Here is a 110,929-nt window from a genome sequence, read left to right on the forward strand (position 1 = left end):
CCGACTCTAGACACCGGTGCGGGGAGGCGCCAGGCTCACCAGGAACCGGGCTCAGCCGGCGGTCTGCGGAAAGAGTGCGGCCAGCGCGTGGATCTCGTTGGCGAAGAGGATCGGCACGACCAGGTCGAGCAGAAGCACGATCGCCATCAGAAGAACCGCCGCGCCGGCCGCGATGGCCATGACGACAACGAACAGCCGAAGATAGGCGTTCGCGGCGAAGGTCGAAAGCGCCCCCTGCGCCCGGTCGACCTTCGGAACCGATCCCGTGTACGGGAGGTGGTGGTTCAGTGTCGTCATGGTGGTTCTCCCCTCGGTAGCCGGCCTGTCCAGTCAACCGGTGAGGGGCCCTCGGGACATCAGCCGAGGGGCTGGGATGGGTCATCCGTCGGTATGATCCCGCGAACCCATGCCAAGGCGCGACGGCGCGATGTGCGATTCAGGAGGGGTGCTCGGAGAGCCACCCGAGCACCTGCCGGGCGTGCGTGTTCGGCGGGAAGATCGGGTAGAAGACATGCTCGATCGTGCCGTCGCGAACGATCAGAGTCAGTCGGCTGTATAGCCGCATCCCGCCGGCCTCGAAGGTCGGGAGTCCCAACCCCTCGGCAAGCAGGTGCTGCGGGTCGGAGATCATCGCGAACGGCAGCTGCAGACGCTCGACGACCTCGCGCTGGTAGTCGACGGTCTGGCTGGAGAGGCCGTAGACGGCGTCGACGCCGGCGGCCCGGAGGTCTTCGAAGTGGTCGCGGAAGTCGCAGGCCTCGGTCGAGCACCCGCGAGCGCCGGGGATGGCATCCCAGCCGTCGGGCAGGTCGACGCCCGGCCGGCCCGTCAGGGGATAGAGGTAGACGACCGTGCGACCGGGGCCGAGTTCGGCGAGGGTGACCCCGGCGCCGTCCGAGGTGGGTAGGTGTAGCGACGGCATCCGGATGCCCGGCAGGTGGTCGGCGGCACCGTCGTCCTCGGGTCGCGGCAGGCCAGACGGCAGCGAGGTGTAGTCGGCGGCTGGAGTGGTGGGCACGCCGTCGAAGCCGCGCGATGCGCTTTCCTCGAGCCGCTGGGTCAGCATGGTGCGGCGAGACGTGAGGGCCGCGATGGCCTGGTCGAGTTCGGCGATCCCGTTGCGGTAGGCCGCCAGGGATCCGGGACACTCGTCGCTGTGCACGTGGCCGGTGTCGAGGCACTCGATGAACGGCGTCGCCCGGCTCGGGGCGATGCCCACCCCGGCGAGCTGACGGATCTCGTCGACGGCCCGCACGTGCTCGTCGCCGTAGTCTCGATAGCCGTTGGGCAGCCGGTCGGGCACGATGAGGCCCAGGGTCTCGTAGTACCTCACGGCTTTCACCGTGACGCCCGCTCGCTCCGCGAGTTCGCCGATCCGCATCCTGACCTCCCGATTCAGGGTAAACCTTCACCTTCGGGGCATGGTCAATTCCCGCGAAGCTTGTACACTATTAGTTAGTGCCCTAACGAGTTAGGTGCGGGAAGCGAGAGAGACGATGGCCGGACGGTTCATGGAGTGGTACGGGCGAGCGAATAGCTCCCTCATCCGCGTGGCCGGCCCTGCGCAACTGGGAGCCGGACATCCCGAAGGTCCCGATATCCGCTCTGCGGGAGCGCCATGTCCGATCTGCGGCCAGCCGATGACTGCGCACAGCGTCTCGCGGTCCGACGGTCAGCGGGACGCGACCCGGCTGATCTGCCCGACCGCGGCATAACCGTCGCAGCCGGCCCGGGTGACCCCAGTACGTGTAACCGGGTCAGGGGTTCGGAGCGCCGCACCGATGATCGAGTGCAGGCTCCCACGCAAATTCTCTAGGTCCGAGACCGGAAGGCCGAGCCGTTCGACGATCTTGTGCGGGATGAGTTCGGCCTCTTTGCGGAGCGCTCGGCCCGCATCCGTCAACGTGACCTCGAGCGAGCGCTCGTCGCTCGAACTCCGCTTGCGCTCGATGTAGCCGGTGACCTCGAGGCGCTTCAGCAGGGGTGAGAGCGTTGCGGGCTCCAGCTGCAGAGCCTCGCTCAGCTCTTTCACCGAGCGCGGGTCGCGTTCCCAGAGCACGAGCATCACGAGGTACTGGGGATGCGTCAGCGAGAGCGGTTCGAGCACCGGCCGGTAGAGCGCGATGACGCTCCGCGCGGCGACCGCGAGACCGAAGCAGACCTGGTTCTCGAGAGCGAGCACGTCATCCGACATCCGGCCATCCTACCGACCGGAGGTGAGGGCTCAGAGGTCGTTGCGCGTGCTGCGCTGGTCGAACTGCTCGCCGGTTGCCGGGTCGATGCCGCGGCGCCGGGTCACGGTCGACGAACGACGCCTCAGCGTGAAGATGAGCGAGAGCACGAACACGACGAGGCCGGCGCCCATGAGGATGTAGCCGACGAGCTTCAGGTCGATCCACGTCACTTCGACATTGAGAGCGAATGCCAGGATCAGGCCGACCACGAAAATGAAGATGCCACTGCCGATTCCCATGATCGGGCTCCTTCTGTCTGGTGCCGCAAACACTACTCGCGTGGATTCGACACCGCACCTGATCACTCGGCCCGGGAGAACTCCGATGCCCGGGCGACCTGCTCGGCTGTGAGAGGAACGCCCGTGTACCGCTCGAACTGACGGGCCGCCTGCAGAGCGATGACCTCCGCGCCTGTGATGAGGTGCTTGCCTGCCGCCCGCCCGGCCGCGATGAGCGGGGTCTCGGATGGAAAGGCCACGACATCGAACACGGTCGAAGCTCGCGCGATGTGCTCGGGACCGAAGGAGACGGTCGACTCGGTGTCGCCGCGCATCCCGAGCGGTGTCACGTTGACGATCACGTCGAACTCGGGCGCCGGGTCTTCTGCCACCCAGTCGTAGTCGTAGCGTTCCGCCAGAGCGCGGCCGAGCTCCTCGTTGCGCGCCACGATCGTGAGGTCGTCGAACCCGGCGCCACGGAAGGCCGCGACGACCGCCTTGGCCATTCCGCCGGACCCGCGGAGGAGAACGCGCTGACCGCTGTCGACCTGATGCTCGGCGAGCAGTGCGGCGACGGCCTCGTAGTCGGTGTTCGAGGCGGTGAGAACGCCGTTGTCGTTGACGACCGTGTTCACCGACTCGATCGCCAGAGCGGAGGGCTCCATGACGTCGACGAGCGGGATGATCGCCTCCTTGAACGGCATCGATACCGAGCAACCCCGGATGCCCAAGGCCCGGATTCCGCGGACTGCACCCTCGAGGTCGGTCGTGGTGAACGCCTTGTAGATGAAGTTGAGTCCGAGCTCGTCGTAGAGATAGTTGTGGAATCGGGTGCCGATGTTGCTCGGACGGGCGGCGAGCGACATGCAGACCTGCATGTCCTTGTTCAGGATGGGCATGGTCCCATCTTCGCAGGGATCGCCGGCCTCAGCTCAGGCGATAGGCCGCGGTGGCGGCGCCGTCGAACACGCTCGCGCGCTCCGACGCCGACAGGCCCGCGACGAGCTCGTTCGCTGTCGCCCAGGTCTGCGCGTAGGAGCCGGCGAGCGTCGATACCGGCCAGTCACCGCCGAACATCACGCGCTCGGGACCGAAAACCTCGAAGGCGTGATCGACGAACGGCTGCAGGCGTCGTGCATCCGGATGCCCGGTCGGGCCGAGTGTCGTGAGTCCGGAGAGCTTGGCGGCGACGTTCGGATGCGCGGCGAGCCGCGTCATCAGCGAACGCCACGGCTCGGCGGCATCAATCCCGCCGCCGACGGGCGGCGTGCCCAGGTGGTCGATGACCAAATGCAGGCTGGGCAACTCCGCGGCGATGTCGAGCGCGTGTTCGAGGTGGCGGGGAGCACCCCGATCACGTCGAAGGTGAGGTCTCGGTCGGCGAGAAGCCTGAGCGATCTGCGCACAGCATCCTGAGCGAGCCAGTCGGGGTCGGGCTCGTCGTGGATGAGGTGGCGGATGCCCACCAACGACGGATGCTCGCCCCACTCCGCGAGCTGCCGCTCGGCCAGCCGCGGGTCGAGCAGGTCGACCCAGGCGACGACGCCGGCGACTTGCTCGTGCTCGTCGGCCACCGCGAACATCGCCTGCGAGTCCTCGACCGAGTTCGCGGCCTGCACGAGCACGACCCGGTCGACGCCCGCCTGCTCCAACTGGGGTTGCGCCTCCGCGAAGGCGAAGGTGCGGTGGATCGGTCCCAGGGCTTCGGTGAGCCAGGGGTACGAGGCCCGATCCAGGTCCCAGAGGTGCAGGTGGGCGTCGACCGTCACGGATCAGGCCTTGAGGTCGAAGCGGACGAGGGTGGGCCCGGTGACCGCAGGGGCGGGAAGCGTCACGGTGACGACGTCGCCCGAACGCTCGGCTGCAATCGGGGTGCCGTCAGCGAGCCGAGCGGTGTCGGCGAGAACAGCATCCGAGACGCCGGTCAGTGAGACCTTGCCGGTCGTATCGACGAAGGCGTTGGCGGTGTCGTCGGTGCGGGTCCAGCGCAGCCAAGGCTCGGTGTCCGCAGCCGAAGGGGCGGCGAGGGATGCGTCGAGCGTCGTCGACCCGAACACCGCGTCGCCGTTCACCGCGTTCCACGCAGCCAGGTGCTCGAGAGTTCGGCGCTGCAGCTCAGGGACCGTTCCGGAGGCGGTGAGACCGACGTTGAGGAGCAGGTTACCGCCGCGCGAGACGATGTCGACGAACGTCTTGACCGCATCCGGACCGCTGAGCAGATGGGTCTCGTCTTCGAGCTTGTTGTGGCCGAACGAGAAGCCGATGCCGCGGCAGTTCTCCCAGCCGCCGTCTCCCTCGACACTGAGCCCGTTCTGGTACTCGCTCGTGCGGATGTCCCAGTGCGTCTCGCCCCAGCGGTCGTTGGCGACACCATCGGGGGTCTGCGAGTAGAACTTGTCGAACAGATTCTCCATGCTGAACGGTCCGGCGGGCTTGCCCGCATCCGGCCACTCGATGTCCCCCCAGAGGATGTCGGGGGAGTAGCGGTCGAGCAGGTCGTCGACGTGCTTGTACGCGTACTCGGCGTATGCCGCATCGACCGGACGGCCGAACTCCTGGCCGTCGTCGGTGATCGGAGCGAGGTTCGAGAAGTGCCAGTCGAGACCGCCGGAGTAGTAGACGCCGAAGCGGAGGCCCGCATCCCGCGTCGCCTTCTCGAACGCACCGACCAGGTCGCGCTTGGGACCGCGGGCGACCGTGTTGCGGCCGTCGGTGCCGGGGGCGTCCCAGAGCGTGACGCCGTCGTGGTGCTTGGTCGTGGGAACGAAGTAGCCGGCGCCGGTGCTCTTCACCAGGGCGATGAACTCGGCGGGGTCGAACTCGTTCGGGTCCCACTGGTCGATGAAGTCGTCGTACGGAGCACCGCCGAACGCGTCACGCTGATGCTGCGCGGCGGGGCTGTCCTCGATCCGGATCGTGTTGAAGTACCACTCGGCGTACGGGTTGTGTTTGAACCAGAACTGCTTCTCGATCGTGCCGAGCTCGCCGATCGGTTCGGCCCAGGCAGGCACCGAGTATGGTCCCCAGTGCACGAAGATACCGAGCTTGGCGTCGGTGAACCACTGCGGGACGTCGCGCTCGAAGCGCTGGTAGTTCTCGGGGCGGACGGGGTCGTCTTTGAACATGGCCACGTGCGACAGTCTCCTTCTTCATCGAATGGATTGTGGGACGCATCCCTTCGCCATATCCTATAGGCAATAGCATTGCTACTCAACAATCCCTCACGTCCCACTCAAAGGAGAGTTCTTCCGTGGAGTCCACGCTCGCTGTATTGCCTGACAGTTTCGCTCGCCCCGCCGACTTCAAACTGCCTGGCGGCGACTGGTTCATCGGGGCCGGTTTCGGTCTCTTCGTGCACTGGGATCACGCCAGTCAACAAGGGATCGAGATCTCCTGGCCGCTCGTGGGCCGGTCGATCATCCCGGGCTCGGATGCGGTCGAAGACACGGTCTCGGTCGAGCAGTACCAATCGAGCGCCGCGACCTTCAACCCGGTCGAGTGGGATGCGGTCGCCCTCGCCCGACTCGCCAAGCGGGCCGGCGCACGCTACGTCGTCTTCACGGCCAGGCATCACGCCGGCTACTCGATGTTCCACACAGAGCACTCCGATTTCGGGATCGAGCACTCGCCCTTCGGCCGCGACATCACGCGCGAGTTCGTGGAGGCGATTCGCGCCGAAGGCATCCGGGTCGGCATCTACTACAGCCTGCCCGATTGGAATCACCCCGACTACCCGGCCTTCCAGATGAGCGACCGTCCGTACGCGCTGGAGCACTGGCCGTCGGCGGGCGACCCCGCTTACGCCGGGACTCCGGTTGCCGACGACAAGCACCGGCGCTCGACGCCGGAGCAGTGGGAGCGGTTCCAGGACTACCTGCGCGGCCAGCTCACGGAGATCCTCTCGAACTATGGCACGATCGACCTGCTCTGGTTCGACGGCGAGTGGGAGCGGTCGGAGCAGGAGTGGGACAGCGCCGGGCTGCGCGCCCACATCAAGTCGCTGCAGCCGGATGTGGTGATCAACGACCGCCTGCTCGGTCAGGGCGACTACAAGACGCCGGAGCAGGGATTTCCGGTGACGGCGCCGACCGGCCCGTGGGAGCTCTGCCTGACCATCGGTCAGATGTGGGCGTGGCGCCCCGGAGACACCAAGAGCAAGAGCACGACCTCGCTTGTGACGACTCTGATCGAGGTGGCGGGCCGTGGCGGCAACCTGCTGCTCAACATCGGACCGAAGGGCGACGGCAGCCTCAACGGGTCGCAGGTCGAGACCCTCGACGAGATCGGCGGCTGGATGGACCGGCACGCGGAGAGCGTCGTCGGCGTAACCCCCACAGTCGGTGTCGACTACTACGGACCGTCGACCGCTCGCCCGGGAACGCTCTACCTGCACCTGGTGATGCGGCCGATCGAGCAGGTGATCGTGCGCGGGATCCCCGTCGGCCGGGTGACGGGCATCCGTCTGCTGGCGACCGGGGAGCAGCTGCCGTACGAGGTCAACTTCGAGGTGCACGAGCAGTCGGCGGCCGGTGAGGACCCGCTCGGCGAGATCCTGATCCCCGCGCCCACCGCATCCGGAGCCGTCGTCGACGTCATCGCGATCGACTTCGCCTGAGCTGTTGAGATGGCCGGCCTCGGGGGTCTTACAGAGACAGCCCGGACTACTTGACCGGGGAGCGCATCCGCTTATGCTCCCCAATAACCTATATCAAAGACCCTATAGGATCGTGAACCAGCTACCAGGCGTCGAAGACGCGCAGCTGGATGCGAATCGGCAGGCTCAGTAGGCGATCACACAGATGAATCCAATGGAGGAGGCACAGCAAGTGACACCACGAAGCAAGCGCGCGGCGGGAAAGATCGGAACCGCCATCGTACTCGCGGGAGCGTTGACCGCTCTAGCCGGGTGCTCAGGGGGCGGTGGAGGCGGCGCCTCCGGTGGCCCCATCTCGATGTACACCTGGGTCAGCAGTCAGAGCGACCGCGACCAGTGGGAGGGCTTCATCTCCCTCGGCAAGAAGGTCGACCCGAAACTCGACGTCACCATCGACGGCCCGAGCTTCAACGACTACTGGACCAAGGTCAAGACCCGCCTCTCGGGCAGCAACGCCCCGTGCCTGCTCACCACACAGGCAGCTCGGGCGCAGGAGCTCGGCGGGCTGCTCATGCCGCTCGACGACCTGATCAAGAAGTACAAGCTCGACACCTCGGAGTTCGACAAGTCGATGCTCAAGGGCATGACCGTCGACGGCACCATCCGGGCGATCCCGTATGACGCCGAGCCGATCGTGCTGTACTACAACGCCGACGCGTTCAAGGCCGCGGGCCTCACGCCTCCAGGCACCACGTACACCCGCGAGCAGTTCCTCTCGGACGCGAAGAAGCTCACGACGGCCGACCACAAGGCACTCGCGATCGAGCCGGGCTTCTTCACGGTCAACGCGTGGACGATCGCCGATGGTGCGGAGGCCGTGAAGAACGGCAAGCTCGACCTGACGAATTCCAAGCTGGTCGATCAGGTGCAGAGCTACTTCGACCTGGTCAACAAGGAGCAGATCGCGAAGGCGCCTGAGGCAGCAGACGGATCGGATGTGGCGCAAGCCGCATTCACCGGCGGCAACGTCGACATGCTGATCGAGGGCCCGTGGATGTACGGCACCTTCGCCGACGCGGCCAAGTTCGACATGGGCGTGACCATCGTCCCGACGACCTCGGGCAAGGCGCACGGCATGACGGCCGGCTCCGGCTTCGGTATCGCGAAGAACTGCAAGGATCCGGATGGCGCATTCAAGGCCATCCAGGCGATGACCGCGCAGAGCGTCCTCGAAGGACAGGCCGCCGCCCGCGGTATCGTCCCCTCGCGGGCGGCTGCGCAGCCGGCCTGGGCAGACGGCAAGTCCGCTGCGGCGATGGATGCGGTCAACGCGCTGCTCTCCAACGCCACCGCCCAGATCACCACCCCGACCTGGAACCAGGTCGAGACCCTGTTCACCCAGTACGGCGTCGAGGGATACCGGGGTGACAAGACGGCCAAGGATGTGCTGAACACGATCCAGCACTCGGTGAGCGGCTAAGCGAATGTCTTCACCGCTGATCACGGGTGCCGTCGTCTCCGAGGAGACGGCGGCGCCCGCCGCCCCGTCACGCGCCCGTTCGGGGTTCCGCATCCGACGCCGCCGCGTGCGAAGAAGACGAAGGGCGACGGCCTCGCCGCCCTGGCCTACCTGTGGCCCGGGCTCGCCGGGTTCACGTTCTTCATCCTGGTTCCGCTGCTCGGCTCGTTGGTCATCAGCCTGTTCGAGTGGCCGCTGTTCGGCGCACCGACCTTCATCGGCTTCGCCAACTACCAGAAGCTCTTCGCCGATCCGACCTTCTACACGGTGCTGATGAACACCGTGATCTTCGCCTTCGTCTACACCGCCCTGAACCTGGCTTTGGCGCTCGGGGTGTCGCTGTGGCTCAACACGAGGGTCAAGTTCGCCGGGTTCTGGCGAGTGATCTTCTTCCTGCCGGCGATCACGCCGATGGTCGCCAATGCTTTGGTGTGGCGACTGCTTCTCAGCGACAACGGCATCGTGAACTCGGCGCTCGCATCCGTGGGCATCGACGGTCCGAGCTGGCTCTCCGACTCGACGTTCGCGCTGTTCTCGGTGATCGTGATGTCGGTGTGGCAGTCGTTCGGCTACAACGTGATCGTTCTCTCGGCCGGTCTCGGCGGCATCCCGAAGGAGATCCTCGAGGCTTCGCGCATGGACGGCACGAGTGCGTGGCAGCGGCTGCGGTCGATCATCCTGCCGATGATCTCGCCGTCGCTGTTCTTCACCATGACCATGACGATGATCGGGGCCTTCCAGGTCTTCGTTCAGCCGCAGATCCTGACGCAGGGCGGTCCGGGCGAGTCGACCAACACGTTCGTGCTGTACCTGTATCGCAACGGTTTCGTCTTCGATCGTCTGGGCTACGCCTCGGCGCTCGCCTGGATCCTGTTCATCGTCGTGATGCTCATCACCGCATTGCAGTTCGCGGGACAGAAGAGGTGGGTCAACTATGACAAGTGAGACGCTGACAGTGCGGAAGCGCCCGAAGATGCGCCGTGCTCAGAAGGTCACGGCCGTCAGAACGTGGGCGAACACTGCCGCGATCGGCGCCGTCGCGCTGATTTTCACCTTCCCGTTCATCTGGATGTTCTTCTCGGCGCTGAAGCCCGAGAGCGAGGTGTTCTCGGCGACGCCGACGTTCATCGGCTCGGAGGTGAAGTGGTCCAACTTCGTGGATGCGTGGACGCTCGTCCCATTCGGACGGTTCATCTTCAACGGCTTCTTCGTGTCGATCATGGGCGCGCTGCTGTCGGTGATCGTGGCAACGCTGTCGGCCTACGCGTTCTCGCGGCTGCGCTTCAAGTATCGCGACCGAATCTTCCTGCTGTTCGTGCTGACGCTGGTGCTTCCCCAAGAAGTGCTGGTTGTGCCTCTGTTCATCATGATGAACGCGCTCGGACTCGTCGACTCATACGTCGCGCTGATCATTCCGTTCGCCTTCACGGCTTTCGGCACGTTCCTGCTGCGCCAGTTCTTCCTGACGATTCCGATCGAATACGAGGAGGCCGCTTTGATCGATGGGGCGTCGCGCTTCCGCACGCTCTGGTCGGTGCTGCTCCCGCAGCTGACCGCACCGCTGTCGGTGCTCGCCGTGTTCTCGTTCATCGGTTACTACAACTCGTACCTGTGGCCGTTGATCATCATCAACAGCCAGGAGCTGGCAACGGTTCCGCTCGGACTGGCGATGTTCACCGGCGAGCACGGAACGCAGTGGAGCCTGATGATGGCGGCTTCGACGCTCGCGATCATCCCGTCGCTGATCATCGTGGCCGTGCTGCAGCGGCAGCTGATCAAGGGCGTCGCCCTGGGCGGCTTCGGCGGCCGCTGACGCCGTTCAGCATCCTGACAACCGACAAGACACCGAAAGCAGAGCTATGACCCTGGCACCGCCCGCAACAGCCCGAGCCGTCGACGGCACGATCGTCAGCGCGGAGGCCTGGCTGAGCGACCTCGAAGTCGAGACCGTGCGCACGGATGCAGTGCAGTCGTTCGTGAAGCAGGAGACGATCTTCGTGCGCATCCGCACCGCGGACGGTGTCGAGGGCCTCGGTTACAGCTACACGATCGGCACTGGCGGCGGTGCCGTACTGAGCCTGTTGCGCACGGGTCTGCTCGAGGTCCTGGTGGGGCTCGACGCGAACCGTCCGGAGGCGGTCTGGCGGGCGCTCTTCTCCTCGACGCGAGCGACCACGGTCGGCGTGATCACCTCACTCGCGCTCGCCGCGATCGATACGGCGGTCTGGGATGCCCGGTGCAAGGCCGCAGCGCAGCCCCTCTGGGTGGCGGCCGGCGGCGCACGCCCGAGCATCCCGTTGTACGACACCGAGGGCGGCTGGCTGCACTTCACCACCGACGAGCTGGTCGCGCAGGCCGTCGAGTCGCAGGCCCTCGGGATGAACGGGGTGAAGATCAAGGTCGGCAAGCCTCGCGGGCACGAGGATTTCGAGCGCCTCGCCGCCGTGCGCGAGGCCGTCGGACCGGGACTCGACATCATGATCGATGCGAACCAGTCGATGACCGCCGCCGAGGCCATCCGGCGGGCGGCGCTGTTCGAGCCGCTCGACATCTTCTGGTTCGAGGAGCCGTTGCCGGCCGAGGATGTCGCCGGTCACCGGCGTCTCGCGGAGTCGACGAGCATCCCTGTGGCCGTGGGGGAGAGCATCTACTCGGTCGGCCAGTTTCGCGAGTACCTCCAGGCGGGCGCCGCCTCGATCGTCCAGGTCGACGTCGCACGAATCGGCGGGATCACGCCGTGGCTGAAGGTGGCCCACCTCGCCGAGGCGTTCAACGTCTCGGTGGCGCCGCACTTCCTGATGGAGCTGCACGTGTCGTTGACTTGCGCGGTGCCGAACGCACTCTACCTGGAGCACATCCCGCAGCTCCGAGCGGTCACGCACGGCGAGATGACCGTCTCGGCGGGGCACGGGGTCGCCCCGACGGCTCCGGGACTCGGCATCGATTGGGACCTCGATGCGATCGACGATCTGAGGGTGCAATGACCAGAATGAGCAGCGTGGAAGAGATCAGACCGTACGGTCGTGCCGGGCTCACGGTCGGACCGATCGGGTACGGCGTCGCGGCCCTCGGCAACCTGTACCGCGCACTGCCCGACGACGTCTGGCCGGCCTGCGTGCCCGCCGCCTGGACGGCCGGGGTGCGCTATTTCGACGTAGCCCCGCACTACGGTCTCGGCCTCGCTGAGGAGCGTCTCGGCGTCTCGCTCGAGTCCATGCCGCGCGAGGAATATGTGCTGTCGACGAAGGTCGGCCGTCTGCTCGAGCCGAACCCGGACTTCCGGCCGGGGGATTCGGACATCGGCAACCTGTTCGACGTGCCGTCTACTCGGCGTCGCCGATTCGACTTCTCGCGCGACGGTGTGCTGCGCTCGGTCGAGGACAGCCTCACCCGGCTCGGCGTCGATCGCATCGACGTGCTCTTCGTGCACGACCCCGACGAGTTCGAGCGCGAGGCCCTCGACGGAGCCTTCCCGGCGCTGGAGGAGCTGCGCTCTCAGGGTGTCATCACCTCGTACGGAGCAGGGATGAACCAGTCGGCGATGCTCACCAGGTTCGTGCAGCAGACCGACCTCGACATCGTGATGTGCGCCGGCCGGTACACGCTTCTCGACCAGGCTGCCGAGCAGGATCTGCTCCCGGTCGCCGCAGCGAGGGGTGTCTCGGTGGCCGTCGCCGCAGTGTTCAACTCGGGGATCCTCGCCACCGATCGCCCGCGGGCGGGGGCGACCTACAACTACGGCGAGCCTCCGGTCGAGCTGATCGCACGAACCGAGCGGATCGCGGACATCGCCGCCGGATACGGTGCGACCGTTCCACAGCTCGCCGTGCAGTTCCCGCTCCGGCATCCGGCGGTCTCGACGGTCGTGCTGGGTGCGGATTCCGCCGAGCAGATCACCCGCAATGCCGGGCTGAGCGACGTTCCCGTGCCCGACGACCTCTGGCGCGAACTCGAGGACGCGGGGCTGATCGCCGCTCTCCCGACCGAAGGGTCGTGACCGATGGCGACGCGAATCCTCTACCCTCTAGCCTCTATCCTCTCTTTTCCCCTGACTAGACCTACTATTTCCTCATGAGCATCGAATCCGCATCCGGCGAACACTTCCTCCCCGCGAGGAGGGCCCTCGCCGACGACGTCTACGACGCGGTGCTCGCGCTGCTCATGGACCAGGTCATCGAGCCGGGCAGCCGTGCGAGCATCGATGGCATCGCCCGGCAGCTCAACGTCTCCCCGACCCCGGTTCGCGAGGCGCTCGCGCGCCTCGAGTCGGAGGGTCTCGTCGTCAAGCGGGCGCTCAAGGGATACACCGCCGCCCCCGTCCTCGACAGCGAGGGCCTGCGTCAGCTGTTCGAGATGCGCCGCCTGATGGAGCCGTACGCCACCCGCAACGCGGTCGGCGAGCTCACTCCGGAGACCCTCAACGAACTCGAAGAGCTCTGCGAGGAGATGCATCGGAGCGGAGCAGCGGCGCAGACCGGCGAGGACCGCTTCAAGGACTACCGCGACTTCGCCGACCAGGACTCCGCGTTCCACCGCATCATCGCGGAGCACTCGGGCAACCTGCTGCTCTCAGACGCGATCGCGCGCCTGCGCTCGCACATGCACCAATACCGCATCTACTTCAAGCACGGCGTGGTCGACGAGACCTCTGGGGAGCACGAAGCAGTTCTCGAAGCGCTGCGGGCCGGCGACGGCGAAGCTGCGGAGAAGGCGATGCTCGACCACATCACGAAGTCGTATCACCGCATCTCGGCGAGTCTCGACGGGTCAGAGGGCGCGAGCTAGCGCATCCACGAACCGGTCGATCACGCGCGGATCGCCCACCGATCGCGTGGGATTGAGCTCACCGACCGACAGCACTCGGAACCGAGGGTCGCGGCACAACACCGCCAGCGCTTCGGCCGCCTCGGCGAGGTCGGGTCCGGTGTTCCTGCCGCCCGTGTCCTCAGCCAGCGGCGCGTCAGTGAAGTCGAGCACATCCACGTCGAGGTGAATGGCGAACGGCCCCGCGCCGAACCCAGCGAGCACACGCTCGGCGGCCGCGCGCGGGTCAGCCGCCACCTGAGAACCGGTCGTCACCGCGAGTCCGAGCGAGTCCCGGATGCGCCGCTCACCGCCCGTGGTCGCCGCCGGGTCGACGCCGAACAGGTGCACTCGATCGGGCGTGAGCACGGGCTTCGTCCTCAGTGCATCCCGGAGCTCGCGGACGCTGCCCGGAACGTCGAGCAGGAGGGCGAGCCCCATCCAGTCGAGTGCGCCGTCCGTCGTGGTGTCGGGGGTGTTCAGGTCGGAGTGGCGGTCCATGTAGACGAGCCCCGCATCCGGAGCACGAGCGGTCAGCGCGCTCATCACGCCGAGCGCCACCAGACAGCTGCCTCCGAGCACGAGAACGTGGGCGTCATCGTCGAGGGCTTCTCCGACCTGCAGGTCGAGCGCGGTCACTGAGGCGATGACCTGATTGACGTTCTGGGCGAGCGGATGCGCCGCATCCGGAGCCCAGATGTGCAGCGGGCCGTCTCCACCGTCGACGACCTCGTGGCCGCGTTGACGCAGCCGCTCCAGGATGCCCCGCTCGCGCAGCACGCGCGGCGCCTGCTCCTGGCCGGCCGCGTAGCTGCCGGCGCTCGACGGCGCCCCGATGACCACGATCTTGCGCGTGCGTGCCATGCCCATAGTTTGCCCGTCGCAGACCCTGGACGCACTTGTTTTACATGCATTGCCGCGCTCGTCTCCTTACGGCTGGCGTAGTCTACCTATATCCAATAGGATGTTGGTTGCGGGTCCCCGCGACGATGATGTGGAAAGGGCAGCGAGTGAGCACTGTCACAGGTTTCGAGACACTGGACGTTCGATTCGAGACATCCGCGATGCTCGACGGCTCCGACGCGATGAACCCAGACCCCGACTACTCGGCGGCCTACCTGCGGATGACGACGGATGCCGGCGACGGCCACGAGGGCCACGCATTCGTGTTCACGATCGGCCGCGGCAACGACGTACAGGTCGCCGCCATCGAAGCCGTCGCCCACCGGGTGCTCGGGCGCGACGTCGAAGCGATCCTTGCCGACCTCGGCGGCTTCTGGCGGGAGTTCGTTTACGACTCGCAGCTGCGCTGGCTGGGGCCCGAGAAGGGCGTCATGCACATGGCGATCGGCGCTGTGGTCAACGCGTTCTGGGACCTCAAGGCCAAGCGTGCCGGCCTGCCGCTGTGGCAGCTGCTCGCGCGCATGTCGCCCGAAGAACTCGTCGACCTGATCGACTTCCGCTACCTGAGCGATGCCCTCACGCGAGACGACGCGCTGGCGATCCTCCGCGCCGCCGAACCCGGTCGCACCGAGCGCGAGGCAACGCTGCTCGCCCTCGGCTACCCGGCGTATACGACGACCCCCGGGTGGTTGGGCTACTCCGACGAGAAGCTGCGTCGCCTCGCCCGCGAGGCTGCCGACGAGGGGTTCGGCCAGATCAAGCTGAAGGTCGGCGACCGGCTCGAAGACGATGTGCGACGGATGCGCATCGCGCGCGAGACCGTCGGCCCGGGCATCCGGATCGCCATCGACGCCAACCAGCGCTGGGACCGCGATCAGGCGATCGAGTGGATCCGCGCCCTCGAGCCCTTCGACCTCGCCTGGGTCGAGGAGCCGACCAGCCCCGACGACGTGCTCGCGCACGCCGCGATCGCGCGTGCGGTGTCGCCTGTGCGCATCGCGACCGGCGAGCACGGCATGAACCGTGTGCTTTTCAAACAGCTCCTTCAGGCCGAAGCGGTCTCGATCGTGCAGATCGACTCGACCCGCGTCGCCGGGGTCAACGAGAACCTCGCAATCCTGCTGCTGGCCGCGAAGTTCGGCATCCCTGTGTGCCCGCACGCCGGGGGAGTCGGCCTGTGCGAGGCAGTGCAGCACTTCTCGATGTTTGATTTCGTGGCCGTCTCCGGCACCGAAGAAGACCGGATGATCGAGTACACGAAGCACCTCCACGAGCACTTCGTGGCACCGGTCGAGGTGCACGGCGGCCGCTACCGCGCCCCGCTCACACCGGGGATCGGGATGGAGATGCTGCCCGCATCCCTCGCCGCCCACCAGTTCGACCAACCCGTTCTGCGCTGAGCAGAAGACGAAAAGCGAGCCCCGGGATGCCCGGGGCTCGCTTTTCGTGGTGCTGGTGACCCGGTCAGTCGGCGGGTCGCGGGCGGAGGGTGTGCATGCCACCGTCGACGGCGAGGATGACGCCGTTCGTGCTGCCCGAGGTGGGGGAGGCCAGGTAGGCGACGGCCTCGGCGACCTCGTGCGGCTGCACGAGTCGGCCGCTCGGCTGGCGGGCTTCGAGAGCTGCGCGTTCGGCCGCAGGATCGGCGGCGCTGTCGAGCAGGCGACCCACCCAAGGCGTGTCCGCCGTTCCTGGCGCGACGGCGTTGACCCGGATGCCCAGAGGCAGGCAGTCCGTCGCGATCGCGAGGGTCATCGCCGAGATCGCGCCCTTGGATGCGGAGTAGAGCACCCGCTGCGGCAGGCCGCTCCAGGCGGCGATCGAGCTGGTCAGCACGACGGCCGCGGCGGCGGATTCCTTGAGGTGCGGCATCGCGTGCCGGATCGTGCGGGCGGAGCCGATGACGTTCACATTGAGGACGCGCATCCACTCGGCGTCGTCATTGGCCTCGACATCACCCTGGGCGCCGATGCCTGCGTTGGCGATCAGCACATCCAGCTGCCCGGCATCGGCCACGACGGCCTCGATGGCTGCGCGCACGCTCTCGTTATCGCCGATGTCGCACCGGATGCCGACGTGCGGTGCGACGACGCTACTCGCGTCGAGGTCGAGGCAGTAGACGCGGGCGCCCTGAGCGTTGAGTTCGTCGGCGATCGCCTTGCCGAGTCCGGATGCTCCACCGGTCACGGCCGCGACGAGTCCTGCGAATTTCTGGGTCATCGGGTTCTCCTCAGTTGACGGCGGCGCGCATCGTCGCACGCTGTTCGCCGAGACGGTCGATGCCGAGTTCGACGACGTCGCCGCTCTCGAGGTACGGGAACCGGCCGGAGAGCGCCACGCCCTCCGGAGTGCCGGTGTTGATCAGATCGCCGGGCTCCAGCACGGTGAACTGGCTGAGACGGTAGACGATCTCGGCGACGTTGAAGATCAGGTCGCTGGTGGTGGAGTCCTGCCGGGACTCGCCGTTCACGGTCGACCACAGCCGCAGCCCGGAACCGTCGCCGATCTCCGCGGCAGGCAGCAGCCAAGGGCCGACCGGGTTGAAGGTCTCGAAGCTCTTGCCCTTGCTCCACTGACCGCCGGACCGCTCGATCTGGTACTCGCGCTCGGAGACGTCGTTGGCGATCGTGAAGCCGGCGATGTGCGCCAGGGCGTCCGCCGGCGACGCGAGGTAGCGAGCCCGCTTGCCGATCACGGCCGCGAGCTCCACCTCCCAGTCGGTCTTCACCGATCCCGGTGGGATCAGGATGTCGTCGAACGGGCCGACCACGGTGTTCGGATGCTTGTAGAAGACCACGATGTCCTTGGGCGGCTCGGATCCGGACTCGCGTGCGTGTGCCGCATAGTTCATCCCGATGCAGATGACCGCGGAGGGGCGGGCGATGGGTGCGCCCACGCGCATCCCGGTACCATCGAGGACAGGCAGTTCACCGGCCGCTACCGCTGATTCGGCCCGCTCGAGACCGCCGGATACGAAGAAGGCGCCGTCGAGATCGGCCGTCAGCGGGCGCAGATCCCACGTCGTCTCGCCGTCGGTCACAACCGGGATCTCTGCCCCGGGCTCACCGAGTCGCATGAATCGCATCGAGGGTCCTTTCGCTCGTCACCGAAACCCTATTACTATTTCCTATAGCATTCAAAGACTCAGCGAGGAGAACCCATGCGCGTCGCCCTGCACTCCGTGCTCCGAGAGGGCCGGGAATCCGGCTATGTGGAGGCGCACGTGGTCATCCCCGACGACCTCGTCGAGTCGTTCGAACGGGTCGGGATCCACGACTGGAGCATCTGGCGCAGCGGCGCGGATCTCTTTCACCTGGTCGACTGCGACGACTTCGCAGTGGCGATGGATGCGCTCGACACCGACCCCGCCAACGAGCGCTGGCAGGCGTTCATCGGACAGTACGTCGACCATTTCGTGACCACCGGAGACGGGCCCGCCGGCATGATCCTGGACCGGGTGTGGAATCTGACCAGACAGCGCGAAGCGGCCGACTCCACTTCGTGAGTCCACTCTGAGTGGACCCCGTGCGGGGGTGGAACGCATGTGTTCACAACTTGACTACAACATTCGGATATTGCACTCTTATCGCTATGACCGCCACTTCGGGTTCTCTCGTCCGTGGCGCACCGAACCCCGGGTCGCAAGGCGCGCTGAGGCACTTGAACCAGGAGAGGCTCTTCGAGTTCCTCCTGTCGAACGGCCCATCGACTCAGGCGGAGCTGGCGCGCGGAACGGGGCTCTCCACCGCCACTGTCTCGAACATCGTTCGCGACATGACGGCGAAAGGCGTCGTCGCGACATCGCCGGTCAACAGTTCCGGACGACGCGCGCTGCTCGTCCGCCTCACCGACACGGGTGATATCGCAGTCGGCGTCGACTTCGGCCGACGCCACGTGCGGATCGTGCTCGCCACTCTCGGCTACGAAGTACTGGCGGAGGAGTCGGTCGTTCTCCCGCTCGGCTACGACGTCAGCGAGAGCCTGCACGCCGCCGCCGGTCTGCTCGACCGCCTGCTCGAGGGCAACGGCTTCGAGCGCCAATCGGTGCTCGCAGTCGGAGTCGGTGTTCCCGGCCCCATCGACCGTCGCACCGGCACCGTCATCCAGGGCGCGATCCTGCCCGAGTGGGTGGGGGTCAAGCTACGCGACCTCGAGGATGCGTTCCGCTTCCCGGTGGTGGTCGACAACGATGCCAACCTGGGAGCACTCGCCGAGGTCACCTGGGGAGAGAACCGCGGCATCCGGAATCTCATCTTCGTGAAGATCGGCTCGGGGATCGGTGCGGGCCTCATCCTGAACGGTCAGCCGTACTACGGCTACCTCGGGATCACAGGCGAACTGGGGCACACGCCGGTCGCCGAGCACGGAATCATCTGCCGCTGCGGCAACCGCGGCTGCCTCGAGACCGTGGCATCCACCACCGTCATGCTCGACTCGCTGAGCCGCGGGTCCGGCGAGTCGGTGACCACGGCCGACATCGTCGGGCGGGGGCTCGCGCGCGACCCGGCGACGCTCCGGGTGGTCGGGGATGCGGGCGCAGCAATCGGCAAGGCGATCGCCAACATCGCGAACATCATCAACCCCGAGATCGTGCTCATCGGCGGGCCGCTCTCCGGTCTGGGCGACACGTTGCTCGACCCGATCCGCCACGGAATCATGCAGAACGCCATCCCCGCGATCGGCGAGACCACCACGCTCAGGATGTCGTCGCTCGGCGACCGCGCGGAGTCTCTCGGGGCCGCCGCCCTCGTCATCCAGAGCGCAATCGCAGTCCACGACTGATCGAGCGGACGCCGGACCCGTCAAGTCGTTATCAGGTCGTTGTGTTCACTATTTGACGCCAAGACCGCACTTAGCGTTTACTACTTAGGCAGATGCATTGCATGCGCTGCCTGCGTCACCAGTAAGCCAAGAAACGAGCAGTAACCGTAAAGGAGCGACGATGTCGTCGAACGCAGTCATCCTCGAGATGCGCGAGATCACCAAGGAGTTCCCTGGGGTCAAGGCGCTCGAAGATGTCTCCCTCACCGTTCGGGCCGACGAGATCCACGCGATCTGCGGCGAGAACGGTGCAGGAAAGTCCACCCTGATGAAAGTCCTCTCGGGTGTTTACCCGTATGGCACGTACACCGGCGACATCATCTACCAGGGTGACGAGGTGCGGTTCAAGGACATCAAGTCCAGCGAGAAGTCGGGCATCGTCATCATCCACCAGGAGCTGGCGCTGATCCCGGAGCTCTCGATCACCGAGAACATCTTCCTCGGCAACGAGCCTGGTCGGTTCGGCGTCATCAACTGGGGCGAAGCAAAGACCCGCGCCACCGAACTGCTCGCCCGGGTCGGCCTCACCGACGACCCCGACACCCAGATCAAGAACATCGGTGTCGGCAAGCAGCAGCTGGTCGAGATCGCGAAGGCGCTCAACAAGTCGGTCAAGCTGCTCATCCTCGACGAGCCGACCGCTGCGCTCAACGAAGCGGAGTCCAGCCACCTGCTCGACCTCATCCTGGGGCTGAAGAGCAAGGGCATCAGCTCGATCATGATCTCGCACAAGCTCAACGAGATCGAACGCGTCGCCGACGAGATCACGATCATCCGAGACGGCCGCACGATCGAGACGCTGAACGTGAAGGAAGACGGCGTCGACGAGGACCGCATCATCCGCGGGATGGTCGGTCGCACGCTCGAGAGCCGCTTCCCCGACCGCACACCCGAGATCGGCGAGAAGTTCTTCGAGGTCAAGGACTGGATCGTTCAGCACCCGCAGGTTCCGGACCGCCTGGTCGTCAAGAACTCCAGCTTCTACGTACGACGTGGGGAGATCGTCGGATTCGCGGGCCTGATGGGCGCCGGCCGCACCGAGCTCGCGATGAGCGTCTTCGGCCGTTCGTACGGCAACTTCGTCTCCGGCGAGATCTACAAAGACGGCAAAGAGATCCAGGTGCGTAACGTCAGCGAAGCCATCGACGAAGGCATGGCCTACGTCAGCGAGGACCGCAAGGTGCTCGGGCTGAACCTGCTCGACGACATCAAGCAGTCGATCGTCGCCGCGAAGCTCAAGAAGATCGCCAAGTTCAACGTCGTCAACGACGAAGAGGAATACGCGATCGCCGAGCAGTACCGCAAGAGCCTGCGAATCAAGACGCCCGACGTCGACCGCGGCGTCAGTACCCTGTCGGGCGGCAACCAGCAGAAGGTCGTGCTGGCCCGGTGGATGTTCACCGACCCCGACCTGCTGATCCTCGACGAGCCCACACGCGGCATCGACGTGGGCGCGAAGTACGAGATCTACGGCATCATCCAGGCACTCGCGGCCCAGGGGAAGGGCGTCATCGTCATCTCCTCCGAGCTGCCCGAGCTGCTCGGCATCTCCGATCGCATCTACACGATCTTCGAGGGCCAGATCACCAACGAGCTTCCGGTCGCGGAAGCCACCCCCGAGACACTCCTGAGAAGCATGACATCCGCCAAGAAGAGGGTTGCCCGATAATGACCACACAGATTCCCGAAACGAAGAAGTCCGGAGGAATTCGCGACCTCGGCAAGATGTTCGGCAGCGGACAGTCGACCGGGCGCCAGTTCGGCATCCTCGGCGCTCTCGTCGTCATCATCATCCTGTTCGAGATCCTGACCGGCGGTAAGACCCTCGAGCCGGTCAACCTCATCAACCTGGTCAACCAGAACGCGTACGTCCTGATCCTCGCCATCGGCATGGTGATGGTCATCATCGCGGGCCACATCGACCTGTCGGTCGGTTCGGTCGCTGCGGTGGTGGGCATCATCGTCGCGAAGTCGATGCAGGACTGGCACCTGCCCTGGCCGCTCGCGATCATCCTGGGCCTGCTCGTCGGTTGCGCGATCGGCGCCTGGCAGGGCTGGTGGGTCGCCTACGTGGGTGTTCCCGCGTTCATCGTGACCCTGGCCGGCATGCTCATCTTCCGTGGCCTGAACCAGGCAATCGGAAACGCGAACACCATCCCGGTGCCCGACGGCTTCACCTACATCGGTGGCGGCTTCCTCCCCGACTGGGGTCCCGACTTCGGCTACAACAACTCGACGTTGCTACTCGGGTTGATCATCGCCGTCGTCATCGCTGTCGCCGAGTGGCGCAAGCGTCGCACCCAGACCAAGATGGGCTCCGAGAAGGCGCCCCTCTGGGTGAGCGTCTTCAAGGTGGTCGTGATCGACGCCGTCGTGATCTACGCCGCGTTCCTCTTCGCCGGTGGCCGCATCGGCACCAGCTTCCCGGTCTCGGGCGTCATCCTCGGCATCCTGGTGATCCTGTACTCGTTCATCACCCGCAGCACGATCTTCGGCCGTCACATCTACGCGGTCGGTGGCAACTGGCACGCGGCAGAGCTGTCCGGCGTCAAGATCAAGCGCATCAACTTCTTCGTCATGATGAACATGTCGGTGCTCGCGGCGCTCGCCGGAATGGTCGCGGTCGCCCGCTCGATCTCCTCCGGACCGCAGGACGGTCTCGGCTGGGAGCTCGACGCGATCGCCGCCGTGTTCATCGGTGGCGCGGCGGTCTCCGGTGGTATCGGAACGGTCGCCGGATCGATCATCGGTGGTCTGGTCATCGCGGTCCTCAACAACGGCCTGCAGCTGCTCAGCGTCACCTCCGACCGCGTCCAGATCATCAAGGGCCTCGTGCTCCTCGTGGCTGTCGGCATCGACGTGTACAGCAAGCGTCGTGGCGGTGCCTCGTTGATAGGCAGATTCAGTCGCAAGGACAAGTCCGCCGACGCGGCCGGGGCCGACCAGCCCACGGTCGAGCCCTCCGCCGACGAGCCCGAGGCCACCTCGCGCTCGCTCAGCTCCTGAAGTTTTATCCCGAAGTAACACCTGCAAGATCCCCTGCACCATCCAAAAAGAGAAAGTGAAAGAACACATGCGCAAAATCGCAATCGCGACAGTGGCCGTCGCTGCTGCCGCCGCGCTGGCCCTCTCCGGCTGCTCCAGCCGTGGTTCCGGAGGCGAGACCTCCGGTGCTGCCGGTTTCGACAAGGGAGCAACCATCGGCGTCGCCCTTCCGACTAAGACGTCGGAGAACTGGGTTCTGGCCGGTGGCCTGTTCACCGACGGCCTGAAGTCCGCCGGGTTCAAGCCCGACGTGCAGTACGCGGGTGCCTCCGGCGCGGTCGCCGACCAGCAGAGCCAGATCCAGTCGATGATCACCAACGGCGCCAAGGTCGTCATCATCGGTGCCGTCGACGGTGGCCAGCTCGCAGCTCAGGCGAAGGCAGCCCACGATGCCGGCGCGACCGTCATCGCCTACGACCGCCTGATCCTCAACTCGCCGAACGTCGACTACTACGTCGCGTACGACAACGAGAAGGTCGGCGAACTGCAGGGCCAGGCCCTGCTCGACGGCATGAAGGCCAAGTTCCCTGACGCCAAGACCTACAACATCGAGCTGTTCTCGGGTTCGCCCGACGACGCCAACTCGAAGGTCTTCTTCGACGGTGCCATGAAGATCCTGCAGCCGAAGATCGACGACGGAACGCTGAAGGTCGTCTCCGGACAGACCGACATCAAGCAGACCGCAACCCAGGGCTGGCTGCCGGCAAACGCGCAGACCCGCATGGACACCCTGCTCGCCGCGAACTACGGTTCGACCGAGCTGAACGGTGTGCTGTCGCCGAACGACACCCTCGCCCGCGCCATCATCACCTCGGTGCAGGGCGCTGGCAAGCCGGTCCCGATCGTCACCGGTCAGGACTCGGAGCCGGAGTCGGTCAAGTCGATCATGGCCGGTGTTCAGTACTCGACCATCAACAAGGACACCCGCAACCTGGTCAAGCAGGCCATCGCGATGGTCACCGACCTGCAGCAGGGCAAGAAGCCTGAGACGAACGACGACAAGTCGTACAACAACGGCGTCAAGGTCGTCCCGGCCTTCCTGCTCAAGCCGGTCATCGTCACCAAGGAGAACGCGGCCGAGGCTTACGCCAACGACCCGACCCTTGAGCCGCTGACCAAGTAGTCACCACCTAGCAAAACGCGGTACCCGAAAGGGCCGGGCCTCTCACGAGGTCCGGCCCTTTCCCCGTCTCGGGGGCGCTAGTCCGCCGCGAGGGTTAAAGGGGTCTGGGGCCGGATGCGGATCGCTCCGCACCGGCCCCAGCCTCCCCCAAGATCCCCCGTGTTCCCCCAGCCGAAGATCTTGAACCCCAAGGTAGCGCCGCTGGCTGCGGCCGAGCATCCGGGCTGGCACGGATCTTTTGTCTCGGCACCCCGTCGGACCGCATCACGCATGACGACGTGTTTCCACAACGGTTGTCGTGATTGTATGTCATCACTAAGCTGCCAATATGTTAGGTACGAGAACTGCTCGCCGGCCATTTACGGATGCTCGATCATGACGGTCGATAAGGCCACGGGCACGCTCTCGTTCTCGATGCAGGCGATCGATCGACGGCTGCTGCGCAACGATGTGTACGCGCTGTTGCTCGAGCGCATCATCACCGGTGATTTCGCACCCGGAGTGCGGCTCAAAGACTCGGAACTCACCGAATGGCTGATGGTCTCGCGCACTCCGGTGCGGGAGGCGCTCAGCCGCCTCGCGGTCGTGGGGCTAGTGAAGACCGCACCCAATCGCTTCACTCTGGTGGCGCCGCTCGTGCTCGGCGAGGTCGCGGACGCCGTCGGCATCCTGTGCCGGCTCTACCCGGACGCTGTCGCCGAGAGCCGACGTGGTTTGACGGATGATGTCGAGCTGGAACTCGATCTCATCGCCGCGCGACTGCGCCGGGACCCGCTGCTCAACCCGGTCGAGATGGTGCAGCGTGTGCTCGGCGTGATGCTCGGGACTCTGCGCAACCGCGTGCTCGCCGACACCATCGAGGCCGTGCAGCTGCGGGTGTTGCGGTACCTGAATGTGAGCGCCTCCCCGTCGCGGCTGCTGACGAACGAACGGGTGGCCAGGCTCGCCTGTTCGCTCGGGTCACGCAGTGACGATGCCATCGACATCCTGAATGAGTTCCTCGAAGAGATCAGTGTGCTGGTCGCGCGTGAGGCGGCTGCGAGCGTCCGGTGAGGGCACCTCGGCGAAGTGCTGCGCGGTAGAAACGCACCATCTCGGCGGCAGGAGGACGTTCCCGGGCCATCGTCGCCGTATCCGTACGCCTGGCGGCAAGATGATGGCGCCACGATTCGTATGCGCAGCGATGATCCCAGCCTGCGGCGGCCGCGGCCTCGAGGGTGCGGCACCAGCCGATCAGTTCCCTGCCTTCCGACCGCTGCGCCCAGGTGACCACGCGAAACCAGATCTCCGGCCTGTTCGGGTCCCCGAATGCGAACCGACGCACCACGGCATATGCCTCACCGGCGGCCCCCTGGCGAAGCACCCACTCGGTCGGTTGCGCATTGACGACGGGGTGCCACGCGGCCAAAGCTCTCCTCAACTCGTATAGACAGCCCGGCCCGCTGCATTCACAGAGTACGAAACGCCTCCGACAGCGACGGCTGCCGTCGAGACCGCCCGGCTAGGCGTCGCGAGTCACCGGCGCACCGGATAGCGCAGGTGGAGTACCCGGTCGCCCTGGATCACCGCGTCAGGGTCCTCCAACAGGTGCTGCGCGTCGACCGATCCGAAGTAGCGCTTGCCCGATCCGAAGACGACGGGCACGACATCCATGCGCACCTCGTCGATCAGTCCCGCGGCGAGCACCTGGCCGCCGACATCGCCCGCGGCGACCTCGACGATGCGGTCGCCCGCAAGCTCCCGCGCCTTGGCCACGGCTGCCTCGACGCCGTCGACGAAGTGGAACGGGGCCTCGGGAGCCCAACCCTGGGGCGCGGGCCGGTGCGTCACCACGATGACATGGTCGATCCCGCTCGGCGGCTTTCCGTCCCAACCGTCCGTCATATCGAAGACGTGGCGCCCGACGACGGTCACTCCGATCTGGTCCCAGTACGGCCGGGTGTAGTCGAACGACGCCTGCGACACAGTCAGGGCGCCGCTCTCGTCCAACGGCACGTCACCGCTCAGCAACCAGTCGAACAGCGGCCCCGGCTGATCGTTCTCATCCGCGATGAAGCCGTCGACCGATACCGAGCTGTACATGACTACTTTGCCCATGACACCCTCCCTGGTGGGAACGTCCTCAGTTTAGGGATCGTCGGGGTGCCGGTCACGGCCTAGGTGACGAGACGGATGAGGGCGGCCACGAGGGCGGCAGCAGGAACCACCACGATGAACGGAACGCGGAGGGCGTAGAGTCCGGCGGCGATTGCGATCGCAGGGAGGCGTGCATCCACTTGCAACGATTGGCCGGCACCGAAGGTCTGCACGCAGATGAGGGCCGCGAGCAGCGCGGCCGTGAGCAGGTCGCTCACACGCGCGACGACCGGGTGGTCGAGCGCCTTCGGCGGCACGAGCCAGCCAATCGCCTTCAGTCCGAGCACGATGATCGAGCCGAGCAGGATGATGTTCCAGGTCGTCACGGTTCCACCTCCCGTTCCATCGGGATGGCTTCGGGATGCGGTGGGTCGGTGCGCCGGCCGAACAGGTTCAGCACCCCGATCACGATCGCCACAGCGGCGGCTGCGAGCACGGGAAGTCCCGGCATGAGGAACGGCGTGAGCAGGGTCGCGACGAAGCCGGCCGCGACGGCCACGGCCTGCGTCTGGCGTGCCTTGAGCCGTGGCCAGAGGAGGCCGAGGAACGCGGCCGCCGCAGCCGCATCCAGACCGTATGCCTTGACGTCGCCGATCAGGTTGCCGAGGAGCGCGCCGGCGAGGGTTGTGAGGTTCCAGCCGATGTAGACGACGAGCCCGGTGGTCCAGAAACCGATGCGTTGTGCGCGGGGTTCCTGCTGCGCCGTGGCGACGGCGGTCGACTCATCGATGGTGAGCTGCGCGGCCGCCGAGCGGCGCCAAAACCCGGGGCCGATGATCCGGGAGAGACGAAAGGCGTAGAACGAGTTGCGAACTCCGAGCAGAGCAGCGCTGGCGATGGCCGAGCCACCCGCTGCGACGCCGCCGGAGGCGAGCACGCCGATCAGGGCGAACTGCGAGCCGCCGCTGAACATGACGAGACTCAGCACGCAGGCCTGCCAGACGTCGAGTCCGGATGCGGTGGCCAAGGCCCCGAATGACACGCCGTAGACGGCCGTCGCGATCCCGACAGCCCAGCCGGAGCGCGCGGCGGCTCGCTCCTCGGCGGTTCGGGTCATCCGACTATCCTCGGGGCGGGTCGGCCGCCACGCAAGTCGTCGGAGCCTCGAGCGGCCGGGCTATCCGGAGATCAGTCGAAGAGGCGCGAGACCAGACGCTCGGCGGTGTCGTCTTCGAGGGTCCACGGCTGGAAGATCACTCGCGAGATGATGGGCGCGATGACGTAATCGACGATGTCGTCAGCGGTCACGCCGGCATCCTCCGCGCGCTCGACGAACATGGCCGCCTCGACGCGCCGGTTGCGCAGGCAGTCCGACGTGCGCTCGCCCGCATTAGCTGCTCCGCCGCGCAGTAGCGCCGCGTTGACGGGCTTGCGATAGTGGGCGACGATCTCCGCTGCCCAGGGGTGAGGTCGCCCTGCAGGGATCCGGTCTGGGCCAGAGGACGTTCCGGGTCGAGCCGGTAGGTGGCGATGTCGTTGAGAAGAGTCGGGAGGTCGCCCCAGCGGCGGTAGATGCTCGTCGGATTGACGCCGGCGCGCTCGGCGATCATCGGAACGGTGACTCGGTCGCTGCCGCGCTCCTTCACGAGCTCCTCGACGGCAGTGCGGACGTTGTGGATGACCGCGGCACTGCGGCCGCCTGTCCTCGATGACGTGGTCGTTGCTTCCATGTTCCCTATGTTAAAGCAAAAATTGTTGCTTTTGCTGAGAATCGGGTCTAGTGTCTCTAAAGCAATCAGATTTGCTTTAGGAGACACGATGTCCACTCTAGAAGAAACGCTCAGCGCGACCGGATCCATTCCCGTCCGCGCGACTCGGGTGCCGAGTCGACGCACCCTTCGTCCGGTAGCCGCGTTCGTCGGCTCCGCTCTCGCCTTTGTGGCCGTCGCCTTCTCGGTCGGCGCCCCGAGCCCGCTCTTCGTGCTCTACCAGCACGAGTGGGGCTTTGCCGACTGGATGCTCACCGTCGCCTTCGCGATCTACGCGATCACTCTCCTGGTCACGCTTTTGATCGCCGGCTCGCTCTCCGATCACATCGGACGACGCCCAGTGCTGATCGGCGGCCTCGGCCTCATCATCGTCGCGATGGTGCTCTTCCTCTTCGCGCAGGACATCGGCTGGATCATCGTCGCCCGTGCGGTTCAGGGTGTGGGGACGGGCGCCGCGATGGCGACCTTCACGGCGTACCTGGTCGAGCTCGCGCCGGAACGCCACAAGAAGCTCGGCGCGGTGATCGGCAGCACGGCTCCCGTCGGCGGTATTGCGCTCGGCGCGTTCGTCACAGGTCTCGTCGTGCAGTTCGCCGCCGACCCGACCGTCTGGATCTTCTCCGCTCTCGCCGTGACGTTCGCCGCTGCACTGCTCGTGGTGGTGGGGTCTCGCGAGACGGTCGATGGGCGTCCCGGTGCGGTTCGCTCGCTCATCCCTCGCCTGCTGATCCCGCGTCCTGCTCAGCGGGAGTTCCTGGGTGCACTGCCCCTGCTGATAGCGGCATGGATGCTGTCGGGCCTCTTCATCGGCCTCGCCCCGTCAATCGTGCGCGGCGTCTTCCACCTCGAGAGCGGACTCGTGAACGGGGCGGTGGTCGCGCTGGCACCCGCGGTGGGAGCGACGGCCGGACTGGTGCTCAGTCGGTTCCCGGCGCGCATGTCGACGATCTGGGGGAGTGTCGCGCTCATCCTCGGCGTCGGCCTCACGGTCGCCTCTGTCACGGCGGACTCGCTCTGGCTGCTCTTCCTGGCTTCGGCGGTGGGCGGAGGCGGGTTTGGGGCGGCGTTCTCGGCGTCGCTGCGCATCCTGGCCCCGCTGGCACCGACCCACCAGCGTGCCGAGCTGTTCGCGGGTGTCTACCTCGTGAACTATCTGGCCTACGGCGTTCCCGCGCTCGCCGCCGGAGAGCTCATCGGTGTCGTCGGTCTCGTGCCGACGGTTATCTGGTACTCGGTGGCGATCGCGGTGGCAGCGGTCGTGGGGATCGCCACCCAGCTCATGCTGCTCAGGACACGTCGGTCGCAGGCCCAGCCGGTGTGACGTCGATGAGGGCCTTGCCCACGAGGCCGTTCTCGACGGCGTCGTGGGCAGCGGCCGTCTCCGCCAGCGAGAAGCGCGTGAAGGGCAGGCCGTTCTCGGCTCCGACTCCGAGTGCGCCGTCGCCGGCCGCCCGTGCGACAGCGCGCACGGCCGCATCCTTCACATCCGTCGGGGTCGTGTAGGTGAGCACGAACTGGTAGCGGAGGTTCTTCGACATGCTCGGCCGCACCGGGATGGCGAGCTCAGGCTTCGCGTCGGCGTAGATCGAGATGGTGGCGTCGACGGACGCGACCCGGATGTTCAGGTCGGCGTTGGCGCTCGGGTTCACCTCGACGATGATGTCCACACCGCGAGGGGCGAGCGCGCCGATCGCCTTCGCCGCATCGTCGTCGCGGTAGTTCACGACATGATGCGCACCCGCATCCGCTGCGAGCACGGCCTTGTCGTGGCTGCTCACGGTCGAGACGACCGTGGCTCCTGCCCAGACGGCGAGCTGAATGGCGGCATGTCCGACTGCGCCCGCGCCGCCCGCGACGAGAACGGTGCGGCCTGTAAGAGAGCCGGGCGCGAGCTCGCGCGGTGCATAGTCATACGAGGTGAGTGCGCGATGCGCGGTGAGGGCGGGGATGCCGAGGGATGCGCCGACGTCGAAGCTCACCGCATCCTGAAGCTTGACTGCGTGGCGCGCGGGCAGGGCCACGAGTTCCTGGGCCGTTCCGTTCGGTCGCTTGTACGCCGCATCCCACAGCCAGACGCGGTCACCGACGTGCAGACCCTCGACGCCGTCGCCGACCTCGTCGACGACTCCCGCTCCGTCTTGATTCGGCACCTGCGGCACGGGCAGCTCGGCGCTGCCACTGCCCTGCCTTGCCTTCCAGTCCGTGGGGTTGACGCCCGAGACGTGGATGCGCACGCGCACCTCACCAGCGCCGGCGTGCGGCTCCTCGCGCTCACCGAAGGTGAGAACCTCGGACGGACCGGTTGACGAATACGTGACAGCCTTCATGACACCAGCCAACCACTCCGGTGCCGGATGTGATTCCCCACGGAGCCGATGAAACCCGGAATCAGCCGGTCGCGCACCCGCCCGCACCGATGGGCGCAGCACCGACGGAGTTGAGAACCGGACGCAGCTCGGCGAGCGTCAGCGCGTATCCGGTGTCCGGATCGGTCGTAGACCGGGCGAAGACCACGCCGACCACTCTGCCCTGAGTGTCGAGCAGCGGTCCGCCGGAGTTTCCTGGTCGCACGACGCCGCGCAGCGAGTAGATGTCGCGGTCGACCGTTCCGCTTTGGTAGATGTCCGTTCCCCGGGCTATCACCCGATCGCGGACGCGCTCGGGGCTGATCGTGTACGGGCCGTTGCCGGGGTAGCCGGCAGCATAGGCCTGCGCGCCCGAGGTGAGATCGTCACCGATGTCGAGCGCCGGTGCGGAGAGGTCTGTCACGTCGAGCACCGCCAGGTCGCGGCTCGGGTCGAAGGCGATCAGGGTGGCCCGGATGGGCGTGGCCGCCCCGGATTCGCGAACCGCGATCGTAGACGCTCCGGCCACGACGTGGGCGTTGGTGACGACGCGGCCGCGCGAGACGACCCAGCCGCTGCCCTCGGAGTCGACCCCGCATTCCGGCTTGGACGCGAGCACGGTGACCACTGAGGACTGGGCCGCGTTCACGGCAGCGGGGATGGTCGGATCGGGAGGCTGAACCGTCTTGATCGATTCGGCGCCCGCGAAAACCTCGGGCAGTCCCGCGCCGGCGAGCGCGTCGTCGACCGCGCCGAGCACGGTCGACGACGGTACTGGCGCAATCGCGTTGAGCGTGGCGACTACGCGCGACGACGCAGTGGCCTGCACGACGGTTCCGATGTTCGTGGCGAGAGCGAACCCGGCCAGCAGCCAGACGACGACACCCCACGTGAGGAGCCCGAGCGCGCCGCCGACCAGGGAGTCGACCCAGCGGATCGGTCCGTGGCGCAGCAGCTTGCCGATGATCGAGGCGAGCGCAGCAGCTAGCGCGTACGCGATCGAGGCGCAGGCGAGCACGACGAGCGCGGCGACGACGGACCGCTGAAGGATGCTGCCCCAGCCGAACGAAGCCATCCAGCCGACGACGAGCGGCGCGAGCGCCAGGCCGGCGGCGATCCCGAGCGCAAGGCCCACGAGTGCTCCGGCCGAACGGATGGCACCGCGGCTCCAGCCGAAAGCGATGGCGGCTACGGCGAGCACCACCAGCACGACGTCGACCACGGTTTCCACCAGGCAACCATGCCGCACCAGCCTGGATACATGCTCAACCTCGTATGTGGATCGCCGGAGTCAAGCCGCGGCGACCAGACGGATCCGCTCCGCTTAGAGCCGCCCGTCTTCTTCGTCGCCGTCGTCGACCGCTTCGGGGTCGGGCAGCGACACCGGAACGATATCCGCATCGAGGAGGCGTTCCGGCACAGCGGTCGTGGTCTGGTTCTGGGCGTCTTTGTCCATGCGCGTACCGTACGCCCCGCGCACGCCTGTGCCAAGCATCCGTTACGCCCGGTGTTCACCGGGGAGGATCACCCGCCCGTTCGGAAAACTAGCGAGCGGGTGACCTCCCGTGGTCACTTCAGCGGGTCGTCGTCTTCCGCGGGCGGTTCGGATCCTGCTGCACCGTCTGCCGCCGCGGGCTTGCGGCGGCTCGTGAGCACGACTATCAGGACGCCGATGATCGCGAGCACCACGATTCCGACGCCGATCCCGATCACGAGGCCGAGGTTGTTCGAGTCGTCGGCGGCCGCGGTCGGCGCTGCAGTCCCGGCGGTCTCGGTCGGCTGTGCTCCTGCCGGAGTCGTCGCCGTGGCGCTGGGGCTCTGGGTCGGCTCGCCGCCCTTCTTGCAGGCCGGGCTGTCACTACCCGCACCTGCGACGGTGCCGGCCGGCGGCTGGTACGTGAAGGCGTACGAGTTGGACACCGTGTGACCGTCGGCCGAGACAATCTGGTACGTGACTGTGTACGCGCCTTCGGGGCCGAGCGCCACTGGAGCAGAGACGACGGTGTCGGCGGTCATCGCGCATCCCGTCTCGAAGTGACGTCCGGACGCGTCGGTCACCTCGACGAGCGAGCTGCTGCCGTCGCCGCTGAGGTCGAGCACGCGATCGTTGAACGTCAGAGAAACCTGCTCGACGGGCGTGGTCACGGTGGCGCCGGCCGACGGGTCGCTGCTGACGAGATAGTCGTGAGCAGAGGCCCCCGCCACCGGGAGCAGCGCGAGCGCTACGGCGGCTGCCGCGGCGACGGATGCAGTCAGCGCGCGAACGTGTCTCATGCGTTCACCTTCCCACGCCGACGGGTCGCCGCGAAGACCGCGACCACGAGCGCGATCGCGCCGAGCGCGAGGCCCGCGATCCCGAGGCCGATCGCTACCGCATCCGTCGACCCGGTCGAGGCCGTGGCGGTCGGAGCGGGAGTGTTCGTCGCGACGACGGGGTTGGCGCCGTCCGCCGCCGGAGCCTTGTCGTTGATGTACAGGACGGGTGCGGGATGCTCGGGCTCAGCACCCGACGCCGGCGTCTTGTCCGCCCAGTCCACGACCGAACCGTCGGAGTACGTCTGGTGCGCCGGAAGCAGCACCTGGCCCGTGTCGGGCACGGCACCCGCGGAGATCGTGAACAGCTGGAACTGGCCGGGCGCTACCTGCACGCCGCTGTCGGCCGTCCAGGTGACGCGCACCGGGGCCTCGGTGATGGTGCCGTCGTCGGTCTTGATGGGCTTGGCGAGCTTCTCGGTGTCGACGGTCGTCGTCCATCCGGCGAGTGGCTGGTACGAGACGGAGGTGAACGGGGTGGCGGTCGGCAGGTCGACCACGAGCTTCACCGTTCCCGCGGTGGCCGACTCGGTCGGCACCTTGAAGGTGAGGGTCGCGTAGCTGCCGGCGGTTGCCTGGCCGGGGTCGACGCGCACGTGCGCGCTGGCCGCGAGCGGTGCGGCGAGGAGGAGCACGGCGGTGGTGCCGGCCGCGAGGGATGCGGCGAAAGTACGTTTTTTCATGGGGGTAGTCCTCGGTCGAAGTCGTCGGGATCCACGGGGCGGGATCCAGGATGCGGTGAGCGCGCAGACGCACGCTGTCCACGGCATCCGTGGAGCGACGTCAGAACGCGGCGATCACCCGAGGTGGCCCGCGGTGCCGGAGGCGGGCCAGGGGGAGTCCGAGGTCGCGCATCCGGGGCAGGTCGGCGTCGACGGCGACGGACGAGGCAGGGGCGAAGACAGCTGCGACGGGGGATGCGACCGCCGCGAGGTGCGTGACGATGCGGGCGACGCCCATCCTGGTCGTCTCGAACAGACTCCAGAATGCGCGCTCGCCGAAGCGCAGCGCGATGACGGTGATGAGCACGGCGCTCGCGTGACTGAACCACATGGCGGGCGTGGTCGGCAGCGCGCCCATGTCGGCGTGACCGGATGCGCCGCTCGCCGCTGACATGACCAGGTGAGACCCGGCGTGCAGGTGTGACATCATGGCCGAGCCGTCTGCCGAGCTGAACGTCGCCGTGCCACCGCCGATGCTGAAGAGCAGGTGGAACAGGAGCTGGCTGAGCCCGACCGAGATCGCGAGGCGCCAGAGCGACAGCTTGCGGGCCGTCAGGGCGATCGAAGCCAGCACCGCGAATGCGAGACTCAGCGCGAGCGGGATGAGACCGGGTGCGGAGCCGCCGCCGGCGACGTGGAACAGCGCCGCAACGAAGATCGCGACGGACGATGCGAGCAGTCCGCGCGCAACGCGAGCCCACCTCGATCCCATGTCGTTCCCTCCGCCGATCCGTCACCGGTAGTTCGGATCCAGTCTAGGAGGCGGATGGGATGCGGGCTTCAGCGCGGGCTTCGGTGCGGACGTCAGTGCAGCCGGCGCTGCCAGTCCGCGGGCACCCGGCCGGCGGGCCCGGGGGCGGGCTGGTCGTCGGGGTGACATTGCGGATCGGCGAGGGCCGGGCCTTCCCCTGTCTGGCCGGTTTCGTAGTCGTAGAACCAATCCTCGCCCGGCTCGAACGAGCGGATGATGGTGTGGCCGGTCTCGCGGGCGTGCGCCGTGGCGTGCTGGGAGGGGAGCTGTCGCAGCATCCGACGTGCCCGCACGCTGTGCAGCGCCGCAGATGGAACCACCAGCCGTCGGTCTCCGAACATTCGACGCATCCGGTGCCGCTCGGGGAGACGGCCTGATCGATGAGGGTCGGTTCAACCATGCGCCAATTGTCGTCGCCGCGGCATCGACGCGCCAGACCCGTATCCCCGACACAGTGCGTGTAGTTTCAACCGATCCGTTGAAATGTAAGATGTTTTCGAGTGTTCGCTCGCACTGTGAACTGGTATCCCTGAAGGAATCGGATCGGATGATGATGAGAAGTAGTCGGCGGTCTGAGCGAACTGGTGGGCGGGGCCTAGCTGTCGCGGCCATTCTCGCGTCGGTCGTTTTTGCACCCATGGGGATCTATCTCGGTGGGAAGGTCATGGAACGCTTTCCCGATTCGTCGAGCGCGACGATCGGCCGCATCGCGTTCTGGCTGGGGTATGCGGTCATCGCGGTGGTGATTGTGGGGGTGTTCCTCCCCATGGTCTTCGCGGCGACCTTCTAGCTCCGGGACTGGGTGCCCGGCGTCGCGCGGCATCGACGCGCCAGACCCGTATCCTACGAGGACCGCAACCCGGCGGCTGTTCGGAGGCACAAAGGAGGTCGCATGCCCAGAGGAGCGAACCTTCCCGTGATCGCGGCGTTCAACGAGACCGTGCTGCTCGACGCCATCCGTCGGTCCGAGGCGGGGCTGAGCCGGGTCGAGCTCGTGGGTGCGACCGGGTTGTCGGCGCAGACGGTCACCAACGTGAGCCGGCGGCTGCTCGCCCAGGGGCTGATTCGGGAGGCGGGCAGCCGGCCCGTTGACGGTCCAGGCAAGCCGCGCACGATCCTGCAACTGGAGCCGACCGGTTCGTACGCCCTCGGCGTGCACCTCGACCCGACCGTGATCACCTGCGTGCTGCTCGACCTCGAGAGCACGGTCGTCGAGCACACCCACCGGCAGTCGCCCGTCTCAGGCGATGCGGCGGAGACGATGGCGCTCGCTGCCGAGGCTGTCGCCGAACTGCTGGAGCGATCCGGGGTCGACCGCGAGCGGGTGAGCGGAATCGGTGTCGCTGCGCCGGGCCCGATCGACGCGGGCACGGGTGTCATGGTGAGCCCGCCGCTGGTTCCCGGATGGTCGGGGCTGCACCTCCGGGACGAGCTGACGGCCGCGACCGGGTTGCCGACGCTGATCGCCAAGGACGTGACGGCGGCCGCTGTCGCCGAGCGTTGGCGAGACCCGGCCGGAGCCAGCGGCAACTTCGCGTTCGTCTACTACGGCACCGGAGTGGGCGTCGGGCTGGTGCTCGCGAACGAGGTCTACACCGGCGCATCCCAGAACGCGGGCGATGTCGGGCATGCGATCGTCGATCCCGGCGGCGCGCTCTGTCCGTGCGGTCGGCGCGGGTGCTACGGCGAGTCGGTGCGCCCGGGACAGCTCGTGCTGCAGGGGATCCGCGATGGCGTGCTCGCCGCACCGGACGGCAGCGGAGACGGCGGCGACCTCGACGTCGAGGCGGTCGACGAGCTCTTCACGGCGCTGACAGCGGCAGCGAGTGACGGGGATGTGGCCGCGGGACGCATCCTGGACCGCTCGATCGCGAACACCTCGCTCTACTTGACGAATCTCAGCGGACTGCTCGACATCGATCGTGTCGTGTTCGGTGGGCCCTCCTGGGCGCGCGTCGAAGCGCGCTATCTCGAGCGGTTGCCGCTGCGGCTCGCGGCCGACGACATGGGCATCCTCACGCATCCGGTCACGGTCGCCTCAAGCGCAGTCGGGGATGATGTCGCGGCGGTCGGCGCCGCGTGTCTCGTGCTCGATCGGGCGTTTTCACCCCGGTCCACCCTGGCCTGATCGGTCCACCCCCGTTCGAGGTATTTGTGGAAATGTCCTGACAAGCATTGCGTATTAACTCAAACTGTTTTATAAATTACGGCAGGGTCCGGAACAATGGCGAGAACGCCGACCGGACATCGAAGCAAAGGAGCATCGATGAAACGCAGCAGGATTCTGGCCGCAGCTGTGGCCGCATCCACCCTCGTGGCACTGGCGGGATGTTCATCGTCAGGTTCGGGGGACGGCAAGACCATCAAGGTCGCCTACCAGGACTTCGGGTCCAAACTGATCGACAACTTGATGAAAGACGCGAAGAAGGACTTCGAAGCCGCGAACGCGGGCGAGAAGGTCACCCTGGTTCCGATCAAAGCGGCGGAGAACGACTACTACACGAAGCTCTCGCTGATGAACCGCAGCGCATCGACCGCGCCCGACGTGCTGTGGGAGGACACCTTCCTCATCCGGTCGGATGCGCAGGCCGGCTACCTGGAGCCGCTCGACTCCTACGCGAACAAGTGGGACGAGTGGTCGCAGTTCTTCGACAACGCGAAGGACGCGGGCAAGGGCGACGACGGTAAGACCTACGGCATCCCGATGGGCACCGACACCCGCGGACTCTGGTACAACAAGGAGATCTTCGCCAAGGCAGGCCTTCCCGCGGACTGGAAGCCGAAGACGTGGGATGAGGTGCTGGACGCCGCGAAGACGATCAAGGCGAAGGTTCCGGATGTGACGCCCCTGAACATCTTCTCGGGCAAGGCGGCCGGTGAGGCCAGCTCGATGCAGGGCTTCGAGATGCTCCTCTACGGAGCGAGCGAGGACGGGCTCTACGACGCCTCATCGCAGAAGTGGATCGTCGGCTCCAAGGCGTTCACCGACTCGCTGAACGTGCTGAAGCAGGTCTACGGCGGCGGCCTCGGCCCGGCGCAGGAGGTCACCAGCGACACCAACTACCAGAACATCGTCGGTGCGCAGCTCATCCCGCAGGGCAAGCTCGCGATCAACCTCGACGGCTCCTGGCTCGGCAACACCTGGCAGAAGGACGGCGCGACGCCGTGGCCCGAGTGGACCAAGGTGATGGGCGTGGCTCCGATGCCGACGCAGGACGGCGCCAAGCCCGGAAGCATCAGCCTCTCGGGAGGCTGGACGCTCTCGATGGGGTCCAAGAGCAAGGCGAAGGATGAGGCCTGGAAGTTCATCGCGATGGTGAACGACAAGGAGCACTCGCTCAAGACCGACAAGACCCTTGCCTGGATCCCCGTGCGCAAGGACGTCGCGGCCGACCCGACCTTCGCTCAGGGCGACCCGACCGCGTCGTTCTTCTCGTCGCTCGTCGCCGTCACCAAGTTCCGCCCGGCGACTCCGGACTACTCCAAGATCTCCAACGGCATCCAGGTGGCGATGGAGTCGGTCATGACCGGTCAGCAGACGCCGGCCGAGGCCGCCAAGGCCTACGACGAAACTGTCGTGGGCATCGTCGGAAAAGACAAGACGAAGTCGGAGTGATCCTGCTGTGACGTCGACAATCGGCGCCGTCGCAACGGAAGCGGCCGGCCGGGGATCGTCTCCCCGGCCGCCGCGGCCGGAGCCAACGGCGCGTTCGCGCAAAACCCGGCGATCCGTCGCCCGGGCTGTTCCACTCGTCCCGGCCATCGGGCTGTTGCTGGTCTTCCTGGTCGGCCCGATCCTCGCCTCCTTCTACGGCTCGTTCACGAACTCGTCGCTGACCGGTTCGGCTGCGGCCTCGAGCGAGTGGATCGGGTTCAAGAACTACATCGACCTGTTCAAGAGCCCGGACTTCCCGGTCGCCGTCGTGCTGACCCTGGTGTTCGTGATCGGCTCGGCCGTGATCGGGCAGAACGTCGTCGGGATGATCCTGGCGCTGCTCATGCGTTCCGGAGGGCGGGTGATCGGCGCGATCGTGTCGACGTTCGTCGTCGGAGCGTGGGTGCTGCCGGAGATCGTAGCGGCATTCGCCTCGTACGCGTTCTTCAGCTCGAAGGGCACGTTGAACGCGATTCTCGCGATGTTCGGCATCGCCGGACCGTCGTGGCTGTTCGCGTTCCCGATGCTCTCGGTCATTCTCGCCAACACCTGGCGCGGGGCGGCCTTCTCGATGCTCGTCTACTCGGCGGCCCTGCAGGAGGTTCCGCCAGAGATCACCGAGGCCGCTGAGGTCGACGGAGCGAACGGCGTCAAGCGGTTCTTCCTCGTGACCCTCCCGATGATCCGGCGCAGCATCTCGACCAACATGATGCTGATCACCCTGCAGACGCTCTCGGTCTTCACCCTGATCTATGTGATGACCGGCGGCGGCCCGGGCAACAAGAGCATGACTCTGCCCGTACTGGCGTACCAGGAGGCGTTCAAGTTCTCCGAGCTCGGCTACGGCACGGCCATCGCCACCATCCTGCTGCTCGTCGGGGCGATCTTCGCCATCGTCTACGTGCGCGCTCTGAGATCGGAGGAGGACTGATGCGTCTCTCGTCACCGAGCGGTACCGCACTCAAGTGGACCGCGAACATCCTGTTGCTGCTCATCGGCGTCGTCTTCGTGCTGCCGATGGTGTGGGTCGTGCTCGCCTCGTTCGACGGATCGGCGACGCTCGCCGTCGGCTGGCCGAAGACCTGGACGTTCGACAACTTCAGCAAGGTGCTCACTCCTGAGCTGGCGTTCGTGCCGCTCTGGAACAGCCTGCTGCTGTCGGCCGGCTGCGCGGTGCTGACCGTCATCGTCGCGGTGCTCGCCGCCTACCCGCTGTCGCGTTACCGCAACAGGTTCAACAAGCCGTTCCTCTACGCGGTGCTCTTCGGAACCTGCCTGCCGATAACCGCGATGATGGTGCCGGTCTACAGCCTGTTCGTGTCGCTCAACCTGATCGACTCGATCGGTGGGACCATCCTGTTCATGGCGGCCTCGTCTCTGCCGATGGCGATCTGGATGACCAAGAACTTCGTCGACGCTGTGCCGATCTCCCTCGAGGAGGCGGCCTGGGTCGACGGTGCGTCCAGCATGAAGACCCTGTGGACGATCGTCGTCCCGCTCGTGCGACCGGGGATCGCGGTGGTGTTCATCTTCGTGTTCGTGCAGGCGTGGGGCAACTTCTTCGTGCCGTTCGTGCTGCTGCTCAGCCCGGAGAACCAGCCGGCCGCGGTGAGCATCTTCACGTTCTTCGGGCAGTACGGTGCCGTGGCCTACGGGCAGCTCGCCGCGTACTCGCTCATCTACTCGGTTCCGGTGATCGGCCTGTACGTGCTCGTGTCGCGCGTGCTCGGCGGATCGTCGGCGCTCGCCGGGGCCGTCAAGGGCTGACGCCCACTTCTTTTATCCGCTCACCCTCATCCCGCTTACCCCAAGGAGTCTCGTTGTATCAGCAGAACCAACTCGTCGAGTTGCGTGTGGACCGCTTCCTGCGCGAACGTCTCGCCCCAGCCGTGGAACGCGCGGCCGCTCCGGTGACGATCGGGGCCTGGGCGGTGCCGGATGAGCCGGTGCCGTTCGCGCAGGCCGTCGGCAACACCTTCGAGCCGTTCTCGATCGGACAGCCCTGGGGTCACGCGTGGAGCACGGTGTGGTTCCGGGTGACCGGCACGGTTCCCGCCGAGTGGGAGGCCGATCCCGACGATGTCGAGCTCGTCGTCGACCTCGGGTTCCTGTCGGGCCAGGCCGGGTTCCAAGCGGAGGGGCTGGTCTACGCGACCGACGGCAGCATCCTGAAGGCGCTCGAGCCGTTCAACGGGTACGTGCGGCTGCAGGCCGCGCCGGGCGAGAGCTTCGAGCTGTTCATCGAAGCAGCCTCGAATCCGGATGTGGGCAGCGACTGGTCCTTCAGGCCCACCCCCGTGGGCCGCAAGTCCACGGCGTCGGACCAGCCGATCTACTCGCTGCGCCGCATTGAGGTGGTGCATCACGATCGCGAGGTGTGGGAGCTCATCCAGGATGTCTGGACCGCGCGCGGTCTCGCAGCGGTGCTTCCCCTCGAGTCGCCGCGGCGCGCATCCCTCTTCACCGCCCTCGAGCGTGCCGTGGATGCGGTCGACCCGTTCGCCGTGAACGCCACGGCCGCGGCCGGTCGTGCCGCGCTCGCGGAGGTGCTTGCTTCGCCGGCGACCACGACGGCGCACAAGATCTTCGCCGTGGGCCACGCGCACATCGACTCGGCTTGGCTGTGGCCCGTGCGCGAGACGATCCGCAAGTGCGCGCGCACCTTCTCGAACGTGCTCGACCTGATGGATCAGGATCCGGAGTTCGTGTTCGCCTGCTCGTCGGCCCAGCAGTTCGCCTGGATGAAGCAGTTCTATCCGGAACTGTTCGAGCGCATCCGGATTCGCGTCGCCGAGGGCCGATTCGTTCCCGTTGGCGGGATGTGGGTCGAGTCGGACACCAACATGCCCGGCTCCGAAGCGTTGGCGCGTCAGTTCGTCGCCGGCAAGGGGTTCTTCCTGGAGGAGTTCGGCTTCGAACCGCGCGAGGTCTGGTTGCCGGACTCGTTCGGGTACAGCGGAGCGTTGCCGCAGATCGCTCGCGCGGCCGGCGCCGACTACTTTCTGACGCAGAAGATCTCGTGGAACGAGATCAACAAGTTCCCGCACCACAGCTTCGACTGGGAGGGGATCGACGGCACGCGCATCTTCACGCACTTCCCGCCGGTCGACACGTATAACTCAGTGCTGTCGGGCATCGAGCTCGCCCACGCCGAACAGAACTACGCCGACAAGGGGCAGGGGAACACCTCGCTCGTGCCGTTCGGTTACGGCGACGGAGGCGGTGGACCCACGCGCGAGATGCTGGCCGCTGCCAAGCGCACGGCCTCGCTCGAAGGGTCGCCGACCGTGCGGGTCGCCGCGCCCTCCGAGTTCTTCGCTGCGGCGGCTGCCGAGTTCGATCCAGCACCGGTCTGGGCGGGCGAGCTCTACCTGGAGTTCCACCGCGGCACGTACACCTCGCAGGCCCGCACCAAGCAGGGCAACCGGCGTAGCGAGCGCCTGCTGCACGAAGCCGAGTTGTGGGCCACGACCGCCGCTGTGCGCGCAGGCGCCGACTACCCGGTGGCGGTGCTTCAGGATGCGTGGCACACCGTTCTGCTGCAGCAGTTCCACGACATCCTCCCCGGATCGTCCATCGGCTGGGTGCACGACCAAGCCGAGGAGAACTACGCCCGGGTGGCCGAGGTGCTCGAGGGCGTGATCGCGGAGTCGATCGCGGTGGTCGGCGGGTCCGATGCCGGCGCGGGCGGCGCTGCCCTGGTGTTCAACTCGTCCCCGTATGCGATCGACGGCGTGCCCGCGTTCAGCGCCGGGCAGGCTTCGGTGGGTGCGGATGCGCGGATCTCGGCCGACGGCGACGGGTACGTGCTCGAGAACCCGGCCCTGCGCATCCGGATCGATGGGTCAGGCCTGATCGCGTCGATCGTCGAGCGGGCGAGCGATCGAGAGGTGCTGCCTCCCGGCACCCGAGCCAACCTTCTGCAGCTCTTCCGGGACACCCCGGCACAGTGGGACGCCTGGGATGTGGACGTCGAGTACCGCCGTTCGGGCGAGGATCTGACCGCGGTCGACAGCATCGAAATCGTGAGTGACTCGGCCGAGGCGGTCGCGCTGCGGCTGGTGCGCACCTTCGGCGATTCGTCGATCACGCAGACGCTGACGCTGAACGCGGGATCGGCGAGCCTCGAGATCGAGACCGAGATCGACTGGCACGAGCGGCAGCGGATGCTCAAGCTGGCCGTGCCTGTGGACGTGCACACCGCGTCCGCGCGCTCGGAGATCCAGTTCGGGCACATCGAGCGGGCGACGCACACGAACACGAGCTGGGACACCGCGCGCTTCGAAACGCCCGCGCACCGCTGGGTGCACGTCTCGGAGGCCGGCTTCGGTGTCGGTGTCGCCAACGACTCGACGTATGGCCACGACATCACGCGGCACGAGCGCGACGGCGGCGGGACGTACTCGCTCGTACGGCAGACCCTGTTGCGCGCGCCGCTGTTCCCGGACCCGGAGGCCGACCAGGGTCGCCACGTGCTGCGGAGCGCCATCGTCGTGGGCGGAGTGGGCGAGGCCATCGAAGAGGGCTACCGGCTCAACCTGCCGGTTCGTCGTGCCGCGGGCGCGGCCGTCGAGCCGCTGATCGCATCCTCGACCCCGTCGATCGTGGTCGAGACGGTCAAGCTCGCCGAAGACGGCTCGGGGGATGTGGTCGTGCGCCTGTACGAAGCGCACGGCTCGCGGGCGGCCGGGACGATCACCGCAGGATTCGATCACACCGGGGTCGTCGAGACCGATCTGCTCGAACGAGCACAGGCGGAGAACGCGGTCATCCGCGCATCCGGCGCCACCGTCGAGGTCGCCCTGCGGCCCTTCCAACTCGTCACTCTGCGCTTCGCGCGGGGGTGACGCCAGAGCGTCCGCCCCGGGCCGCGCGAACCCCGGGGCGGGCGATTTCCATGTATCCGGATGGAACTCTCAGCGCTCTTAAGGCAGGATAGATCACGAACCGATAACGCTGCAGATGGGCCGAACCCCCGATGCAGCGAGAAGCCACCCCCAGAAAGTCCCGACTCTTTGCCCCGATCCCGTACGCCCCAGCGTGCCCGTCGCACGTTCCAGCCTGCCCTCGAGGTGGAGGCTCTGGAGACGCCGACGCGGCAGCGATCCGGGCGCCGCGCGCTGCGCGAGGTGCGCGAGCATCGGGCCTGGGCGACCCGTCACAAGCCGTCGGCCGTGCCGGCGCGCGCTCAGCGCAAGAGCTCTCGTCGACCGTGGTTCCAGGGCATGCTCATGGTCCTCGTGGCGGGTCTGGTCGGAACGGCCGCGCTCCCCGCTTACGCATCGTCCGACGCAACTCCCGAAAACGGGGATGTGCGCGTCGCGCTGGCCGTGCAGACGCTGACGAGCGGATCCGCGAACGCGACCGTGCCGTCGGCCACGCGTGAGGACTACAGCGTGGTCCAGAGCAGCGTCGCCCTCGACTCGACCCAGACCGGCTACGTCTCCAGCACGGTGCAGACCCTCGCCGCGAAGCTCATGGGAGCCGTGGCGGCCGGGCGGCTCGTCGGGTACACGCCCAACCACATCCCGGAGATCCAGTACCTCGCCGAAGGCAAGGTCGTGCCGAACTGCGGCATCGACTACCGGGTGCTGCAGAGCATCGACGTCGCCCTGAACACGTTCGGTTCGGTCGGCGTCAGCGACATCAACCGCCGCTGCACCGGACAGATCCTCGGAGCGGGCGCGGCCTCGGCGCACTACGCCGACGGCGGAGGCCACGCGGTCGACTTCTACCTCCTCGACGGGCGCGCGCTCACCGGCGGCGACGCGCAGTCGATCAAACTCATCCGCGCTCTCGATCCGATCGTCCCGAGCGGAGCCGGTCTCGGCCAGATCGGGTGCCGGGCGTCGATGAGCCTGCAGAACTTCGCGCCGTTCGCGGACACCTGCAACCACCTCCACATCGACTTCGCCAACGCGAAGGGCGCCGCACTCAAGGAGTAGCGGCGGGCCCGAAATCGGCCCGAACTGGGGTCGAGCGCGCGGTCGGAGGCTGCCTGCGACCGCGTTATCCTGGCGTTCGTGGTGGCAGGTGTGTGGGTTCGACGGGTCCTCGTGGTCGAGGATCACGCCCTCATGCGCTCCTCATCGCCGACGCCCTCCGCGGGCGCGGATTCGACGTCGAGGCCAGGGAGAACGCCGCCGGTGCGCTCGCGATCCTCGACACTTTCGACCCGGACGGGCTCGTCACCGACATCGACCTCGGCGAACGTCCGAACGGCGTCGATCTCGCGACCATCGTGCGATCCCGCGCGCCGCATGTCGCTGTCGTCTTCCTCTCCAACCTCTCGCGAGCAGCGGCGCTCGGTCAGGCTCGGGATGTGGTGAGCAGCGCATCCTTCGTCAACAAGGGAGCGATCGAGAGCATCGACGAGCTGGTGGATGCCGTTGAAGCCGCCCTCGAGAGCCGTCCCGTTGCGCGTGAACTGGAGGCTGGGGATGCTCGCGCGGCGATCCTCGCGCTCAGTTCGACCCAGCTCGACACGGCCCGCCACCTCGCGGCGGGGGCTTCGAACGCTGAGATCGCGCGCCGACGAGGAGTGTCGGTGCGCGCCGTCGAGAAGAGTGTCGAGCGGATCTTCGCTGCACTCGGACTCACGGGGAGCGAGGCCGTCACGCCCCGAGTGGCTGCGGCATCCCTCTACATCACGACCTTCGGCGACCCGGCGAGCGGACTCGGCGGATGACCGCGGCGCAGCTGTTCGCGCGGCTCGGTGCTCGCAACCCGATCTCGGTCTGGTCCTGGGTTGTCACGGCTCCGTTCGCCGTGACCTTCATGTCGGGCCTGCAATACGTGGTCGCCGGCCAGCCCGACTGGGCGTGGCTCGCGATCTCCTGTCTCGTGCATCTGGGCGTCGGTGTGCTGCTCGCGCTCGGATGGGGAGTGCTCGCCCTCACTCCGCAACGTTGGCGGGCCGGCCTGGCCGTCGTCGTCTTCGCGGTCGTCGGGATCGCCCGTCCCTTCCTGTTCTTCGTCGCGGCCGAGCTGCTCGGCGTCCGGATCGACACGGTCAACATCCCAGGACGCGTGGCGATCAACGTGGTGGTCTGCATCACCGTGTTCACCCTCGTCGCCCTCAGCGTCGGCCTCATCCGCGAGCACCGCGGCGTCTTTCAGCGACTCGGTGCCGTGCAGCGAGTCGCCCGAGCCGACGGGGATGCGGTTCGCCGTCGCACCGAGGAGCTGAGGGACTCCCGCAAGGCCATGGTTCTCGACTCCATCGAGGCCGAAGTTCGCAAGGCGGCCACGCCGGGGATCGACGCCACCGCTGCATCGGCACTGCTGCGTTCGCTCGCGAACGACGTCGTACGTCCGCTCAGCCACGAGTTGTTCGAGGCGGAGGAGGGCGTCGAGAACGGCAGCGCCGCGACACCAGCAACCTCCTCGCGCGGGCGGGAGTGGTTCGGTTCCGTTCTCGGTGGGATGGTCCCGGCGCCGGCTCTGTTCACGGCCTTGCTCTTCGCCATGCTGGTCGCCCCGTACGCGATCGGCAACTACGGCTTCGCCGTCGCGGGCGTGCAGGCGGTCGTCGGCTTTCTGCTGGCCTGGGGCGGCAACGCGATCGTCACCTGGTGGGCGGCCCGCGCATCCGGTGCCGCAATGCGAGTCGGTGTGCTCGTCGGGGGATACGCCGTCGTGGGCGGGCTGCTCGTGGCAGAGAGCAGCGCCATGCTCGGGATGCTCGGCCTCAACCAGGAGTTCGTCTGGTTTCAGGCGTGCCTCTACCCGGTGATCGCGCTCGCGGGGGCGCTCGTCGCATCCCTGACCGATCGTCTGCGTGCCGACCAGCGTGAGCTCGAGGTTTCGATGCGGGCGAGTGTGGAGGCGACCGCCCGGATGCGCGTCGCGTACGACCGGGAGCGCATCCGTCTCGCGCACTTGTTGCACTCGACGGTGCAGGCCGAGCTGATAGCGCAGGCCCTGGCCTTGCGCACCGATGCCACGGGCGATGCCTCCGAGGTGGTCCGTGAAGCGCTCGAGCGCATCCGGACGCAATTGGCGGAGAGCACCAGCCGACCGGATCCGCGGGCCCGCCTCGAGCGGGTCGTCGAGACCTGGCGCTCGGCCATGGCACTCGACGCGCACATCGACGACGCGGTCTGGGCGAGCCTCGCGGATGACGCACGCAGCGAAGCCGTGATCGACACGATCTCGGAGGGGCTGGCCAACGCCGTCCGCCACGGCGACGGTTCCCCGGTGTCACTCGCGATCTCGCCGGAGGGCGATGGTGTTCGCGTGGTCGTGACCTCCGGCGGAAAGGTGGCCGCGGCACGCCCGGGCATTGGTTTGCGTGACCTGGCCCGCGCCGCCGATGTGCTCCTCACTGAGCGCGCGGGTGGCGTCGAGCTGGCGGTATCGATCCCCTGACGAGCGCCGTGCGTGCTCTGTGAAGCCCGGCTTGTCGTGTGGACCGTACTCGGCACTCAACCGCCCGGCCGACGCAGGTAATCTCGTGCGCGGCCCGTCAAGCCGACCGGACGTGTGGAAGGCAGACGGGAGCGGGGCGGCTTTCTGCGTGACCCGAAGACGCGGAAAGCGCCCCGCCACCCGCCCCCGCCACCCGCCCGGACCCCGCCGCGATCTGGTCCAGGCAAGCTCACTGGAGACACAAAGGCGAGGGCTAGAACTCCCCAAGTTTCACGCGGATAGTGGTATCTGATGGATACCGACAAACCCGATCGGGCGACGAACCTCAGTCGGCGCGCGCTGATCACAGGCGGCAGTCTTGTGGGAGCGGGCGTGCTCGCCGGCGTGTTCTTCGCGACGCGAGACACCCCCGAATCCTCGGCCTCGACACTGCGGCCGACCCCGAGCGCATCCGCCACCGGCAAACCGGCGGCCCGCTCCTTCGTGAGCACCACGCTGAGCGTTCCGCAGGTGACGAGCTGGAAGACCGGGACCACCGCACCCGGACTCCTCTTCGTCACCCAGCAGGAGAAGGGCTTCAACGGCCTGATCATGCGTGAGAACGGTGAGCCCGTGTGGATCGAGCCCACCAAGGTGAATCTCACCGACCTCAAGGTGCAGGCCTACCAGGGCGCCCCGGTTCTCACCTATTGGTCGGGCAAGAGCACGGGCGGGCACGGCGCGGGATCCGGCACGATCCTCGATACCACGTACACACCGATCGCTACGGTGGCCGCCGGCAACGACCTCGACGCCGACCTGCACGAATTCAACCTGACCGACCGGGGAACGGCCCTCATCACGATCTACGTGGTGAAGAAATCCGACCTCAGCTCGATCGGCGGCCCGAAGAACGGCTACGTCTACGACTGCCACGTGCAGGAGATCGACGTGGCCACCGGCAAAGTGCTGCTCGACTGGAGCGCGCTCGACCACATCCCGATCTCCGAGACCTACCTCGGCCTCACCCAGGACGAAGGACACGACGGCACCACTGCCGGCGGAGCCTTCGACGCGTACCATCTCAACGCGGTGGAAGAGGACGGGGACACCCTCCTCGTGTCGGCCCGGCACACCCACACCATCTACTCGATCGATCGGACCACCGGCAAGATCCGCTGGCGGTTCGGGGGCAAGAAGAGCGACATCAAGATCGCTCAGGATGCCGTGTTCGCCTGGCAGCACGACGTTCGCAGGCACACCGACGGCACGATCACCCTCTTCGACAACCACCTCTACTCCGGCACGGACGGCCAGTCCCGCGGAATGAAGTTCTCCCTGAACGCCGCCGAGACCGAGGCGACTCTGGAGCAGGAGTACACCTACGACAAGCATCTCGGCACGGCGATGGGCAGTGTGCAGGTGCTCGCCAACGGCAATGTGCTCGTCGGCTGGGGTACCGATCCTGCCGTCACGGAATTCACGGCGGGCGGAAAGGCGATCTACGAAGCGACCCTCGGTGGTATCTCCTACCGGTCGTACCGTCACGAGTGGAGCGCGCAGCCCACGACGAAACCCGACGCGGCGGCTCGGGTCGAGGGCGACCGGATGCGCGTCTACGCGAGCTGGAACGGCGCGACCACGGTCAAGTCGTGGCGAATACTGACAGCGAGCGGCGGGGACCCGGTGGCTGTCGGCGAGGTGAAGCGCTCGGGGTTCGAGACCTCGCTTCTCGTGCCGAAAGCCGCGACGGCGGTGGTGCAGGCACTTGGTGCGGATGGAAGCGTTCTAGGAACGTCGGCGTCGATCAGCGTTTAGCGACCGGCGGCGGCGAGCTCGTCGCCTAAAAGAGGTTGAGCGCCGCCCACTGCAGCAGGATGACCGTCTTGCCATCGACGATCCGGCCGTCGGCGATCATCGAGAGGGCTTCGTCGTAGCCGACGGTGACGGCTTCGATCTCCTCGCCTTCCTCCTCGACCCCGCCGCCCGGTCCGGTGAGATCGGCCTGCGTGTACGGCGCCGCGAAGAAGTGCACCCGCTCGGTGACCGAACCGGGGCTCATGTAGAGGTCGAACAGGTGGCGGAGCTCGCCGAGAGTCACACCGAGTTCTTCCGAAGCCTCTCGACGGATCGCGTCCTCCGAGGAGTCGTCGTCGAGCAGGCCCCCGGCAGTCTCGATCAGGAGACCGTCGGGATGGTCGTTGACGTACGCCGGAAAGCGGAACTGCCGTGAGAGCAGCAGGGTGCGCGCATCCGGGTCGTACAAAAGGATCGTCGCGCCGTTGCCGCGGTCGTAGGTCTCGCGCTGCTGGGTGGTCCAAGTGCCGTCGCGACCGCGGAATTCGAAGGTCGTGCGGCGCAACACGTGCCAGCCGTCACTCGTGACCTCGACGTCCCGGATGCGCACATCCGCGTTCCGGTCGAGGTCACGGCCGGTCAGGTGCAGGCCCGTGCGGCCGCGGGCATCCGGAAGCCCGGCGCCGGGATGGTCGATGCTCATGTGCCGAGCCTAGCCAGACCGGGCCAGCTGCCGCGCGGGTTCAGGTGTCACGGTAGCGGCGACGGATCGCTCGGGCGCCGAGGATGTCGCCCGCTGCCGCATCCTCCGCCTTCGCGAGCGCTTTGCGCGACTTGAGGGGCAGCTGGACGCGTTCGTCGGCCTCGATCCCGTGGACCAGTTCGCGTGCCCGCTCCACCTCCGAGTCGAGTTCGGCACCGAGCAGCAGCACGACGTTGGCGATCCAGATCCACAGCAGGAAGACGATGATCCCTGCGAGCGACCCGTATGTCTTGTCGTAATTGCCGAAGTTGGCGACGTAGAGCGCGAACAGGGCCGACGCGATCCCGAGCAGCACGATGGCCACGACCGAGCCGGTCGTCAGCCAGCGGAACTTCGTCTGCCGCACGTTCGGGGTGGCGTAGTACAGCAGAGCGACCAGCAGCACGAGCGCCACGATGAGCACCGGCCACTTGAGCACCGACCACACGACCTGGGCGGTCTCGCCGATGCCGATCGCGTCGCCGATCGCCGTGGCCACGGGACCCGAGACCACGAGGAGCACCGCGACGATGGCGATCAGGATGAGCGCGGCGATCGTCACCCCGAGTTGGGTGAGACGGAGCGAGACGGCGGGCCGCCCCTCCGGAATGCTGAAGACCCGGTTGAGCGCCCGGCCGAAGCCGCCGACGTATCCCGACGCGGACCAGACGGCGCCGACGATTCCGATCACGAGCGCCCAGCCGCTCGCCGGCGAGGAGGCGAGATTCTCGATCGGCCCCTTCACCGCATCAAGAGCGCCCGGCGCCACTTCTTCGACGATGCCGAACAGAGCGTTGATCCCGGCCTCGCTCTGCCCGATCAGGCCCAGGATGCTCACCAGAGCGATCATCGCCGGGAACAGCGACAGCACGGCGAAGTACGTGAGACCCGCGGCGAGGTCGGTGCACGCGTCGACCGTGAAGCTGCGGAATGTGCGCTTCAGGATGAAGCCCCACGGCAGGCGGAACCAGGAGACGTGCTTCATCCCCGCGAGCGTCTTCGCGTCAGCATCGCAACGGCTCCGGCGGCGGCGCCCACCACGGCGAGGAAGAGTCCGGCGAAGAACACGGGATGCGAGCGGATCTGCACCCCGAGGTTGAATGTGGCGAAGACGTCATCGAGGGTCTCAGCCAGTTCATCCCTGGTCTTCTCGAGGTCGAGCTTGAGGACGTTGATGCCCGCGTCCTTCGGGATGGGCGCACGCTCCGGTCGGGTGGAAGTCACGGTTGCTGCCCCTTCAATGCCTTGACGTCGTCGCTGAGCTCCTGCTTGAGGTCGTCGGGAACCGGCGGGACACCGCGCTTGAGACTGGCGCGTCCGATCAGCGCCAAGATGACGGCGAGCACGATCAGGATCCCGGCGACGACGAGTGCGGCCAGCCACGCCGGCAGGATGAGCGCGAAAGCGAGAACCGCCGTCGTGACGAGCGCGCAGAGTGCGAAGAAGACGAACACCAGCGCGCCGACCAGGAGGCCCGCGCCGATTCCGGCCGCCTTGGCCTTCTTCGTCATCTCGGCCTTGAACAGCGCGAGCTCTCCGGCGACGAGGCGGCGCAACTGGGCGACCAGATCCTTCGTCAGCTCGGGGAGGGGTCGCAGGCCACGCGTCGTCCGCCGTCGCTCGCGCGGCAGGGGCGGCTTCTCGAAACTCATCGGGCTCCCTTCGAGGGTGTCTTGTCGTGACGGTACCCCAGCATCCCTGTCAGGCCAAGGGTGCCCCCGGAGCGGGTGCTGGACGAGGGGGCGCCCGCGCTTCACACTGGACACATGAGCGGAACCGACAACACGCAAAGGGGCGGTGTTCTCGTCGCAGTGGTCCCCGGGCAGCCGGTGAAGGTGCTCGAGCACGCGGCGCGGCTCGCCGACGACCTCGACGTCCCGCTGGTCTGCGCGAACGTCGACCCGAACCGGTACCTGGTCTCGAGCTATGTGGACGGAACGGTGGTCGCGCTGCCGTACGACCCCGATCTGCCGGAGACCGAGAAGGAGCAGTTCGATCCGGAGCTCGACGCGCACATCCGGGGCGTCGTCGACAGACTGGGCGTGCGCTACAGCCTGGAGCAACTCGCCGGTGATCCATCGTGGGCGCTCGCGCGGCTGGCCGACCAGGTGGATGCGCGCTACATCGTGGTCGGAACCCGCGAGGCGGGGCTGCGGGGCAGCATCCGGGAGTTCTTCAACGGGTCGATCGCCGTGCATCTCGCGCACCGGCAGCAACGACCGGTGATCGTCGTTCCGCTCGCGCCGGTCACCGGCGATGGGAAGCTGCCGTGGGAGGATCCGCCGGTATAGTGAGCCGGTGCATCTCCGCTGGCGCTACATCGCCCTGGTCTTCATCGGCGGCGCGCTCGGGACCACGGTTCGATATCTCGTGTCCGCGGCTGTGCCGTCCGTGGCCGGGCTGCCGGTAGCGACCTTCGGCATCAACGTCGTCGGAGCATTCCTGCTCGGCATGCTTCTCGAGGCACTCGCGCTGCGCGGTCCTGACGAGGGGATGCGCCGCGATGTGCGCCTCTTCGTCGGCACCGGCATCCTCGGTGGCTTCACGACCTACAGCGCGTTCGCGGTCGATGCGGACGGTCTGATCGTCGCGCAGAACGTCGGGGGCAGCGTCGTGTACGCGGTCGCGACCATCCTGGTCGGAGCCCTTGCCTCGGTCGCGGGGATCGCGCTCGCGGCACGCCTGGGTCGCGCGGGAGCACGACGGTGACGCCGCTGCTCGTGCTCGCCGTCGCCGCTGCGGGCGGTCTCGGCGCCGTGACCAGGCTGGTCTTCGACACGTTTCTACGGAGTCGCTTCGCGATCAACTTTCCGCTCGGCACGACCGTCATCAATGTCACCGGGTCGTTCCTGCTGGGGCTCGTGACCGGGTTGGCGCTCGCCCACGGGTTGCCCGCCGAGTGGCGCGCCATCCTGGGCACGGGGTTTCTCGGCGGCTACACGACGTTCAGCACGGCGAGTTACGAGACCGTGCGTCTTGCTCAGCAGCGGCGGTACCGGGCTGCCCTCGTCAACGGCTTCGGGATGCTCGTGCTGGCGCTCGCCGCGGCCGGCCTAGGGCTGTGGCTGGGGTCGCTGTGACCGTGATGGCGCCCGCGCCGATCGGGCTTAGTCTGAGCCGTCGCCTTGCTCCATCCACCACTCGGTGAACTCTTCGGCACGACCGTCGGGCGCCAGGCGGACCACCCACAGGTTGCTGTAGGTGGGACCCTCCCTGTATTCGGTGAGGCCTTCGACGAAGAACAGTGCGCCGTCTCGACCCGCCAGCCGCCATTCGAAGACGGCGGCACCGGGATCGTCCTGCGCATCGAGCCACCCCTCCACGATCTCGAGGTGGCCGTCCCAGGGCTCGGCGAACGGTTCGGTGCGGTAGGAGGCGTCCTCCGTGAAGAGCGCGCGGATGTCGTCGGGGTCGTTGGACTCCCACGCCCGGCGGTAGAGGTCGATCCAGTTGGTGATCGCGTCGCTCATGGCACCGTTATACGCCATGCCTCCGGCCGCGCACCAGGGTGCGGCCGATACTGGCAGCGGCTCGCTACTCTGTCAGGCATGGATGCTGCGCTTGAGCCGTGGACGGAGTTCAACGTGGCCATCGCCGGGGCCGGTGCCGCACTCGGCGGGCTGCTGATCGTCGCGCTGTCCGTGAACATCCGGCAGATCGCGGAGTCGCGGGGACTCGCGGCCCGGGCCGGTGCTGCCGTTGCTGCGCTCATCCTGGGCGTTGTTCTTGCGTGCCTTGCGCTCATCCCGAACCAGGCAGTGTGGGGGTTCGGGGTGGAGGTGCTGGTCGGAACGCTCGGCTGTGGCGTGATTGCGGTGCTCGCGGCGCGCGCCATCGTGCAGGATCAGACTCCCGGGACGCTGCACCAGTACGACGCGGGGCACATCGCGTCGTTCGTGGTGCCGCTCGTCATCTTCGCAGTGGGCGGCGTGCTGCTGGTGTTCGGGATGCCCGTGGGCCTGCTCATCGTCGCGCTCGCCACGATCGTGGCACTGATCGCCGCGGTCATCTTCTCGTGGGTCGCGCTCGTCGAGATCCTGCGCTGACGCGCTCGGTACTTATCCCCACCCCACCCCTTCCGAACGTCGAGTGTGGAGTATTTACCGTTTTGAGCGCCCGAAAACGGTAGAAACTCCACACTCGACGGGCGCAAGGAGGGAGGGGAGGAGGAGGGAGGGGGAGAGAGGGGGAGGGGCGGGTCAGGGGAGGGCGTATGGGGGTCGCGCGGTGTCGGGGGTGAGGGCGGCGGCGGGGTCGGTGCCGACGGCCAGGATGCGGTTGGCGGCGTCGACGTGCACGACGGTCGGCTCGAAGACGCGGGCTTCCGCATCCGTCAGCTGGGCGTACGAGATGACGATCACGAGGTGGCCGATCTCGGCGAGGTGCGCGGCCGCGCCGTTCACGCCGATGACACCGCTGCCGCGCTCGCCCGCGATCAGGTAGGTCTCGAAGCGGCTGCCGTTGGCGATGTCGACGACGCTCACCTGCTCACCCGGCAAAAGGTCGGCCGCGTCGAGCAGGTCGAGGTCGACGGTGAGGGATCCGACGTAGTGGAGGTCGGAGTGCGTCACCGTGGCGCGGTGGATCTTCGACTTGAACATGGTTCTGAGCATGGGGAGCTTTCGCAATCAGTGGGCGAGGGCGAGCTGGGGGAGCGCGGAAATGAGTCCGGCGAGCTCGGGCAGCTCGTTCGCCTCGGCGAGCGCTCGCTCCAACGCAGTGTCGTGGATGGGCCGGGCCTGGTCGAGCAGATGGTGGCCGGCCGCGGTCAGCTCGGTGTAGATCCCGCGGCGATCGTCGTCGCAGAGCACGCGCGTGAGCAGCGCTCGCTCTTCGAGCCGGTTGACGAGCCGGGTGGTGGCGCTGGGGCTGAGCGCGCTCGCGCGTGCGAGCTGCTGCATCCGCATGTGCCAGCCATCCTGGCGGCTCAGCGCGTCGAGCACCGTGTACTCCACCACCGAGAGGTTGACCTCTTTGCTCAGCGAGCGCTCGAGCTCGTTCTCGATGAAGTTGTGGAGCGCGGCGAGGGTGCGCCAACCGTGGGCACGCACCTCGAGGGCGTCGTCGGCGATTCCCATCCGGGGCCTCCTGGTGTCGCTGTGTGGTCTACGGGGTCGTGAAACAGGGTTGCGCGAAGTAGTTGCATGTGCAACTATTTATGACGCGCCTGCAACTAATAGAGTACGCGGCGCATCCACCAATCCGAAATGCCTTCAGGGAGTTCCCATGCCCATCGGTCTCATCGCCCTCGCCCTCGGCGGCTTCGGCATCGGCCTCACCGAGTTCGTCATCGCCGGGCTGCTGCCCGAGGTGGCAGCGGACTTCCACGTCGACGAGGCGGCGGCGGGCTGGCTCATCTCAGGCTATGCGCTCGCCGTCGTGGTGGGCGCGCTCGGCCTCACCGCCGCCGTCACGCGTCTTCCCCGCAAGCCCGTTCTCATCGGCCTGATGGTGCTCTTCATCGCAGGAAACGCCCTGTCTGCGATCGCCCCCAGCTACGAGATCATGCTCTCGGGACGCATCCTTGCCGCCCTCTGCCACGGCGCGTTCTTCGGGATCGGGTCGGTCGTCGCGGCCGGAATGGTGGCCCCCGAGAAGAAGGCGAGCGCGATCGCGATCATGTTCACCGGCCTCACCGCGGCCAACGTGCTCGGCGTTCCGTTCGGCACGCTGCTCGGTCAGGCCCTCGGCTGGCGCTCCACGTTCTGGGCGATCACGGTGATCGGGGTCATCGCGCTGATCGGCGTCGCCGTGCTCGTGCCGCGGTCGACGGATGCTGCGCCGAGCGCGGGACTCCGGCACGAGTTGACCGCCTTCCGCTCCGGCCAGGTGTGGCTCTCGATCGCGGTCACCGTGCTCGGCTTCGGCGGGATGTTCGGGGCCTTCACCTACATCGCGTACACGCTCACCGACGTCTCCGGCTTCGCATCCGCTGCGGTTCCGTGGCTGCTCATCGTCTTCGGCGTCGGGATGTTCGTGGGCAACGCCCTCGGCGGACGTTTCGCCGACCGCGCCCTCGACAAGAGCCTGATCATCATCCTCGCCGGGCTCGCTGTCGTGCTCGCTGCGTTCGCTCTTGTCGCAGTGAACCAGGTCGCCACGATCGCCGCGCTGCTGCTCATGGGCTTCTTCGGATTCGCGACGGTCGCCGGTCTGCAGATGCGCGTGATGAAGTACGCCGAGCACGCTCCCACCCTCGCATCCGGCGCCAACATCGCCGCGTTCAACCTCGGCAATGCGCTCGGAGCCTGGATTGGCGGGCTCACGATCACAGCCGATCTCGGCTACACGTCGCCCCTCTGGGCGGGCTCGCTCATCACAGTAGGCGCGGTCATCGTGATGGCTTTCGCAGCGGTCACAGCCCGACGGCTCGCTCGCCGCAGCGCCGCGAAAAAGACCGAGCAGCCTCTTCCCGTCGGGTAGACAGAGGAGTATGGTCTGCCCTATCGAACGGTCAGGGGGTGATCGCGATGGATGGTGAGCAGGCCGATGGACGGCGCTCGTTCCTCACTCCGGCGCGGCTCCTGGCCGGGTCCCTGATCGGTGGCGCGGGCATCGCGCTCCTCGGATTCTTCTTCGGAGGGGCGACCGCTTCAGCAGCGGAACCGGCCCCGCCCGAGCCTGCCACGCACTCCGTCCTCGAGTCGGTCGGTTCGCTGGTCACCCGGGTCGACGGGGCCGTGTCGGGTGTCGTCTCCAGTGTCACGTCACCCGTCGGCGAGGTGGCTTCGGCCGTCGTGCGCCCGGTTGCGAACTCGCTGCCCGCGCCGACCCGCCGAGTGGCCTCATCCGTGGTGGCTCCAGTCGCGACCGGGATTGCCGACATTGTCGCGTCCGCACCGGTTTCACAGGTGACCGCCCCGGTGACGGGTGCTGTCGATGCGGTGGTGGCGCGCATCCCGATCACTCAAGAGCTTCTCGGTGACCGGCCCCTGGGCGTCGTCGTCGATCCCGTCGCTGGCGCCGTCGACCACGCTCTCGGTTCGTTCGCTCCTGTGGTGACGGAGGCGGTCGAACCGCTGACGTCGACCGCTTCAAGTGATGGTGAAGCGGTCGTCGCCGCGGTGTCAGGTGGGCTCGGAGCAGCCGTCGCCGTCGGTGTCGCACCGACAGATCCGGTCGCCGCCGTCGGCCAAGAACCCCTGCTTTTCGGGGCGCGTGGAGTGCATCGGCCGGTCGTCGGGTCGACCGGGTCGTCACCCCAGTCCCCGGCCCCGCCGGGCGGTCTCGCTCCGTTCGCGCAGGGGGCCGTCTCGGGGAGCGGTGTGTCCTCATCCGGATCGGGCGCTGCCGGCCTGTCGGCCGCGACCGCCGTCTTCCTCGCCCTGTTCGCGCCTGTGCGCGGGATGCAGGGACTCTCTTCGGACGACCGTCTTCCGGCGTCCGCCGTCGCCGACCACGACACCAGCCCCGACTGAGTGGGTCCGCTCCGCCCTCATGGCGGAACGCGACCGAGCTCCCCGTTCTGGGAGCACAAACACTCAATCGAAGGGCAATTCTCATGAACAAGTACGTGTCGAGGGGGTTGTGGTTCACCCTCTTCCTCGGCGGCCTCTCAGCGGCTGGAGTCGGTGTGGCGAACGCCGCCGAGTCCAGCGGTGACGACGGGGTCGCCTCCGGCAGCCAAGCGGCTGTCAGCATCACCGTTCCGGTCACTCTCGGCGGAAACGGGATCAGCCTGCTCGGCGACTCGTCGAGCAGCGGGTCGACCGCTGGGGCTCAGGATGCTCCGGCTCCGGCCGCAGCGCCGGCTCCGGCCGTCTCCACGTCGGGCTTGGGTGGCGTGCTCTCGGGTACGCAGGCCATCGCCGACGTGAGCGTTCCGGTCACCGTGTCCGGAAACTCCGTCAGCGCGGTCGGCGACTCGTCGAGCACCGACTCGTCGAGTGGTGCGGCGCCCGGTGCTCCGGCGGCTTCGCAACCGGCTGTCGCGCCGACTACCTCCGGGAGCGACGGCATCGCATCCGGAACCCAGGAGCCGATCGATGTCGCTGTGCCGGTGACGGTCGGCGGAAACGCGATCAGTGTGCTGGGTGACAGCTCGTCGATGGGCGCGAGCCAAGCGGGCACAGCGCCCGTGGCCGAGGGTTCCTCCGGGGCCGCACCCGGCGGGTTGACCACGTCTGGCGACGACGGGATCCTGTCGGGCACGCAGGTGCCGGTGGGTGCCGCTGTGCCGGTGACGGCCGGTGGTAACGCGGTCAGTGTGCTGGGTGACAGTACCTCGAGCGGGTCGGCGGTGGCGGCTCCGACTGGTGCTCCGGCTTCGGGCGCCGCTGGCGGTCCGGTGACCTCGGGGTCGGATGGTGTCGCATCCGGAACCCAGGTGCCGGTCGGGGCCACTGTGCCGGTGACTGCTGGTGGCAACGCGATCAGTGTGCTGGGTGACGCGAGCAGTTCTGGCTCGTCGAGCGGCAGCGGTGACCCGGCGGGCTCGGGAACGGGTGCGACCACGGGCGGTGATGAGGGCATCCTGACCGGTGCTCAACTGCCGATCGCGATCGCGCTGCCGGTGACTGTGGGTGGAAACGCGATCAGTGTGGCCGGTGACACGAGCACTGACGGCGCTGACACTGGGGTGGCGACGCCGACCGATCCGACCGACCCGACCGATCCGACGGTTCCGACGGTTCCGACCGTTCCCGGCTCTCCGGGCACGTCGACGATTGGAGTGTCGGCAGGCACCACGATGGCCGCCACCGGCGCGGTGACGCTGCTCGGGTCGGACGCTGCAGAGACGTTGGCTCAGACCGGGTCCGACGACCTCGGGCTCGGCGCGATCGCGGCTCTGCTGGCGCTCGCCGGGGTGGTGCTGATGTTCGGAGCTCGCAATCGCACGTCGGTGAAGCGAGTGCACCGCATCCACAACACGAAGTGAGCACGGATGGTCGTGCCGCCGGGCAGAGCGCCCGGCGGCACGCCGTCATGCCCGGATGCCGCGACCGATCGTGCGAAAAGTGCAATGCAGGAGGGGTCGACCGCGCTTTTCGCACGACTCGACGCGCGGGCCGAAGTGCGATCGTGCCAAAGGGTGGTGAAGCATGCGCCAACCGCACTTTTCGCACGACTCGAGTCAGGCGACGGCGGCGGCGGACCACTCCTCAACGACGTGTCCGCGGCCGGCAGCGCGGAACGCCAGGATGGCCGCGCCGATCCGTCCGGCATCGCCGCCGAGCTCGCTGCGCACCACCTGCGGGCTCGGGCGCCACGCGAGACCCGCAGACATCCGGGCGCGCAGGGGCGTGAAGAGCGCATCCCCCGACCGTGAGAAGCCTCCGCCGAGCACGATCACCGTGGGGTCGAGCAGCAGGGTCAGGATGTTCAACCCCTGCGCGAGCACATCGACCGCTTCTTCCCACACGCGGTCTGCGATCGGGTCCGCGCCGAGGCGACCGACTATCTCGCGTGAGCTCGACTCGGTGCCTCCGGCTGCGGCGTATCGTCGGGCCAATCCGGCTCCGGACACGTACACCTCGAGGCAGCCGCGCTGGCCGCAGGTGCACAGTTCGCCGTCCATGATCACCGGGATGTGCCCGAACTCGCCGGCAGCGCCCGTCGCGCCCGTGATCGTCTCGCCCGCCGTGACCAGCGCGGCAGCCACGCCGGTTCCGATCGGGACGAGCACGAAGTCCTCGGTTCCGCGGGCTGCGCCGATGAGCCGCTCCGCGAGTCCGGCGGCGCGCACGTCGTGCCCGAGGGCGACCGGAACGTCGAGCGCCTCGCGCAGAGCGTCGAGCAGTGGGACGTCGCGCCAGTCGAGATTGGAGGCGTAGAGCACGATGCCGCGCTCCTCATCCACCATGCCCGGGGTGGCGACGCCGGCGCCGACGACGGTGATCCCGAGGTCCGAGGTCAGGGCGCGCAGGTCGTGGAAGAGCGCGATCAGTGCGGCGACCACGTCGGCGGGCGGCGTCGGACGGGTGAGCTCGGCGACGGTCTCACCGTTCTCGGTGACCACCGCACCCTTCATCGCGGTGCCGCCGAGGTCCACGGCGAGAACGGCGGCGCTCACGCCGCGACCCCGCTCGGGCGGCCCAGCTGGTCGAGGAGGTCACGGATGACAGCTGCCGAGGTGACCATCCGGATGCCCGAATCGTAAGCGGTCGGTGCGCCGCCCGCCACGCTCGAAGCGCTCGGCGCGGCGACTCCCGCTCGCAGATGTACCTCGGTCACGCCCGTGAGCCCGACGAGCTCGGCCACGTTGGCGGGTCGCACCCCACCGCCGGCGAGGATGCTCAGACGTCCGCGCGCATGCGCCACCAGAGAGGCGAGTGTCGCGGCGCCTTCGAGCGCGGTCGCAGCTCCGGCCGAGGTCAGGACGCGCGCGATGCCCAGCTCGATCAGCTGGTCGAGAGCGGCGAACAGGTCGGGCACCTGGTCGAAGGCTTTGTGGAAGGTGACGGGCGCATCCCCGCACGCGTCGAGCATCCGTCGGGTCGCCGCAGCGTCGATCGTGCCGTCGGGCAGCAGGGCCCCGATCACGAAGGCGAGCGTCACGCCCGCGGGGTTCGGAAGAGCGCGCATCGCGACGATGTCAGCGACCATCGCATCCACTTCGGCGGGACTGAACACGAAGTCGCCCGGCCGCTGGCGGATCAGCACGTTCACGCCGATGCGGGTCGCTGCTCGAAGCGCAACGGCGACCGTGCCGATGCTCGGGGTGATGCCGCCGTCGGCGAGGGATGCGCAGAGCTCGACGCGGTCGGCGCCGGCTTGTTCCGCGATCGCTATTCCGTCGAGGTCGTCGAGGCAGACCTCGACCGCGGTCACGCGGCGGCCCCGAGCGCGGTGGCGAGGTCGCCGCCGACCCGGATCTCGCCGACGGGAACGCCGCCGCCGAGGATCGCGACACTGGTCAGCGCGGTCGCGCCCGAGATGTCGACGCCCAAGGTTTCGAGCACCCGCAGGGCGAGAACGGTCGTGGCACGCGGGCTGCCGTCGATGACCTTCATGGACACAGCGGTTCCATCGGCCGCCGCCACACCGATGACTCCCTCGGCGCCGCCCTTCGCGAGTGCTCCCGGTACGGTCTCCATCAGTGTCGAGTTCTGGTGGCCGGAGCCTCCGACGTAGAAGGGATGCTCGCGCATCGCCGCCGCGACCTGGCCTGCCGGCGTCTCGGGGCCGGCCTGCACGAGGGCGCGGAACGCCTGCGCGATGCCGCGCACCGTTGTTCCGAAGAGGGTGCGCCGCAGCCATCGATGGCGTCGTGCGAGACCGGGACGCCGGTCACCTCGGCCATCGTGGCGCGCACGTGCTGCTGCAGCGGGTGGTCCGTGTCGAGGTAGTCGTGGGTCGACCAGCCGTTGACCGAGCAGGCGAGCAGCATGGCTGCGTGCTTGCCGGAGCAGTTCATCCGGATGCGCGTCCGCGGTTCGCCCGCGCGCACCAGGCGCTCGAAGGTCTCCTCATCCTCTGGACGGTCGACCGGGCAGCCGAGCGCGCTCTCGTCCAGACCGGCGCGCTCCAGGATGGCGCGCACGATCCGCACGTGCTCGTCCTCGCCGGTGTGGCTGCCGGCCGCGATGGCCAGTTCCGGACCGGAGAGGGGCGCACCCGCGGTGAGGCAGGCGAGTGCCTGCAGGGGCTTCACGGTCGAGCGCGGCAAGACCACGGCATCCGGAGCCCCGAGTTCGAGCAGGGGAGCGCCCGACGGGTCGACCGCGACGAGCGACCCGAAGTGACGGCTCTCGACCATGCCCGAGCGTGTGACGGCGGCCAGCTCGGCGAGCGAGGGTCCGCCGTCCGGCAGAGCGACGGTGGGAACGGATGCAGTGGGAACGGATGCGGTGGGCGACTCAGACATTCGCGGCTTTCGTGTGATCGATGGCCGGGAGTCCCGGCAGGGGAGGCTGCTTGGCGGGGCGTCGACGCGAGCCGCGTTGCAGACGCGACGCCAGGAAAGAGAGGCTGCCGTTGACGACGAGGTAGATCGCGGTCACGGCGATGTATGTCGGGATGAGCAGGTGCAGATACGAGGCGAGCACCTGTCCGCGGTAGAGCAGCTCGGTGAAGGCCACGATGTAGCCGAGCGAGGTGTCCTTCAGCAGGCTGACGAGCTGGGTCACGAGCGACGGCGCCACGTTGCGGAGGGCCTGCGGGAGCACCACGAAGCGCATGGCCTGGGTGGAACGCATCCCGAGGCTCAGGGCGGCTTCGCGCTGACCGCGCGGAAGGCTGGCGACGCCGGCGCGCACGATCTCGGCGAAGACCGCAGAGTTGGCGATGGTCAGCGGAACGACGAGCTTCCAGAGCGTCGGCAGGTTGATGCCGATCTGGGGCAGGCCGAAAAGCATCAGGTAGATCAGGAGCAGCACGGGAACGGTGCGGGCGATCTCGATGTAGATCGAGCTGAGCCAGCGCAGCCAGCGCTGGTGGCTCATCCGGCCGAGGGCGAGGAGCAGGCCGAGCGCTCCGCCGAGAACGGCGACGATCGCGGCGGCGAGCAGGGTGCCGAGGAGCCCGACGAGCAGGTAGCTCCAGATCGCCCACTCGGTGAACGGCGCCCAGCGCTCGGGCGCGAGCTGACCGTGCGACGCGAACTGCCACAGGCCGAGCCCGATGACGATGACGAACACCGCACAGCTGATCACGGATCCGAGCAGGATGTGCCGCTTGCCCCGGGGTCCCGGCTGGTCGTAGATGAACGAGGCGCCGTACTGCCGCTTCGGCTTGCGGGCGCGTGCCGGGGCGGGACGGTCGGGGATGAGCTGGGCGGTCATCGGACGATCGCCACCTTTCGTTCGACCCATCCGGCGGCGAGGCCGATGGCCAGAGCGATGGCCATGTAGATCAAGCCCGCGCCGGAGAAGATGAGGATGGGCTGCGCCGCCACGAGGTTGACCTTGTTGACCTCGGCGGTGAGCTCGACGACTCCGACGGCTGCGGCGAGGGCCGTGTTCATCGCGAGGGCGATCATCACGTTGCCGATCGGCTGCACGACCGCGCGCAGCGCCTGCGGCACGACGACGAAGCGCAGCGACTGCGAGAGGGTGAGGCCGAGGGCTCGGGATGCTTCGACCTGGCCGACAGAGACGGTATTGACGCCGCTTCGCACGGCCTCGGCCACATACGCGGCTTCGTAGACCGTGAGCACGATGATCGCCGTGGGCGTCAGGGGCAACAGGATGCCCGCATCCGGGAGCGCGAACACAGCGAGCAGCAGCAGCGCGAGGAGCGGGACGTTGATGAAGAACTGAACGTAGAGGAACGCCGCGCCGCGCAAGATCGGGATGGGGCTGACCCGTGCGACCGTGACGAGCACGCCGAGCACGATCGAGCCGACGCCCGCAATGACGGCCATCATCAGGGTCGTGCCGAGCGCCTGGGCGATGGGCCCGAGGTTGTCGATCAGAGGGTTCATTCGTCACTCACAAGCGAAGGCGGAAGAGGGAGGGGTGGTGGAGCTGAGGTCGGATGCGCGCGGAGGATGTGTGCACTCCGCGCGCATCCCGACCCGTCAGGAACCGGGGACCGAGCCGATCTCCGGGGGCGTGGGAATGGCGGAGTCGGTCACGGTGCCGAGCGTGGTCTTCCACGCCTTGCCCCACTGGCCGCCCTTCTGGATGGTCTTCAGCCAGTTGTTCACGAACGACTTGAAGTCCGAGTCGGCGTGCTTGAGGCCGATTCCGTACGGCTCCTTGGTGAAGGGCTCGCCGACGACCTTGATCTGCTTCTCGCTGGCCGCGTCGCTTGCGAGCAGGGTGTAGTCCTGCACGTATGCGTCGCCGCGGCCCTGAATGAGCGCCTGCACGGCGGCCGGGTCGGTCGCGAACGCGGTGACCTTGGCGGTCGGGGCGACCTTCGGCACCTCGGTGACGGCGGGCGTGTTGGCGCCGACGATCACGTTCTTGCCGTCGAGGTCCTTGACGCTCTTGATCTTCGTGTTGTCGCTCTTGACGGCGACGGCGAGACCGGACTCGAAGTACGGGCCGGCGAAGTCGACCTGCGTCGCGCGCTCGGGCGTGATCGTGTAGGTGTTGAACACGACGTCGACGGTGCCGTTCTGCAGCATGGCCTCACGCGTCTCGGATGCGGGCGGCACGATCTCCACGTTCGGCTTGCCCAGGATGTAGATGGCGAGCAGCTTCGCGAGGTCGGCGTCGAATCCGGTGACCTGGTCGGGGTTGGTCGGGTCCTGCTGCGAGAGCAGCGGGGCGTCGAGCGCCTCGGCGACGACGAGCTTGCCGCGCTTCTTGATGGCCTCCATGGTGGAGCCGGGCAGGATGAGGTCTGCCTTCGCGACGGGCGCTCCGGTGAAGACCGAGTCGGCGCCCGCGCTGGCGCTCGAGCTCGAGTCGCTGCCGGGGAGGCTGGTGGTGCCGGAGCAGGCGGAGACGGCGAGCGTCACGGCGGCAAGCAGGATGCCGACGACTGTCGCCTTGCGGGTGGTACGGGTCATGTACTGCGTCCTTCCTCAGGGGGATGTGTGGTGCAGGGTGGTGCAGGTGGTGCCTTCCGCGCCCTCAGCGCTGGTGCTCAGCGCTCAGTGCGACAGGACGGAAGCCAAGAACGAGCGCGCACGCTCGGAGCTCGGGTTGTCGAAGAAGTCCGCCGGGGCGGCCTCCTCCACGATCTGACCGCGGTCCATGAAGACGACACGGTCGGCGGCGCGACGCGCGAAGCCCATCTCATGGGTGACGACGATCATCGTCATGCCCTCCTTGGCCAGTGCGGTCATGACCTCGAGCACCTCGCCGACCATCTCGGGGTCGAGGGCGCTTGTCGGCTCGTCGAACAGCATGACCTTGGGATGCATGGCGAGCGCCCGCGCGATGGCCGCGCGCTGCTGCTGTCCGCCCGAAAGCTGCGCGGGGTAGCTCTGCGCCTTGTCGGCGATTCCGACGCGGTCGAGCAATTCCAGCGCCTCCTTCTCAGCGGCCGCCTTCTTGAGGCCCCGCACCTTGATGGGCGCGAGCGTCACGTTCTCGAGGATCGTGCGGTGGGCGAAGAGGTTGAACGACTGGAAGACCATGCCGACGTCTGCCCGGAGGCGCGCAAGGGAGGCGCCTTCGACAGGAAGAAGCTCCCCGTCGACGCGGATCTCACCGTCGTCGATGGTCTCGAGGCGGTTGATCGAGCGGCACAACGTCGACTTGCCCGACCCCGACGGCCCGACCACGACGACGACCTCCTTCTCGCGCACCTGCAGCTCGATGTCTTTGAGCACGTGCAGATCGCCGAAGTGCTTGTTGACCGCGTGCAGGCTCACCATGGGGCGTGCATCCGTTGAAGTCATCGGGTTCCTCGTGTCGTCGTCGTCGGGGTTTCGCAAAGCGTACTAAGTGAACCCAGTATTACGCAATATTGGAGTCACTTAATCCAAATTTGCATAAAGCCGATACAGTATTCTCAACCCAAACGTCTTCAGAGTGGAGTGCCCGGCGCGATGAACAGCACCACGGATGCCCTGCTGAGCCACGGCTCATCGGCCGGCGCCATTCTCGACCTGATCCGGTCGGGTCACTCCCGCTCCCGCGCCGAGATCGCCCGCTCCACGGGCCTCTCGCCCACGACCGTCGCCCAGCGCATCGACGCACTCATCGACGCCGGATACCTACGAGAGGCGGGGAGGGCGTCTCACAGGGCGGTCGCCGCCCGCGCACGCTCGAGGTGGATCCGACGACAGGCGTCGTCTGCGCCGTCGACCTCGGCTCCCACCACGCGACCTTCGGTCTCGTCGATCTCTCGGGGCGGCTGATCGCCGTGCGCAACGAGAACATGGACATCGGGGACGGGCCGCAGCGCATCCTGACCTGGATCACCGCCGTGGCCGACGAGCTGGTCACCGAGCACGCCGAGGAGGGTCAGCGGCTGCGCGGCTTCGGTCTGGGCCTGCCCGGTCCCGTCGACTCGGCGGGCCTCATGGTCTCGCCGTCACGGATGCCCGGCTGGAACGGCGTCGACGTCGCCGCCATGATGACGCGGATCAGCGGACTCCCCGCCGCCATCGACAACGACGCCAACCTCATGGCACTCGGCGAGTACGACGCGCTCGGCGATGCCGTTCAGCACGTCGTATTCGTCAAGGCCGGGTCGAGCATCGGGTGCGGTGTGATCGCATCCGGCGAGCTGTATCACGGACACCACGGGATGGCGGGCGACATCAGCCATGTCACGGTTCCCGGGGCGCCGCCCGTGCTCTGCTCCTGCGGGCGCACCGGATGCTTGGACGCCGTCGCCGGGGGCGCCGCGATCGTGCAGGCCCTCCGCGACGCGGGAGTGGCGGTTGCCGACACGGGTGACGTGCTCGCTCTGGCTCGGGATGCGCATCCGTTGGCCACGCAGATGCTGCGCGAAGCGGGCACGAGGGTCGGCGGCGTGCTGGCCACGATCATGAACTTCTTCAACCCGCAGCGGCTCGTGCTCGGCGGCATCCTCGGCGAGGCGGAGGCGTTCGTCGCCGGTGTGCGGTCACGGATCTACTTCGAGTGCCTGCCGATGATCACGGACACTCTCGACATCTCCGTCAGCGTCGCAAAGGATCGCGCGGGCATCCTGGGCGCCGCGCGGGTGGTGCTCGACGAACTGTTCGATGCTCGGCAGATCAACCGCGTGGTGCGCTGACTCGAGCCGCCTGACTTCGAGCTTGAGCCTGACGGATCAGAGCTCGACGGAGCGATTCTCGCCGACATCCGGCGGACGACGGGTGACCACGGCACGAGCCAGCTTGAAGGCTGTCACGATGCCCGGCTCCATCGTCGCCCAGTACTCGGCGCTGTCCGCGCGCACGAGGATCAGGGCGACATTCGGGTCGTCCTTGCCTGCGGGGAACCACGGCTCGACCGTCGCCGACCAGAGCTCCTCCACTTTCTCGCGGTCGTGGACGATCTCTGCGGTGCCGGCGATCGAGAGGTAGCCCTTTCCCGTGTCGTACGAGACGTTCACTTTGGGGTTGCCGCGGATGTCGGAGATCTTCGGGCTCGGGTCCTGCGTGAAGAACCACAGGTCGCCGTCGAATTCGGCCTCCTGGGTCGCGAGCGGACGGGAGTGCAGGTCGCCGCCCTCGGTCTGGGTCGTGAGCAGGGCCACCTTGGACGCTTTGATCAGGTCGGCGATGGTCTTGAGCTCGTCGTCGTTCGCGGTTTCGGGTTGATCGGTCATGAGCGCCACGGTACGCGCGGCCCCCGTGAGCGCAATCGGTTCGGCCGACCCGATACGAGGTGGCACGCAGCCATTTCATTCGGAGCGCGGCGCGGCTAGGTTGAGGCCATGAGAACCGTACGCATCGCAGCGCTCGTGTTGGCTATCTCAGCGGCGGCCACGCTCTCCGGATGTTCGTCCGGCACATCTGCCGACAGCCCCGGCCCGACGGCAACGTCCTTCCCTTCTCCGTCGGCAGGTGCCTCGGCGGGCGACTTCGCCGGCGCGTGGGGCGAGGATGCGGCGGGCAAGCCCTCGCTGACCATCGCGGACGACGGCGCCTTCAACGGCACCGACGGCTGCAATTCGTTCGCGGGTACGGGCACGCTGAAGGGTGACAAGTTCGATTTCGGCACCTTCGCATCCACTCTCATGGCGTGCGAGGGAGTCGACACCTGGCTCATCCACGTGAGCACCGCGACGGTCGCCGACGACGAGCTCACCATCTTCAATGCGGCGGGCACAGAAATCGGCAAGCTCGACAAGCGCTGATCATGACCGACCTCGCTTCACAGATTCTCACAGGCGCCGGCATCGGCCAGGGCGTCGCCATCGGACCCGTGCTCAGGATGGCCGACCCGCTGCCCGAGCCCGCCGACGTTCCCAGCACGCGAACGCCTGACGACGAGCGCGAGCGAGTGAAGGTGGCCGTCGCTGCGGCTGCCGAAGACCTCCGCGGCCGCGCCGCCAAGGTGTCCGGAGCCGCTGCAGACGTGCTCGACGCGCAGTCGATGATGGCGGAGGACACGTCCATGCTCGACGACGTGTTCGAGCGGATCGCCGGGGGAAGACCGCTGAGCGGGCCGTCTTCGAAGGCTTCGCGGTGTTCCGCGACATGCTGGCGGGTCTCGGCGGCTACATGGGCGAGCGAGCGGCCGATCTCGACGACGTCGCCCAGCGGGTCATCGCGGCCCTGAGCGGACGGGCGGCGCCCGGTGTGCCCGAGTCCGAGCATCCGTTCGTGCTCGTCGCCCACGACCTCGCGCCGGCCGACACCGCGCTGCTCGACCTCGACAAGGTGCTCGGCCTCGTCACCCGCGAAGGCGGACCGACCTCGCACACCGCGATTCTTGCCCGCGAGAAGGCGATCGTTGCGATCGTCGGAGTCTCCGGGGCCGACACGATCCCCGAGGGCGCGCAGGTGGTGGTGGATGCCGCTTCCGGGCAGGTCATCGTGGAGCCCGACGAGGCGACCAAAGCGGAAGCGCGTCGGCGCATCGACGAGCGCGCGTCCGCCCTTGCCGGCCACACGGAACCGGGAGCGCTCGCCGATGGCACGCCCATCCCGCTGCTCGCCAACCTCGGCTCGACGGCCGGATCGCAGGCGGCACTGGATGCTGGCGCCGAGGGTGTCGGGCTCTTCCGCACCGAGTTCCTCTTCCTCGACCAGCGGGTAGCCCCGACCGTCGAGGAGCAGCGGGAGCAGTACACGAAGCTGCTCTCCGAGTTCCCGGGCAAGAAGGTGGTCGTGCGCGCGCTCGACGCCGGCGCCGACAAGCCGCTCGAATTCCTCACCGACGAGCCCGAAGACAATCCCGCGCTGGGCCTTCGTGGTCTGCGGTCACTTCGAGCCCACGAGAACCTGTTGCGCGACCAGCTCACCGCGCTCGCGCAGGCCGACGCCGCAACGGACGCGGAGCTCTGGGTCATGGCGCCGATGGTGTCGACCGTCGAGGAGACGCGGTACTTCGTCGGGCTGGCCACCGAGCTCGGGCTCAAGTTCGTGGGCGTCATGATCGAGGTCCCGTCGGCGGCCCTGCTCGCCGACCGCGTGCTCGAGGTCGCCGCGTTCGCCTCGATCGGAACCAACGACCTCACGCAGTACACGCTCGCGGCGGACCGTCTGCTCGGCTCGGTCGCATCCCTGCAGAGCCCGTGGCATCCGGCGGTCCTGCGACTCATCGGTGAGACCGGTGCGGCCGGAGCGGCGCTGAGCAAGCCCGTCGGAATCTGCGGCGAGGCCGCCGCCGACCCGCTGCTCGCGGTGGTGCTCGTCGGCCTCGGGTCGACGACCCTCTCGATGTCACCGGCGGCCATCGCCGACGTTCGACTGTCGCTCAAGCGGTACACGCTCGACCAGGCGAAACAGCTCGCCGCGATCGCCCTCGCCGCCGAAGGGGCGGCCGAAGCCCGGGATGCGGTGCAAGCCGCAGCGCAGAGGATGTGACCTCATGAGGGCGGTCCACTTCGGCGCCGGAACGTTCGGCCGCGGTTTCGTCGGGCCGCTTCTCCACGAAGCCGGCTACGAGGTGGTCTTCGCCGACATCGACAGCGAGCTGGTCGCCGCGTTGGCGGCAGCCGGTTCGTACCGGGTCCGCGAAGTGGGGGAGGGCTCGCACCAGCGGGTGGTCGAGATCTCGCGCGCCATCAACAGCGTGACCGAGCCGGATGCTCTTATCGCCGAGATCGCGACGGCGGATGTGGTCACGACGGCGGTGGGGCCGCGCATCCTGAAATTCGTGGCACCGCTGATTGCGGCTGGTCTCTCGGCGCGCCCGTCGGACGCCGCACCGCTCGCGGTGATGGCCTGCGAGCGAGCAGTCGGTGCAACGGATCTACTCGCAGCGGAGGTGCTCGCTGCCCTCCCCGAGAAGAGTCGGGAGGCGCTCGTCGAACGAGCGGTGTTCGCGAACACCGCGGTCGATCGCATCATCCCGACGCAGGATCCGGACGAGGGCGTCGACGTCACGGTGGAGGCGTTCTGCGAGTGGGTGATCGAGCGCGGGCCGTTCGCGGGGGCGGTGCCGAGCATCCCGGGAGCCCATTTCGTCGATGACCTCGGGCCGTACATCGAGCGCAAGCTGTTCACAGTGAACACGGGTCACGCGACGATCGCGTACGCAGGGTTTCTCCTGGGAGCCCACACCGTGAGTGAGGCGTTGGCGTTCCCCGAGGTGCGGTCGCGGGCGCAGGCCGTGCTCGCGGAGACATCGGAGGCACTGGTCGCGAAGCACGGGTTCGACCCGGACGAGCTCGCGCGGTACCGGGCGACGATTCTGGAGCGCTTCGCGAATCCCTCTCTCGTCGACGTCGTCACCTATGTGGGACGCGAGCCGCTCCGCAAGCTGAGCCGTAACGACCGCTTCATCGGCCCGGCGGCGGACTACACGACGGTGACAGGAGGAACGCCCGCCGCGCTGCTCAGAGCGATCGGCGACGCCCTCCGGTTCGACTACCCGGCGGACAGCCAGAGCGTCGAACTGCAGGACCTGCTCCGCAACGCCGCCGCGGAAGACATCGTGGCCGAGATCACCGCGATCACCCCCGCGGAGCCCCTGTACCGCCCCCTCGTCGAGACCGTGCGCGCCGCGCAGCGCCGCTGACGCGCGCGTCGCCGCTTCTGCCGCGCTCGCTGTCCTCACGGCCTCGCCCGCTCGCTCGCCCGCCCAGTTGCGCCAAATCGACCTTCCCGCGGTCCCGGAGGGTCGATTTGCCGCAACTCGCGGGGTGAGTCGCGGCGCGGGTCAGGGGGCGGCGGTGTTCGGGAGGAGCGGGGCCGCGGGGTCGAGGCACCAGTCGAGCACCGATGGCCAGGTGCCGTAGCCGGCGGTGCGTTCGAGGTGGCCGCCGCCGGGGATGATCGTCACCGGGATGCCGTACGGCTCGCCGAACACGGCCGCCGCCCCGTCGGGGCAGAACGGGTCCGCGTCGGAGGCGGCGATCCGGGTGGGAACGGTGCCCACGGACAGCGGAAGGGAAGCGAAAGCCGCGATCTCCGGAAAGCCCGCGATGACTCCAGGCGCGGGCGGCGCCACGAGCAGCACACGCTCGACCACGTCGTCCCGGTCTGCTGGGCGTGCGCCGAGCCAGAGCAGGCAGGCGAGGCTGTGGCAGAGCACCGTCACGCGAGCTCCTCCGGCCGAAGCCGCATCCAGGGCCTCTCCCAGCGCATCCCGCCACGCCTCGATCGACGGATGCGCCGCATCCGGCAGCTGCGGATACTCGACCCGCTCTCCTCGTTGGCGCAAAGCCAAAGCGAGTTCGTGCTGCCAGTGCCCGGCCGGACGGAAGTTGTCCCACCCGTGCAGGATGAGGAACGAGCGCGGGGCGGGAGGGTCGGGTTCGTCGGTCACCGCGCCAGCCTAGCCAGCCGCCGACAGCTGCCCGCACGCCCCGGCCGCGAGACGAAACCGGTCAGTAGCGTCCTTTGCGCAGCGCGCGCCCGGCGACTTCGTCGGTGCGTTCCGAGTCGGCCACCACCGGCCGCCCTGCGACGAACACCCAGGGTATCCCTGCGGCCTGCCGCCGCGGCTCGGCATACGTCGCGGTGTCGGCCACGGTCGCCGGGTCGAAGAGCACCAGGTCGGCCATCGCTCCCGGCCCGATGCGTCCCCGATCGGTGAGTCCCAGCCGGGCCGCGGGCCGCGCGGAGAGGTGCACGATGGCGTCCTCGAGCGTGAGCACGCCCTGCTCGCGCACGTAGTGCCCCAGGTAACGCGGAAACGTTCCCCAGGCGCGCGGGTGCGGCTTCGCCCCCACGAGGATCCCGTCGCTGCCGCCGGTGTGCCGGGGATGCCGCATCATCGTTCGAAGGTTGTCCTCGTCGCCGACATGCTGCAGGATGCCCGTCCCGAGACGGTCGGCGATCAGCAGATCCAAATACGCGTCGGCCGGAGTCGCGCCGGAGAGCTGAGCGAGCGAAGCGATCGTGTGTCCGACCGCTGCGTCGAGGGCCCGGTCTCGCACGCCCGCGATCTCGACCGTCCCCCAGTCCACGGGCACCCCGTGGCAACCATCGCTTCCGACCACCTCGAGCTCATGGGCGATCCGGATGCGCGCGGCCGGGTCGCGCAGGCGGGCGAGGGTCGCATCCGTGCCCCCGGCCGCAGCCCAGCTCGGCAGCAGGGCCGAGAGCGTCGTCGCGCCGGCCAAGTACGGGTAGGTGTCCAGGGTGATGTCGACGCCGGCGTCGAGTCCGCGGTCGATGAGCGCGACGAGTTCGGATGCGCGGCCGCGGTTGACGTCGAAGTTCATAGTCGCGTGGGTGAGGTGCAGGGCGCATCGTGAGCGGTCGGCGATGTCGATCATCTCGGCGTACGCGTCGAGCGCTCCCGCACCGTACGAGCGCTGGTGCGGTGCGTAGAAGCCGCCGTGGGAGGCGACGACCTCGCAGAGTGCCAGCAGTTCGGCGGTGTCGGCGAACATCCCCGGCACGTAGGTCAAGCCAGAAGAGAGGCCGAACGCGCCGTCGCGCATCCCCGCTGCGACGAGCTCCCGCATCGCGGCGAATTCGGCGGTAGTGGCCCGCCGGTTCTCGCTTCCGACGACGGCCATGCGCACCGAACCCTGCGGCACCAGATACGCGACATTGGTGGCGGACCCTCGCTCATCGACTGCCGCGAGGTAGTCGGCGACGCTTCGCCACGAGAAGTCGAGGGAATCGGGGATGCCGTTCCAGCCCGCGATCTGCTCGCGGAGCTGTTCGATGGTCGAGTCGGTGCTCGGAACGTAGGAGAGGCCGTCCTGCCCGACGACCTCCGTCGTCACGCCCTGAGAGACTTTCGCGAGCAGATCGCGGTCGGTGAGCACGGCGAGATCGGAGTGCGCGTGCATGTCGATGAAACCGGGTGCGACGGCGAGTCCGTCGGCGTTCAGGATGCGCGCGCCCGCCGGTGCCTCGAGATGCCGGCCGACCGCGCCGATCCGCTCACCGGCGACGAGGACGTCACCCCGGTAGCCGGGCTCGCCCGAGCCGTCGAGGATGAGCGCACCGCGGATCAGCGTCGCCTCGGCACCCGCCCCGCTCACCATGCGCGGATCAGTCACCGACCCGCGCCGCGGCGACGAAGTCGCGTGCCCGTTCCGTGATCCCGGTCCAGTCGCCCGCTTCGATTGCCGTCGCGCTCACCACGCTCGACCCGGCCGTCACCGCGAGGGCGCCCGCGCGCATCCACTCGCCGGCATTGCCCGCGTGCAGCCCGCCCGACGGAACGAACAACACGTCGGGGAGCGGCCCGCGCAGGTCACTGAGGTAGCCCGGCCCGACGAGTGAGGCGGGGAAGATCTTGACGGCCGCCGACCCCCACTCCACCGCCCGCATCACTTCGGTCGGGCTGAGCGCACCGAGCAGGAACGGGATGCCCGCCCCGCGCGCGACCGCGGCCACACCCTCGTGCAGGCCCGGGGTGACGAGAAAGCGGGCTCCGGCGGCGATGGCGCTCTCGGCTTGGGCCACGCTGGTCACGGTGCCGACACCGATGATCGCGCCCGATGCATCCTGATTGCCCGGCGCATCCTGAGCCGCAACCGCTGCCTTCACGATCTCTTCCACCCCCGGCGTGGTGAAAGTGAACTCAACCGCGCGGATCCCGCCCGCGACCAGCGCCGCGCACAGCGCACCGGGATCGTCGACCCGCGGGGCTCGCACCACGGCGAGCGCATGGTCGGTTGCGAGGACGTCGATGATCACTGGTTCTCCTTGGCCCGGCGGTCAGCCGAACGTCGTCTCGAGCAGGCCGATGACGCGCGGCTCTTCCGCCTCGACATCGTCGACCACGGCGAGGGCTCGCCATTTGTCGAAGGTGGTGCAGGGATGCGAGAGCCCGAACCGAACGACATCGCCCACCTGCAGGGTCGAATCGGCGGGCAGGCTCACGAAAGTGTGCTGGTCGTTCATAGCCGCCACGGTTGCGCCGGTCAGAGGGATTCGCTCGGTCGACCCGAACGGACGCACCTCCTGCGGCACCGGCATCCCCTCGTCGTACGGGAAGTCGCGCTTGCCCGCATCCACGAGCGCCAGCCCGGGCTCGGGACGCGACACGACCGTCGCCCAGCCGTGGATGGCGGAGTGGAACTCTCCACCCTCGACGCGGTTGAGAGGCGTGATCCCGTCGTAGAACCCGTCGTCGTGTGTGATGTACGCGCCGGAGCGGAGCAGCACGTCGACGACACGTCCTCGCGAACCCGTCAGATCGCGCCGCGGAGCGAGCACGTCGGCGACCACGTCGAAGTAGGCGCTCCCGCCTGCCGTCAGGATGACCGGCGCACCTTCGGGGTAGAGACCGCGGGTCTCGATAGCGTCGTGCAAGGCGACGAGCCGCTGCAGAAAACTGTGAACCACCCCGAGGGCGGTGTCGTCGCCCGAGTGGGCTAGCGCTCCCTCGTAGCCGGCGACCCCGGCGAGGGTCAGCACCGGTGAGGCGAACACAGCCTGTGCGATGGCGAGCGCCTGCTCCAGCGTTCGAGCCCCGGTTCTGCCGCCGGTGCCGCCGAGCTCGATCAGCACGCCGAGCGGAACCGTCGGCTCGGCGCTCGAGAGCACGTCGTGCATGATCTCGACGGCGCGAACAGAGTCGGCCCAGACCAGAACCGTCGACTCGCCGTCAGCAGTGTGCGCGGCCACGTAGCGCAGCGCATCCGGCTGCACCAGGGCGTTGGCGAGCATGACGTTCGGGATGCCCCACTCGAGCGCCACCGACAGCTGCCAGGGCGTCGCGACCGTGATGCCCCACGCGCCCGCGGCGAGCTGACGCTCCCAGAGGTCGCGGTTCATCGTCGTCTTGCCGTGCGGCGCGAGCCCGACGCCGGCCCGCTCGCACCAGGCGGCCATCGTCGCGAGGTTGTTCTGCAGCGCGGCCTCGCTGACCGTGACCAGCGGCGTCGGAAAGGTGCTGAGGGCCGGACGGTGCACGGCGAGAGCATCAATGTCGGCCGCGGTTGCGGAGAGCGGCATCGCCTTGAAGGACTGCACTCTCTCTCCCTCCGTTGCGCCTGATGCAACGTGCGTTGCAGATATCGTTGATCCCGTTCTACCATCCAGGAGGATGTCGGCAAAACGCCTGAGCGCGGGTCGGTGAAGACAGAAGCGCGGGTCGCAGGAGAAGGAGCGCAGTGGCTGTGCAGGGCGAGCCGGTCGTGGTCACGACCATCGGTGAGGCGATGGTCGTGCTGTACCCGGAGAGCCAGCGTCCCCTCGCCGAAGCGCAGACGTTCGGCTCCGATGTCGGGGGCGCGGAGTTCAACGTCGCGAGCTCCCTGGCCCGGATGGGCGTGCCCACTGCCTGGATCTCCCGGCTCGGCGACGACGGCTTCGGCGACCGCATCCGTCATATCGCCGCAGAGACCGGCATCGATACCTCGGCGGTCGAGACCGACGACGAGCGCCCGACGGGGATCTACGTCAAAGAAACGGTGACGGCCGCCCACGGTCCGGGCACCAGGATGCACTACTACCGTCGCGAGTCGGCCGCCTCGGCCATCTCCCCAGCCCTCTTCGCGGCGGAACCGGCGGCGGCAGCGCTCACCGCATCCCGGATCGTGCACACCTCCGGCATCACCGCGGCCCTCTCGACCAGTGCGGCCGACGCAGTAGGCGACCTCCGCTCGACGGTCGGCGAGAACACCGTCGTGAGCGTCGATCTCAACTATCGGGAGCTGCTCTGGCGGGGGCGGTCGACGGATGCGCTCGACGCGCTGGTCGGCCAGGCCGACATCCTGTTCGCGGGACTCGACGAGGTGCAGACGCACTTCGGACACGCTGACGCCGAGCGGCTCTTCGCCGCCCACCCCCGGCTCGGGCAGCTGGTGCTCAAGGACGACGTGCGCCGCGCATCCGTCGTGCATCGAGACGGTTCGACGACTCGGGTCCCCTGCCTCACGGTCGAGGTGGTCGAGCCCGTCGGTGCCGGGGATGCGTTCGCCGCCGGATTCCTCGCCGGCCTGGCCGAGAGCCGCGACGAAGCGGCCTGCCTGCGCCTCGGTCACGCGGTCGCCGCGCTCGCCCTGATCAGCGTCGGCGACCGTCCGGTCACGGTTCCGGATGCCGCCGACCGCGACCGCATCGCCTCGGCGCCGGCCGACGAGTGGGCGGGCTGGCGCGTGCATCCGGGAGACATCCCCTGGCGGACCGGATGAGCCAGTCCCTCTCCCGGGCCCTCGACCTGCTCGACCTCGTCTCGCGAGGGGTCGATTCTCTCGACGCGCTCGCCACGGCGACCGGCGTGCACAAGACGACGGTCATGCGGCTGCTGCAGACGCTGGAGAGTCACGGGTTCGTCAGCCGTGACGCCGCATACCGGTATCACGTCGGCTCGGCTGTGTTCGTACTCGCTCAGACCGCCCTGGACACTCGGGATGTGCGGCGGGTGGCCGCTCCGATCATCCGGGCCCTCGGCGCTTCGACCGGCCAGACCGTGCACCTGGCCACGTACGACGACGGAGTCGTGACGTACATCGACAAGGTCGAGTCACGCCAGCCGCTGCGCATGTACTCCCGCATCGGACTCCCCGCCGCCCTGCACGCCACGGCCGTCGGAAAGGTGCTGCTCGGCGGGCTCGACGACGACGAACTGCGGCGCGTCGCATCCGGAGCCGTGCTGGAGCGCTTCACATCACGCACGATCGGCACCAGGGACGAACTCATCGCCGAGGCGCACCGCGCCGCCGAGCGCGGATGGGCCGAGGACCACGAAGAGCACGAGACATTCATGAACTGCGTCGGCGCCCCGGTCTTCGGCGCCGACGGTCGGGTGGCCGCCGCCGTCTCGGTCTCGGTGCCCAACGTCGTGCTGTCGCACGAAGGGGTGCTCGCGCTGCTTCCCGCACTGCACGAGGCCACGACGAAGATCTCCGCGGAGCTCGGCTACACCGACCGAGCCCCGTTCATCCAGCCTCCGGTGAAGAAGACCCCGAATGACCGACGAAAGGAACTCCATGGCTGACCGCACTGCCATCACCACCACCGAAGCGCCCGCCCCCGCGCACACGTTCTCGCAGGGCGTGCGCCGTGGGCCGTTCGTGCAGGTCTCGGGTCAGGGCCCCGTCGACCCGGCGACCAGCGAATACCTGCACCCGGGGGATGTGGCGGCCCAGACCATCCGGACACTGCAGAATGTCGAGGCCATCCTGACCGCGGGTGGAGCGACCTTCGACGACGTCATGATGCTGCGCGTCTACCTCACCAAGCGCGAGGACTTCCCGATCATGAACGAGGCCTACGGCGAGTTCGTCTCGGCGCGCGTCACCACCGGCGTGCTCCCCGCCCGCACCACCGTCTTCACCGGGCTCCCGCGCGAGGAGATGCTCGTCGAGATCGACGCGCTCGCCGTCACCGCCTAGCCGGCGTCAGCCCGCAACTCGGCGGTCGGGCAGGATGGAGGGGTGACGGATGCGGACCAGACGACGGATGCGGACCACCCGATACTGAGGACCCGGGGCGTCGGCTTCGTGCGCAACGGCCGCACGATCCTCGACGAGATCGACTTCGAGGTACGCGCGGGCGAGCACTGGGCGCTGATCGGCGCCAACGGAGTTGGCAAGAGCACCATCCTCAGCATGCTGGGCGCGGTCGTCCACCCCAGCCGCGGAACCGTGGACGTGCTGGGCAAACGTCTTGGCCGGGTCGATCTGCGCGAGCTGCGCGGCCTGATCGGGCACGTGAACCCGCGCCACCAGGTGCGCTCGCCGCTGAGCGTGCGCGACATCGTGCTCACCGGAGTCACGGGCACCACCGAGCGCATGCTGCGCTGGGAGCCGACGCCCGAGCAGTCCGAGCGTGCCGAGCGCCTCATCGACCTGCTCGGGATGCGCGAACTCGCCGACGCCACCTGGCCGAACCTCTCGCAGGGTGAGCGCGGTCGCGCACTCATCGCCCGCGCGCTGCAGCCGGATCCTCACCTGCTCCTGCTCGACGAGCCCAGCACCGGCCTCGACATCGCCGCGCGCGAGCATTTGCTCGACCGCATCGACGGGCTGCGGATGGAGCACCCCGATCTCGCGAGCGTTCTCGTGACGCACCACCTCGAAGAGCTGCCGGCGAGCACCACGCATGCGCTGCTCATCCGTGACGGACGCATCGTCGCTCAGGGTCTCGCCGACGACGTGCTGACGAGCGAACTCATCAGTGCGACGCTCGACTATCCGCTCACACTCACCCGCACCGACGGACGCTGGGCGGTGCGCACCGCCCGCTGAACGCATCCCGCCGCCCGCATATGCCGGTCGGCGCGATCGGCCGTGCTTGGGTGCCAGCAGGGAATACCGAACCTTCCCGCGGCGCCGGGCCGTAGCGGTGGTACGTTTCGCATGTGACCCGTATCGTGGCAGTGGCACCGGTGGTGCCGGCTCGGAGCTACAGCCAGGCCGAGATCACGTCGGCGCTCCTGGCGATGATCACGAGCGATCCCGGCCGTCAAGCCGTGATGCGCCGCATCCATGCATCGAGCGGCGTGGAGACGCGAAACCTGGTCATGCCGCTGGAGCGATACAGCTCGATGACCTCGTTCCAGGAATCGAACGACTACTTCATCGCCGAGGGCACCACGCTCGCGGAGCGCGCCATGACCAGTGCGCTGGCCGCAGCCGGGCTCGAAGCGGCCGACGTCGACTTTCTTCTCTTCACCTCGGTCACCGGGATCGCAGCCCCGTCCATCGACGCTCAACTGGTTTCCCGGCTCGGCCTGCGGTCCGACGTGAAACGGCTCCCGAGCTTCGGGCTGGGATGCGTCGCCGGCGCCGCGGGAATCGCCCGCGTTCACGACTACCTCGTCGGGCATCCGAACGAGGTCGCCGTGCTCCTCTCGGTCGAGCTGTGCTCGCTCACCGTGCAGGCCAGCGACGACTCGATGGCGAACATCGTCGCGAGTGGGCTCTTCGGCGACGGCGCAGCGGCAGTCATCATGGTCGGCGACCAGCGGGCCAAGCAGCTCGGGCTGCCCGGCCCCGAGGTCGTCGACACCCGCAGTCGCATCTATCCCGATACCGCGGATGTGATCGGTTGGGACATCGGCGGCACGGGCTTCCGCATCGTGCTCAGTGCCGGCGTTCCCGAGGTGATCGACCGCAACTTCGCGGGGGATGCCGCGGGCCTCCTGGCTGCGCACGGACTGACGATCGACGATGTCGGGGCCTGGGCCGCGCATCCCGGAGGCCCGAAAGTGCTCGAGGCGTTCGCGCGCGCGCTCGAACTCCCGGACGGTGCACTCGACGCGAGCTGGCGCTCCCTCGCCCGCGTCGGCAACCTCTCGTCCGCGGCGGTGCTGCACGTGCTCGCCGAACTGATGGCTGCGCATCCTGAGCCCGGAACGAACGGCCTGCTGTTCGCGCTCGGTCCGGGAGTCACCGCGGAACTCGTGCTCCTGCGCTGGGCAGACGGAGCCGCTGCGGAGGCGACGACCGAGATCGGTGCCGCCGCGTGATCCTCTACACGGTGCTGGTGCTCGCTACGGGCGTCGAGCGCATCGCCGAACTGGTCGTCTCGTCGCGCAACGCGCGCTGGTCTTTCGCTCGTGGCGGCGTCGAGTTCGGTCGCGGCCATTTTCCGCCGATGGTCGCCCTGCACGCCGGTCTACTCCTCGCCTGCCTCGCCGAGGTGTGGTTCGGTGATCGGCCGTTCATCCCGTGGCTCGGCTGGCCGATGTTCGCGCTCGTGCTCGCTAGCCAGGCGCTGCGCTGGTGGTGCATCGCCGTGCTCGGGCCGCGCTGGAACACCCGGGTCATCATCGTGAAGGATCTGCCGCTCGTGGCGGGCGGCCCGTACCGTTGGCTGAAGCACCCCAACTACGTCGCCGTGGTGGTCGAGGGATTCGCGCTCCCGCTCGTGCACACCGCCTGGATCACCGCGCTGGTCTTCACCGTGTTGAACGCGATCCTGCTGCTCGCGGTTCGCATCCCGGTCGAGAACCGCGCACTCGCTACGGTCGTGCCGGCCCGCTCATGAGCGGGACCGATGCCGACCTGATCGTGGTCGGCGGCGGCCCGGTGGGCCTCGTTACGGCGATCGAGGCGCGCACGGCCGGTCTCGATGTGCTCGTCGTCGAGCCGCGCGAAGGGCCGATCGACAAGGCATGCGGCGAAGGACTGATGCCGGGCGCGCTCGCCGCGCTGCACCGGCTCGGGGTCGAGCCCGCCGGACACACTCTGGGCGGGATCGCCTATCTGGATGCGGACCGGGCGGTCGAGCACCGATTCGGCGTGCGTCAGGGTCGGGGCGTGCGACGCACCGTGCTGCACGCCGCGCTGGCCGAGCGGGCGACGGATGTGGGCGTTCGGTTCGAGCAGGGGAGGGTCGTGGCCGTCGAGACCGGGCCGGAGGATGCGGCCGTTCGCCTCGCCGGACCGACCGGCTCCGAGTCCGCCGAATCGGCCGGGCTCGCCGCGCGATGGATCGTCGCCGCCGACGGGCTGCACTCCCCGGTGCGCCGCATGCTCGGCCTGGAGCGCGGACCGCAGCGTGAGGCGCAGCGCCGCTACGGCATCCGTCGCCACTATCGGCTCGCCCCCTGGACCGACTTGGTCGAGGTGCACTGGGCGGGGGAGGTCGAGGCATACGTCACACCCGTGGACCCCGACACGGTCGGGGTGGCACTCCTCGGGCCGCGGCACCTGGATCTGGATGCGGCGCTGGCGAGCATCCCGAGACTTGCCGAGCATCTCGGCTCCGCCGAACCGTCCAGTTCGTCGCGTGGCGCCGGTCCACTGCTTCAGCGCACGACCGCACGCACGAGCGGACGGGTGCTCCTGGCGGGCGATGCCTCCGGGTATGTCGATGCGCTCACCGGCGAGGGCCTACGGGTCGGGTTCGCCCAGGCGCGCTCCGCGATCGCCGCGATCGTCGCCGGGGACCCGCGGCGGTACGAGCGCGAATGGCGTGCGGAGACCCGCGATTTCCGGATGCTCACCTCGGCACTCGTCGCCGCTGCGCGTTCACCGCTGCGTCACCGCATCGTGCCCGCGGCGGCCCGGTCTCCCCGCCTCTTCGGCTCGATCGTCGAGCGCCTCGCACGCTGAATCCCGTCCCCGCGCCGGCTGCGGACGAGGCTGGCTTCCACGCGTTTGCACCTTGTAGGATGACGGGCACAGTCAAATGTAATATTTTGCGAGGCGTGGAATGGGCGGTCGAACAACGCCCGACCCGGACGGGCTGGGCGACGTCGCCGCTTGGCGGGTCAGCATCACGTTCTACCTCGTCGAAGGCCTGCGCGACCGGGCGAGGGCGGCATATCGCTCCACCTCGATCGAAGAGCAGGACAGGAGTTGGTCGGAGATGCTCGCCAAGGCCCTGCTGGCCGAGGTGCAGCGACGCGAGAATGAGTACAACGCGGGGGAGCCCTTCGCGGGAGGCGACGAGCCGCTCAGTCCCGGCAGACCGCTCGGCTCGTGACAGTCGGTTTACGGCCACAGAACGCGAACGCCGCGTGAACCCAGGGCTCGCGCGGCGTCCGTCGTGTGTGCTGCGACTAGTTGGCGGTGACGGTGTACGTCACCGAGACGCCCAGGGTGCCGACGGCGACGGTGTACTTGTCGTTCGCGTACACGGCCTTGCTGTCGGTGGCGGGGGTCGTCGGCGTGAAGCCGGCCTTCTCGAGGGCGGCGGTGGCGTCCGCGAAGCCGGTCTTGCCCTTCGGCATGACCGTGACGCTCCAGCCGTTCTCGGCGTCACCGCGGGCGACGATGATCGTGCCGTCGATGAGGGGGACGTCGTTCTTCGGGAAGCTCGAGGGGAGCGTCGCCGACTCGGCGGTCGCGCTGGCCGACGGGCTCGCAGAACTGCCGTATCCGGTGCCGGTTCCACCTGAGCAGCCGGCGAGCGATGCGATGGTGAGTGTGGCCGCGATGACGGCCGGGACGAACAGTTTCTTGTGTGCGTTGTGCATGCTGGTTCCTAGTGCTGTATGTGTGATGAATTGCGATATTGCAAACATCCAGCCTACTCGCGGGCATGCGAGTGCCACCATGACAAATGTCAGCTAAACGTGGCCGTCCCCGGCCGATCAGCGCTGTCGGCCGATCAGCGTTGGGGGCCGATCAATGCTGTCAGCCGAGCAGCAGGGAGCTGAGCTGGTCGGTGGAGTGGACCACGGCGATCGCCCCGGCGGCCTCGGCGGGCGAGCCGTATCCCCACTCGACGAGGATGGTCGGAAGCCCGTTCTCGGCCGCGCCCTCCACGTCGAACGACCGGTCGCCGACCATGACGGTCTGCGCGAGGTCGACGCCCTGCTCGGTCAGCCGGCGGATGGCATCGGCCACGACGTCGGCCTTGGCGCTGCGCGACTCGTCCTCTGTCGCACCGGCGATGACGTCGAAGTACTTGGCGAGGTCGAAGTGCTCCAGGATGCGCGCAGCCTGCAGTTCGGGCTTGCTGGTCGCGACGGCGAGCGGGATGCCCGCCTCCTTGAGCCGCTGGAGCAGGCCGCGGACACCCGGGAACACAGCGCTGTCGAATGCTCCGTGCTCGTGGTACGAGGCGCGGTAGACGGCGAGGGCGTTACGCGCCTCCTCCTCCGTCATGCCGGCGAGCCCGACAAGGGAGTCGAGCAGCGGCGGCCCGACGTACTCGACGAGCTGTGCGGGGGCCGGAACGGGCATCCCGAGCGTCTCGAACATGGAGGCGAGCGACGAGGTGATGCCGGAGGCGGAGTCTGTGAGGGTGCCGTCGAGGTCGAACAGGACGCAGGTCCAGGTTCGGGTGACGGTGCGCGGGAGGGTATCGGTCATAACCGTCCAATGGTAGGTGAGGGGGCTCGAAGAACGCTCAACGTCCGCTCAGGGCGGATTCGATGTGAGATCGGGCGACGACCATGGTCTCTTCGGCGCCGGGGTTGAACTGTACAGCCACGAAGTCCGCTGTGGCTATGAAGCCGAGGGCCTCCAAAGAGGGCACGATGACGGCCTGGACCTTCTGGCCCGCGCCTTCTGCGGTGCTGCCGACGGCATCCCGAAGCGCCTTCATCGAGGTGAAGAGCGGCAGAACGGCTTCGCCCGTCGTCGACGAGATCGTGCGCAGCGTGGTGTTCTCGGGGGTCGAGCCGGTGACGTCGACGACCAGGCCGCCCTTCACGGCTGCGGCGAGCAGTGCGTCCAGGTTCGGGATGCTCGGCTCGGCCGTGATCGCCGCGAGCGCCTTGCGCACGGGTACGTTCTCGTAGCTGGAGGGGAAGCGCGGCTTCAGTGCCATCAGAACAGCCTGCTGTCGCTGTCGTCGAGGCCGCGCATCGCGTCGTAGTCGAGCACGAGGCAGCGGATGCCGCGGTCTTCGGCGAGGGTTCGGGCCTGCGGCTTGATCTCCTGTGCGGCGAAGACGCCCACCACTGGGGCGAGGTGTGGGTCGCGGTTCATCAGCTCGAGGTAGCGGGTGAGCTGCTCGACGCCGTCGATGTCGCCACGGCGCTTCAGTTCGACGGCGACGGCGCCGCCCGACGCATCCCGAGCCAGGATGTCGACCGGCCCGATGGCGGTCATGTACTCGCGGCGCACGAGCACGTGCCCGTCGCCCAGGAGGTGGATCTGCTCGGCGAGCAGCTTCTGGAGGTGCGCTTCGACGCCGTCCTTCTGCAGACCGGGGTCGACGCCGAGATCGTGTGCGGAGTCGTGCACGATGTCGTGGATCGACACGACGAGCATGTCGGCCGTCTTCGCCTGGGTGACCTTCCAGATCTCGGTCACGCCGGCCTCGGCCTGGGCCTCGTCGGGTTCGAGAACGGTGAGCGTGCAGGGCGGGCTCATCCAGTTGAGCGGCTTGTACGAGCCGCCGTCGGAGTGCACGAGCAGGCTGCCGTCGGACTTCAGCATGAGGAGCCGGTTCGCGAGCGGGAGATGCGCGCTCAGCCTTCCCGCATAGTCGACGGAGCACTTCGCAATGACAAGACGCACCCACCCATCGTACGGGGAGTGCGGGATGCCGAAATCGCCCCATCCGTGGGCCGTGGGTGACGAGTCGGACCCTGTGCGCTGCCAGGATGGGGGGATGACCAGCGCACTGCTCATCGGCACGTACACGGAGACCCTCCCCCATGTCGACGGGCACGCGGACGGCGTCGTCAGCGCCATCTTCGACGGTGACATCGTCGTGGAGGCGACGGTCGCGGCGAAGCTGACGAACCCGTCGTGGCTGACCGCGACCGCGGACGGCTCTCGCGTGTACGCGGTCGAGGAGGCGGCCCCGGATGGTCGGGTCGCCGCCTTTGCGCGCGACACCTCGGGCGCGCTCAACGCCCTCGGCACAGTATCGGTCGGAGGGGCCGAACCCGCGCACCTCACACTCGACCCGAGCGAGCGCTTCGTGCTCGTGGGCGCGTACGGCGGCGGCTCGATCGCGGTGTTCGCGCTCGCCGAAGACGGAGCGCTCGGCGACAGAGTCGCCTTCGTGCAGCACGAGGGCAGCGGCCCGGATGCGCGGCGCCAGGAGGGTCCGCACGTGCACAACCTGGTCTTCGACCCCGAGACCAGTGAGCTTGCGGTGGTCGACCTGGGGCTCGGACAGGTTCTCTTCTATTCGTTCGGTGAAGATGGCGCACTGACCCTGCGCCCGGAGGCGACGATCTCGCCGGGCGCTGTGGGTCCGCGGCACCTGGCCTTCCACCCCGACGGGCGTCACGCTTTCGTCGTGAACGAACTCGACAACACGGTGGACGTGCTGCGTCGTGACGGAGACCGATTCGTGCGGGTGGGTGGAGCATCCACTCGCCCTGAGGATGCTGCCGGTGACAGCTCCGCGGCGGCGATCCGGGTGTCGCCCAGCGGTGCAACAGTGTTCGTCACGAACCGCGGCGACGACACGGTCGCGGTGTTCTCGTTCGAGGACAGTGCGGGTCTCAAGCTGGTGGCGAGCGAGTCGACCCGGGGCAAGGCGCCGCGCGACCTCATCCTGACTCCGGATGCGCGGCGCATCCTGATCGCCAACCAGGACAGTGACAGCGTGGCCGTGTTCTCCTTCGAGGAGGAGACGCGCTCGCTCGAGTTCGTGTCGCTCGCCTCGGTGCCGACCCCGGTCTGCCTCCGTCTGGTCTAGCGAAAGGCCGGACACCCGGTGGGGTGCCCGGCCTCCGCCGGTCGAAGTGCTGAGACTCAGCGCGACCGGAGCGTTGCGAAGAACAGCCGGATGTCTTCGGCCAGCACCTCGGGGCGCTCGAGCGCCGCGTAGTGGCCTCCGCCGTCGAACTCCGACCAGTGGATGATGTTGTCGTTGTCCCGCTCGGCGAACGTGCGCACCGACTTGAAATCGTCGGAGAAGACGGCGACTCCGATCGGGGAGTGGTTCACCGCGGGCTCCGCTCCGGCGTGCGCCTCTTCGTAGTGGTAGCGGCCCATCGTCGCCGAGGTGTTCGTGAACCACTCGAGCGAGGCCTCGGTGAGGATCTGCTCGGTGGTCACGAGGCTCGTGCCGTTGCCGAACGACTGGAACAGCTCGTTCCAGGCGAGCTGGCCGACAGGGGAGTCGGAGAGCGCGACCGCGACCGTCTGCGGGCGGCTCGCGTTGAAGGCGTTGTAGCCTCCGACCGACTGGAACCACTGCATGTGCTCGAGGGCCGCGTAGTCCTTCGGCTCCAGCTTCTCGAACTCGGCCGGGTCGCCCGAGGGGAAGGAGAACAGCTGCAGCACGTGCGAACCGAGGTAGCCCTCGGGTGCGGCCAGACCGAACTCCCGCGCGACCATCGCGCCGCCGTCGCTGCCGTGGGTTCCGTACTCGTCGTAGCCGAGGCGGTGCATCAGGATGTCGAAGGTGCGGGCGACCCGCGCCATCGTCCATCCCCGCTCGACGACGGGGGTGCTGAACCCGAAACCGGGGAGCGACGGGACGACGACCGAGAACGCATCCTGAGCCCGGCCGCCGTGGGCGACGGGGTCGACCAGCGGGCCGATCAGGTCGAGGAAGTCGACGAAGCTGCCGGGGTACGAGTGCACGAGCAGCAGCGGGGTCGCGTTCTCCTCGGCCGACGGAACGTGGAGGAAGTGGATCGTCTGCCCCTCGATCTCGGTGAGGTAGCCGGGGAAGGCGTTGATCTTGTCCTCCTGGGCGCGCCAGTCGAAGTCGTTCTGCCAGGCCTCGACGACCTCGCCGAGGTAGGAGTTGGGAACGCCGTACTGCCAGTCGTCCTCGTTCGGCACGGCGCGGGGGAGGCGGGTGCGGGCGACGCGGTCGCGCAGGTCGGCGATGTCGGCGTCGGAGACGGCGACACGGAACGGGGTGATGGTTTCTGAGGTGTTCGTCTGAGTTGTCATGGCTTCACTGTAGAAACCTAATAGGAGCATTCACTTCCTATACAGCGAGGGAAAGTGGAAGGATGCAGAGGTGACGGATACGGCCTCCCGGATGCTGCGCATCCTGACCCTGCTGCAGGTTCGGCCGGCGTGGACGGGCGGCGAACTCGCCGAACGCCTCGGGGTGAGCGCGCGGACGATCCGCACCGACGTCGATCGGCTGCGCGAGCTCGGCTACCCCGTCGATGCGGTGCGCGGGCCGGCGGGCCACTACCGGCTCGGATCGGGCGGGACCATGCCACCACTGCTGCTCGACGACGAAGAGGCGGTCGCTGTGACGATCGGCCTTCGCGCCGCCACCGGGATCAGCGGCATCGAGGAGAGCAGTGCGCGTGCCCTGCGCAAGCTGGAGCAGGTGCTGCCGAACCATCTGCGCGTGAAGGTGACGGCGGTGCACGAGACCGTGTCCAAGGCTCCGGAGAACACCGGCAGTAATGTGGACGACCCGGTCGTCGATGCGGAGGTGCTCTCGGCGATCGCCACGGCCATCCACGACCAGCACTGGCTCCGCTTCGACGCCCACGACGTGCAGCACGTCGTCGAGCCGTACCGTCTCGTCAACTGGCAGCGCCGCTGGTACGTCGTGGCGCGTGACGCTCACAGCGGCGAGTGGGCGGCACATCGCGTCGACTGGATGATGCTCAGGATGCCCACGCGGCGACAGTTCGCGCCTCGGCCCCTCGAGGGCGAGGACTACTCAAGCTTCGTTCTGCGCACGGTGTCGTCGACGGGCTGGGCGATCCACGTGCGGATCACGGTGTTCGCGCCTGCCGAGGAGGTGCTGTCGCGGATCAACGCGACGGTCGGCGTCGTCGAGCCGATCGACGACGAGACCTGCGTGCTGGTCACGGGCGGCGACAGCGTCGAGATCATCGCGGTGTACATCGGGATGCTCGGGCTCGACTTCCACGTGGCCTCACCGCCCGAGCTGGTCACCCAGCTGCGTGCGCTCGGCGCGCGCTACGCCCGCTCGGTCGTGTGACGCGCGGTCGCTCGCGGTCGCTCGCTGCGCTCGCCCGCGCGCATCCTGAGCCGCTCATTTGCCACTATCCGTCGTTCTCAGCGCCTGAGAGTGACGTCAAGTGGCAAATGGGGCGGGTCGAGGGTCAGGCGGCGTCGCTGGGGGCGGGAGCGGGAGCGGGGGCGGCGCTGCGGACGGCGCGCGACTCGCGGACGGCCGGCGCGGCCAGGAATGCTCCGACGAGAAGCACGAGCACGAGGTAGAGCGCGTTCAGCAGGCCGAACTCCTTGCCGAGGAAGCCGATGACCGGCGGTCCGACGAGGAAGGCGCAGTAGCCGATGATCGCCACCGCGCTCACTCGGGCGGCCGGGTTAGCGGTGCCGTCGGCGGCCGCCGACATGCCGAGCGGGAAGCCGAGCGAGACTCCGAAGCCCCACAGCACGGTGCCGATCACGACGAGCCAGAGCGGTCCGCCCAGGATGAAGATGAGCAGTCCCGCAGCGCCGAGGCCGGCCGTGATCCTGATCGCCATCACGCGGCCGATCCTGTCGACGATGGGTCCGCCGGCGACCCGGCCGATCGTCATCGCGGCGACGAAGAAGCCGAACACGATGGCACCCGTGGAGTTGGCCTGACCGTGCCCGTCGACCACCGCGAGGGAGATCCAGTCGTTGGCCGAGCCCTCGCCGAAGGCCATGCCGAGCATCACGACGCCGATCAGGATGAGCCGCCAGTCGGCCCACACGGCGAGACTGTCGCGCATCCGCTGACCGAACGGGATCTTCGGCTTCTCGGTGACCTCGTCGCCGAGATCGGCCTCGCGCGGGATGTACCGAACGGCTATGACGGCGGAGATAACGATCACGACGGCGATGGCGATGAGGTGCCACGAGACGTCGATGTTCAGAGCGGCCATCGCGGCTCCGAGGCCGGCGCCGACCACCGTGCCCAGGCTGAAGCAGGCGTGCATGAGCGGCATCAGGGTCTTGCCGATCTCGCGCTCGACGGCGGTGCCCTCCACGTTCATCATGACGTCGACCATCCCGTTGCCGAAGCCGAGCATGATGAGCCCGATCGCGACCATCGGGATCGAGTGGGTGACCGAGGTGCCGACACCGAGGAGCACGAGCCCGATCGAGGCGATCGTGAGTCCGGCGATCATCCCCTTGTGCGGACCGAAGCGAACCAGCACTGGGGAGGAGAAACCGAGGCCGATGATCGCGCCGACCGACATCCCGAGGATGAGGAGGCCGACCGCCGACGGGTCCTTGCCGAGGTCGAGCCCGTCACGGACACCGGGAATGCGCGCCACCCAGGAGGCGATCGCGAGACCGCTCAGAATGAAGATGACGAAGACCGCATTGCGCCAGGCGGTGAGTTCTCGGCGGCTGCGGTTCGTGGTCGGGGTCGACTGCGACATCCTGATCCTGACGGGTCTCGTAAACTGGTGTGAAGAAGGGCATCGAATCGATTCGATCGAAACGATTCGACTAAGCTACCACACGTGAACGACGTAAGCACGACCCCAGCGCGCCCGACGCTCGCCGCGGTGGCCCGCCTAGCGGGCGTCTCCAACTCCACGGCGTCGCTCGCGTTCAGCGGCACCGGGCCCGTCTCCGATTCCACCCGGGACAGGGTGCTCGCCGCCGCGAAAGAGCTGAACTACGCAGGCCCAGACCCGCGTGCCCGTTCGCTTCGCCGCGGCCGCTCGGGCATCGTCGGCGTCGTCATGGAGGAGCGCGTGCGCGACGCCTTCCACGACCCGATCAAGATCGCGCTGCTCGACGGCATCGCCCAGGAGATCGGCGCGATCGACGCCGGGCTGCTCATCCTCACCGACGCGGGCGACACGGCCCAGCGCATCGACGACGCTCCGATGGATGCGGTGGTGCTGATCGGCTGCAGCCCGCGGCTCGACGAGTCGGTCGCCATCCTGCGCCAGCGCGGCATCCCGCTCGTCGCCATAGAGGGCGACCCGGCCGACGACGTGCTCACCATCGGCCAGGACAACCGCGACGCGACTCGCATCGCCGCCCAGCACGTGAAGGACCTCGGGCACGAACGCGTCGCCGTCGTCGCGCTCTCGCTCGACCGCGATCGCACTCGCGGACCGATCACTCCCGAACTCCTCGCGGCCGGCACCTCGAACACCACCATCGAGCGACTCGCGGGCGTCCGCGACGTGTTTCCGGATGCGCCCGCGTACGCAACCCGCGGATCCTTCGTCGACGAGGGCCGTCGTGCCGGCCACGCTCTGCTCGACGACCCGAACGGCCGGCCCACCGCGATCATCGCGCAGAGCGATCTGCTCGCCGCGGGTGTCATCCGGGCCGCCGAAGAACTGGAGCTCTCGGTGCCGGCCGACCTCAGCGTCGTCGGATTCGACGGCGTGCGGGTCGACGGGCTCTGGCCGTACGACCTGACCACCCTCGTGCAACCTGCCGTCGACAAGGGGCGGGCCGCCGGCGTCGCGATCGTGGACATGCTCGACGGCCGCACCGCGCATCCCGCCACCTTCACGAGCGTCTTCCACCTCGGCAACACCACCGCGCCCCCTGCCCGCTGATCTTCCGTCCTGTCGGCGTCGGCCCCTTTCCGCCTTCTCCCTCCCCCAACGCAGGAGAATTCGCCCCCGCACGCCCCAAATCTCCGTAATTACGGAGTCTCCACCGGAGTGTCGCCCGAATTCTCCTGAGTTCCGGATGCGCACCTCGACCTAGGCTGAGGGCATGACGGATCTCGAAGCCCTGTACCGCGACCTGCACAGCCACCCCGAACTCTCGTTCCAGGAACACCGCACAGCCGGCCTCGTCGCCGAACACCTGCGCGACCTCGGGCTCGACGTCACGACCGGCATCGGCCGTACCGGTGTCGTCGGCGTACTCGCGAACGGCGACGGACCGACCGTGCTGCTGCGTGCGGACATGGATGCGCTGCCCGTGCTCGAGGACACCGGCCTGGCCTGGGCGTCTACCCAGACCGGCACCGACCATACCGGTACCGTCGTGCCGGTGATGCACGCCTGCGGCCACGACATCCACATCACCTGCCTTATCGGCGCCGTCGAGCGCCTCGTCGCCGAGCGCGCCGAGTGGAGCGGCACGCTGGTCGCCCTCTTCCAGCCGGGCGAGGAGCACGGTGGCGGCGCCCAGGTGATGGTCGAAGACGGTCTGTACGAGAAGGTGCCGCATCCGGATGTGGTGCTCGGCCAGCACGTGACGCCGCTGCCCGCCGGGATGCTCGGCGCGCATCCGGGAGCCGCCATGGCCGCCGTCGACACCATGGAGGTCACGCTCTTCGGCCGCGGCGGACACGGCTCGCGCCCCGAGACGACGATCGACCCCGTGGTGATGGCCGCAGCGACCGTCATGCGTCTGCAGACGGTCGTGTCGCGCGAGGTCGCGCCGCACGACACATCGGTCGTCACGGTCGGGTCGCTGCACGCCGGATCGGCCAACAACATCATCGCCGCCGAGGCGAAGCTCGGGATCAGTGTGCGCAGCTTCAATGAGGAGGTGCGGGCCGGAGTGCTTGCGGGCGTCGAGCGGATCGTGGCGGCGGAAGCAGCGGCATCCGGAGCCACCGCGGCGCCGACCGTCGAATACGGCGAGAGGTATCCGGTGACCGTGAACGACCTCGACGCGACCGCCCGGGTCACCGCCGCGTTCGCTGCGGAGTTCGGCGAGGGTGCGCTCTTCGACCCGGGTGCGCTCTCGGGCAGCGAGGATGTGGGCAACCTGGCCACCGCTGCCGGGGTGCCGCTCGTGTACTGGATCCTCGGTGGGGCCGAGCCCGCTGTCTACGCTGCGGCTGCCGCCGCCGGGACGCTGCAGACCGACATCCCGTCGAACCACTCGCCGCACTTCGCGCCGTTGGCGCAGCCGACGATCGACACCGGCGTGCGTGCGCTCGTGGTCGCTGCGCGGGAGTGGCTCGCCTAGCGGTTACGCCCCGGCGCGCATCCAGCGGGTGGTGCGTGCACGCAGGCCGAGGGTGAGGGCACGGGCACCGATGTAACCGAAGGCGAAAGCAGCCGTCAGCCAGGCGAGTCCTGACGCATCGTGGCCGCCCCACGCGCCGACGGCGAGCGCGAGCGGAACGAACACCGCCACGTTCGTGAGTCCCGTGAGCGCCAGGTAGCGCGCATCCCCGGCCCCGATCAGCACCCCGTCGAGCACGAACACGTACCCGCCGAGCGGTGCGCCGACGCCGATGATGACGAGGGAGATCGGGAGCAGGGATGCGACCGCCGGGTCGCTCGTGAACAGCGCGGCCGCGAACGGGCTCACCACCACGACGAATGCTCCGAACACCACTCCGGCCCCGACGCCCCACTGCAGGCAGCGGCGGAGCACCGCCCGCACGCCCTCCAACTCACCCGCGCCCAGCCCCTTGCCGACGAGCGCCTGCGCGGCGATCGCGAGGGCGTCGAGGGCGAACGCGACCGTGGCGAAGACGGTCATCGTCACCTGGAACGCGGCGAGTTCATCCGGACCCAGCTGCGTTGCGGTGAAGACGGCGAGCAGCATGGCAGCGCGCAGGCTCGCCGTTCGAACGAAGAGCCAGCCGCCCGCCCGTGCGCTGCTGCCGAGCCCGGTGTGGTGCGGCAGCAGCGGAGTCTGAACTCGGCGAGCCTCCCGGGCGACGATCACGAGGTACACGGCTGCCATGCCCCACTGCGCGACGACGGTCCCGATGGCCGACCCGGCGATCCCGAGCCCGAGCGGATAGATGAAGACGAAGTTGAGCAGGATGTTCACGGCGAACCCCGCGACGGCTACGACCAAGGGAGTGCGGGTGTCCTGCAGCCCGCGCAGTAGACCGGTGCCGGCGAAGACGAGCAGCATCGCGGGCAGCCCGAGCATCGAGATCGTCAGGTAGGTGGTCGCTGCTTCGGAGATGGCGGACGAAGCACCGAACAGCGCAACCAGGGACGGCGCGGCAAACCAGCCCGCGACGGCCAGGACGATCCCGAGACCGAGCGCCAGCCAGGATCCGTCGACGCCGGCCGCGACCGCACCGCGTTCGTCCCCGGCGCCGAGGCTGCGTGCTACCGCCGGGGTGGTGCTGTAAGCAAGGAAGACCATGAGGCCGACGATGGTCTGCAGGATGGCACTGGCTATCCCGAGGCCGGCGAGCGGTGTCACGCCGAGGTGACCGACCATCGCCGAGTCGGCGAGCAGGAACACCGGCTCGGCCACGAGCGCGCCGAGTGCTGGAACGGCCAGGCGCAGGATCTCGCGGTCGACCCGTTGCCGCCCGACCCTCTGCCGCCCGACGTCGCTCATCACCGGCCCAAGGCTACCGTTCGGGACGGACAGTTTTGCGGGCGGTAGCATGCGGGAATGAGGGTGACGACGTTGGGGAGTTCGACCCACTATCCGCGGCCGGGCAACGCCTGCTCCGGCTACCTGGTGCAGAGCGGCGACACGTCCATCTGGGTGGATGCGGGCGCCGGCACCCTCGCCGAGCTGCAGCGCCACGTGCAGCTCGAGGACATCGACGCGATCTGGATCTCGCACACGCACGCCGACCACACGTCTGATCTGCTCACTGCCTACTACGCCTACAGGTTCGGGGATGTGCTGCCGGGCGCGCCCATCCCTCTCTTCGCCCCGCACGGGTTGCGCGAGCGGATGGTCGCGTTCCTCGGCGGCAGCGCCGAAACCGGCCTCGACCTCGTGTTCGGGTTCGCCGATCTGGGCGCCACCCCGGGCGGCGGCTCAGCGCAGGTGGGAGACCTGACGCTCTCGTGGCGCGAGGTCGACCACGACGTTCCCGGATACGCTTTGCGCGTCGACACTGCCGACGACGGCTCGTTCGCATTCTCGGGCGACACTGGGCCCTGCGAAGCGCTCGACGAGCTGGCTTCCGGATGCGACGCGCTGCTCTGCGAGGCCGGCATCGACGCACAGGAGCGCGGCGAGCATCCTGTGCACCAGACGCCGGAAGAGGCGGGCGCGACGGCCACGCGCGCTGGGGTGGGTCGGCTCATCGTGACGCACACCGCGCTCGGGCTCTCGGGTGAGGCCGCCGCCGCTCGCGCGCAGCAGCACTACGACGGACCCGTTGAGCTCGCCCGACCGGGATCGGTGTTCGTGGTGGAGCCGAGCGGTCAGCTCAATGCGGGAACAGACTCCACGGGAACGTAGTCGACGAGCAGACCGAGCTGAGGCTGCGATGCCGGGTCGGCGACGGCCGCAGCGCCCACGGCGCAAGCGGTGCGCAAAGCAAGCTCGGGGTCGAGTCCCGAGCGGAGGGCGAGCGTGAGCGCAGCGCAGAAGGAGTCGCCGGCGCCGACCGTGTTGACCACCGATGTCTTGACCGCGGGGGCGAACGCGATCGTCTCGCCGCGCTCCAAGAGCGCTGCGCCCTCCGACCCGTAGGTGACGGCGACGAGCTTTGCCCCCGCGAGTTCGGGGATGAGGGCGTACTCCGTCTCGTTGACGATGATGAGGTCGGCGCGGTCGAGCAGCGCAGGCGGGAGCGGCTGGGCGGGTGCTGCGTTGAGGGCGAAGAAGCCGGGTACTCGTTCGGCGAGGGTCACCGCGAGATCGATCGAGATCTCGAGCTGCGCGAGCACGGTCTCGCTCGCGGCGAAGTCGACGTCGTCGATGCTCACGGCGGAGTTGGCACCCTCGCACACAGCGATCTGATTCTCGCCCGCTGCATCCACCACGATCAGTGCGGTGCCCGTCGGTTCATCGACCGTGCGCACGTTTCGGATGTCGACGCCTGCGCGTTCGAGTGATGAGCGCATCGCATCGCCGTCGCTGTCCCGTCCGACTGCTCCGACCATCCGGACGCTCGCTCCGAGCCGCGAGGCTGCCGTCGCCTGATTCGCGCCCTTGCCTCCGGCGTCTCGCCGGAGGCGTCCGCCGCCAATCGTCTCGCCCGGCTCGGGAAGGCGTTCTGTGCGGGCCGTGAGGTCGATATTGATGCTCCCGACCACGGTGAGGGCGAGCGGAGAGGACGTCTGAGGCATGGAGTCTCCAAGGAGGTTGCAAGGGTTTGCGGGCGGAGGCGTTAGAACGCCGAGGCCTGCACGACAGAGAGGTGCCCGACTCGCGTGGAGACGATGCACTTAGCGAGGTAGAGCGGTGTGCCGTCGAACTCGGCCGTCTGCGTGAGGATCAGTACCGGGTCCTTGGCGTCGAGGTTCAGCAGCTTGCCGCGGGTGGCGCCGACGACGTTGACGGCGATCTGGCACACACCAGCACCGAACACCGGACCGCAGCGTTCGGTCAGGCCGGCGAGAAGGGTCGCGGGCGAGTCGGCGGCAGCCTGCAGGTTGTCGGCCAGTGCGGGGCTGACGTCACTGAGATAGCGGCCGGCCGGCACGTGCTCCTGCACGATCGCGATCGGCTCGCCGTCCCGCTCGACGACGCTCTCGCGGAACCAGGTGTTCGCGGCGAGATCCAGACCGAGCTTGTTCGAGACGAAGTCGGTCGTCTGCTGGATGACGAATTCGATCGGGCGCACAGTCACAGGTGTATCGCCCTCCGACAACGCCTGCTCGAACGGTCGCAACTCCTCCAGCCCGACGCGGGGGATGCTCGTGGCAACGAATCGCCCGATGCCACGTCTCGTGACGATGAGGCCGTCTTCTTCGAGCAGCATCAGTGCCTCGCGCACGACTGTGCGACTGACGCCGAGCGCGTTGCCCAGTTCGGTTTCGCGGGGGAGCGCAGACCCCAGCGCGAATACCTTCGTGCGGATACCTTCCGCGATGCGCGAATACACCGCGACGCGCAGGGGCTGCCCCACCGTCGTAGTGAGATCGCGGTCGAGAAACTGATCCACGGTCGTCGTCATGGGCCTCATTCAACCACGAATAGCGCACTGTTGCACATGTCATACCGAAGAGGTATAACATCGTACCCACTGGTTCCGATCCGGATCCCTACCCAGACGAAACCCTCCCCCAGACGAAGGAGTCTCCCGTGAGTTCCCCCACCCTCGACAGCGACAATGCGGTCGCCGTCAACGCAACGGCATCCCCTCTGCGAGGCGGACGCGCCGTTGGCCTCGTCGCGACCCTCATCCTCGGTGTGCTGTCCTATCAGCTCAACGCCAGCATGATCTCGCCGGCACTGCCCGACATCGCCCGACAGCTCAATGAAAACGTCGGACAGGTCTCCCAGGTGTCGAGCCTCTTCTTCCTCGCCGGCGCGATCGGCGGCGTCGTGCTCTCGCGCTGGAGCGACTTCATCGGCCGCAAGCAGGCACTGATCGTGGTCCTCGTGCTGCTCGCCGTCGGGACGATCCTCTGCATCTTCGCCCCCTCTCTGCCGATCCTCCTGATCGGCCGCGCGCTGCAGGGTGCGTCGAGCGCCGCATTCCAGCTCTCGTACGTCATCCTCAGCGAGTCGATGAGCGCCAAGGTGTTCGGAACGACGCTCGGCATCATCACGGCCGTCAATGGCGGTGTCGGCGGTGTCGACGGCTGGGTCGGCGGGCTCCTGTCGGATGCGTTCGGCTTCCGCTCGATCTTCGTCGTCATCTTCATCGTCGGGCTCGTCGCGCTGCTCTGCGTGTTCCTCGTCGTGCCGAAGACATCCCGTCCCGTCTCCAGCGGGCGGATGGACTGGTGGGGCGCCGCTGTGCTCTCGATCGCGCTCATCTGCGTGACGTTCTTCGTCTCGCAGGGATCGTCCGCCGGATGGTCGGCGCCGATCACCCTGATCTATCTCGTGGGCACCATCGTCGCGTTCGTCGCGTTCTGGTTCGTCGAGAAGCGACGGACCACCCCGCTCATCGCGACCGAGCACCTGAAGTCCCGTCAGGTCTGGCCCGTGATCGCCACGACCATCCTGACTCTGTCGGGCGTCTTCGCGGTCATCAACTTCACCGTCGTGCTGCTGAGCCAGGATTCCCACTCGGGGTATGGCCTCGACGCAGCCACCTCGGCGTTGCTTTTCCTGGCGCCCGCAGCCCTGATCGGGGTGTTCGCGGCACCCATCTCCGGCTGGCTGGCAGGCAGGCGTGGCTGGATCCGCATCCTCCGTGTCGGTCTTATCGCCAGCACGGCCGCGCTCGTCGTGATCAGCCTCCTGCCGCACAGCCAGTGGGTGGTGTTCGGGATGATCGCCCTCCTCGGCATCACGTACAACGGTCTCGTGCTCACCACCATCAACGGCCTGGGCGTGCTGTTGTCGCCGCCTGATGCGCCCGCCGCGCTCCCCGGGCTGAACGGCGCAGCCTTCGGCATCGGTGCGAGCCTCGGCATCGGAATCGTCGCCCCGTTCGCGGCTCAGGGCACAGCCGGCGGCTACTCGACCGCCCTCTGGATCTCGGTCGGCATCACGGTGCTGGCCTTGCTCGCTAGCCTGTTCATCGCCCCGCGGAAGGGCCAGAAGCTTTGACCGCCGACCGTCACCATCCCGGAGAACCTATGACCATCCCCACTTCGCCCCGTCCCGTCTACTTCGACTGCGATACGGGCATCGACGACTCCGTCGCCCTCGCATACCTGCTCGCCTCTCCCGAGATCGAGGTGGTGGGCATCGGGACGGTCAGCGGCAATGTGAGCTCGGCGCAGGCCGCTGAGAACACACTGCGTCTGCTGGCGCTGGCCGGTCGGGAGGACATCCCGGTCGCGATCGGGGCGCACGATCCGCTCGCGGGTTCGTTCGACGGCGGTGCGCCGCACGTGCACGGCGTGAACGGCATCGGCAACATCGACCTCCCGCCCGCCGTCGCCGTGCCTCTCGCCGAGGATGCGGCCCGGTTGCTGGTGCGATTGGCACACGAGCACGCGGGCCGGTTGTCGGTCATCACCGTCGGGCCGGTCACGAACATCGCGCTCGCGCTCCGCCTCGACCCCGACCTTCCCTCGCGGGTGGCCGACGTCACGACGATGGGCGGTGCCGCGCTCGTACCGGGCAACGTGTCGCCTGTTGCCGAAGCGAACATCTGGAACGATCCCGAGGCCGCCGCCGAGCTGCTCAAGGCGGACTGGCCCGTGACGCTTGTTCCACTCGACGTCACGCTGGAGAACGTATTGGAGGAGGAGGACCGACGTGCCCTTCTCGACGCCGATGCCCCGCTCGCGCGGGCGGTTGGCGAGATGCTCGATTTCTACTTCGACTTCTACGTCGACCTGTACGGTCGGCGCAGCAGCGCGCTCCACGACCCGCTGGCGGCGGCCATCGCCGTCGGCGGGGTTCGAGCCACTGTCGCCCCGGCCGTCGGTGTCGTAGTCGACACGTCGAATGGGCCGGGTCGAGGGCAGACGATCTGCGATCTGCGTGGGCAGCGTCTCGGCCCGGTCGACCAGCCGGGAGCCCACGTACGCGTGGTTCTCGGCACCGATCGCCCGCTGGCCGAGCATCTGGTCGAACGGATGCTCGCGCCCGCACTCGTCGAAGCGGGCTGACCGCAATGCTTCTGAACCTGCACACCCACTTGGAGGGCCGAGTACGCCCCGGCACGGCGGCCGAGCTGGCTGAACAGCTGGGACTGCCGCATCCGGAACAGGGTTGGGCCGACGCCGTCGAGCTCGATGGTCCCGCAACTCTCACGTCGTATCTCGAGAAGGTGTCGTCGACGTATCCGTTCTTCGCGCATCCCGAGGCCCTCATCAGGATCGCGCGGGAGGCGGTCGAAGACGCGGCGGCCGACGGGCAGGCCTACCTGGAGCTCCGTTTCGGTCCGGCGACGCACGTCCGCGACGGGTTCGACCTCAGCGCAGTGATCGCCGCGGTCTGCGAAGGCGTCGAGCAGGGCCGCCAATCGGCGGGAATCGCCGCCGGTGTCGTGGTCGCGGCCCTTCGCCTTCACGACTCCGATCAGAACGACGCGGTTGCTCGGGCGGCCGTGTCGTTCGCAGGTCGCGGTGTCGTCGGATTCGATCTGGCTGGAGACGAGGCGCGCTTCCCGGAGCTTGCTCCCTTCGCCAGCGCGTTCGCGATCGCCCGGGCTGGTGGGCTCGGCCTGACGTGCCACGCCGCCGAAGCCGGACCGGGCTCAGCCGCTGTGGAGGCGGTCGAGCTCTTCGGCGTCACCCGGATCGGCCATGGCGCCCACATCGTCGATGATCCGGATTCTCTCGAGCAGATCGCCGACCGGGGAGTCGTCGTCGAGGTATGCCCGACGTCCAACTGGTACACGGGCGCGATCGGCGCGATCGCTGAGCATCCTGCGCCACGCTTCCGCGACAGCGGGGTGGCCGTCGTGCTCGGCGACGACAACCCGCGTCAGACCCTGTCGCCGCTGAGCTCTGAAGCCCGCATTCTTTCGGATCGTCTGGGCTTCGGTGCCGCGGGGATCGCCGAGGTGGCACGCACGAGCATCCGTGCCGGCTTCATGACGGAAAGCGATCGAGCCGACCTGACGGTTCGCCTCGCGCATGCGGAAGGCGAATCGCTCAGGCGGTGACCAAAGCGGGCGGCACCGCGGCGAATCGGCTCTGAACCGCCGTCACCCGACCGGCTCGATGCGGAAGCGCGTCTCGCGCCCCTCGCGGTATGGCTCCTTCAGCTCGAAGTTCTCGAACGAGGCGCCGCCCGGGATCGTCGACGTGCTCGCCCAGTACGCGCCGCGGGCGTTGACGAGCACCTGCAGACGCGGGTCGGGGTCGGCGGCGATCCAGGTCTGGGTCGCGCGCTCGCCGACGTACTTCCAGTGCTCAGCGACGTCGTCGGCGTAGACCGCCGCGACCGGGTCGGGCTCATCCGTCGTCGCAGACACCGCCACTTCGCCGGCGTCGTTCCGTGGCAGCTCGTCGAGGGAAAAGGCGGCGTGCTCCGTGAAGTGGACCCCGCCGAAGTCGGGCCAGAGTTCGGCTGGCGTCGCGACGCGTCCCGCGAGCTGCAGCCGGCGCAGGCGGGCGAAATTGCCCATCGTCGCCGAGAGCACACAGAAGTCGAGGTCGACCGAGCCTGGCAGGGCGAAGGAGGCCAGGCCCACCTCGTGCGGGCGGTCCGCACGGAAAGACAGGCGCACGGCGACCGATGTGCCGTTGTCGAAGCGCTCCGACAGCACGAAGACGCGCAGGTGCTCCACGCCGTCGACGGTCTCGACGACTCCGCGGGCGGGATGCGACGGGTCGCGCGGCGCGGTGTCGTCCAGCGTATCCGCGCTCCAGAACCGCTTTCCGCGCTCGCCGGGATCGAGGCTGCTCGGCTCGAGCTCGGAGTATCCCCGCTCGGTCGCGCCCGCCGGGATCGGCTCGATCGCGACGAAGTTCACCAGCCGGTCGCGCGAGTGCCCGAGGTACGGCGTGAAGATGCGTAGCAGGCCGCGGGGTCCGGGGATGGGGTGCAGCCCCACCTGCAGGCCGTCCGGATGTCCCCAGCGCGGTTCGGCCGGGGCGTCCGGGCTCGGGCGCAGCCAGCGGCCCTCGGTTTCTGGCCGTGCGAAGGCGGGAGTTTCTGGGGTCGTGTCGGTGCTGCTCATCGCGGACATCCTTGGTCGTCGAGCGGATCAGGTCGTGCTGACACTGTAGTTGCTGCGCGGAAAATATGAAATCGGTTTCTCGCAACAAATCATTGAAGATAGTGCCGCTTCATCGCCACAACCGTTGGCTCTTGACGAAACCGATTTCTTAAGGTTCACTGATATCCACTGGCACTCAAGGGAGAGGAAGGGCATGACGCCGTCGCGAGCGCGCATCCGTCGCACCACCGCCGTCCGCGGTGTGGCGTTCGCCGCAGTCGCGGCTCTCACTGCGGTCGCAATCGCCGGATGCTCGACCTCGGCCGCCGCGATGCTCACCACGGAGAAGAAGCCGTTCATCCTGTCGGGGGTGACGAACGTGGAGCGGGTCGCCCAGCTCACCGGGCACGATTCTCTCAACAAGACCGGTCGCTACGAAATCGCCGGACAGGACCTCGGTTCGATGTTCCAGTCGGGCGGCAAGACCTGGTTCGTGTTCGGCGACACCTTCGGACAACGCGAAGACGGCCTCACCGGCGGCGGCGGAACCGAGTGGCGCTCGAACACCCTCGCGTATTCGACGGACACCGACCCCTCCGACGGCATCACCTTCGACGGCTACATCGCCGACGACCTCGGCTGGGCGAAGGAGCTCATTGAGTCGAAGAAGGTCGACGGCACCGAGATGACCACGATCCCGACCTACGGATTCGAGGCGAACGGGGCCATGTATCTCGCGTACATGTCGGTCAAGCACTGGGGCGAGCCGGGCGAGTGGGAGACCAACGATGCCGGCTTCGCCAAGTCGACCGACGGCGGCCAGAACTGGACCAAGCTCGACGAGCCCAAGTGGCCGGGCGACAGCAACTTCGTGCAGGTGAGCGTCACGAACGTCGACGGCGACCTGTACTTCTGGGGCGTCACCCACGGGCGTTTCGGCGGGGTGCAACTCATGAAGGTGCCGGAGAAGGATGTGGAGCAGAAGGATGCGTACCGCTATTTCAGCGGTACCGCATCCGACGGCAAGCCCCAGTGGAGCTCCGACATGAGCGCGGCGAAGACCATCGTCGACGACACGGTCGGCGAACTCTCGGTGGTGTGGAACGACTACCTCTCCCGCTGGATCATGACCTACACCGACGGCGGCGGCGACGGCACGGCAATCCGCGAGAGCGCGACGCCGTGGGGGCCATGGGGCGAGTCGCACACGCTGGTCTCCGCGTCCGATGTCCCCGGGCTGTATTCGCCGTACATGGCTCCCCAGTTCACGGCGAACGGCGGCCGAACGATCTACTTCACGCTGTCGGTCTGGGATCCGTACAACGTCTATTGGTACAAGGCAGACCTGGTCAAGCAGGACTAGCCACACACACGTCGGCTCGATGACGAGCCGCATCAAGAGGAGGAACACATGCACAAGAGGCGCAGCAAACTGCTGCTCGCAGTCGCGGCCACTGTCGCGGCGGGCATCGTCCTCGCCGGGTGCTCCGGCGCGGGCGGCGGGGCCAAGACCGAGAACGGCAAGACCGTCGTCACGTTCTGGCAGCAGAAGTTCGAGGACTACCAGCAGGCGTGGTTCAAGAAGTACGTGGACAAGTACAACGCGTCGCAGGACAAGGTGAAGATCGACTACCAGGTCGTTCCCGCCGACACCTGGCCGCAGAAGCTGAAGGCCGCGCAGGCCGCGGGCAAGTCGCCCGACATCGCCACCACCAACTACGGCAACATCGCCGCCGGTGTCGTCAATGGTCAGTTCGCGCAGCTGGACGACCTGATGCCGGCGACGGCGTTCAGCGACATCAAGGAGAACGTCGCGAGCTTCGTGACCAGCGGCGGCAAGCACTATGCGTATCCGATGCTCGTCGAGCCGTCGACCGTGCTCTACTACCGCACCGACCTCGCGCAGGCGGCCGGCCTCGACCCGGCCAGCCCGCCGAAGACCTGGAGCGAGCTGCTCGAGTGGGCCAAGAAGCTGACGCAGGGCGACGTCAAGGGCATGACCATCGCATCCGTCGCCGCCGACCTCGGCTGGTCGAGCTGGGGTCTGCAGTACAGCGCCTGCGGTGAGCTGCCGATCAACGCTGACTGGTCCAAGGCGCAGGCGACCAAACCGTGCTTCGAGAAGCTGGCCGAGTTCTACAAGGCCCTCTACCAGGGCGGCCTCATGCCGCAGCAGCCGAAGGTCGGCTACGCGGACGCCACGCCTTACGGTCAGGGTGAGGTCGCGATGATGGCGGACGGCTCGTGGGCTGTCGGTCAGCTGAAGAACGACTTCCCCGACATGGTCTCGAAGACCGCCGTCGCACCCTTCCCGTCGATGGACGGATCGCCGAACAAGACGACCGCCACCCTCGGCGGCTGGACGCTCACGGTCGACGCCAAGTCGAAGGCCAAGCAGCAGGCGGCCGACTTCATCAGCTATCTGCTGGCAGGCGACCCGGCCATCATGGCCGACTTCTTCAAGACCAGCGGATACTCCAAGTACACGGTGCGCACCTCGGTCGACGAGGCTCTCGCCGACACCCCCGAGGCGTCGAACGACCCGTTCATGAAGATCATCTCCGACCAGGTCGTCCCGAACGGCAAGCAGGAGCCCGGCTACCCCTGGGACATCTCGCTCGCCTTCGGCACCGCGATCGAATCGGCGATGAAGGGCAGCGCTGATGTACCCTCCTCGCTGAAGACGGCCGACGACGCCATCAACGACGTCATCCAGAAGCAGTCCCTCGCGGGAACCGCGCCCAAGCAGTAGACCGATCCACCCGGTGCCCGGGAGCGCGCAGTCGTTCCCGGGCACCGCCCAGCCATTCGAGGGGACCCCTGTGTCTGTTCTCAACCCCGCCGGCGAGGTGCAGCTGCCGCCGGCCGAAGCCGAGGTGATCGCCCCCGAGCCTCAGTTCGGACAGCGCCGGCGCAAGCGGCGCGAAGCCGATCAGCCGGTGGCCAAGCACCTGCGCGACAACAAGACGGCGTATCTGATGATCGCCCCCATGGTGATCCTGCTGACGATCTTCGTCATCTGGCCGCTCGTCTACTCGATGTATCTGAGCACGTTCAAGATCAGCTTCTACAAGGATCCCGAGTTCGTGGGCCTGCAGTTCTACCAGTACGTGCTCGTGAGTCCGAAGTTTTGGAAGTCGATCGGCGTCGGGCTCTACTACGCCGTACTCGTCGTGCCGACCGGGCTGATCCTCGCCCTGCTGCTGGCCAGCTTCATCAAGACGCTGAGCAAGAAGGCCGCGAGCTTCATGAAGACAACGGTCTACCTGCCCGCCGTCGTCTCGACGGTCGTGGCATCGGTGCTCTTCGTCTTCATCTACCAGGACCAGGGAGTCGCCAACTGGCTGCTCAGCCTGATCAACGCCGGCCCGGTGGCCTGGCTCAACGACCCGGCGACGGCTCTTCCCGCCATCGCCATCCCGGGCATCTGGCTCGGATTCGGCATCACCACGCTCATCCTGTTGGCCGGTCTGCTCGACATCCCCGAGAGCTACTACGAATCGGCCCAGCTCGACGGCGCCAAGTTCTTCCAGCGCACTTGGTACATCACGATCCCTCTGCTGAAGAACGTGTTCCTCTACCTGATCGTCACGGGATTCACTCTCGCGATCCAGATGCTCGACCTGCCACTCATCATGACCGGCGGCGGGCCGGTCGATGCCACGACGACACCGAACCTGTACATCTTCAACAGCTTCCGGGACCTCACGCCGTACGCGACCAGCTTCTCCCTGACCGCGGCCCTGCTGCTGTTCGTGGTGCTCGGCGCCATCTCGATCCTGGTGTTCAGGCTCATCAACTCCGACAAAGCCGTCGACGGATAGCAAGAGAGAAACACAGATGAAGAAGACTGCTCCCCAGCGGGTGCTGACGGCCGTGCTGATCGTGCTGATCAGCGTGAGCGTGATGTTCCCCCTCGCCTGGATGGCGATCGCCGGTTTCAAGGGCAAGACCGAAGTACTGAAGTCCCCGTTCCAGTTCTTCCCGGAGGTCTGGCGGTTCGACAACTACGTGAAGATTCTGCAGGACCCGGAGTTCTCCCGAGCGATGGTCATCACGTTCGTCGGAGCGCTGATCTTCACGGCGCTCAGCCTCGCGATCAACTCCCTCGCCGCCTACGCCTTCGCCCGCCTCGACTTCAAGGGCAAGAAGTTCTGGTGGGTGTACTGCATCATGCCGATGTTCATCCCGATGATGGCCATCCTGCTCACCTCCTTCATGGTGGTCTCCGCTCTCGGGATGCTGAACACGCTGGCCGTGCTGATCATCCCGGGCGTCGCATCCGCCGCCCAGATGTTCTTCATCCGGCAGTTCTACCTGGGCTTCCCGGTCGCCGTGGAAGAGGCTGCACTCATCGACGGAGCCTCGCGCTGGCAGATCTTCCTGCGCGTGTTCCTCCCGCAGTCGGCCGCTCCGTTCGTGGTGATGGGGATCGCATCGTATCTCGCGTACTGGAACGCGTACGTCTGGCCGATCCTGACGATCACCGACCCGAACCTCACCCAGATCATGCAGTTCCTCGGCAACTTCCGTTCCGACCGCGGCAACGACTGGGGTCTGCTGATGGCCGGCTCGACGCTGGCCGCGTTGCCCACCATCGCACTGCTGCTGATCTTCCAGCGGTATATCGTCAACGGCGTGAGGATCTCGGGGATCAAATGAGTACAGCATCCGTCGCCCGCCCGTCGTACGACCGGTCGGCGCTCAAAGTGGGCATCGTGCATTTCGGTGTCGGGGGCTTCCATCGCGCGCACCAGGCGATGGTGCTCGACACCCTGATGAACCACGGAGTCGCCCGCGATTGGGCGATCTGCGGCATCGGCGTGCTCCCCGTCGACCAGCGGATGCGCGACGTGATGAAGGCGCAGGATGGCCTGTACACGCTCGTGCTCAAGCACCCGGACGGCACCCGCGAAGCCCGGCAGATCGGCTCGATCGTCGACTACCTCTACGCGCCTGACGACCCGGAGGCAGCCATCGAACGGATGGCCGACCCCGGGGTGCGCATCGTCTCACTGACGATCACCGAGGGTGGATACAACATCAATCAGGTGACCGGCGAGTTCGACGCCCAGAACCCCGCTGTCGTCGACGACCTCGCTCAGGATGCTGTGCCGCGCACCGTGTTCGGCCTCGTCACCGAGGCGCTACGGCGTCGGCGGGATCGCGGAGTGCCGCCTTTCACCGTGATGTCGTGCGACAACATCCAGGGCAACGGGCACGTCGCTCAGCGGGTGTTCACCGAGTTCGCGCGGCTGAAGGATGCGGAGCTCGGCGCCTGGATCGCGTCGAACGTCTCGTTCCCCAACTCGATGGTCGACCGGATCACGCCCGTCACGACCGACCAGGACCGCAGCGAGATCGCGGCCGAGTTCGGCGTCGAGGACGCGTGGCCGGTCGTCGCCGAGCCGTTCTTCCAGTGGGTGCTCGAGGATGCGTTCCCGCTCGGCCGCCCGCCGTACGACGAAGCGGGCGTGCAGCTCGTCGACGACGTCGAGCCGTACGAGCTGATGAAGCTGCGCCTGCTCAACGCCAGCCACCAGGGGATGTGCTACTTCGGCCGTCTGAGCGGGTATACGTATGCGCATGAGGCAGCCCGCGATCCGCTGATCGCGGAGTTCCTGCTGCGATACATGGACGAGGAGGCGACGCCGACGCTACGTCCCGTTCCCGGGGTCGATCTCGACGAGTACAAGCGGACACTGATCGAACGCTTCTCCAACGAGTACGTGCTCGACACGTTGGCGAGGCTGTGCGCGGAGTCGTCGGACCGCATCCCGAAATGGCTGCTGCCCGTCTTGCGTGAAGAGCTCGCCGTGGGCGGGCCCGTGCGCCTCTCGGCGGCGGTCGTCGCGAGCTGGGCGCGCTATGCCGAAGGGACGGGGAGAACGGCGAGACGTTCGACGTCGTCGACCGGGTGCGAGACGCGGTCATGGGGAACGCCGCGCGGCAACGGGATGAGCCCACCGCGTTCCTGACGGACCGCTCGCTGTTCGGCGACCTCATCGACGACGAACGGTTCGTCGCCGAGTACACCGCGGTGCTCGAGTCGCTGCTGCGTACGGGCGCGCAGGCGACGCTGGCGTCGCTCGTCGGCCCCGCGCCCGCCGCCTGAGGCCCGCCGCCTGACGCCAGGCGCCTGACGCCTCGCGCGACTGCCCAACGCGTGTCGCCGACCTGCCCAACGCGTCCCTGCGCGCCTGCGTCCCGCATCCTGAGCCCTATTTGCCACTACCTGTCGCACTCACGCGCTGAGAGCGACAGGTAGTGGCAAACGACCAGCGGAAACGCGACGGTTGACGCCTGCCGGGGAGCGGCGTATCTTTGTATTCAATCAAGTTGTTGATAAACGCAATGGTTGAAAGAAGGGCGTGTCATGACGCGAGTCATCGCAGACATCACAGTCTCGCTGGATGGGTTCGTGACCGGCCCGAACGCCGGACCCACGAACGGGCTCGGCGACGGAGGAGAACCCCTTCACACCTGGGTGTTCGACGACGATCCGGTGAACCGGCAGCTGTTGAGCGACGGGACGGCACGCTCGGGCGCGGTCATCATGGGCCGCAACCTGTTCGACGTGGTCGAGGGACCTGAGGGCTGGAGCGACGACATCGGCTACGGAGCCGCCGAGGTCGGCAAACCTCCGTTCATCGTGGTGACGAGCTCGGAGCCCGAGTCGGTGCGACTCACCAACCTCGACTGGACGTTCGTCACGACCGGACTTCAGGATGCGATCGCCGTCGCGCGCAGACGAGCGGAAGAGGTGTCGGCGGCACGCGGCGCAGACCTCGACGTGGTGCTCATGGGCGGCGGCGAACTCGTGGGGTCGGCGGTGATGGCCGGTCTGGTCGACATGCTGTCGTTGCACCTCTCGCCCATGGTTTTGGGATCCGGCACCCCGCTCTTCACCGGAGGATCGCCGCGCACGTTCGTGCAGCGCACCGTGATCGTCACACCGACGGCGACCCACCTCACCTACGACCTCGTCTGAACCCCACGGTCGCCGTCGCGGTCTTCGATCACAGCCGATCAGGCCGGATCGCGCGGCGGCTGGGCGCCGATGTCGGGGACGGCCTCGCGGCCTAGGTGAACCTCCAGGTCGTCGACGCTCGGCGTCTTCGGTCGGCGTGCCGTGGGGCGGTCGAGGTAGAACAGCGCGGTGGATGCGATGTCGTCGCGCAGCGGCAGGTACCGCCAGCCCGAACGCCAGCCGAGCGCCTGGATGTCGACGCGCATCCGCTCCGAGAAGTGGATGGGGTCGAGCAGGTGCCAGCGGTACATCCCGAACCGCTGCTGGCTGACGTACAGCCCGTCGGGTCGGATGACCTGCGGCATGCCGAGGTACGGGGTCGTGAAGGCCGTGTATCCCTGGCCCGGGATGTCGAAGTTCCAAGCGCCGCCGAAGTAGTCCTCGGTGCCCGTTCCGCAGATGGTCGGGTACTCGTCGTCGTCGTCGAGGTAGAACTTGATCTCGCCCTCGCCCCACCAGCCGTTGCTGTTGACGCCCCAGGCGATGTACGTGCCGACGTAGTGGCCCTCGCCCTCGACTCCCTCCAGGATGGTGTGCGGCTTCAGTTCCTCGAGCGGGTTGCTGCGACGCCACTGGGCGTGCAGGTATGCCTCGTCCGAGTAGTCTCCGCCGATCTCGTAGGTCACCTGGTAGTAGACGCGCACATCCACCACCGAGAGGTTCTCGATGGTCAGGCGCGCGCCATCACGGAACGGCATCGGCCAGTAGCAGTTGAAGCCGCCGTTGGGATTCGCGGCGATCGGCTGCGAGCTGACCTGCGCGAACTCGCCCCAGCCGTTGCAGAAGAAGTCGCCGTACGGCACTTCGATGGCCGGCTCCTCGGCGCCGTCCCAGTACGCGCGGAACAGCAGCGTGCGCCAGTTGTCCTTGTGCGTGGTGATCCAGATGTGCGTGATCTTGCCGGCGCCCTCGATGGAGGCGAGGTCGAACGTCTCGCCCGCCTCGATGTCGACGCTGGGGGAGATTTTCCAGCCGGGGCCGAGATCGCGCGCGCTCGCCGCCCCCGTTCCCTCGGTCGCGCGGCCGCCCCCGCCGACGGATCCGTCGAAGTTCTCGGGGCTGATCGACCGGGTCTGCACGGCGCGCAGGCGCGAGATCGTGCTGAGGTCGGCGTTGGTCACGGGGTTCTCCTGTACGTCGTTGTGCATGGCCGATGGATGCGCCGGGCGCGGTCATCCCGGGAGCCCTGGTGCAATCGATTTCATCACTGTAGAGTCGATCAGAGCCGGGTGTCAACCGACGGCGGGATGCACGCGCTACAGTACGGACACCGGCGAATCGCCCGGCGAGAGCAACGGAGAATCGATGCCGACGATCTATGAGGTGGCCGCCCTGGCGGGTGTTTCGCCCGCGACGGTTTCACGCGTTTTCAACGGGATGAACGTCTCGCCAGAGAAGTCGAAGCTGGTGCGCCAGGCCGCCGAACAGCTTTCGTTCACGCCGAGCCGCACGGCCCGCACGCTGCGGCGCCAGCACTCCGAAGTGATCGCCCTGGTCATCCCCGACATCGAGAACCCGTTCTTCACCTCCCTCGCCCGCGGCGTCGAAGACGTCGCCCAGGCCGCCGGATACTCGGTCGTCCTCTGCAACACCGACGAGAACGCCGAGAAGGAGGCCAAGTACCTCGACATCGCGATCAGCGACAACATGGCCGGTGTGATCCTCGCGGCCGCGGGCGACCACAGCGACCTGAGCAAGCTGGTCGAGCGGCACCGCCCGATCGTCGCCGTCGACCGCGGTCCGCACGGGTTCGACATCGACGCCGTCATGGTCGACAACCGCGCGGGCGGGCACGCGGCCACCACGAAACTGCTCGAACAGGGCTACAAGCGCATCGCCTGCATCACCGGTCCGAGCGATGTCGAGACGGCCCAGGAGCGGGCCGACGGCTGGCGCGAGGTCGTTCAAGCGGCCGGGCTGCCCGCGTCCGACGACTACCTGAAGTACTCCGACTACCGCGTGGCGGGTGGTCAGGATGCGATGCGCGAGCTGCTCGCGCTGCCCGAGCCCCCGACGCGGTCTTCATCACGAACAACCTCATGAGCGTGGGTGCCCTGCAGGTGCTGGCCGAGGGCGGCACGCTTCCGCCCGCGGTGGGCATGGCCGTCTTCGGTGACCTGCCGTTCGCCGGATTCGCGCCTCAGGAGATCACGGTCGTCCACCTCCCCGCGCGGCACCTCGGCGTGACCGCGGCGAAGCTGCTGCTGGATCGCATCAACGGTGACGACCAGCCTGCCCGCACGATCGTGCTGCGCAACGAGGTCGGTTCGGGCGCTCGGGGCTGAGCCGACCCAGGCGCGGCTGCCCACCGGCGGCTGCCTACCGGCCTTGACGATGAAATCGATTTCTGCGAGGGTGATGCCATGAGCAGAGCCGCCGTCGTCGGCGTCGACATCGGGACCTCGAGCAGCAAGGGCGTGCTCGTCGGGGCCGACGGGGACGTCATCGCAACCGCCACCCGTGAGCACCGTGTCGACCGCCCGTTCCCGGGTCAGGTGGAGATGGCTGCGGGGGTGTGGTGGACCGAGTTCGCGGGCATCGTACGCGAGCTGCTCAGTGCATCCGGAGACGTCGAGGTCACTGCTGTCGGCGTCAGCGGCATGGGGCCGTGCGTGCTCGTGACCGACGCCGCGGGCACACCGCTGCGGCCTGCGATCCTGTACGGCATCGACACGCGTGCCACTGCGCAGATCGAGCGCCTGACGGCGGAACTCGGCGGCGCCGACGCCATTCGCGAGCGCTGCGGATCGTCGCTCTCGACCCAAGCCGTCGGCCCCAAGCTGGCTTGGCTGGCCGAGAACGAGCCCGAGGTCGCGGCATTCGCACGCCGCCTCTTCATGCCGAGCTCCTGGCTGGGTTTCCGGCTCACCGGCGCCTACTATCTCGACCACCATTCGGCGAGCCAGTGCACGCCGATGCACGACGCGGCGGCGCAGAACTGGTACGAGCCCTGGGCTCGGGTCGTCGCACCGAATCTCGAACTCCCGCCCCTGGTCTGGCCGGGGGATGTGGTGGGCTCGGTCACGACGGATGCCGCGGCCGAGACGGGTCTGCCTGCGGGCATCCCTGTCATCGCCGGCACGATCGACGCCTGGTCGGAGGCGCTGAGCGTCGGCGCCCAGAGCGACGGCGACCTCATGCTGATGTACGGAACCACGATGTTCCTCGTGAACACCGTGCCCGAACCCGTCACGTCGCCGACCCTCTGGGGAACCGTCGGAGCGCTGCCCGGAACCCACAACCTCGCCGGGGGCATGGCGACTTCGGGTGCGATCACAGCCTGGCTGCGCGACCTGTTCGGCTCGCCCAGTTATCCCGAGCTGATCGCCGATGCCGAGGCCTCGCCTCCAGGGTCGAACGGCCTGGTCATGCTCCCGTACTTCGCGGGCGAGCGCACCCCCATCCCCGATCCGGATGCCCGGGGCGTGATCGCCGGCCTCACCGTCAGCCACACCCGTGGCGACCTCTACCGCGCCGCCCTCGAGGCCACGGCTTTCGGGGTCCGCCACAACATCGAGGTGATGGAGCAGGCCGGCGGGCGTATCGACCGGATCGTCGCCGTCGGCGGCGGTGCGCAGGGCACCCTCTGGACGCAGATCGTCTCCGACGTCACCGGGCGGCCGCAGGCCATTCCGGCGCTGGTCGTCGGTGCGAGCCTCGGCGCCGCCTTCCTGGCCGCTGCGGCCGTGGGGCGGGCAGACATCGCCGAGTGGAACCCGGTGGTCGAGGTGCGCGAACCGCGGCCCGAGATCAGCCGCCAGTACGACGAGCTGTATGCGCTGTACCGCGAGCTGTACCCGGCGACCGCATCCGTGGCGCATGCGCTGGCCGCGCTGCAGGAGCGCAGCGCCCGCGCATCCGTCACCGTCTGAATCCGCGCCGTGTGATCTAGCCGCCCGGACGTCATCGCGGGTGAATCGATTTCAGAGGCTTGCAGACGTACGGTTTCAGTGATCTGAGGCTTGCATCGATTCGATTTCGCAGACATACTTGAAACCGATTTCACATCCGTGCGATGAGAAACCAGTGACCAGCACCGTGAGGAGCGTCGATGGCGACGAGCACCACCGCAACCGCAGCCGCGGCGTCCTTCCCTGCCGCCCGCGACCTCGATGGCAACGCGACGGTCGCCGCCTTCCCGCTCGGCGGTATCGGCACGGGGAACGTCTCCATCGGCTCACGCGGCGAGTTCCGGGACTGGGAGCTGGCAAACCGCCCCGACAAGGGCGCCGCGCTGCCGTTCTCGGGGTTCGCCATCCGTGCGGCCACCAGTGCGGGCGCGGTGACCCGCATCCTGGAGTCCCGTCTCGCCGGACCGCACGAGGGCGACCAGGGCTACGACGCCGGTCGCCTGGCAGGCCTTCCCCGGCTGGCGGAGAGCCGGATGCGCGGCGAATACCCCTGCTCACGATCGACTTCTTCGACGACGATCTCCCGGTCACGGTCGGCCTCACCGCGTTCACCCCGCTCGTGCCGCTGGATGCGGATGCCTCGGGCATCCCAGCGGCGGTGCTGAGGTACAGCGTCACCAACCCCGGAGCCGAGGCAGCAGATGTGACGATCGTCGGATCCCTCGCCAACCCGGTCGGCATCACCGGTTGGAACGTGTTCCACTTCCCTGAGTACGCGGGCAACCCGACCGTCGGGTTCGTCGATGACGGCGACCTGCGGGGGCTGCGCTTCGCCAGCGATCTGGATGCGCACGACCCGCGCGCAGGCAGCGTCGCCCTCACGACGACCGATCCGTCGGTCACCGTGAAACCCCAGTGGCTCTCCGGTTTCTGGCAGGACGGAGTGCAGGTCTTCTGGGATGACCTGAGCGACGACGGCCTGCTCGAACCCGAGTCGGCGTTCAGCATCGATGAGCCGCCGTATCCGGAGTGGTTCACGAAGCTGCGGGTCGGGTCGCTCGGCATCGTGCACCGGCTCGAAGCGGGGAGACCCGCGACTTCGAGTTCCAGCTGTCCTGGCACTTCCCGAACCGCCACCGCGCGTGGCAGGGCAACATCAATCTCGATAACACCCATGTCGACGAGGTCGTGCGCAACCACTACGCGACCGCTTTCGAAGACGCGTGGGCGGCCGCCCGCCATCTCACGCTGAACCTCACCGAGCTCGAGGCGGCGACGAGGGCGTTCCACGCCACGATGTTCGACGGCACTCTGCCCGCTGAGGTCGTCGACGCCACCATGTCGACGCTCGTCGCCGCTCGCAGCACCACCTGCTTCCGCCTCGAGGGCGGCCTCTTCGCCGCGTGGGAGGGCAGCTTCGACCACTCCGGCAGCTGCGAAGGCACGTGCACGCACGTCTGGAACTACGCCCAGTCGCTCGCGCACCTGTTTCCCGAGCTGGAGCGGAGCGCGCGCCGCACGGAGTTCCTCCACGAGACCCGCGATGACGGCCGAATGAACTTTCGCGCCAACAGTGTCTTCGGCAACGAGCCGTGGGACTTCCATCCCGCGGTCGACGGCCAGCTCGGAGCTGTCGTGCGTCTGTACCGCGAGTGGCGCTTCAGCGGCGACGACGAGCTTCTCGCCGAGCTGTGGCCGGCCGCGAAACGCGCCGTCGAGTTCGCGTTCGCCGAGTGGGACTCCGACGGCGACGGCGTGCTCGACAGCCGCCAGCACAACACATACGACATCGAGTTCTACGGGGCCAACTCGCTCGCGAACTCGATGTTCTTCGCGGCTCTCGCAGCCGCATCCCGAATCGCCGAACGCGTCGGCGACCACGAGACGGCCGCACGGTTCCAGGATGCCGCCACTCGCGGCGCCGAGCGGATGGACGCCCTCCTCTTCAACGGCGAGTACTACGAGCAGCGCCTCGACGACGTCGACACCCACCGCTATCAGTACGGCACAGGATGCTTGAGCGACCAGGTCTTCGGACAGCTGCTCGCGCACGTGGCCGGCTTGGGGCACATCCTGCCGCCCGAGCACACGTGGAGCGCGGTCAAGGCGATCCATGAGCACAACTTCCGCCACGACCTCACCCGGCACGCGAGTGTTCAGCGCACGTACGCCCTGAACGGCGAGGCCGGGCTCGTGCTCTGCTCGTGGCCGCGGGGCGGACGCCCGCGCATCCCGTTCGTGTACTCGGATGAGGTCTGGACCGGAATCGAGTACCAGGTAGCGACCCACCTGGTCTACGAGGGCCTCGCCGAGGAAGGCCTCGAGATCGTACGGGCTGTGCGCGACCGCCACGACGGCATCCGTCGCAACCCGTGGAACGAGGTCGAGTGCGGCAACCATTACGCCCGCTCCCTCGCCAGCTGGGGGCTCGTACTCGCGCTGACCGGGGTCGACTACGACGCCTCAGCCGGCCGCCTGGCCTTCGCACCGCACCGGCAGGCGTTCCGCGGCGACGACCTGCGCACGGTCTTCACCACGGGCACCGGCTGGGGCGAACTCATCGCCGACGCCGACGGTGTCGCCCTGCGGCTGCTCGGCGGTGAGCTCGACTTCGACGAGGTGTCGTTCGAGCATCCTGAGGCCGGCTCGTTCGGCGCCCGTGACATCCACTTGCGAGCCGGGGAGTCGGTCGACCTCCTCGCACTCGCCATCACCGTCTGACCGATCAACACACACCGGAGGAATGACCCATGACCACCTACACGCTGCCCCAGCCGCTCACCCGGCCGGAGGCGCAGCCGCGCACCGTCTAC

108 protein-coding genes and 8 pseudogenes (1 of these 116 cut by a window edge) are annotated in these 110,929 nt (G+C 67.9%); 65 read left to right on the top strand and 51 right to left on the bottom strand.

The window, feature by feature from the left end; translation table 11 throughout:
- Positions 1 to 51: 51 nt before the first annotated feature.
- The 7 genes and pseudogenes from ACQ86A_RS01565 to ACQ86A_RS01595 form a co-directional block, all read right to left on the bottom strand.
- Complete coding sequence (locus ACQ86A_RS01565) at positions 52 to 297, bottom strand: hypothetical protein (protein ID WP_431278886.1); 246 nt, start codon at positions 295 to 297, stop codon at positions 52 to 54.
- Positions 298 to 436: 139 nt separating this feature from the next.
- Positions 437 to 1,381, bottom strand: coding sequence for a MerR family transcriptional regulator (locus ACQ86A_RS01570; RefSeq protein ID WP_431278887.1), 945 nt, complete (start codon positions 1,379 to 1,381; stop codon positions 437 to 439).
- Between the two features lie 381 nt (positions 1,382 to 1,762).
- Positions 1,763 to 2,194 (bottom strand): annotated as a pseudogene (locus ACQ86A_RS01575) (MarR family winged helix-turn-helix transcriptional regulator); the annotation flags it as partial.
- A gap of 30 nt (positions 2,195 to 2,224) precedes the next feature.
- Positions 2,225 to 2,473 carry a DUF6458 family protein gene (locus ACQ86A_RS01580; RefSeq protein ID WP_431278888.1) on the bottom strand — a complete coding sequence of 83 codons (249 nt, stop codon included), beginning with the start codon at positions 2,471 to 2,473 and terminating at the stop codon, positions 2,225 to 2,227.
- Positions 2,474 to 2,535: 62 nt separating this feature from the next.
- Entirely contained in the window at positions 2,536 to 3,351 is an 816-nt protein-coding gene (locus ACQ86A_RS01585) for a shikimate 5-dehydrogenase (protein WP_431278889.1), read from the bottom strand.
- A gap of 28 nt (positions 3,352 to 3,379) precedes the next feature.
- Positions 3,380 to 4,221, bottom strand: a pseudogene (locus tag ACQ86A_RS01590) (amidohydrolase family protein).
- A 3-nt stretch (positions 4,222 to 4,224) separates the two neighbouring features.
- On the bottom strand, positions 4,225 to 5,577 hold the full coding sequence (locus ACQ86A_RS01595) for an alpha-L-fucosidase (RefSeq protein ID WP_431280507.1): 1,353 nt from the start codon (positions 5,575 to 5,577) through the stop codon (positions 4,225 to 4,227).
- A 146-nt stretch (positions 5,578 to 5,723) separates the two neighbouring features.
- Here ACQ86A_RS01595 and ACQ86A_RS01600 point away from each other — a divergent pair, with 146 nt between their 5' ends.
- The 7 genes from ACQ86A_RS01600 to ACQ86A_RS01630 all read left to right on the top strand — a co-directional run bounded on the left by ACQ86A_RS01600 (position 5,724) and on the right by ACQ86A_RS01630 (position 13,350).
- The gene (locus ACQ86A_RS01600; protein ID WP_431278890.1) at positions 5,724 to 7,067 is read left to right on the top strand and encodes an alpha-L-fucosidase; all 1,344 of its coding nucleotides are present in this window, start codon (positions 5,724 to 5,726) and stop codon (positions 7,065 to 7,067) included.
- Between the two features lie 211 nt (positions 7,068 to 7,278).
- Entirely contained in the window at positions 7,279 to 8,526 is a 1,248-nt protein-coding gene (locus tag ACQ86A_RS01605; protein ID WP_431278891.1) for an ABC transporter substrate-binding protein, read from the top strand.
- A gap of 207 nt (positions 8,527 to 8,733) precedes the next feature.
- Positions 8,734 to 9,510, top strand: a complete 777-nt coding sequence (locus ACQ86A_RS01610) for a carbohydrate ABC transporter permease (RefSeq protein ID WP_431278892.1) — start codon at positions 8,734 to 8,736, stop codon at positions 9,508 to 9,510.
- Positions 9,500 to 10,378 (top strand): carbohydrate ABC transporter permease, encoded by an 879-nt coding sequence (locus ACQ86A_RS01615; protein WP_431278893.1) that lies wholly within the window; start codon positions 9,500 to 9,502, stop codon positions 10,376 to 10,378. The genes ACQ86A_RS01610 and ACQ86A_RS01615 overlap by 11 nt, the downstream gene beginning before the upstream one ends.
- 46 nt (positions 10,379 to 10,424) lie before the next feature.
- A complete protein-coding gene (locus tag ACQ86A_RS01620; RefSeq protein ID WP_431278894.1) occupies positions 10,425 to 11,549 on the top strand; it encodes a mandelate racemase/muconate lactonizing enzyme family protein in 1,125 nt (374 codons plus the stop codon).
- Positions 11,550 to 11,563: 14 nt separating this feature from the next.
- Entirely contained in the window at positions 11,564 to 12,562 is a 999-nt protein-coding gene (locus ACQ86A_RS01625) for an aldo/keto reductase (protein ID WP_431278895.1), read from the top strand.
- Between the two features lie 74 nt (positions 12,563 to 12,636).
- Positions 12,637 to 13,350, top strand: a complete 714-nt coding sequence (locus ACQ86A_RS01630; RefSeq protein WP_431278896.1) for a GntR family transcriptional regulator — start codon at positions 12,637 to 12,639, stop codon at positions 13,348 to 13,350.
- Here ACQ86A_RS01630 and ACQ86A_RS01635 read toward each other — a convergent pair.
- Positions 13,333 to 14,232, bottom strand: a complete 900-nt coding sequence (locus tag ACQ86A_RS01635; RefSeq protein WP_431278897.1) for an arginase family protein — start codon at positions 14,230 to 14,232, stop codon at positions 13,333 to 13,335. The two genes, ACQ86A_RS01630 and ACQ86A_RS01635, sit on opposite strands and share 18 nt — an antisense overlap.
- 146 nt (positions 14,233 to 14,378) lie before the next feature.
- Here ACQ86A_RS01635 and ACQ86A_RS01640 point away from each other — a divergent pair, with 146 nt between their 5' ends.
- Entirely contained in the window at positions 14,379 to 15,671 is a 1,293-nt protein-coding gene (locus ACQ86A_RS01640; RefSeq protein WP_431278898.1) for an enolase C-terminal domain-like protein, read from the top strand.
- A 64-nt stretch (positions 15,672 to 15,735) separates the two neighbouring features.
- Here the strand turns inward: ACQ86A_RS01640 and ACQ86A_RS01645 are convergent, their stop codons facing one another.
- Positions 15,736 to 16,491: an SDR family NAD(P)-dependent oxidoreductase gene (locus ACQ86A_RS01645; RefSeq protein ID WP_431278899.1), complete on the bottom strand. Its 756-nt coding sequence runs from the start codon at positions 16,489 to 16,491 to the stop codon at positions 15,736 to 15,738.
- Between the two features lie 10 nt (positions 16,492 to 16,501).
- On the bottom strand, positions 16,502 to 17,356 hold the full coding sequence (locus ACQ86A_RS01650; RefSeq protein ID WP_431278900.1) for a fumarylacetoacetate hydrolase family protein: 855 nt from the start codon (positions 17,354 to 17,356) through the stop codon (positions 16,502 to 16,504).
- Between the two features lie 75 nt (positions 17,357 to 17,431).
- Between ACQ86A_RS01650 and ACQ86A_RS01655 the strand changes: the two genes are divergently transcribed.
- The 6 genes from ACQ86A_RS01655 (at position 17,432) to ACQ86A_RS01680 (ending at position 24,313) form a co-directional block, all read left to right on the top strand.
- Entirely contained in the window at positions 17,432 to 17,776 is a 345-nt protein-coding gene (locus tag ACQ86A_RS01655) for an L-rhamnose mutarotase (protein ID WP_431278901.1), read from the top strand.
- Positions 17,777 to 17,862: 86 nt separating this feature from the next.
- Positions 17,863 to 19,053, top strand: coding sequence for an ROK family transcriptional regulator (locus tag ACQ86A_RS01660; protein ID WP_431278902.1), 1,191 nt, complete (start codon positions 17,863 to 17,865; stop codon positions 19,051 to 19,053).
- 160 nt (positions 19,054 to 19,213) lie between these two features.
- Complete coding sequence (mmsA, locus tag ACQ86A_RS01665) at positions 19,214 to 20,761, top strand: multiple monosaccharide ABC transporter ATP-binding protein (RefSeq protein WP_431278903.1); 1,548 nt, start codon at positions 19,214 to 19,216, stop codon at positions 20,759 to 20,761.
- On the top strand, positions 20,761 to 22,098 hold the full coding sequence (gene mmsB, locus ACQ86A_RS01670; RefSeq protein ID WP_431278904.1) for a multiple monosaccharide ABC transporter permease: 1,338 nt from the start codon (positions 20,761 to 20,763) through the stop codon (positions 22,096 to 22,098). The genes mmsA and mmsB overlap by 1 nt, the downstream gene beginning before the upstream one ends.
- A 67-nt stretch (positions 22,099 to 22,165) precedes the next feature.
- A complete protein-coding gene (locus tag ACQ86A_RS01675) occupies positions 22,166 to 23,260 on the top strand; it encodes a substrate-binding domain-containing protein (RefSeq protein WP_431278905.1) in 1,095 nt (364 codons plus the stop codon).
- A 375-nt stretch (positions 23,261 to 23,635) separates the two neighbouring features.
- Complete coding sequence (locus ACQ86A_RS01680) at positions 23,636 to 24,313, top strand: GntR family transcriptional regulator (protein ID WP_431278906.1); 678 nt, start codon at positions 23,636 to 23,638, stop codon at positions 24,311 to 24,313.
- Between the two features lie 462 nt (positions 24,314 to 24,775).
- On the opposite strand, the gene ACQ86A_RS01685 is transcribed toward ACQ86A_RS01680, so the two are convergent.
- From ACQ86A_RS01685 to ACQ86A_RS01700, 4 genes are all read right to left on the bottom strand, one after another.
- On the bottom strand, positions 24,776 to 25,357 hold the full coding sequence (locus ACQ86A_RS01685; protein ID WP_431278907.1) for a dihydrofolate reductase family protein: 582 nt from the start codon (positions 25,355 to 25,357) through the stop codon (positions 24,776 to 24,778).
- A gap of 59 nt (positions 25,358 to 25,416) precedes the next feature.
- A complete protein-coding gene (locus ACQ86A_RS01690; RefSeq protein WP_431278908.1) occupies positions 25,417 to 25,722 on the bottom strand; it encodes an AzlD domain-containing protein in 306 nt (101 codons plus the stop codon).
- On the bottom strand, positions 25,719 to 26,453 hold the full coding sequence (locus ACQ86A_RS01695; RefSeq protein ID WP_431278909.1) for an AzlC family ABC transporter permease: 735 nt from the start codon (positions 26,451 to 26,453) through the stop codon (positions 25,719 to 25,721). Before ACQ86A_RS01695 ends, ACQ86A_RS01690 begins: the two co-directional genes overlap by 4 nt.
- A 187-nt stretch (positions 26,454 to 26,640) precedes the next feature.
- Positions 26,641 to 27,066 (bottom strand): helix-turn-helix domain-containing protein, encoded by a 426-nt coding sequence (locus ACQ86A_RS01700; RefSeq protein WP_431278910.1) that lies wholly within the window; start codon positions 27,064 to 27,066, stop codon positions 26,641 to 26,643.
- 88 nt (positions 27,067 to 27,154) lie between these two features.
- Between ACQ86A_RS01700 and ACQ86A_RS01705 the strand changes: the two genes are divergently transcribed.
- Positions 27,155 to 28,426, top strand: a complete 1,272-nt coding sequence (locus tag ACQ86A_RS01705) for an MFS transporter (protein ID WP_431278911.1) — start codon at positions 27,155 to 27,157, stop codon at positions 28,424 to 28,426.
- Here the strand turns inward: ACQ86A_RS01705 and ACQ86A_RS01710 are convergent.
- From ACQ86A_RS01710 to ACQ86A_RS01740, 7 genes and pseudogenes are all read right to left on the bottom strand, one after another.
- On the bottom strand, positions 28,392 to 29,432 hold the full coding sequence (locus ACQ86A_RS01710; protein WP_431278912.1) for an NADPH:quinone reductase: 1,041 nt from the start codon (positions 29,430 to 29,432) through the stop codon (positions 28,392 to 28,394). The genes ACQ86A_RS01705 and ACQ86A_RS01710 overlap by 35 nt on opposite strands.
- Before the next feature lie 61 nt (positions 29,433 to 29,493).
- Complete coding sequence (locus ACQ86A_RS01715; RefSeq protein ID WP_431278913.1) at positions 29,494 to 30,681, bottom strand: MarP family serine protease; 1,188 nt, start codon at positions 30,679 to 30,681, stop codon at positions 29,494 to 29,496.
- 93 nt (positions 30,682 to 30,774) lie between these two features.
- Positions 30,775 to 30,906 carry a hypothetical protein gene (locus ACQ86A_RS01720; protein ID WP_431278914.1) on the bottom strand — a complete coding sequence of 44 codons (132 nt, stop codon included), beginning with the start codon at positions 30,904 to 30,906 and terminating at the stop codon, positions 30,775 to 30,777.
- Positions 30,907 to 31,019: 113 nt separating this feature from the next.
- Positions 31,020 to 31,724 (bottom strand): copper resistance CopC family protein, encoded by a 705-nt coding sequence (locus tag ACQ86A_RS01725; RefSeq protein WP_431278915.1) that lies wholly within the window; start codon positions 31,722 to 31,724, stop codon positions 31,020 to 31,022.
- The gene (locus ACQ86A_RS01730; RefSeq protein ID WP_431278916.1) at positions 31,721 to 32,446 is read right to left on the bottom strand and encodes a YcnI family protein; all 726 of its coding nucleotides are present in this window, start codon (positions 32,444 to 32,446) and stop codon (positions 31,721 to 31,723) included. Before ACQ86A_RS01730 ends, ACQ86A_RS01725 begins: the two co-directional genes overlap by 4 nt.
- A 100-nt stretch (positions 32,447 to 32,546) precedes the next feature.
- A complete protein-coding gene (locus ACQ86A_RS01735; RefSeq protein WP_431278917.1) occupies positions 32,547 to 33,197 on the bottom strand; it encodes a hypothetical protein in 651 nt (216 codons plus the stop codon).
- A 92-nt stretch (positions 33,198 to 33,289) separates the two neighbouring features.
- Positions 33,290 to 33,636: pseudogene (locus ACQ86A_RS01740) on the bottom strand (UBP-type zinc finger domain-containing protein).
- Between the two features lie 237 nt (positions 33,637 to 33,873).
- Here ACQ86A_RS01740 and ACQ86A_RS01745 point away from each other — a divergent pair.
- From ACQ86A_RS01745 to ACQ86A_RS01790, 10 genes are all read left to right on the top strand, one after another.
- Complete coding sequence (locus tag ACQ86A_RS01745) at positions 33,874 to 34,026, top strand: hypothetical protein (protein ID WP_431278918.1); 153 nt, start codon at positions 33,874 to 33,876, stop codon at positions 34,024 to 34,026.
- A gap of 102 nt (positions 34,027 to 34,128) precedes the next feature.
- Positions 34,129 to 35,364: an ROK family protein gene (locus tag ACQ86A_RS01750; protein WP_431278919.1), complete on the top strand. Its 1,236-nt coding sequence runs from the start codon at positions 34,129 to 34,131 to the stop codon at positions 35,362 to 35,364.
- Positions 35,365 to 35,502: 138 nt separating this feature from the next.
- Positions 35,503 to 36,852, top strand: a complete 1,350-nt coding sequence (locus ACQ86A_RS01755) for an extracellular solute-binding protein (protein WP_431278920.1) — start codon at positions 35,503 to 35,505, stop codon at positions 36,850 to 36,852.
- A 7-nt stretch (positions 36,853 to 36,859) separates the two neighbouring features.
- Positions 36,860 to 37,822, top strand: coding sequence for a carbohydrate ABC transporter permease (locus tag ACQ86A_RS01760; protein WP_431278921.1), 963 nt, complete (start codon positions 36,860 to 36,862; stop codon positions 37,820 to 37,822).
- Positions 37,822 to 38,658: a carbohydrate ABC transporter permease gene (locus ACQ86A_RS01765; RefSeq protein ID WP_431278922.1), complete on the top strand. Its 837-nt coding sequence runs from the start codon at positions 37,822 to 37,824 to the stop codon at positions 38,656 to 38,658. Before ACQ86A_RS01760 ends, ACQ86A_RS01765 begins: the two co-directional genes overlap by 1 nt.
- 53 nt (positions 38,659 to 38,711) lie before the next feature.
- Complete coding sequence (locus tag ACQ86A_RS01770) at positions 38,712 to 41,738, top strand: alpha-mannosidase (RefSeq protein ID WP_431278923.1); 3,027 nt, start codon at positions 38,712 to 38,714, stop codon at positions 41,736 to 41,738.
- Between the two features lie 168 nt (positions 41,739 to 41,906).
- Positions 41,907 to 42,836, top strand: a complete 930-nt coding sequence (locus ACQ86A_RS01775) for a hypothetical protein (RefSeq protein ID WP_431278924.1) — start codon at positions 41,907 to 41,909, stop codon at positions 42,834 to 42,836.
- 92 nt (positions 42,837 to 42,928) lie between these two features.
- The gene (locus tag ACQ86A_RS01780) at positions 42,929 to 43,579 is read left to right on the top strand and encodes a response regulator (RefSeq protein WP_431278925.1); all 651 of its coding nucleotides are present in this window, start codon (positions 42,929 to 42,931) and stop codon (positions 43,577 to 43,579) included.
- A complete protein-coding gene (locus tag ACQ86A_RS01785; RefSeq protein WP_431278926.1) occupies positions 43,576 to 45,261 on the top strand; it encodes a sensor histidine kinase in 1,686 nt (561 codons plus the stop codon). Before ACQ86A_RS01780 ends, ACQ86A_RS01785 begins: the two co-directional genes overlap by 4 nt.
- Before the next feature lie 291 nt (positions 45,262 to 45,552).
- The gene (locus ACQ86A_RS01790; RefSeq protein ID WP_431278927.1) at positions 45,553 to 47,058 is read left to right on the top strand and encodes an arylsulfotransferase family protein; all 1,506 of its coding nucleotides are present in this window, start codon (positions 45,553 to 45,555) and stop codon (positions 47,056 to 47,058) included.
- A gap of 25 nt (positions 47,059 to 47,083) precedes the next feature.
- On the opposite strand, the gene ACQ86A_RS01795 is transcribed toward ACQ86A_RS01790, so the two are convergent.
- Genes ACQ86A_RS01795 through ACQ86A_RS01810 form a run of 4 tightly spaced genes read right to left on the bottom strand, consistent with a single transcriptional unit; the run spans position 47,084 to position 49,431 of the window.
- On the bottom strand, positions 47,084 to 47,740 hold the full coding sequence (locus tag ACQ86A_RS01795) for an NUDIX domain-containing protein (protein WP_431278928.1): 657 nt from the start codon (positions 47,738 to 47,740) through the stop codon (positions 47,084 to 47,086).
- 40 nt (positions 47,741 to 47,780) lie between these two features.
- Entirely contained in the window at positions 47,781 to 48,764 is a 984-nt protein-coding gene (locus ACQ86A_RS01800) for a YihY/virulence factor BrkB family protein (protein WP_431278929.1), read from the bottom strand.
- The gene (locus ACQ86A_RS01805) at positions 48,761 to 49,003 is read right to left on the bottom strand and encodes a hypothetical protein (protein WP_431278930.1); all 243 of its coding nucleotides are present in this window, start codon (positions 49,001 to 49,003) and stop codon (positions 48,761 to 48,763) included. Before ACQ86A_RS01805 ends, ACQ86A_RS01800 begins: the two co-directional genes overlap by 4 nt.
- Entirely contained in the window at positions 49,000 to 49,431 is a 432-nt protein-coding gene (locus tag ACQ86A_RS01810) for a phage holin family protein (RefSeq protein ID WP_431278931.1), read from the bottom strand. The genes ACQ86A_RS01805 and ACQ86A_RS01810 overlap by 4 nt, the downstream gene beginning before the upstream one ends.
- A gap of 114 nt (positions 49,432 to 49,545) precedes the next feature.
- Between ACQ86A_RS01810 and ACQ86A_RS01815 the strand changes: the two genes are divergently transcribed.
- The 3 genes from ACQ86A_RS01815 to crcB are packed head-to-tail and all read left to right on the top strand — an operon-like array spanning position 49,546 to position 50,859.
- Positions 49,546 to 50,070, top strand: a complete 525-nt coding sequence (locus ACQ86A_RS01815) for a universal stress protein (protein ID WP_431278932.1) — start codon at positions 49,546 to 49,548, stop codon at positions 50,068 to 50,070.
- 7 nt (positions 50,071 to 50,077) lie between these two features.
- Positions 50,078 to 50,488: a fluoride efflux transporter FluC gene (locus ACQ86A_RS01820; RefSeq protein ID WP_431278933.1), complete on the top strand. Its 411-nt coding sequence runs from the start codon at positions 50,078 to 50,080 to the stop codon at positions 50,486 to 50,488.
- The gene (crcB, locus tag ACQ86A_RS01825) at positions 50,485 to 50,859 is read left to right on the top strand and encodes a fluoride efflux transporter CrcB (protein ID WP_431278934.1); all 375 of its coding nucleotides are present in this window, start codon (positions 50,485 to 50,487) and stop codon (positions 50,857 to 50,859) included. Before ACQ86A_RS01820 ends, crcB begins: the two co-directional genes overlap by 4 nt.
- A 27-nt stretch (positions 50,860 to 50,886) precedes the next feature.
- Here crcB and ACQ86A_RS01830 read toward each other — a convergent pair whose 3' ends face one another.
- Entirely contained in the window at positions 50,887 to 51,249 is a 363-nt protein-coding gene (locus tag ACQ86A_RS01830) for a nuclear transport factor 2 family protein (RefSeq protein WP_431278935.1), read from the bottom strand.
- 78 nt (positions 51,250 to 51,327) lie between these two features.
- Here ACQ86A_RS01830 and ACQ86A_RS01835 point away from each other — a divergent pair, with 78 nt between their 5' ends.
- The gene (locus ACQ86A_RS01835; RefSeq protein WP_431278936.1) at positions 51,328 to 51,825 is read left to right on the top strand and encodes a hypothetical protein; all 498 of its coding nucleotides are present in this window, start codon (positions 51,328 to 51,330) and stop codon (positions 51,823 to 51,825) included.
- A gap of 153 nt (positions 51,826 to 51,978) precedes the next feature.
- Here ACQ86A_RS01835 and panD read toward each other — a convergent pair whose 3' ends face one another.
- Both panD and ACQ86A_RS01845 read right to left on the bottom strand, forming a co-directional pair.
- Positions 51,979 to 52,392, bottom strand: coding sequence for an aspartate 1-decarboxylase (gene panD / locus ACQ86A_RS01840; RefSeq protein WP_431278937.1), 414 nt, complete (start codon positions 52,390 to 52,392; stop codon positions 51,979 to 51,981).
- A 15-nt stretch (positions 52,393 to 52,407) separates the two neighbouring features.
- Positions 52,408 to 52,857 (bottom strand): MarR family winged helix-turn-helix transcriptional regulator, encoded by a 450-nt coding sequence (locus tag ACQ86A_RS01845; protein WP_431278938.1) that lies wholly within the window; start codon positions 52,855 to 52,857, stop codon positions 52,408 to 52,410.
- A 148-nt stretch (positions 52,858 to 53,005) separates the two neighbouring features.
- Here ACQ86A_RS01845 and ACQ86A_RS01850 point away from each other — a divergent pair, with 148 nt between their 5' ends.
- From ACQ86A_RS01850 to ACQ86A_RS01860, 3 genes are all read left to right on the top strand, one after another.
- Positions 53,006 to 54,202 (top strand): MFS transporter, encoded by a 1,197-nt coding sequence (locus ACQ86A_RS01850; RefSeq protein WP_431278939.1) that lies wholly within the window; start codon positions 53,006 to 53,008, stop codon positions 54,200 to 54,202.
- 38 nt (positions 54,203 to 54,240) lie between these two features.
- Positions 54,241 to 55,197, top strand: coding sequence for a hypothetical protein (locus tag ACQ86A_RS01855; protein ID WP_431278940.1), 957 nt, complete (start codon positions 54,241 to 54,243; stop codon positions 55,195 to 55,197).
- Between the two features lie 83 nt (positions 55,198 to 55,280).
- Entirely contained in the window at positions 55,281 to 56,657 is a 1,377-nt protein-coding gene (locus ACQ86A_RS01860) for a chaplin family protein (RefSeq protein ID WP_431278941.1), read from the top strand.
- Between the two features lie 195 nt (positions 56,658 to 56,852).
- Here the strand turns inward: ACQ86A_RS01860 and ACQ86A_RS01865 are convergent, their stop codons facing one another.
- The 7 genes and pseudogenes from ACQ86A_RS01865 to ACQ86A_RS01895 all read right to left on the bottom strand — a co-directional run bounded on the left by ACQ86A_RS01865 (position 56,853) and on the right by ACQ86A_RS01895 (position 63,017).
- The gene (locus ACQ86A_RS01865) at positions 56,853 to 57,791 is read right to left on the bottom strand and encodes an ROK family protein (protein ID WP_431278942.1); all 939 of its coding nucleotides are present in this window, start codon (positions 57,789 to 57,791) and stop codon (positions 56,853 to 56,855) included.
- Entirely contained in the window at positions 57,788 to 58,549 is a 762-nt protein-coding gene (locus ACQ86A_RS01870) for a copper homeostasis protein CutC (protein WP_431278943.1), read from the bottom strand. The genes ACQ86A_RS01865 and ACQ86A_RS01870 overlap by 4 nt, the downstream gene beginning before the upstream one ends.
- Positions 58,546 to 59,585, bottom strand: a pseudogene (locus tag ACQ86A_RS01875) (asparaginase). The gene ACQ86A_RS01870 and the pseudogene ACQ86A_RS01875 overlap by 4 nt, the downstream one beginning before the upstream one ends.
- Positions 59,578 to 60,501: an amino acid ABC transporter permease gene (locus ACQ86A_RS01880; protein WP_431278944.1), complete on the bottom strand. Its 924-nt coding sequence runs from the start codon at positions 60,499 to 60,501 to the stop codon at positions 59,578 to 59,580. The pseudogene ACQ86A_RS01875 and the gene ACQ86A_RS01880 overlap by 8 nt, the downstream one beginning before the upstream one ends.
- A complete protein-coding gene (locus ACQ86A_RS01885; RefSeq protein ID WP_431278945.1) occupies positions 60,498 to 61,142 on the bottom strand; it encodes an amino acid ABC transporter permease in 645 nt (214 codons plus the stop codon). Before ACQ86A_RS01885 ends, ACQ86A_RS01880 begins: the two co-directional genes overlap by 4 nt.
- Positions 61,143 to 61,238: 96 nt before the next feature.
- Entirely contained in the window at positions 61,239 to 62,180 is a 942-nt protein-coding gene (locus tag ACQ86A_RS01890) for a glutamate ABC transporter substrate-binding protein (RefSeq protein WP_431278946.1), read from the bottom strand.
- An 84-nt stretch (positions 62,181 to 62,264) separates the two neighbouring features.
- Positions 62,265 to 63,017 (bottom strand): amino acid ABC transporter ATP-binding protein, encoded by a 753-nt coding sequence (locus ACQ86A_RS01895; RefSeq protein WP_431278947.1) that lies wholly within the window; start codon positions 63,015 to 63,017, stop codon positions 62,265 to 62,267.
- 150 nt (positions 63,018 to 63,167) lie between these two features.
- Between ACQ86A_RS01895 and ACQ86A_RS01900 the strand changes: the two genes are divergently transcribed.
- Together ACQ86A_RS01900 and ACQ86A_RS01905 are read left to right on the top strand one after the other, a co-directional pair.
- Positions 63,168 to 63,479, top strand: a complete 312-nt coding sequence (locus tag ACQ86A_RS01900; protein WP_431278948.1) for a winged helix-turn-helix transcriptional regulator — start codon at positions 63,168 to 63,170, stop codon at positions 63,477 to 63,479.
- Positions 63,392 to 64,345, top strand: a complete 954-nt coding sequence (locus ACQ86A_RS01905; RefSeq protein WP_431278949.1) for an ROK family protein — start codon at positions 63,392 to 63,394, stop codon at positions 64,343 to 64,345. The genes ACQ86A_RS01900 and ACQ86A_RS01905 overlap by 88 nt, the downstream gene beginning before the upstream one ends.
- 36 nt (positions 64,346 to 64,381) lie before the next feature.
- On the opposite strand, the gene ACQ86A_RS01910 is transcribed toward ACQ86A_RS01905, so the two are convergent.
- Entirely contained in the window at positions 64,382 to 64,882 is a 501-nt protein-coding gene (locus ACQ86A_RS01910; protein WP_431278950.1) for a pyridoxamine 5'-phosphate oxidase family protein, read from the bottom strand.
- A 108-nt stretch (positions 64,883 to 64,990) separates the two neighbouring features.
- Here ACQ86A_RS01910 and ACQ86A_RS01915 point away from each other — a divergent pair, with 108 nt between their 5' ends.
- From ACQ86A_RS01915 to ACQ86A_RS01925, 3 genes and pseudogenes are all read left to right on the top strand, one after another.
- A complete protein-coding gene (locus ACQ86A_RS01915; RefSeq protein ID WP_431278951.1) occupies positions 64,991 to 65,413 on the top strand; it encodes an META domain-containing protein in 423 nt (140 codons plus the stop codon).
- A 77-nt stretch (positions 65,414 to 65,490) separates the two neighbouring features.
- Positions 65,491 to 67,088, top strand: a pseudogene (gene ptsP, locus ACQ86A_RS01920) (phosphoenolpyruvate--protein phosphotransferase).
- A 4-nt stretch (positions 67,089 to 67,092) separates the two neighbouring features.
- The gene (locus tag ACQ86A_RS01925) at positions 67,093 to 68,244 is read left to right on the top strand and encodes a mannitol-1-phosphate 5-dehydrogenase (protein ID WP_431278952.1); all 1,152 of its coding nucleotides are present in this window, start codon (positions 67,093 to 67,095) and stop codon (positions 68,242 to 68,244) included.
- Positions 68,245 to 68,385: 141 nt separating this feature from the next.
- Here ACQ86A_RS01925 and ACQ86A_RS01930 read toward each other — a convergent pair whose 3' ends face one another.
- The 4 genes from ACQ86A_RS01930 to ACQ86A_RS01945 all read right to left on the bottom strand — a co-directional run bounded on the left by ACQ86A_RS01930 (position 68,386) and on the right by ACQ86A_RS01945 (position 72,611).
- Positions 68,386 to 68,994 carry an RBBP9/YdeN family alpha/beta hydrolase gene (locus tag ACQ86A_RS01930; protein ID WP_431278953.1) on the bottom strand — a complete coding sequence of 203 codons (609 nt, stop codon included), beginning with the start codon at positions 68,992 to 68,994 and terminating at the stop codon, positions 68,386 to 68,388.
- 61 nt (positions 68,995 to 69,055) lie between these two features.
- The gene (locus tag ACQ86A_RS01935; RefSeq protein ID WP_431280508.1) at positions 69,056 to 70,672 is read right to left on the bottom strand and encodes an N-acyl-D-amino-acid deacylase family protein; all 1,617 of its coding nucleotides are present in this window, start codon (positions 70,670 to 70,672) and stop codon (positions 69,056 to 69,058) included.
- A 7-nt stretch (positions 70,673 to 70,679) separates the two neighbouring features.
- Complete coding sequence (locus ACQ86A_RS01940) at positions 70,680 to 71,330, bottom strand: bifunctional 4-hydroxy-2-oxoglutarate aldolase/2-dehydro-3-deoxy-phosphogluconate aldolase (protein WP_431278954.1); 651 nt, start codon at positions 71,328 to 71,330, stop codon at positions 70,680 to 70,682.
- 21 nt (positions 71,331 to 71,351) lie between these two features.
- Positions 71,352 to 72,611, bottom strand: coding sequence for an amino acid deaminase (locus ACQ86A_RS01945; RefSeq protein ID WP_431278955.1), 1,260 nt, complete (start codon positions 72,609 to 72,611; stop codon positions 71,352 to 71,354).
- Between the two features lie 140 nt (positions 72,612 to 72,751).
- Between ACQ86A_RS01945 and ACQ86A_RS01950 the strand changes: the two genes are divergently transcribed.
- The 8 genes from ACQ86A_RS01950 to ACQ86A_RS01985 all read left to right on the top strand — a co-directional run bounded on the left by ACQ86A_RS01950 (position 72,752) and on the right by ACQ86A_RS01985 (position 79,019).
- On the top strand, positions 72,752 to 73,774 hold the full coding sequence (locus tag ACQ86A_RS01950) for a sugar kinase (RefSeq protein ID WP_431278956.1): 1,023 nt from the start codon (positions 72,752 to 72,754) through the stop codon (positions 73,772 to 73,774).
- Complete coding sequence (locus tag ACQ86A_RS01955) at positions 73,771 to 74,580, top strand: IclR family transcriptional regulator (RefSeq protein WP_431278957.1); 810 nt, start codon at positions 73,771 to 73,773, stop codon at positions 74,578 to 74,580. The genes ACQ86A_RS01950 and ACQ86A_RS01955 overlap by 4 nt, the downstream gene beginning before the upstream one ends.
- Positions 74,573 to 74,977, top strand: coding sequence for a RidA family protein (locus tag ACQ86A_RS01960; protein ID WP_431278958.1), 405 nt, complete (start codon positions 74,573 to 74,575; stop codon positions 74,975 to 74,977). Before ACQ86A_RS01955 ends, ACQ86A_RS01960 begins: the two co-directional genes overlap by 8 nt.
- A gap of 42 nt (positions 74,978 to 75,019) precedes the next feature.
- A complete protein-coding gene (locus ACQ86A_RS01965; RefSeq protein WP_431278959.1) occupies positions 75,020 to 75,832 on the top strand; it encodes an ABC transporter ATP-binding protein in 813 nt (270 codons plus the stop codon).
- 113 nt (positions 75,833 to 75,945) lie between these two features.
- The gene (locus tag ACQ86A_RS01970; RefSeq protein ID WP_431278960.1) at positions 75,946 to 77,055 is read left to right on the top strand and encodes a type III polyketide synthase; all 1,110 of its coding nucleotides are present in this window, start codon (positions 75,946 to 75,948) and stop codon (positions 77,053 to 77,055) included.
- Positions 77,052 to 77,576, top strand: coding sequence for an isoprenylcysteine carboxyl methyltransferase family protein (locus ACQ86A_RS01975; RefSeq protein WP_431278961.1), 525 nt, complete (start codon positions 77,052 to 77,054; stop codon positions 77,574 to 77,576). Before ACQ86A_RS01970 ends, ACQ86A_RS01975 begins: the two co-directional genes overlap by 4 nt.
- A complete protein-coding gene (locus ACQ86A_RS01980) occupies positions 77,573 to 78,646 on the top strand; it encodes an NAD(P)/FAD-dependent oxidoreductase (RefSeq protein ID WP_431278962.1) in 1,074 nt (357 codons plus the stop codon). The genes ACQ86A_RS01975 and ACQ86A_RS01980 overlap by 4 nt, the downstream gene beginning before the upstream one ends.
- Positions 78,647 to 78,746: 100 nt before the next feature.
- On the top strand, positions 78,747 to 79,019 hold the full coding sequence (locus ACQ86A_RS01985) for a ParB family protein (protein WP_431278963.1): 273 nt from the start codon (positions 78,747 to 78,749) through the stop codon (positions 79,017 to 79,019).
- Positions 79,020 to 79,095: 76 nt separating this feature from the next.
- On the opposite strand, the gene ACQ86A_RS01990 is transcribed toward ACQ86A_RS01985, so the two are convergent.
- The 4 genes from ACQ86A_RS01990 to nucS form a co-directional block, all read right to left on the bottom strand.
- Entirely contained in the window at positions 79,096 to 79,512 is a 417-nt protein-coding gene (locus ACQ86A_RS01990) for a hypothetical protein (RefSeq protein ID WP_431278964.1), read from the bottom strand.
- A gap of 160 nt (positions 79,513 to 79,672) precedes the next feature.
- Entirely contained in the window at positions 79,673 to 80,353 is a 681-nt protein-coding gene (locus ACQ86A_RS01995) for an HAD hydrolase-like protein (protein ID WP_431278965.1), read from the bottom strand.
- 37 nt (positions 80,354 to 80,390) lie between these two features.
- On the bottom strand, positions 80,391 to 80,813 hold the full coding sequence (locus tag ACQ86A_RS02000; protein WP_431278966.1) for an SseB family protein: 423 nt from the start codon (positions 80,811 to 80,813) through the stop codon (positions 80,391 to 80,393).
- Complete coding sequence (gene nucS / locus ACQ86A_RS02005) at positions 80,813 to 81,508, bottom strand: endonuclease NucS (RefSeq protein WP_431278967.1); 696 nt, start codon at positions 81,506 to 81,508, stop codon at positions 80,813 to 80,815. Before nucS ends, ACQ86A_RS02000 begins: the two co-directional genes overlap by 1 nt.
- A 94-nt stretch (positions 81,509 to 81,602) precedes the next feature.
- Here nucS and ACQ86A_RS02010 point away from each other — a divergent pair, with 94 nt between their 5' ends.
- Positions 81,603 to 82,646, top strand: a complete 1,044-nt coding sequence (locus tag ACQ86A_RS02010; RefSeq protein ID WP_431278968.1) for a lactonase family protein — start codon at positions 81,603 to 81,605, stop codon at positions 82,644 to 82,646.
- A gap of 56 nt (positions 82,647 to 82,702) precedes the next feature.
- On the opposite strand, the gene ACQ86A_RS02015 is transcribed toward ACQ86A_RS02010, so the two are convergent.
- On the bottom strand, positions 82,703 to 83,857 hold the full coding sequence (locus ACQ86A_RS02015; RefSeq protein WP_431278969.1) for an epoxide hydrolase family protein: 1,155 nt from the start codon (positions 83,855 to 83,857) through the stop codon (positions 82,703 to 82,705).
- 70 nt (positions 83,858 to 83,927) lie between these two features.
- On the opposite strand from ACQ86A_RS02015, the gene ACQ86A_RS02020 reads away from it, so the two are divergent.
- Positions 83,928 to 84,878 (top strand): helix-turn-helix transcriptional regulator, encoded by a 951-nt coding sequence (locus ACQ86A_RS02020; RefSeq protein WP_431278970.1) that lies wholly within the window; start codon positions 83,928 to 83,930, stop codon positions 84,876 to 84,878.
- A 124-nt stretch (positions 84,879 to 85,002) separates the two neighbouring features.
- Here the strand turns inward: ACQ86A_RS02020 and ACQ86A_RS02025 are convergent, their stop codons facing one another.
- A complete protein-coding gene (locus ACQ86A_RS02025) occupies positions 85,003 to 86,277 on the bottom strand; it encodes an MFS transporter (protein ID WP_431278971.1) in 1,275 nt (424 codons plus the stop codon).
- Positions 86,278 to 86,361: 84 nt separating this feature from the next.
- Here ACQ86A_RS02025 and ACQ86A_RS02030 point away from each other — a divergent pair, with 84 nt between their 5' ends.
- Together ACQ86A_RS02030 and ACQ86A_RS02035 are read left to right on the top strand one after the other, a co-directional pair.
- Positions 86,362 to 87,423, top strand: coding sequence for a LacI family DNA-binding transcriptional regulator (locus ACQ86A_RS02030; RefSeq protein ID WP_431278972.1), 1,062 nt, complete (start codon positions 86,362 to 86,364; stop codon positions 87,421 to 87,423).
- Positions 87,424 to 87,586: 163 nt separating this feature from the next.
- Positions 87,587 to 88,798: an amidohydrolase gene (locus tag ACQ86A_RS02035; protein ID WP_431278973.1), complete on the top strand. Its 1,212-nt coding sequence runs from the start codon at positions 87,587 to 87,589 to the stop codon at positions 88,796 to 88,798.
- 3 nt (positions 88,799 to 88,801) lie between these two features.
- Here the strand turns inward: ACQ86A_RS02035 and ACQ86A_RS02040 are convergent, their stop codons facing one another.
- Positions 88,802 to 90,145 (bottom strand): MATE family efflux transporter, encoded by a 1,344-nt coding sequence (locus ACQ86A_RS02040; RefSeq protein WP_431278974.1) that lies wholly within the window; start codon positions 90,143 to 90,145, stop codon positions 88,802 to 88,804.
- A gap of 57 nt (positions 90,146 to 90,202) precedes the next feature.
- Here ACQ86A_RS02040 and ACQ86A_RS02045 point away from each other — a divergent pair, with 57 nt between their 5' ends.
- Complete coding sequence (locus ACQ86A_RS02045) at positions 90,203 to 91,009, top strand: MBL fold metallo-hydrolase (RefSeq protein WP_431278975.1); 807 nt, start codon at positions 90,203 to 90,205, stop codon at positions 91,007 to 91,009.
- Here ACQ86A_RS02045 and ACQ86A_RS02050 read toward each other — a convergent pair.
- On the bottom strand, positions 90,973 to 91,842 hold the full coding sequence (locus ACQ86A_RS02050; RefSeq protein WP_431278976.1) for a ribokinase: 870 nt from the start codon (positions 91,840 to 91,842) through the stop codon (positions 90,973 to 90,975). The two genes, ACQ86A_RS02045 and ACQ86A_RS02050, sit on opposite strands and share 37 nt — an antisense overlap.
- Before the next feature lie 41 nt (positions 91,843 to 91,883).
- Positions 91,884 to 92,672 (bottom strand): GntR family transcriptional regulator, encoded by a 789-nt coding sequence (locus ACQ86A_RS02055; RefSeq protein WP_431278977.1) that lies wholly within the window; start codon positions 92,670 to 92,672, stop codon positions 91,884 to 91,886.
- 128 nt (positions 92,673 to 92,800) lie between these two features.
- Between ACQ86A_RS02055 and ACQ86A_RS02060 the strand changes: the two genes are divergently transcribed.
- The 3 genes from ACQ86A_RS02060 to add are packed head-to-tail and all read left to right on the top strand — an operon-like array spanning position 92,801 to position 96,236.
- Entirely contained in the window at positions 92,801 to 94,222 is a 1,422-nt protein-coding gene (locus tag ACQ86A_RS02060; RefSeq protein ID WP_431278978.1) for an MFS transporter, read from the top strand.
- Between the two features lie 29 nt (positions 94,223 to 94,251).
- Positions 94,252 to 95,235, top strand: a complete 984-nt coding sequence (locus ACQ86A_RS02065) for a nucleoside hydrolase (RefSeq protein WP_431278979.1) — start codon at positions 94,252 to 94,254, stop codon at positions 95,233 to 95,235.
- A gap of 5 nt (positions 95,236 to 95,240) precedes the next feature.
- Positions 95,241 to 96,236, top strand: coding sequence for an adenosine deaminase (gene add / locus ACQ86A_RS02070; RefSeq protein ID WP_431278980.1), 996 nt, complete (start codon positions 95,241 to 95,243; stop codon positions 96,234 to 96,236).
- A 42-nt stretch (positions 96,237 to 96,278) separates the two neighbouring features.
- Here the strand turns inward: add and ACQ86A_RS02075 are convergent, their stop codons facing one another.
- A complete protein-coding gene (locus ACQ86A_RS02075; RefSeq protein WP_431278981.1) occupies positions 96,279 to 97,256 on the bottom strand; it encodes a hypothetical protein in 978 nt (325 codons plus the stop codon).
- A gap of 193 nt (positions 97,257 to 97,449) precedes the next feature.
- Between ACQ86A_RS02075 and ACQ86A_RS02080 the strand changes: the two genes are divergently transcribed.
- From ACQ86A_RS02080 to ACQ86A_RS02105, 6 genes and pseudogenes are all read left to right on the top strand, one after another.
- A complete protein-coding gene (locus ACQ86A_RS02080; protein ID WP_431278982.1) occupies positions 97,450 to 98,598 on the top strand; it encodes a DUF4185 domain-containing protein in 1,149 nt (382 codons plus the stop codon).
- A gap of 48 nt (positions 98,599 to 98,646) precedes the next feature.
- Complete coding sequence (locus ACQ86A_RS02085; protein WP_431278983.1) at positions 98,647 to 99,987, top strand: extracellular solute-binding protein; 1,341 nt, start codon at positions 98,647 to 98,649, stop codon at positions 99,985 to 99,987.
- A 70-nt stretch (positions 99,988 to 100,057) separates the two neighbouring features.
- Positions 100,058 to 101,059, top strand: coding sequence for a carbohydrate ABC transporter permease (locus ACQ86A_RS02090; protein ID WP_431278984.1), 1,002 nt, complete (start codon positions 100,058 to 100,060; stop codon positions 101,057 to 101,059).
- Positions 101,060 to 101,075: 16 nt separating this feature from the next.
- Positions 101,076 to 101,897 (top strand): carbohydrate ABC transporter permease, encoded by an 822-nt coding sequence (locus ACQ86A_RS02095; RefSeq protein ID WP_431278985.1) that lies wholly within the window; start codon positions 101,076 to 101,078, stop codon positions 101,895 to 101,897.
- A pseudogene (locus tag ACQ86A_RS02100) lies at positions 101,894 to 103,350 on the top strand (mannitol dehydrogenase family protein). The gene ACQ86A_RS02095 and the pseudogene ACQ86A_RS02100 overlap by 4 nt, the downstream one beginning before the upstream one ends.
- 261 nt (positions 103,351 to 103,611) lie before the next feature.
- Positions 103,612 to 104,226 carry a dihydrofolate reductase family protein gene (locus ACQ86A_RS02105; RefSeq protein WP_431278986.1) on the top strand — a complete coding sequence of 205 codons (615 nt, stop codon included), beginning with the start codon at positions 103,612 to 103,614 and terminating at the stop codon, positions 104,224 to 104,226.
- 38 nt (positions 104,227 to 104,264) lie between these two features.
- Here ACQ86A_RS02105 and ACQ86A_RS02110 read toward each other — a convergent pair whose 3' ends face one another.
- Complete coding sequence (locus ACQ86A_RS02110; protein WP_431278987.1) at positions 104,265 to 105,413, bottom strand: glycoside hydrolase family 172 protein; 1,149 nt, start codon at positions 105,411 to 105,413, stop codon at positions 104,265 to 104,267.
- 157 nt (positions 105,414 to 105,570) lie between these two features.
- Here ACQ86A_RS02110 and ACQ86A_RS02115 point away from each other — a divergent pair.
- The 6 genes and pseudogenes from ACQ86A_RS02115 to ACQ86A_RS02140 form a co-directional block, all read left to right on the top strand.
- A pseudogene (locus tag ACQ86A_RS02115) lies at positions 105,571 to 106,221 on the top strand (LacI family DNA-binding transcriptional regulator); the annotation flags it as partial.
- The gene (locus ACQ86A_RS02120) at positions 106,155 to 106,550 is read left to right on the top strand and encodes a substrate-binding domain-containing protein (RefSeq protein WP_431280509.1); all 396 of its coding nucleotides are present in this window, start codon (positions 106,155 to 106,157) and stop codon (positions 106,548 to 106,550) included. The pseudogene ACQ86A_RS02115 and the gene ACQ86A_RS02120, both read left to right, overlap by 67 nt.
- 78 nt (positions 106,551 to 106,628) lie before the next feature.
- On the top strand, positions 106,629 to 108,137 hold the full coding sequence (locus ACQ86A_RS02125) for an FGGY-family carbohydrate kinase (RefSeq protein ID WP_431278988.1): 1,509 nt from the start codon (positions 106,629 to 106,631) through the stop codon (positions 108,135 to 108,137).
- Between the two features lie 179 nt (positions 108,138 to 108,316).
- Positions 108,317 to 109,368, top strand: a pseudogene (locus ACQ86A_RS02130) (GH116 family glycosyl-hydrolase).
- Positions 109,305 to 110,837 (top strand): GH116 family glycosyl hydrolase, encoded by a 1,533-nt coding sequence (locus ACQ86A_RS02135; protein ID WP_431278989.1) that lies wholly within the window; start codon positions 109,305 to 109,307, stop codon positions 110,835 to 110,837. The pseudogene ACQ86A_RS02130 and the gene ACQ86A_RS02135 overlap by 64 nt, the downstream one beginning before the upstream one ends.
- 29 nt (positions 110,838 to 110,866) lie before the next feature.
- A protein-coding gene (locus ACQ86A_RS02140) for a fucose isomerase (RefSeq protein ID WP_431278990.1) crosses the window boundary here: on the top strand, positions 110,867 to 110,929 show its beginning. The gene runs 1,575 nt beyond the window's last position; the window shows 63 of its 1,638 coding nt (coding positions 1-63); it begins with the start codon at positions 110,867 to 110,869; its stop codon lies beyond the right edge, outside the window.

Origin of the sequence: Leifsonia poae (assembly GCF_050632195.1) — a bacterium.
GTDB classification, from domain to species: Bacteria; Actinomycetota; Actinomycetes; order Actinomycetales; family Microbacteriaceae; genus Leifsonia; species Leifsonia poae_C.

Excerpts from the sequence above, each read along its gene's own strand:
- ACQ86A_RS01565 (WP_431278886.1), bottom strand. The coding sequence starts at position 297 with ATGACGACACTGAACCACCACCTCCCGTACACGGGATCGGTTCCGAAG.
- ACQ86A_RS01570 (WP_431278887.1), bottom strand. The coding sequence starts at position 1,381 with ATGCGGATCGGCGAACTCGCGGAGCGAGCGGGCGTCACGGTGAAAGCC.
- ACQ86A_RS01580 (WP_431278888.1), bottom strand. The coding sequence starts at position 2,473 with ATGGGAATCGGCAGTGGCATCTTCATTTTCGTGGTCGGCCTGATCCTG.
- ACQ86A_RS01585 (WP_431278889.1), bottom strand. The coding sequence starts at position 3,351 with ATGCCCATCCTGAACAAGGACATGCAGGTCTGCATGTCGCTCGCCGCC.
- ACQ86A_RS01595 (WP_431280507.1), bottom strand. The coding sequence starts at position 5,577 with ATGTTCAAAGACGACCCCGTCCGCCCCGAGAACTACCAGCGCTTCGAG.
- ACQ86A_RS01615 (WP_431278893.1), top strand. The coding sequence starts at position 9,500 with ATGACAAGTGAGACGCTGACAGTGCGGAAGCGCCCGAAGATGCGCCGT.
- ACQ86A_RS01620 (WP_431278894.1), top strand. The coding sequence starts at position 10,425 with ATGACCCTGGCACCGCCCGCAACAGCCCGAGCCGTCGACGGCACGATC.
- ACQ86A_RS01630 (WP_431278896.1), top strand. The coding sequence starts at position 12,637 with ATGAGCATCGAATCCGCATCCGGCGAACACTTCCTCCCCGCGAGGAGG.
- ACQ86A_RS01635 (WP_431278897.1), bottom strand. The coding sequence starts at position 14,232 with ATGGCACGCACGCGCAAGATCGTGGTCATCGGGGCGCCGTCGAGCGCC.
- ACQ86A_RS01645 (WP_431278899.1), bottom strand. The coding sequence starts at position 16,491 with ATGACCCAGAAATTCGCAGGACTCGTCGCGGCCGTGACCGGTGGAGCA.
- ACQ86A_RS01650 (WP_431278900.1), bottom strand. The coding sequence starts at position 17,356 with ATGCGATTCATGCGACTCGGTGAGCCCGGGGCAGAGATCCCGGTTGTG.
- ACQ86A_RS01655 (WP_431278901.1), top strand. The coding sequence starts at position 17,432 with ATGCGCGTCGCCCTGCACTCCGTGCTCCGAGAGGGCCGGGAATCCGGC.
- ACQ86A_RS01660 (WP_431278902.1), top strand. The coding sequence starts at position 17,863 with ATGACCGCCACTTCGGGTTCTCTCGTCCGTGGCGCACCGAACCCCGGG.
- mmsA (WP_431278903.1), top strand. The coding sequence starts at position 19,214 with ATGTCGTCGAACGCAGTCATCCTCGAGATGCGCGAGATCACCAAGGAG.
- mmsB (WP_431278904.1), top strand. The coding sequence starts at position 20,761 with ATGACCACACAGATTCCCGAAACGAAGAAGTCCGGAGGAATTCGCGAC.
- ACQ86A_RS01675 (WP_431278905.1), top strand. The coding sequence starts at position 22,166 with ATGCGCAAAATCGCAATCGCGACAGTGGCCGTCGCTGCTGCCGCCGCG.
- ACQ86A_RS01680 (WP_431278906.1), top strand. The coding sequence starts at position 23,636 with ATGACGGTCGATAAGGCCACGGGCACGCTCTCGTTCTCGATGCAGGCG.
- ACQ86A_RS01685 (WP_431278907.1), bottom strand. The coding sequence starts at position 25,357 with ATGGGCAAAGTAGTCATGTACAGCTCGGTATCGGTCGACGGCTTCATC.
- ACQ86A_RS01695 (WP_431278909.1), bottom strand. The coding sequence starts at position 26,453 with ATGACCCGAACCGCCGAGGAGCGAGCCGCCGCGCGCTCCGGCTGGGCT.
- ACQ86A_RS01700 (WP_431278910.1), bottom strand. The coding sequence starts at position 27,066 with ATGGAAGCAACGACCACGTCATCGAGGACAGGCGGCCGCAGTGCCGCG.
- ACQ86A_RS01705 (WP_431278911.1), top strand. The coding sequence starts at position 27,155 with ATGTCCACTCTAGAAGAAACGCTCAGCGCGACCGGATCCATTCCCGTC.
- ACQ86A_RS01710 (WP_431278912.1), bottom strand. The coding sequence starts at position 29,432 with ATGAAGGCTGTCACGTATTCGTCAACCGGTCCGTCCGAGGTTCTCACC.
- ACQ86A_RS01720 (WP_431278914.1), bottom strand. The coding sequence starts at position 30,906 with ATGGACAAAGACGCCCAGAACCAGACCACGACCGCTGTGCCGGAACGC.
- ACQ86A_RS01725 (WP_431278915.1), bottom strand. The coding sequence starts at position 31,724 with ATGAGACACGTTCGCGCGCTGACTGCATCCGTCGCCGCGGCAGCCGCC.
- ACQ86A_RS01730 (WP_431278916.1), bottom strand. The coding sequence starts at position 32,446 with ATGAAAAAACGTACTTTCGCCGCATCCCTCGCGGCCGGCACCACCGCC.
- ACQ86A_RS01735 (WP_431278917.1), bottom strand. The coding sequence starts at position 33,197 with ATGGGATCGAGGTGGGCTCGCGTTGCGCGCGGACTGCTCGCATCGTCC.
- ACQ86A_RS01745 (WP_431278918.1), top strand. The coding sequence starts at position 33,874 with ATGGGGATCTATCTCGGTGGGAAGGTCATGGAACGCTTTCCCGATTCG.
- ACQ86A_RS01750 (WP_431278919.1), top strand. The coding sequence starts at position 34,129 with ATGCCCAGAGGAGCGAACCTTCCCGTGATCGCGGCGTTCAACGAGACC.
- ACQ86A_RS01755 (WP_431278920.1), top strand. The coding sequence starts at position 35,503 with ATGAAACGCAGCAGGATTCTGGCCGCAGCTGTGGCCGCATCCACCCTC.
- ACQ86A_RS01765 (WP_431278922.1), top strand. The coding sequence starts at position 37,822 with ATGCGTCTCTCGTCACCGAGCGGTACCGCACTCAAGTGGACCGCGAAC.
- ACQ86A_RS01785 (WP_431278926.1), top strand. The coding sequence starts at position 43,576 with ATGACCGCGGCGCAGCTGTTCGCGCGGCTCGGTGCTCGCAACCCGATC.
- ACQ86A_RS01790 (WP_431278927.1), top strand. The coding sequence starts at position 45,553 with ATGGATACCGACAAACCCGATCGGGCGACGAACCTCAGTCGGCGCGCG.
- ACQ86A_RS01795 (WP_431278928.1), bottom strand. The coding sequence starts at position 47,740 with ATGAGCATCGACCATCCCGGCGCCGGGCTTCCGGATGCCCGCGGCCGC.
- ACQ86A_RS01800 (WP_431278929.1), bottom strand. The coding sequence starts at position 48,764 with ATGAAGCACGTCTCCTGGTTCCGCCTGCCGTGGGGCTTCATCCTGAAG.
- ACQ86A_RS01810 (WP_431278931.1), bottom strand. The coding sequence starts at position 49,431 with ATGAGTTTCGAGAAGCCGCCCCTGCCGCGCGAGCGACGGCGGACGACG.
- ACQ86A_RS01815 (WP_431278932.1), top strand. The coding sequence starts at position 49,546 with ATGAGCGGAACCGACAACACGCAAAGGGGCGGTGTTCTCGTCGCAGTG.
- ACQ86A_RS01830 (WP_431278935.1), bottom strand. The coding sequence starts at position 51,249 with ATGAGCGACGCGATCACCAACTGGATCGACCTCTACCGCCGGGCGTGG.
- ACQ86A_RS01835 (WP_431278936.1), top strand. The coding sequence starts at position 51,328 with ATGGATGCTGCGCTTGAGCCGTGGACGGAGTTCAACGTGGCCATCGCC.
- panD (WP_431278937.1), bottom strand. The coding sequence starts at position 52,392 with ATGCTCAGAACCATGTTCAAGTCGAAGATCCACCGCGCCACGGTGACG.
- ACQ86A_RS01845 (WP_431278938.1), bottom strand. The coding sequence starts at position 52,857 with ATGGGAATCGCCGACGACGCCCTCGAGGTGCGTGCCCACGGTTGGCGC.
- ACQ86A_RS01850 (WP_431278939.1), top strand. The coding sequence starts at position 53,006 with ATGCCCATCGGTCTCATCGCCCTCGCCCTCGGCGGCTTCGGCATCGGC.
- ACQ86A_RS01860 (WP_431278941.1), top strand. The coding sequence starts at position 55,281 with ATGAACAAGTACGTGTCGAGGGGGTTGTGGTTCACCCTCTTCCTCGGC.
- ACQ86A_RS01880 (WP_431278944.1), bottom strand. The coding sequence starts at position 60,501 with ATGACCGCCCAGCTCATCCCCGACCGTCCCGCCCCGGCACGCGCCCGC.
- ACQ86A_RS01885 (WP_431278945.1), bottom strand. The coding sequence starts at position 61,142 with ATGAACCCTCTGATCGACAACCTCGGGCCCATCGCCCAGGCGCTCGGC.
- ACQ86A_RS01890 (WP_431278946.1), bottom strand. The coding sequence starts at position 62,180 with ATGACCCGTACCACCCGCAAGGCGACAGTCGTCGGCATCCTGCTTGCC.
- ACQ86A_RS01895 (WP_431278947.1), bottom strand. The coding sequence starts at position 63,017 with ATGACTTCAACGGATGCACGCCCCATGGTGAGCCTGCACGCGGTCAAC.
- ACQ86A_RS01900 (WP_431278948.1), top strand. The coding sequence starts at position 63,168 with ATGAACAGCACCACGGATGCCCTGCTGAGCCACGGCTCATCGGCCGGC.
- ACQ86A_RS01910 (WP_431278950.1), bottom strand. The coding sequence starts at position 64,882 with ATGACCGATCAACCCGAAACCGCGAACGACGACGAGCTCAAGACCATC.
- ACQ86A_RS01915 (WP_431278951.1), top strand. The coding sequence starts at position 64,991 with ATGAGAACCGTACGCATCGCAGCGCTCGTGTTGGCTATCTCAGCGGCG.
- ACQ86A_RS01925 (WP_431278952.1), top strand. The coding sequence starts at position 67,093 with ATGAGGGCGGTCCACTTCGGCGCCGGAACGTTCGGCCGCGGTTTCGTC.
- ACQ86A_RS01935 (WP_431280508.1), bottom strand. The coding sequence starts at position 70,672 with ATGGTGAGCGGGGCGGGTGCCGAGGCGACGCTGATCCGCGGTGCGCTC.
- ACQ86A_RS01955 (WP_431278957.1), top strand. The coding sequence starts at position 73,771 with ATGAGCCAGTCCCTCTCCCGGGCCCTCGACCTGCTCGACCTCGTCTCG.
- ACQ86A_RS01960 (WP_431278958.1), top strand. The coding sequence starts at position 74,573 with ATGGCTGACCGCACTGCCATCACCACCACCGAAGCGCCCGCCCCCGCG.
- ACQ86A_RS01980 (WP_431278962.1), top strand. The coding sequence starts at position 77,573 with ATGAGCGGGACCGATGCCGACCTGATCGTGGTCGGCGGCGGCCCGGTG.
- ACQ86A_RS01985 (WP_431278963.1), top strand. The coding sequence starts at position 78,747 with ATGGGCGGTCGAACAACGCCCGACCCGGACGGGCTGGGCGACGTCGCC.
- ACQ86A_RS01990 (WP_431278964.1), bottom strand. The coding sequence starts at position 79,512 with ATGCACAACGCACACAAGAAACTGTTCGTCCCGGCCGTCATCGCGGCC.
- ACQ86A_RS01995 (WP_431278965.1), bottom strand. The coding sequence starts at position 80,353 with ATGACCGATACCCTCCCGCGCACCGTCACCCGAACCTGGACCTGCGTC.
- ACQ86A_RS02000 (WP_431278966.1), bottom strand. The coding sequence starts at position 80,813 with ATGGCACTGAAGCCGCGCTTCCCCTCCAGCTACGAGAACGTACCCGTG.
- ACQ86A_RS02010 (WP_431278968.1), top strand. The coding sequence starts at position 81,603 with ATGACCAGCGCACTGCTCATCGGCACGTACACGGAGACCCTCCCCCAT.
- ACQ86A_RS02015 (WP_431278969.1), bottom strand. The coding sequence starts at position 83,857 with ATGACAACTCAGACGAACACCTCAGAAACCATCACCCCGTTCCGTGTC.
- ACQ86A_RS02025 (WP_431278971.1), bottom strand. The coding sequence starts at position 86,277 with ATGTCGCAGTCGACCCCGACCACGAACCGCAGCCGCCGAGAACTCACC.
- ACQ86A_RS02035 (WP_431278973.1), top strand. The coding sequence starts at position 87,587 with ATGACGGATCTCGAAGCCCTGTACCGCGACCTGCACAGCCACCCCGAA.
- ACQ86A_RS02040 (WP_431278974.1), bottom strand. The coding sequence starts at position 90,145 with ATGAGCGACGTCGGGCGGCAGAGGGTCGGGCGGCAACGGGTCGACCGC.
- ACQ86A_RS02045 (WP_431278975.1), top strand. The coding sequence starts at position 90,203 with ATGAGGGTGACGACGTTGGGGAGTTCGACCCACTATCCGCGGCCGGGC.
- ACQ86A_RS02050 (WP_431278976.1), bottom strand. The coding sequence starts at position 91,842 with ATGCCTCAGACGTCCTCTCCGCTCGCCCTCACCGTGGTCGGGAGCATC.
- ACQ86A_RS02055 (WP_431278977.1), bottom strand. The coding sequence starts at position 92,672 with ATGACGACGACCGTGGATCAGTTTCTCGACCGCGATCTCACTACGACG.
- ACQ86A_RS02065 (WP_431278979.1), top strand. The coding sequence starts at position 94,252 with ATGACCATCCCCACTTCGCCCCGTCCCGTCTACTTCGACTGCGATACG.
- add (WP_431278980.1), top strand. The coding sequence starts at position 95,241 with ATGCTTCTGAACCTGCACACCCACTTGGAGGGCCGAGTACGCCCCGGC.
- ACQ86A_RS02075 (WP_431278981.1), bottom strand. The coding sequence starts at position 97,256 with ATGAGCAGCACCGACACGACCCCAGAAACTCCCGCCTTCGCACGGCCA.
- ACQ86A_RS02080 (WP_431278982.1), top strand. The coding sequence starts at position 97,450 with ATGACGCCGTCGCGAGCGCGCATCCGTCGCACCACCGCCGTCCGCGGT.
- ACQ86A_RS02085 (WP_431278983.1), top strand. The coding sequence starts at position 98,647 with ATGCACAAGAGGCGCAGCAAACTGCTGCTCGCAGTCGCGGCCACTGTC.
- ACQ86A_RS02095 (WP_431278985.1), top strand. The coding sequence starts at position 101,076 with ATGAAGAAGACTGCTCCCCAGCGGGTGCTGACGGCCGTGCTGATCGTG.
- ACQ86A_RS02105 (WP_431278986.1), top strand. The coding sequence starts at position 103,612 with ATGACGCGAGTCATCGCAGACATCACAGTCTCGCTGGATGGGTTCGTG.
- ACQ86A_RS02110 (WP_431278987.1), bottom strand. The coding sequence starts at position 105,413 with ATGCACAACGACGTACAGGAGAACCCCGTGACCAACGCCGACCTCAGC.
- ACQ86A_RS02125 (WP_431278988.1), top strand. The coding sequence starts at position 106,629 with ATGAGCAGAGCCGCCGTCGTCGGCGTCGACATCGGGACCTCGAGCAGC.